The sequence below is a fragment of the Leptospira paudalimensis genome, assembly GCF_026151345.1.
Lineage (GTDB): Bacteria > Spirochaetota > Leptospiria > Leptospirales > Leptospiraceae > Leptospira_A > Leptospira_A paudalimensis.
This window is the reverse complement of sequence record NZ_JAMQPR010000001.1, coordinates 1541475-1656817: the sequence shown is the minus strand read 5'-3', so window position 1 is coordinate 1656817 and position 115343 is coordinate 1541475. Positions and strand designations below refer to the sequence as shown.

Sequence of the window (115343 nt, the reverse complement as noted above, 5' to 3'; positions counted from 1 at the left end):
AGACATTGCCGCAAGGATTGGGGGAGATGAGTTTTGTTTGTTAGTTTCTCCCATCGATAAAGAGGGACTCCATACCTTAACAGAATCCATTCGGGAAAAAATGGAAGAATTACAAATTCCCATCTACAACGACCCGAACGAATCCCTCACCCTAACTGTTTCCATTGGTGGAACTCTATTCCATCCAGAAGATGATCCCAGTTTTGATGAACTCTACCATAAAATTGATACGGCTCTTTACACCTCCAAAAATGAAGGCCGAAACCGAATCACACTCCTAGAAATGTAAAAAAATGATCGACGGAATTAGGATACGATTCTAGCTTTACAAATGAGACTGATTCTCAGTTTATGTCCATTACGGATAAGGTGTAAAACTTAGGAGATGGGGAAAGATCCCCATCTTTTTTTTTAAACTAAGTTGGTATCCTTACATTCGTCTACGGTGTTGGAACTTCAAATCCGACTGAATTCATACAAGTTCTAGTGGAGAACTGACGTCTTCATAATCGAGGTTTCTGCGGACAGGACGAAATCCCCCTTCTTGCAAAAACTTCCTCGCTTCCTTTTCTGTTTTTAATCCATACGACCTGAGGACATTTTCTTCGATCACTACAGAGGAGATATCATCCGCTCCCGAATACAAAGCAAGTTGGCCCACACCTTTACCAAGAACCATTACGGATGTTTCGATATGAGGAATATTATCGAGGAAGATTCTGCAAATTCCGAGAACTTTTAGGTATTCGTGTGTTGGAACAGGTCTTACCTTAAATCGTTTGGTCTGTGGTTGGAAGGTCCAAGGGATAAAGGACAAAAATCCACCAGTTCTGTCTTGTAAATCACGTACCACTTGCAAATGTTCGATGACTTCCTCTTCTGTTTCTTCCGAACCAAAAACAATATTGGCAGAGCCTCTCAGACCCACTTCATGACAGGTTTCCATCGCTCGAACCCATTCCGCTACTGAGGCTTTTTTCGGAGAGATGATTTGGCGCATCCTTTCCGTAAGGATTTCTGCACCGGCCCCAGGAACAGAGTCAAGACCAGCTTCCTTTAGGATTTGTAACACTTCCCGCAACGGTTTTCCTGTAATGGTTTCTAAATTGATCACTTCCACGGGTGAAAACGCACGAATGTGCATCTTAGGATACTTTGCCTTCACAGTGCGAATCACATCCAAATAATAATCAAAAGGAAGTTCAGGATAAACCCCTCCTTGTAAGAACATTTGGTCAGCACCTTCTTCTACCGCGTAGTCCATCTTTTGTAAGATGTCCTCTTTGGAGAGAACGTAACCTTTTCCATTTCCAATTTCATCCATAAAGGAACAAAAACTGCACTCTACATTGCAATAATTGGTATAATTCACCACCCGAAACATGGTATAACTGGCTTCCATATGGGGCCTAACCTTCTCCCGAAGGTACCGGGCTACCATCTGGATTTTTAGAAAGTCTCCTTCCTTGTACAATACGAGAGCCTCACTGGGAGAGATTCGTTTGCCATCCACTGCTTTGAGTAGGACAACATCGGCTGGGTCATTTGGGTTCAGGGAAAAAGAGGACAAGTTCATATCTCTACCTACTTGGACAGGAAATCTTCTGACATATCCCTGTAAAAACCGAATTTTCCTGGACATTGATTTTTCTATAGAAATCCTAGGAAATACCAAACACCTTAAGGGCATAAATATAAATGGATATCGGAAGAATTCTCTTTCACCTATTATTCACAGCTTTTTTCGTCGTGGCAAACGTAGTGTTTGTCCGCGCTATCCTTTACAGGCTCGGATTGATCTTCAACGGTCGTCCTGCATTTTTTAATGAAGATGCAAAAAAGAACCTAAACATCGGATTCCGTTTAAAAAGTTTTTTCGTAAACGTAATCTTACAAAAAAAGAACTTCCGTGAACCAGTACGTGGGATCATGCACGCGTTTGTTTTTTATGGATTTATTGTTTATACAATCCATACAACAAGCCAAATGATCGCAGGAGTATTCGGATATGCAATGGAAGATCCTTACCAATTTGCACTTCCTAATTTCCTATTTGGTGAAGCAGCTAACCATATTTACGAACAAGCAGTCAACTACGTATCCATTTTAGTGTTAACTGGTCTTGGGTTTTTTGCTTGGAGACGTTGGATCAAAAAAGCCAAAGGTCTTGATGTTCACTCACCTGCTTCTGCCATCGTCATCAGCATGATTGCCACTCTTATGGTCACCACCTTACTAGGAAATGGTGCCAAAACGGTTGCAGCAACTTATTATACACATGCTGGATTCATTGATGGTGCGATTGGAAAACTTTGGGAATCAGTGGGAGTGGCAAACTCTTCTGCAGATATCGTTTTCCAAATCATGTGGTGGGGTCACATCATCACTGTATTCTCTTTTATGTTGTATGTTCCTACCTCGAAACATGCTCACTTAATTTTTGCTCCATTTAACTACTTCCTAGCAACTGACACTCCAAAAGGACAACTATCAAAACTTCATTTGGATGATGAAAATGCAGTTTGGGGATCCAACCGAGTGGAAGACTTCCCTTGGCCAAACCTACTCGACGGTATGTCGTGTATTGAATGTGGTCGTTGCCAAGTGGAATGCCCTGCCAACAGGACTGGAAAAGTACTAAATCCAAAAGCCATCATCGTGGAACTCAAACACCAGATGTTGGAAAAAATGCCGGAAGTGGCAGCTGCACGTGCTGGTAAAACTCCAGAAGAAGCAGCAGAAGCAGTTGCAGCGCTTGATACGGGAGTGATCAATTCACACGAAGGCCTCAGTGAAGAAGCTCTTTGGGGATGTACAACTTGTTATGCGTGCGTAGAAGCATGCCCTGTTGGAAACAACCAAGTAAATGCTATCATTGAAATGCGCCGTCACTTAGTTCTTGCAGAATCCAAAATGAGTCCAGAACTCCAAAAAGCATTCACTAACATGGAAAACAATTCCAATCCATGGGGTGTTGGTGCACACACTCGAGCTGACTGGGCTGAGGGGCTTGGTGTAAAAGTTCTTTCGGAAGCAGAAGACAAAAACGTAGATGTACTCTATTGGGTAGGTTGTGCGGGTGCTTTTGATGAAAGAAACAAAAAGATCTCTCGTGACTTCGTAAAAATCATGCAAAAAGCAGATGTTAACTTTGGTATCCTTGGAACAGAAGAAGGATGTTCGGGAGACTCTGCTCGCCGTGGTGGTAACGAATATCTCTACCAAACACTAGCACAAACAAACGTGGACACGATCAACGGATACGGAATCAAAAAAATCGTAACTGCTTGTCCACATTGTTATAACACCATCAAAAACGAATACCCACAATTTGGTGGAAACTTCGAAGTCATCCACCACTCGGAATACATCAACCAACTTTCCAAAGAAGGTAAAATCGATGTAAAAGTGGCTGATGATGCAAACACTGGAAAGTATACTTACCATGACTCATGTTACATCGGACGTTATAACAATAATTACGATAACCCTCGTGATGTTGTGAAAAAAGTATCCGGTGGAAAAATTGAAGAAGCAGTCGACCATCACTCCAAGGGGCTATGTTGTGGTGCGGGTGGTGCACAGTACTGGATGGAAGAACACGTGGATGAATCCAACCCAGAAAGTATGCGTGTCAATAGCAAACGTACAGGACAACTCCTCGATACAGGTGCTACTACCATCGCTACTGCTTGTCCATTCTGTATCACAATGATTACAGATGGTGTCAAAGCTGCGGAAAAAATTGATTCCGTAAAAGTAAAAGACATTGCGGAACTAGTCGCAGAAAACATCGACTAACAATTAAAAAGGGGAATTAGATGAAAAGAATCCATTTCCCCTTTTTTCGGTTCTTCATAAGTCCAAAAAAGTGTAACATCAGTTACTCTTTTTTGGATTTTTTATTTCTCAGCAATTTATCTAAACTTTCTGTTATCATTTATTATCTCTTCATTTTTAGTCTTCTTTTTCCCATCTCACAAACCTTTGCTGATTCCAAAAAACAAACCATCCAACCGAACCCAGATGATGGAATCACCATCATTGTAGAAAAAGGACAAACATTAAGTATCATTTCCAAAACTTATTTGGATGATCCTAGGAAATGGAAAGAACTTCTAAAATCCAATCAAATTGATAACCCAAATCTTATCATTCCAGGAATGAAGTTATGGATTCCAAAAAGTTTAGGGAAAAAACCACTTGCCGACTTACAACGGTTTACTGGAACTACAGAAGTTTTAAAAATCTCACAAAAACAAAATGATTGGGCAAAGGCAAAAAATGGTGAGGGACTGTATGCAAAAGATGAAGTGAGAACACTCAAAGAATCGGAAGCTCAGTTTGTTTTTTTATCTGGATCTCGCTTCGAAATCACTGAAAACAGCCACGTCATTATGGAACGTGGGAAGTCAGAAACTGAACCGGATGAAATTTTTTTAAGACAAGGTCGAATCCGTTCTTTGATTCCTAAAACCTCAAATCCTAACCAAAAGATGTTTTTACTCAAAACTGAATCTGCTGATTCTGTTGTCAAAGGAACTGATTTTCTAACGGAAGTGGATCCGAATGGAAATACCACTCTCAGTTGTTACGAAGGAAGTGTTGCAGTCACCGCAGAAAAAGTAACAGTGCTTGTTAACTCAGGGTATGCAACGTATGTCGAAAAGGGAAAACCACCTGTAAAACCATTCCCAGTTCCCGATCCTCCAATTCCAGAAAACAAATGAATTTCGGTTTTTTATGGATCAAATCCACTCGCATCCGTATCCTACTATTCTTTTTATGTTTCACATGCCACTTTCAATTACAGGCAAAACAGGTCCAATTCTCACTGGTTCCAGATCGCGAAGACATCATTCAATATGAAATAGAACTTTGGAAAACCGAGGAACTGGGTGAAGAAATTCCTTTTCGAGTATTGGCAAATCCAGGACCCATAAGTTTATTCATTCCAGATGGATATGAATTTTTCCGCATCAGAGCAATCGCCAAACGAAAAGTAAGAGGGTTTTGGACCGAGATGTACAAGGTGGCATTGTTTGGGAAAAAACCAAAACCTATTACCAAACCGATTGCAAAAATTCCAGTGAAAACGGATGTCCTTGTTCCCATCCCTACAAAGGACGGAAAACCTGAATTATTTCTCACAACCAATCAAATTACAATTGTTCCTACTTCTGTAGAGAAAAAGATTCGCATCCAATACAGAATCAATGGTGGCCCTTGGCAAACGACAACATCTCCCCTCTTAAATTTCTCAAAAGATGGCAATTACCGATTGGAATACAAAGTGACAAATGAACTTGGAATTTCCGATGGAATGCAAGTTTGGGAATTTAAAGTTGATACAAAACCACCTTTCACAACGATTTCTTTTTTAGATCCACCATTCCAAAAAAAGGGAACCACCTTTATGTCTTCGAAAAATGGATTATTACTCCATTCTTCTGATGAAGGATCTGGTCTTTCTAACATTCGTTACAGAACCTCTTGTGGTGATGACCAAGTTTCCGATTACAATGTATGGTTAGAGTCCTCTTGGATGGAAATCCTTTCTGGTTGTGATAAAAATATCCTCTTAGAAATCAGTGCTGTCGACCGATTAGGGAATGAAGAAGTCCCAAAACAAATTATCATTCAAACTCAAAAAAAGGCAAAGTAAATGGAGACTCTCCTCAATCGGGTACAGAGTTTCGTTTCGAATTTTATTTATGTCATCCGTTCATTATCCTTTTTTAAACTCTTTTTATCCTTAGTTTTGTTCATCTTACTTCCTTATGCTCTACTCATTGGTAGGATGATTTATGTGGAATACAAAGAAGCATTGGATTGGAACCAAAGGTTCCAATTAATTCGCATTCAACTCTTGGCGATCGACATAGAAAATCAAATTCGGAATCAAATTCAAAATGAATTTTCAAACCCGACAGGAGATTTAATCCCAATCAAAGGATCTTCGGATTTAAAACTGCTTTGTTCAAATCATTTATCCTCCATCCAAAACCATACTACCTTCCAGTTGATTTCTTGTTCTCATTCAGATACATTTAATTCTTATTTTTTAATCACAGATGAAAAGGGAAAATATCTATATCCTACTGTATTCATTGAAGAAGCATTACTCGATTCACCTTTTAGTGATCCGAATGAAGGATTATTTTTATTAAATCAAAATGGAAATTTTGGAATTTCAGGATTTATTGAAGATAATTTTTTAGTGTCTGAAGAGTGGAAAGAAAAAGCAAAATCTTCATTACAATCAAATTCCAATTTACCAACGTTAAAAGAAGTCGAAAAAGATGATTTAGGTTTTTTTCTGGTTGGTGTTCCTCTTTATGGACTTCCCATCCACCTATTCGTTGTCAGCCCCATTAATCTAGTATTACAACCAATTATCTCCTCTTTAAAGACCAATATCTCAACCTTGGTGGGAATATTATTCTTTACATTTCTTTTTTCCATTTTCATTTCTTTGAGAGAAATTGAATCCAAACAAAAACTAAAGTTGATCCTAAACGAATACCCACATGCGGCAATTCTTTACGACTCCTTAGGAAATGTAATCCTCGAAAACCCATTCATTGAGGATAAACTAAAAGTATCTGATGTGTATATTTACCAAGAACCTCTAGTAATTTGGTTAAAAACAGAAGTATCAGAATTTATAAGAGAAATCAAAGAACAAAATGATCGTACACAAGAATTACGAAAAGAGGAATTAGAGGTATTTATCAGTGATGGTACCACCTTACTTCTGGAAATCACCTACCAAATTTGGTTCTTAGAACAAAACAATCAATTCGCAAGTGGTGCATTGATACTAATACAAAATATTACAAAAAAAAGATTAGAATTTGAAAGAGAGATGGAATATGCAAAGGATTTGCAAAAAAAATACCTGCCATCTCGGATTCATATTTTCCCCAAATTAGATTATGAGATTCTTTATAGACCTCTTATCCAAGTTGGTGGTGATTATTATGATTATATAAATTTAGGGGACAATCGATATATTTTTGCTTTAGGAGATGTAATTGGACATGGAGTAAAGGCAGCCATGATGATGACAGTACTCAAAGTATTGTTCCATCAAATTGCAAAAACAGAAACAGATCCCAAAAATATTTTATTAAAAATGAATGAAGGTGTAAGCACTCATTTCCCTGACCCATACGCATTTGTTCCATTTTTGTTCTTACTTTTTGATTTGAATCTAAATAAAGTATATTATGGAAACGCAGGCCATCCAGGTATGCTCCACTATTGTGATGGTCAATTCCATTGTTATGAAAAATTAAACCCCATGTTCGGGATGATACCTAAACTCGATCCCAAAATATTGGAATTTCCCATCCTGACAGGGGATCGATTTTATTTATTCACTGATGGTTTAAAAGATGTGGAGAATAAAAATCAAGAAAAATTGTGGGAAGCGGAATTACTCAAATTCTTTGGACAAATGACAACAAACCACATGTCATTCGTCAAACAAGAATTAGATTTTAAAATTAGATCTTACTCGGAAGGAAAAGAATTATTAGATGATATCACTTGGATTGGAATTGATATCATCTAATTAATTTTCTAGTGGTGGATTGTCTAACAACTCAATCCCTTCATTATTTTTATGGAAATAATTCATATCCCATTCTGTATCAAACAATAAAGCCATATTCCCAAATAAATCTTCTACCAAATTTGCATTTGATGGTATTTTAGGTCGGTCTTCTTTTTTTACCCAACGAGAAATTCCATAAGGGAGAATGTTGATTGATGTGTCGGCACCGTATTCATCCTTCAATCTTCTTTGGAACACTTCGAACTGTAATTTCCCCATGGCTCCAATAATTGGAACACCACCACCTATCGTTCGTGATGTGAATAGATGTAAAATTCCTTCTTCTGCTAATTGGTCCAAACCCTTTTTGAAAGACTTTAATTGTAAGGTATCTTTACAGGATATGGTTGCAAATAGTTCTGGAGCAAAACTAGGAAGAGGTCTAAGAGGCGGTGTATTTCCTGTCGAAAGTACATCACCAATTTTATAGGTTCCTGGATTTACGAGTCCAATGATGTCACCAGGATAGGCTAAATCAACTGTGTTTCTGTCTTGCCCAAAAAATGCGAAACTTGAAGACAATTTCACTGGTTTGTCTAAACGGTTATGATTTACGTTTAATCCACGTTCAAAAACACCAGAACAAATTCGTAAAAAAGCAATTCGGTCACGATGCGCCTTATTCATGTTTGCTTGCACTTTGAACACAAAGGCACTAAAAGGAGCATTCACAGGATCTAAGTAATTTCCATCACGAAGTGGAATGTGGTCAGGTCGTGGAGCTAATTCCAAAAATTTATTTAAGAATAACTCAATCCCAAAATTGTTCACTGCGGATCCAAAATACACTGGAGTTTCGTTTCCAAGTAAAAAAGAATTTTTGTCCACTTGGCCAATGCCATTTTCCACAAGGTCAATTTGTTCACGGAAAGCCTTTACAATTTCCTCATCGAACTGTTCGTCGAGGCTCGGATCATTGGGTCCAGCCATCCGAAAACCAGCCTTCTGTTTACCACCTGGGGTTCGATCAAAAAGATACAACTGTGTATCTCTCAAATCATAAACTCCCTTAAAATCAAAACCTGTTCCAAGAGGCCAAACATCTGGAACTGCTTTGATGCCGAGTACCTTTTCGATTTCATCTAATAGAGCGTATAAATCCTTTGTGGGTCTATCCATTTTGTTGATGAAGGTGATGATGGGAATGCCACGGTCACGGCAAACTCGGAATAACTTGATGGTTTGTGGTTCGACCCCTTTTCCGGCATCTAACACCATAACAGCGGTATCGGCTGCCATTAGGGTCCTGTAGGTATCCTCGGAAAAGTCTTCATGGCCTGGTGTGTCTAATAAATTGAGAATATGACCCTTGTATTCAAATTGTAAGGCTGCGGAAGTGATGGAGATTCCCCTTTCTTTTTCCATTGCCATCCAGTCTGAAGTGGCGGATTTCCCTTCTTTTTTCGCCTTCACAGCCCCTGCGAGTTGGATGGCACCTCCGTAGAGGAGTAATTTCTCAGTGAGGGTAGTTTTTCCCGCGTCGGGGTGAGCAATGATCGCGAAGGTTTTCCGACGATTGACTTCTTTTTCGATGGTATCAGGGGACATAATGACTATTCCATATTGCCTAAATTGGCGATTCTGTCGAGAATAAAGAATGGTTCCTTTGCCCTTTCTCTGAGGAAGGGGTTGACTTCAATATTATGTCCCATTATAATGGGGGACAGAGGGGAAGTTTTTTGCGAAAGTTTGTATCCGTCATCTTTCTTTTGGTCTGCACCCAAATCTTTCCTCTAGACTTTCCCAATTTTTCCTTAGGGGAAGAGAATGCCAAGGAAGAATTCAAACGTGGCCTTACCTATAAAAATTTAAGAGAATATTCTGCTGCAAAAGAACGTTTCCAAAAAGCAGTCAATTTAAAAAAGGATTTTCATCTTGCCCGTTTAGAACTTGCGAATAACTACTATTTGTTAGGTGAATGGGAAGAAGCATTAGATGAATTAGAAATTTTAGCCACCAAAGCAAAAAATGACCTACTCATTACAAATAAAATTGAAACACTTCGATTAGCAATCGCAGGTGGTGTGACTGAAAAAGAGAAAATCTACTTTAAAACCATCGAAGGTGATTCCATTCGTGGTTATCGTTTTCGAAATCCAGTTGATATCACATTTGATGAAGATGGAAACTTTTATGTAGCTGGTTTTGATACATCCAATGTAATCAAATTTAATGCACAAGGAACTCCAATCTCTAACTGGAGAGGTGGTATCACTAGAAAACTGGAAAGACCCGTTTCACTCGTTTACCAAAACCAAAAAATCTATATAGCCGATTTTGCTAGGGATGAAGTTTTAATTTTTGATTTAAATGGAACTTATTTGGCAACCATTGGTGGACCAGGAAAAAATCCAGGCCAATTCCGAGGGCCTTCTTCCATTTGTTTTGATCCATTAGGAAATTTATATGTTGCTGATTCTGGAAATGGTCGTATCCAAAAATTTAATGCAAACGGACAATTTGTATTAGAAATCCTTGGGATTGGCAATTCCAAACTTGTGAATCCTTCTGGGATCACGATTGAGAATCAGAAAATTTATGTGGTCGATAAAGATAAATTGAAAGTTTTTGTGTTTGATGGTGATGGCAATACCATTGAAACCATTTCCAAATCAGAATGGAAAAAACCTCGAAATATTCGAATTTTAGATAACCAAATTTTCTTAACTGATGAATTAACTGGAATCTGGACCTATTCTATGTTAAACGGAGATTGGAGACAACTTCCCAAATTTAGAGATAAAAATGGTATTTATCGAGTTTTATATCGGCCATTTGCAACAAATATGGATTCCACAGGAAGTTTGTATTTCGTAGATTTTGGTAAACATAGAATTGATATTTTTTCCCATAAAAATAATTTACTATCAAATCTTGATTTAAAAATCGAATCAATCGATACTTCTGATTTTCCAAACATCCATATTTACACTCGAGTTAAAAATAGAGGCGGGAAGGAGTTGATAGGAATTGATAGATTAAGTTTTCGAATATTCGAAAATGATAATATGACTCCCCTCTTTTCTTTAGCTAACAAAAATAAAATTAATGAAAAAATGAACATCGCGATTGTTTATGAAAATAGCGAAAGTTTAAAAAAAGGAAAAACAAATTTAGAGGATGGTTTATTTCCTCTTTTCCGATCGTTACATGATACAGATCATATAACACTTTACCGAGCTGGAAAAGATAGCCAATTGATATTACCAGATACTGTTTCTCTTAGGGATATTCTTGCCAAAATTCGAGATAGCCAAGCTGAGGAAAAATTCAATTTTGGCAAAGCAAGTATTGCTGCCATTAAAAAACTATCAATGGAAACGGGACCAAAAATCCTTGTGTATTTGGTTTCGAAAGAAGCAAAAGAGGAAAGTTTTTTACAATACCAAAAATCTAGAATTGTATCCTATGCGAAGGCACATTCAATTCCCATTTATGTATTAACAACTAATTCGAACCCATCGCAAGAGGAGTCTTGGTCTGATTTAACAGGTCCAAGTAATGGAAAGTATATCTTTTTAGATGGTGAAGGGGACGAAAGAGATTTATACAAACTTTTCAGATCTCATTTAGACTACCGTTATATTCTTTCCTATAAAACAGATACCAATCCTGAACTCATCAATCGCTATATTAAAATTGGCATTGGTGTTGATCATAGAGGTGTAAAAGGAAGGGATGAAGGAGGTTATTTTGTTCCAGAACCTCGATAAACATACCAAAAAATACTTTGTATTTGGGATTCTATTTTTTTTCACACAATTTGTTTTTGCAGAACCTAGTGCATTGGAAGACATTGCAGAAGCTAAAATTTTCCAATCAAACAATAATTGTAGAAAAGCCATTCCACTTTACCAATCTGCCTTACAAAAAAACAGAAATTCTATCGATGCAAAGTTAGGAATCGCTGATTGTAGTTTTTTATTGGGATCTTATAAAGAAAGTAAAAAGTTTTACTTAGATATTTTACAAAGAGATTCCAAATACATACCAGCAGTCACAGGTTTATCTGAAATTTATTTATTAGATTCTGAGTTTAAATCGATTTATGAATTAATCCAACCCCTACTCACCGAATTCCCGAATCACACGGGACTAAGGATCACAGAAGCAAAAACACTTTTAAAACAAGGCAAAACAGATTCTGCTCTTTATAAAATCAAAACACTATCAGATAAAATAGGAGAACCTTCTGATTTATTAAGAATGTTAGCTGAGTTGTATTTTTCAAAAAAACAATTCGAAAATGCCTTAGACACCATTGATTCATATACAAAAAAAGAGCCAAATGATCCATCCGGATTCTCCTTTAAAGCAAAAGTTCTTTTATATGAAAATTACTTTCAACCTAGGGCTCTGGTTTCTATTTTACCCAATGTAAAAGAGTCTCTTGAAAATGCGTTAAATTTGGATGATAAAAACGAAGAAGCTAGATTCTATTTTGTATATCATGATTTGATTTTAGCAAATGCAAATAATGACAAAGATTTAAAAACAAAAGCATTCAAACGAATTTACGAACTTGCACGTGAGTTCCCCGAAAATCAACTCTATCATAGCATTGAGGCAAATCTTGCTTGGGAATTGGGTGAAAACAAATTTGCCTCTTACCATTACAGAAGAGCATTAGCACTCGATGATTTAGATGAAATATTGCGTTTTGAAGCAGAAGAGTATGTCATCTCTTCAGAAAAGGAAGAATCCAAACTACGACGAGAGTTGGGAGACTACCGAAGGGATCGTTATTATGCCGAAAAACATTCCTTATACCATAAAAGTAGTTTATTCCATTTATTTAGAGCAAGGGACTTAAGTGCGCAAACACCAGTGATCCGAAAGGAACTATTGGATTTTTATAATTTATCAGGTGATTCCGTAAAATATACAAATCTGCTTTTACGTCTGAGAGAAGAAGATCCAAACTCTTTTAAACTACAAAACAAATTGGAATTTGTGATCAAAAATCTAAAGGATTCGATCGAGTTTAAAGAAGGATACATTCAAATTGATCCAAATTCTGTTTCCGATTTATCGGTTCGGTTTAGTCCAGAAGTTTATGTTTTTGATTTAGAATCAGTGAGTCCATTTCCTTACCACCTCCAAGCCGGTCGCCTTTTTGCAGAAGTTTTAAGATACCAATTAAAGAATATGTTATCAGTAAGAGTGGTTGAAGGAAGTGAATTTAAATCCATTCGAAATTTATTAAAGGAATCTAGTTACCATCCATTTTCACAAACAATTCCTTTTTCCATCGACAATTTACACCACCTGGATTCCAAAAGGCGAAATGCAACTAAGATCCGCTATGTGGTCCATGGAAAATACCAAATCGAGAATGGAGATATCAAATTTGATATTTCAGTTTATGATCGGAATCAACTCAAAGACATCGTCAATTGGAAAACAAACCAAAGAGGAAGAGATAGTTTACCTACTATAGTTCATCGAATTGCCGAACGGATTAAATCTACCTTGCCTATCGAAGGGAAAATTCTAAAGGTAAAAAAAGACGAAGTCATTGTATCTATTGGAAAAGATGACGGCTTAAAATTGGATTCAAAACCAGTATTCCAAAGGAGAGGAAAAACTCTTTTTGAAGGAGAAATCATTTCTTTAGGAAAGTCGATTTCAAACATCAAACCAAAACAACGGGGATGGGAAAAAGAATTGGCTACTGGGGACGATGTGGTGCTAAAAACGGACTAGGATAAAAAGAAGAAAAGAAAATTAATAAAACTTCCGAAATCCTTTCTTCTTTTGAATCATCTAACGATTCAATTTCCAATTGGCAAATGTTTCCGTCCATATATAGAGAATCCACTTGTTCTGAAAGAAAACAGTTTTTTAAAATTGGCACTAACTGGTCGTAGTCCTTTTGATCCAAATAAACTTTCCCATTGGAAAATTGATAGTTGGATTCGATTCTATGGATCCTTTCTTTTGGAGTGTGTTTCCATTTTAACTCTACATTAGGATGGTAGTATATCTTTCCATTTTCCATGGAAAACTCACCATGATGTAATCTTTTTTTCGAATCTTCATTTGCAAAACGTATCCAATCCGTATCCCCTGGTATACGATCTGCAAAACTCACTTGGACTTCACCGACTCCGCTTTGGTTCTGAACCAATCGAACAAATAGAACTTGTTCCTTATTTAGTCTTAGAGACTCATTTTTTATTCTTTCGATGACTTCTGAATGTAATTTGGGAAACGATTGATTCTTTTTCTGAAAAAACAAAGTCATAATTGATTTGATTTCCTTCTAATGAGTATGGATACATTTATTTTCCAATCAAAATTCCAAGTGCCGATCGAAAGGTTATTCCAATTCCATGAAGACCCAATTGGTTTTGAAACATTGATGAAAACAAATCGAGGGATCAGAGTGATCCAAAAACCAGGATCTATTAAAGTCGGTGAAACAGCCATTTTAAAAGTTCCGATCTTTCCCTTTATTTATACTGAATGGATCGCAAAACATACCAAATACGAGAAAAATTCCCTTTTCCAGGACAATCAAGAAAAAGGACCATTTCTAAAGTTTTTACACACACATCGGTTTATCAAAGTAAATGAAAACGAATCCATCTTATCAGATGAAATTGAAATTGATTTTTACCTTTGGCCCATCTCCCGATTCTTTATCTACCCAATGTTGTATTTCATGTTTAAAAAACGCCATAACCTAACAGCTAAATATTTTTCAGTCAAACCCAACTTAATTTTTAGCGGGTATTCTCGAACCATAATCAATTAGTTGGCGGTTGTATTCCTTTTCCATAAGAGGAGAAGAGATCAAAAAATCCGCACTAGAACGATTGCATGCCATTGGAATATTATATAATACAGCAATCCGTAATAGAGCTTTCACATCTGGATCATGTGGTTGCGCAGAAAGTGGATCCCAGAAAAACACCATAAAATCTATTGAATCTTCTACGATTTTCGCACCAATTTGTTGGTCTCCACCAAGTGGTCCGGAAATGAATCGAAAGACTGGTAAACCAATTTGTTCATGGATCAATTTTCCCGTTGTCCCTGTTGCCGAAAGATGATGTTTACTCAAGGTTCCTCGGTTGAATTTTACCCAATCAAGTAAATCTTCCTTACGATTGTCATGTGCGATGAGAACGATCTTTTTCGTTGTTTCCATTTTTCTCTGAATTAGTACCATAAAGTGATAGTTCTTGCCAATATCCTGGATTCAAGGAAAGTTTCCCTGAAATGGTAAACCAACGCCGATTTTTTTGGGTCCTCTTCCTTCTATCCTTCCAAATTCCGCTCGGAGCCACTGATCCAAATAAGGCTATAGAAACAAGGGTTGAATCCATTCTCCCAACCCAACCAGATTCAGGTTCACCCTGGGGAGATTCTTCCCAAGCCATCAGTACCATACCAGTTCTCGACTTTGTCGATGAAAAAAACTCTCAAAAAAGATGGTCTGACGCGAGTAAAGAATACTCACTTGCCTTGGAAGGTTTTGAAACTGGAAAAAAGGGAATCGATAAACGCAGAGAGGATTTTAAAAAAGAAGTATTTTATGAAGATCGTTACGAATGGCAGAAGGTAACACGAAAAGAAAACAAAGAAAAAGAATTTCAAAAACAACTTTATGAACTAAGGACTCAAACAACACTTCGTCTCGTAAAAGCTATGAATTTGTTAGATAAAATCGAAAATCCTAATGTAAAAGAAAGTGACTCCTATACTGATTTAAAATCTGGCATTTACAGAGAATACATCAAACACCAAGAATCTTTTAAAAACTACTTACAGGTCATCGACTTTACAAATCGTTATATTGAAATCTCATCCAAAAATGAAATGGAAGCAGAACCTCACAGACTACTTGCCTTATCCTATGAGAAAATGGAACAAACAGCATTACGTTCAAAAAACCAAGAACTCTATTATGAATTTAAAGAATTAAAGAAAAAACATCTATTACGATTTGCAGAATTGCATTATGGCCGCGAATCAAAAGAATACGCGGCGATTGAGGAAAAAGTCGGAAAGGATTTTTGAATTACAACATCCCAAGTTTTTTCTTAAGTGCTCTATTTTCTTCCACCAGTTCTTTAATTTCTTGTTCCGTATACTCAAATAAACGATCTTGCGCTCGTAATATTTTATCTAAATTCATCTCTTCGATTCGTGAATAATTTAATACTTCTTCTGTCGCCTTTTGTAGTTCAAGGGCTTGTTTGAGTTCTTTTTCCCGAAGTTCATCCAATTGTTGGATTGCTTTGACCCTTTGGTGTAACTCAATGAGCTCTTGGTTTTTCATATCATTCACTCGTTCAAGAGCAGAATTAATGCCTGCTTGTGAACGTTTCACGAGTTCCTCATACTTAAGGATGGAACGCAAAGCTTCGTTTTCCTTTTTTGATTCTTCGTATTCTTGGTGTGCTAAAGAAAATACACCCTCAAAAAAACCAACATTTTCTAAACAGGAATTTCCAATATCTAAAGCCGCTGCTTTGTAGGATTCGGATTGGATGGTTCTGTCCAAAATCATCCTGAGTTCCCGAACATGGAGAGGGTTTTCTAAAACTAGGTATTTGGGTTGAGTTTGTACCATCTCTTGGATTTGGTTTACAGCATCTTCTGAAGAAACTAAGATCAAAGAAACAAAAGGACTCATTTCAAAAGTAGATTTGATTTTTGGTTGGATCTCATTCCATTCTTTTAGCGTCACTTGGATGAAAAGGATGTGAATATCGTTTGGTGTGAGAGAGATTTGATCCAATTCAGACAAACCAATTTGGTTCACTTGGATCTTGATTTTTGAATGTTTCCAAAGCTCTACGGGAAACGGACGGCCCTGGGAAAGATTCCAAATATAAGAAGTTTTCAAACCCGATCTCCTAATTGACAACTACACTCTATGGGACCGTAGACAGGGGAATTTTCTAGCAAATTTTCTATTATTTCTTCCTTGCGAAGCGATTTTTTAACATTTCCCATGTTTCATCCCATTTGTCTTTCCATCGAAAATAAAATCCTAACATATTACGAATTGATTCTGGTAATTTTGCATCAGTCCTTGAGATCATGATATAAATCGAAAGGGTCGCAATTACGATATTCGCAGACCAAGGACCCACCCAATCCGGAACATTCTCTTTGTAGGAAATCCCAGAACCAAATATAAAAAACGTATAGTAAATGAGTAAAAAGATTACAGCAAGAGTAAAACTCATACCTTTTCCAGAACGTTTGACAACAAGACCCAAAGGAAAGGATAGAAAGAAAAAAATCTGACAAGAGAGTGGAGTCGCAAACCGTTTGTGGATTTCCACATTAAATCCCGTGAGGGTTTTTTTGGATTCATTCAGAAGTTCAGACAACTGTGTGAATAAGGCAAACTTTTGTGCCATATCTTCTTGGTTTCCCGAATTGGCACCTATGATGAGCTCATATTTGAATTGTTCCACCATTTGTTTGAGCCCACCTACACCTTTGATAGACAAACCATATTCTTTTAAAATTTCCAATCCTGGAATATTTTCCAAACCTTCGGATTCAATGGCATTTCTAATCTCAATTAACATTGGTAAGGAGAAGGTATCAGGCTTTACATTGATACTTAAGGTTTTTGTATCTTTTTTCGCTGGTGTATTGTAATCCATTTCCCCATTCATGAAATTGGTAACACCAATTGCATTGGTTTCAGGATCCCATTCAATCACATAACCTTTTCTCAATCGAACTGACTTTTCGTATTCACCAACAGAGTTCTTTTTTTCAACAAGTAACCCTTCCTTAGCGTTGATGATTTGTAACATTTTTGACCCACCCATTGGGACGGCCAAATTGTTCACCATGATAAAATCAGTTCCACTAGCAGAAATTGCCCATTCTCGTATTTGAACATTACTTAGGTTACCATCTTCATCCACACCACCAGAATACATGGTTCGACCCTTCTCGGAGAAAAAATCCTGTGTTTTATCCCCAGAAAATTGACCAGGTTGGATCGCAAGTAAGGGATTATAAGATGCAATCCAATTATCAAAATCCTTCATCTTACGAGTGTTCTCTGGCCCTAAATAAAAATTTAGATAACCAACAAGAAGGGTCATAAGAAAGCCAAATACCAAAAAATTACTGTAGATATAAGGAAACGAAACCCCTGATGCCCGCATCGCAGTGATTTCGGAATCACCAGACAATCGACCTGCTGCCATAATTCCAGACATCAAACAGGCCATAGGAATGGTCATGGGGAGTGTATTCCCAAAAACATAACCCATATAATCTAACAAACGGAAAAAATCGACACCTTTTCCAACAAAAAGTCCAATCATCTTTTGGATGGCAACTGCCATATAGATCATTGTAAAAAAAGAAAGAGCAACCAAAAACGGACTTAAGATCTCTTTCAGAATGTAAATCCTTAAAATGGAAGGTTTGAAACGTTTCCACTTACCTAACCTATCCGTATCCACCATAAAATCTGGTGGTAAATCGTCTTTGGAATGAACCCTAACGGTTCTTAAATCAACAGGTTTAGACAATCAATTTCCCTTTGAGAGTAGCACTAGTTGCTTGTTCAATGAGTACAGTTACCGTTTTTCCAATCCAATCCGATAAGTCTTGAGACATTCCTTCTGGAATTGGGAAAACTACCATTCGACCACAGTGTGACCGACCACATAACTCTTGTTTTGATTTTTTTGAAGTATTCTCCACCAAAATGGAAAATTCTTTTCCAATTTTTGTTAGATTTTTCTCCAACGAAATTTTTGTTTGGAGTTCAACAAGTTCGATTAACCTTTTACTCTTAACTTCCTCAGGAACATCGTCAATAAACTTACGTTTTGCGATGGTCCCCTCTCGTTCAGAATATTTAAACATATAAGACATGTCAAATTTCACTTGTTTTACAACTTCTAAAGTTTCTTGGAATTCTTCGTCAGTTTCTCCTGGAAATCCTACGATGATGTCAGACGTTATTCCGATATCAGGAATCACTGCTTGGATTTTTTGAACCAAATCCAAATATTCTTCCTTCGTATAACTACGTTTCATATCTCGCAGTACTTTTGAACTCCCTGCTTGGAGTGGCATATGGATTTGAGAAGAAAATCTTTCTTCTTTTGCCATAAGTGAAATGAGATGATCTGGAAAATCTTTAGGGTGAGGACTTGTAAACCGAACTCGCTCAATACTGGTTTGTTTTAGAATTTCTTCCACAAGTGCACAAAAGTCAAAATTTTCATAGGAATAACTATTCACATTTTGGCCAAGAAGTGTGACTTGTTTCACACCCATCGTTTCCAACTGTTTGATCTCATGGATGATGGACTGCGGTTCACGGCTCCTTTCTCTTCCTCTTGTATAAGGAACCACACAGAAGGTACAAAAATTATTACAACCACGCATGATGGTAACAAATGCCTGGATCCCATTCACAACCTTTGGCTCTAATTCATCATACGTTTCTGTCCTGGATAACCTTGTGAGTTGGACATCTTTTTCACCCTTACGAATGTTTTCTATGAGTTCTGGTAAGGTCCTATAATTATCTGGACCCACAATCAAATCGAGAGGCAATTCTTGGTTGAATAAGTCTTCACCTAAGTTTTGTGCCATACAACCCAAAACACCGATGACCAAATTAGGATTCTTTTTCTTGAGGTAACCGAGGGATTGGAGTCGTCCATAAATCTTAGCGTGTGCATTTTCTCGGACGGCACAAGTATTCAAAAATATGATATCACTGTCTTCCACCGAATTTGTGGTTTCGTAATTCTCCTTACGGAATAGTTCCTTTACTATGCCTGAATCGTATTCGTTCATTTGGCAGCCGTAAGTTTCCACATAGACCTTTCCCAGTTGGATGGAGGGAATACTGTCTAAGCTTTCTGTCAAGGTAGGGTTCATAATGATATGTTTTCCCAAGAAAATTCCTTGTAAAGCAAAGAAGAATGGATAGGAAGGGGTATATGCCGAACACAAAGCGGGAGACTTTTTATGAAATTTTAGGAATTTCGAGAGATTTTCCTACGAATGGCATTGAAGCGGTTTACCTACGTGAATTACTCTTTTGGGAACAACTTGAAAAAGCTGGTAGTCAGGAAGCCAAAGACAAAATTTTGGAACTAACAAGGGCCTATTTGACTTTAAGTGATCCAAACAAAAGAGATGTTTATGATTCGGAATTGGATTTTGAATTTGTACTACTTGATGGAAAAGCCAAAGACCCGGAAATGGAAGAGGCTTACGACATATACCGGCTGGGTCATAAAAAAACCTACCAAGAAATTCTCAGCGAGTTTTCAAAATTCAAAGGTGAGATGGGAGATACTTTATGGGTATTAAAAAAGACAACCATCTACCTTGTCATCAACTTACTGTTATACTCCGGAATTGTTTTGTTCCAGTCTTTGTTCCACCAAAATGAAATGGAAACGTCCAAAGAAAATGACATTCTCTTTAATTTCCTTTCCTATCTATTTTTGGGATTCAGCGGTATTGGTTACCTACTTTTCCGATTTTTGTACATTCCGAAACAATTAAAAAAAAGAAAAGAATCTCGGCTTTAACGAATTGATTTCGGAAATAAAATAGGAAGCAAATTCGGAAAACAAGCGCCACTCAAATGGAGCGAATCGACAAAATCTTTACATTTCCAATTTGGATCTTCATTGGGATCGATGACAATGAATTTAGAATTTGGTGACCGTGATACAACTTCCACTTCTTTCCTAACTTCGGTATTAAATCGATCAAGTAACCCATCTGTTTTCATCCATCGTCGGAGAGGCTCTGAAACAGCAGGGAAATAAACGATCACTGGAATTCCTTTTCCTTCTAATAGATGTAACATCTTCTTAAAAAAGAAAATTTGCGTCGGCGATAAGGAAGAACCTCGTAAGTACTGGTTGTACATTGCTTCCGCATCTCGTTCCAAGAATAAATCCATATTTGCAAATTTAATCTCATTGGGTAGTGCTCCAAATTTCACACGATTTACCATTTTGATTTTATCTATGTATCCCCTTTTATGTTCTTTTCCTGTGATTCCAGAAGACATTCCAGGGAAAAAACCAATCTCAATTTCCTTATTATTGGCCTTAATTGCTGTGGGATCTAAAGGGTATTTATACAATGCAAATAATTTTTTTAGAAAATAAACTTCTGCTTCATCAATCGAAAAACCTTTCGTGTGAGTGGTCCATGGATCTTTCGATTTTGTTCTAAAAAAATCCAAATGTTCCAATACATAAAGATTATCGTACGATCCATTTAAGGAATAATCGATAGCGGATTTAGAAAATAAAAGTGGATCCACTTCTATCAAAACATAACGAATCGGTAAGTTTGTTGCAAGCACTCGTTCCAACCAATATGCTTGGAAACTTGGTGGACCAAAGGGAGCAGCAAAGTTAAAAGAATTTGTATTTGGAAAAAATCCTTCCACCATTTCAGAATCAAATTCACCTGAACGAGAACTTCCTAAAATCAGACCTATCTGTTTCCCGGGATTCTTTTTTGATTCCTCGAGCATAACTTCGAATAGATCTTCTTTGAGTTCGTAAAACTTACGTTCAATTTTTTTCCAGCTATATGTATTCTCAACAATCACAGGTAGGAAAAATAGTTTATCAAATAAAAACAATGCTAAGGCAAGAAGAAGTGGATAGAAAACAATTGGAAATTTATTTTTCATATTAAAATTGGAAGTATATAAACTCCGTACCTCCAGGTGCTAAATAACCCAATAAAACTGTCACAACAAAAGAGAACAAAAATAAAAACGAAAGACTAAACTTCGTTGTCCATGATTCTCTTGGAAAACTAGGTTTTGTTTGTAAGTAGTTTAATAGGAATGTTAACAATATAGAATAAAGAATTTTTTCTAACTGGCCTATCCTTTCCCCCGGTGCAATCACAAAGGATCGAAACAACATTGAAACTGCATTTTTGACAGTCGGTGCGTTAAAAAATGGAATTGTTAATACAAAAAAGAGAAAGGTATAAAGAATACCTATCCATTTTTTCCATAGTACCACAGCTTCCTTTTTCGGTTTGTTTGTTATAATTTCTACCTTTCGCTCAATGCTAAGCACAAGTCCGTGTAAAAATCCCCAAATGATAAATGTAAAATTGGCACCATGCCAAAATCCAGCCAATGTAAACGTAAGGATTAGGTTAAAATATCCTCTCCATTCTGATACCCGAGATCCTCCAAGTGGAAAATAAATATAATCTTTGATCCATGTAGCAAGTGTCATATGCCAACGTGTCCATAATTCACGAACTGATGCTGACAAATAAGGAGCATGGAAGTTCTCAGGCAAATTGATTCCTAATAATTTTCCTAAACCACGCGCAAGGTCAGTATACCCACTAAAATCACAAAATACACGTGCCGCATAACCAAACATTGCTAGTGCATTTGATACACCATCATAAGCATCTGGGTTTTGAAAGATAGGTTCGATGATGGGAGACAAATTATCTGCAATCACTACCTTTTTCAATAAACCAAGAAAGACTAAATAATAACCTTCAAACAACTGTTCTTTTTTTGCATTCCAAACTTCTAATTGGTAAAAGAATTCCCCATGCCTTACGATAGGTCCAGCTACCAATTGGGGGAAAAAGAATATAAACAATCCAAATTGTAAAAAACTTGGATTCTCATTTGCGTTCCCTCGTTTCACATCAATTGTATACGCAACCATTTGAAAGGTATAAAAACTAATGGCAAGAGGCAACGTGATGGAATCAAAACCAAATTGGGAATTTAAGAAAACCTGAATGGATTCATTTGAAAACCATAAACTCCCTGTGATTTGAAACAAAAGAGACCATAAAAAATAAAAATATTTAAATAGGAATAGGTTTCCAAAATTAATCAGTAAAGAAATGGGATACCAACAACTGTTCTTGTTTTTCAAGATTTGTTTGTTTAACAAATGGTTGATCAAAACTAAAGTTAGAAAATGAAATGCAAATGGAATCGACCAAGCTGCATAAAAAACAAAAGAAGCTAAAAATAGAAATACAAGTCTAAACTTACCTCGGATATACCAGTGTAGTGCATAAACTACAATAAAAAACAAAAGGAAACTAAGCGATGTAAATTTCATTCTAAGATATCACCAATATTTTCAATTATATTTCTCCATCAACCTGAATCACAAGTCCTTTTAAGTATTCTCCTTCTGGGTGGAAAACAGAATATCCATGGTCAGGGCTTTGGGTTAAATGGTGTAAAATTCTAACTCTTTTTTTTGCATCCTTAGCTGCTCCAAAAACAATTTTTTTGAATAAATCAAAGGAAATATGTTGGGAACAAGAAAAGGTAAAAATAAGACCACCATCTTGAATTTTAGAAATGGCTCTCATATTTATGTCTTTGTATCCTCTACTTGCTTGCATCACAGTAGAAATGTTTTTAGTGAATGCAGGTGGATCAAGGATAATACAATCATAAAACCCAGGATCCATTTGTTTTAAATAATCAAAACAATCATGTTCGATACTCTTATGTTTTCCGTTTTCAATGGAAGAACCGATTCCATTGAGTTTCAAATTTTTTTCACAAATTTCTAATGCTTGTTTTGATATATCAAGACTATGAACGGACTTTGCTCCATTTAACAATGCATAGACGGAAAACGCACCCGAGTAGGCAAATGTATTGAGTATGGTTCGATTCTTTGCGTATTTTCCAAGGAGTGCCCGATTTTCTCTTTGGTCTAAGAAAAATCCTGTTTTTTGTCCTTTTTCAATATCTGAAATAAAACGAAGACCATTCTCTAAAAAGATACATTCGGAAAGAATACCCTTTTCAATGGAAACTTCGTCCCCTTTTTTTGAATCTTGTTTTTCGTGTTTTTCAATGATTGTGTGATAACCCACTGATTCTAAAAATTTTACTAATAGCGGTTTCAATCGAATCACACCAGGGATTTTCAATTGTAGAACGGCTGTCTCATTATATATATCCACAATCATTCCAGGAACACCGTCACCTTCAGAGTGAAACAAACGAAATCCATTTGTATCATTTGGTAATAAGGAACGTTTCAGATTTAAAATTTGATTCCATTTGGAAAGCCAATACGACTCCGACTTCCCATCCTTTTCCTTATCAAAAGAGAACAGTCGAATCCGGATTTGGCTACTTGGATCATAAAAACCCCAACCCAAAAAAGAACCATTCGAAGATTGCACCTCAACGATATCACCTGCACTAGAATGTTTCTCTACAAAATCAATGGCACCTGAAAATACCCAAGGATGAAAATTTAATATAGCTTTTTCTTTATTCTTCTTTAAGCGAATGACCATTCTTCATCCAATTGTTTATACGAAATGTTTTGGGAGTCAATACCCCCGTATAAATATGATAAAAAAGTTACTGATTGTTCTTGTCTTTTCTTTTTCCCAATTGGAATCTAGCCCTCTTTTAGATTTTACCATCCAGAACCATCCCCATTCGATCACAAGTTTAGATTCAAACCAAAACGATCCAAAATCCCAGTGGTACATTACGGAAAATGGACTAACGGAAAGTGAAATTCAAAATCTAAAGGAAGAAAATTTTTCCAATTACAATTGGAAACGGATCAAAATTCCAGGAAACTTATTCCCTTCCAAAGAGAATCAAAAACAGAAAAGAACTGTGATTTTAGCGAAATGGATCGAAATGGATGTTGATCCAAATATTCAGTATAGTGTTCGTCTTGGGATTATCAATGACCGTGACCGCACCTTCTTAAATGGAAAACTAATTGGCAAAACAGGCGAATGGGATTCCCCGTTTCCACAAAATTACGATAAATTGAGAATCTATCCGATTCCTTCCCATTTGATTTTGCCTAAAAAAAAGAATCTTTTGTTGGTTAAAATCCAACTGTATTTTCAAAATTCAGGCGGAATTGAACAAGACGAAACATTATTAGGTCCGAGTACTGACATCCAAAATCGATTTTATAAAGATGAATTCATAAAATTAATTTTCCTTACAGTTTATATCACGGTTGGAAGTTACTTCTTATTTTTGTTTATCAGAAGGAGAAAAGACAGGGAAAATTTATTCTTTTCACTCTTTTCTTTTTCATTCGTACTTTATAATTTTTTAAGAAACCAATTAAAATATGAACTCGGGTTTTCTTTCTTAGAGATGAAAAAATTGGAATATTTAACAATTTTGTTACTCATACCATTCATGTACCATTTTTTGCGGACGCTATTTGAAGATCGATATGTAATTTTTGCGAAAATTTTAGATGGATTTCAATTGTTGATCTTTTCCTTTTTCTTGGTTTCGAATAATATAGAACACTTCAATTTTGTTCTCTCCAATTTGGTTCAACCAACATGGATCCTTTATGTCATACTCATTTTTTCCAATTTGATTCGAAATCTGAGAAAAGGAGAAAAACGAGCAATTTACATTACGATAGGACTCACCATAGTTTTAATTGCAGCCATCATTGATACAGCAACAAATCGAAATTATTGGGTATTCCCTCGAATCATGGGATATGCATTTTTGTTCTTTAACATTTCACTTGCAATGATTCTCGCAAATTCATTTGTGAAATTGAATGAGGAATTTGAAGATCTCAATAAAAACTTAGAGAAAAAAGTTGAGGATCGAACTGACGCATTAAATGAATCACTTAATCAATTACAAATCTTAAAAGAAAAACAAGACGGGGATTATTTTTTAACTTCACTCCTCATCCAACCGTTAGCACGAATTGAAAATAAAATTCCCGAACTCAAAATTGAATCTTATACCAACCAAAAGAAAAAATTTCAATTTAGAGGGAAAGATGGGGAAATTGGTGGAGATATATGTATTGTTGGTTCGATTCATTTAGAATCGGGAGAATATACTGTTTTTGCCAATGCCGATGCAATGGGAAAATCAATACAAGGAGCTGGAGGAGCTCTTGTATTAGGTGTAGTATTCCAAGCAGTTTTATCTAGAGCAAAGTCCAGTTATACCAAAAGGAGACCACCTGAACTTTGGTTAAAGGATCTTTATGTAGAACTACAATCTGTATTCGCAAGTTTTGATGGTTCTATGTTATCGAGTGTGGTACTTGGAATGGTTGGCAAAAATGGATACATTTACTACATCAATGCGGAGCACCCGTGGAGTATTTTATATAGAGATGGTGTAGCATCCTTTATCGAAACAGAACTTTCTATGCGAAAACTTGGATTTCCCAAAAACAATACACACTTCCAAATCAAAACATTTTCACTATTGGATGGAGATGTACTTCTCGTTGGTTCCGATGGAAGAGATGATATTGGATTGATGAGTGAAACAGAGAACCGCTATATCAACGAAGATGAAACATTGATCCTTCGTTTTGTGGAGAGAACAGATGCAAAACTTTTACCACTTGTACAGGAAATAGAAAACAACGGGGAAATCACAGATGACATATCTTTTTTAAGAATTGGTTACCAATCGGAAATTCCAAAACTTTCCATTTCAGAAGAAATTCGCAGAACATTCCTAAATATCCAAACGGATGCCAAAAAAGGAAATTATGAAAATGCACTTTCGGAGTTGATCCCCCTTCTCACTCAATTTTCCCATCCGAACTTCCATTCATTGGCAGGGAAAATCTACTTCCATCAAAAAAAATGGATAGAAGCTTTACACCATCTCAAACTTGCATTCAATGAAAACCCGTCGAAAGAAAACCTATTGTATATGATTGCTAAATCTGAATTCCAATTGGGTAAAATCGAAGATGCCGTTATCTGGTGTGAACGATTATTCTTAAGGAATAAATCTCACAAACAAAACACAAAACTATTTTTTCGGTTACTAGACCTTACTGAAAACTTTGATAAAAAGAGTTTTTACTTAGAATTTCTTAGCCACGAAGGAAATACAATATAACGAATGCCCCTAAAAGAATCCGATACACTCCAAAGGAAATAAAACTCCTTCTACGGATAAAGGCCATAAATAGTCTGATGATAAAATAACAGATAACAAAAGAGATGATACTTCCAAACAGTAAAAGACCTATTGTTTCTGAATTTAGAATATGACGATGTTTGTATAGTTTGTACAATCCGGCCAAACTTAAAACAGGGATGGCAAGAAAAAAAGAAAACTCAGCACTTTCTTTTTTTGATACACCCAAAGTTCTTGCTGATATGATAGTTGCTGCTGACCTTGATACACCTGGAATCAAAGCAAAACATTGTAAAAAACCTACGATCAATGATTCCTTGAATCCAATTGACTTACCTTGACTTTCATCCAGATGTCTTTTTTCAACAATGACCATGAGAAGTCCACCGACGAGCCATGATACACCAAGGATCAATAATAGATCAGGTCTCATTTTAATTTGGTCGAGTTGGGATTTGAAAACAAATCCTAATACTAAAATTGGTAAAATACCAATGAGTAAATTGAGGTAAAATTGGAAACCGGCCTTGTCAGTGGTTTGTTTGAAACCAAACTGAACTGCCATTTTCAAATGGCCCCAAAGTGTTTTATAATACAAAACAACAACAGATAAAATGGCACCAGTTTGTATGAAAATATCATACAGATCTTCAAATGCCTCGTGAGGGACAGTAAGGTTTTGAAACGGGAAAAAATAACTAAATAAAAACAAATGGCCAGTGGATGACACTGGCAAAAATTCCGTGGCAGCTTCTATGATGCCACGTAAAAACGCATTTAAAGTATTATCCATTAAAACTTAGTTATTTGGAGTTTGTGTTGGAGTTGGTTCTTCTACTTTCTTCTTTGGAGCAAGGTATGCATCCAAATCAAATTTTTCATTTCGTTTGATACTAACTTCTTCTTTAATTCTTTCTACTACTAAAGGAAGGTATTCTCTCGTTTGCATTTGTTTCAATTGTGCTTTTGCAAAAGTTTTACATTTGTCGATCGTTAAGTTAAAATTACGATCCAACTTTCTCATTCTTTCACATTCCGCTAATGCTTGTTCTTCCGTGATTTGGATTTTTTTCTCAACTTGTTCAGAAACATACATTTGTGCAATTGTTTGCATTTCAACTTGTTTGATCACTTCTGCTACATCTGGTCTTGAAATAAAACCATTCTTTTCTGCTACCAAACGAGTCATGATCATCTGTCTGTAAGTTTGGTAGAAATTTTTCTTTTGGAGTTGGTAATTGAGATCTTGGAAATTTGGTGGAACTTCGTTGATGTCTTTTTCAATGAATTCTAAGAGTGTTTTCTTTTCAATATTTTGTAAACGGCTGATGGAATCAAGGGCAGTGTCGTAAGCTGCTTCAAAGTCTTTTACTGTAATCTTATGGTTGTCTAAGGTTTCGATGACTGGAGAAGAGTCAGAACACTGTACTAGGGCGAAAGATGCCAAAAACACAAACAAAGGAAGGATTTTTTTCATATTATTTAATTGCCAAAATAGATTTGAGATGATGGTTTCTCCAATTCCCTCAATGTCTATCTTTTTTTGCCAACGGAAACTTGATTCCTATGCTTAAAATTTAAGCGGCCAAGAATTCCAAAATGCCCAAAAGTTTTTTGATTTTTTTCAAATCATCTTTTTCAATGTTCGTATAACGAAGAACAGATGGTTCTGAAGGAGCGATTGTAAGCCCTTTAAATTGGCCCATGGCTTGGATCACTCTGTCCGGATTCCCCCTAAAGTATGTACCACATTTGAACAGAACCTCATCCGATTTTTCTGTCACAAATTCGAAACCTAAATTGGAGGAAAGAGTTCTAATTTTTTCCAATTCGACAAAGGTTTTTGCAATCTGAGGGAGTTCACCAAATCTGTCTTCCATCTCAAGAGCCAATTCCTCAATTTCATCCAGATTGGCAGACCCTTCAAAACGTTTATAAAATTCAATTTTTTGTTTTGTATCAGGGATGTATTCATCGGGAAGATAAAAATTGGTTTTTAAATTGACTGCCGTTCGAACTTCTACTCGAACTTCTTCTCCTTTGATACGGGAAATGGACTCTTCTAACATTTTTACATAGAGATCAAAACCAACTTCCATAATGTCGCCAGACTGTTCTTTACCCAATAAATTCCCAGCTCCGCGGATTTCCAAATCGCGCATCGCTACTTTGAACCCTGAACCTAACTCTTGGTATTCGAAGATAGTATTGAGTCTTTTTTCGGCAAGTTCCGTCATTAGTTTTTTGGAAGGATAAAACATATAAGCATATGCTTTTCGATCCGACCTTCCCACTCGTCCTCGGATTTGGTACAATTGTGATAAACCAAACATATCTGCCCGTTTCACAATTAAGGTGTTCACATTTGGCATATCGATACCCGATTCAATGATCGTAGTAGTCACCAAAATATCATATTTCCTTTCGTAAAAATCTACTAGAGTTTCTTCAATTTCATCTTCAGTCAATTGTCCATGCAAAATTCCAACGGAAACTTCAGGGACTAAGGACCTTACGTAAGAGGCTTCTTCTTCAATTGACTCAACTCGGTTGTATAAATAGAATACTTGCCCACCCCTTTCAATTTCCTTTCGAATTGCTTCTTGGATTAGGGTATCGTCTTCTTCTAAAACATAGGTTTCGACACTTTGTCTATTTTTAGGTGCGGTGGAAATGATAGATAACTCTCGAATTCCAGTGAGTGCCATATGTAAAGTTCGTGGGATGGGAGTTGCTGTTAATGTTAAGACATCAACAAGGTTTTTAAATTTTTTAATCGATTCCTTATGAGTGACACCAAATTTTTGTTCTTCATCGATGATGAGTAGTCCCAAATTTTTCGGTTTTACCTTTGAAGACAAAATTGCATGTGTTCCAATTAACATATCAATTTTACCTTCTGTAAAATTCTTCAAATCTTCCCGGATCTCGGCGGCAGATCTAAATCTAGAAACAAATGCTATCTTAATCGGATAATTTTCATATCTCTGTTTGAATGTATTAAAATGTTGGAGTGAAAGAATGGTTGTTGGCGTGAGTAACATCACCTGTTTACCAGCCATAATGACTTTAAATGCTGCACGAATTGCAACTTCAGTTTTTCCATACCCAACATCACCACATACCAAACGATCCATTGGTCGAGAGGACTCTAAATCTTGTTTGACGGCTTCAATGGCTGAAATTTGATCTGGAGTCTCTTCAAATTCAAAAGCGGCTTCAAACTCTTCCTGCCAAATTGTATCAGGAGGAAATGCAAAACCATTTAACTTCATTCGATTCGAATAAAGTAACACGAGTTCTTCGGCAAGTTTATCTACGGACTCTTGGACCCGTTCCTTAGCTTTTTTCCAAGAATTTTTACCTAACGTATCGAGTTTAGGAGAATCTGTCCCTCCAATGTATTTTTGTACAAGGGAAATTTGATCCAATGGAACAAATAAACTATCACCACCAGCATATTCCAACTTAAGAAAATCTCTTTCCTTTCCATCGGCTTTTGTTCGTTCCATTTTAATGAAACGGCCCACTCCATGATTCACATGAACGATGTAATCTCCTTCTTTTAAATCAATGAAGGATTCGATCATTTGAGAGGATTGTTTTTTATAACGAGTTTTTCGTTTGTATTGACGTCCAAACAAATCATTATCTGTAAAAACGTGGATACCATTTTCCACCAAATGAAATCCACGTTTTAATTCAGATAAAATCAAATGGATTCCAGGTTTAGAATCGGAAAAGGGAAAAGGAGTTGGTTCTTCCGAATTTTCTCCAATCGTGTTTACTTCTGTTTCAGAAAATAAACCCTTCAATCGCAACATTTGCGCAAGAAATGAAGAAGTGATATAGATACTCTGATTTGGATTTTCGGAAAGTAATTCTAAAAAATGTTCCTTTGCCTCTCTGATTTTCCCTCTAAAACCCTTTACCTCAGTGATTGGTGCATAACCAAAATTATGTGTTAGATTTGGCAAAAGTGTGAATTGAATTCCATTTGTGTTGTCAGAGGTTAAGGCGTTCCATTCCGAGCCAAACGATAATAATTCATTGGGAGGTAAACAAACCGACTCTTCTTTTTTTTTCTCAAATAAGGTATTGTATTCTCTCTCCATTCCATACGATCTTTCCTTTGTTTCCTGAAACTTTGGAAAAATTAGGATGGGTGATTCTTTAAAAAAATCTAAAAAACCTTCTTGTTTCCTAACCAATGGTAAATGTTCCTCAATGATTTCTAATTCGGAATCAATAGGAATTCGTTTATCAGTATATTCTTTTAATAGTGTATGGTATTTTTCTAATTCGTTTTTTGTAACAATCGTTTCGTTAGCAGCAGTAATTACGATTTCACTAATTTTAGAAATTGATTTTTGCGTATTTGGATCAAATGTTCTAATTTCGTCTACAGTATCCCCAAAAAAATCGATACGAACAGGATTTGGCAAATAAGGTGTGTAAATATCCAGAATTCCACCTTTTAAACTAAAATGACCAAATTGTTCGCAAACTTCTTCCCGGTGGTATCCAAGTTGTACAAGCTCTGACAATAAAGATTCCAATGGAAAATCAACCCCAAGTTTTAAGGTAATGGATTTTCCTTTTAGGCTTTCTTTGTTAGGAAGTTTACGAAGAAATGCAGAAACCGAAGTTATCACCAAACAACGGTCACCTGTTAATATCCGATTAATCGTTAGTATCCGATCTCGTTTCCATTCGGCTTGCCATTTGGTATATTCGTAGGGAATATTTTCAGGGCCTGGAAAAAAATAGATAATATCTTTTGGAACAAAACTTAAAAGTTCTCGCGAGAAACTTTCCGCATCTTGGTTTGTTGGTAGAATGACAACAAACGTATTTTTTGCATATTTGTTTTGGAAAAGTTCGCTCGTGACAAAAGAATGGGCAGACTCAGGTATTCCACTGAGACTCACAAGAGTGTTTTTTGCTTCGGCAAAAACTTCCTTAGGTGCGTATGGTCTAATTTGAATTTCTTTTGTCATTTTGGATCATTCAGGACAAACGAGTACTTCGTTATCGATTAAACGCACCTCACCTACAAAAACAGCAGTTGCCAGTAATACATTCCCTTTGAGTCCGGTGATTGGTTGTAGTGTAATGGGATCCACAACTTCTAAATAATCAATTTTGACGTTTGTTCCCGTTAACAGAAAATCAGAAAGGATTTCCTTCCATACTGCTAAGTTCTTTTCGCCACCTAACAAAGTTTTTTTCGCAAGTTGGAACATCCTTGGAACAAGGGTTGCCGTTTCTCTATCTTTTTTCGATAAACGTAGGTTCCTAGAACTCATGGCAAGTCCATCAGATTCTCGTTTTGTAGGGACTCCGACAATTTTAATGGGAAAATTGAGTTCCTCAACAAGAGAAGAAATCACTCTGAACTGTTGGTAATCTTTTAAACCAAAAAAACCATAGTCTGGCTCTGTTAAATGGAAGAGTTTCGATACAATTTGAAGAACACCTTCAAAATGCCCAGGCCTTGTCCTTCCGCAAAGCGTTGTTTGTAGGGACGGAATACTCATTTGGATGGGTGTTTCCGTTTTTGGGTACATGACACCAACACTTGGCAAAAATACTAAATCTACCCCATTCTCTTCGCAAAGTTTTAAATCAGTTTCTGTATTGATTGGATATGCTTCAAAATCCTTTGGATCATTGAATTGGGTTGGATTGATGAAAATGGAGACAATGGTTTTTGTACATTGTGTTTTGGAGTGGTGTACCAAATCCATATGGCCCGCATGAAGTGTTCCCATGGTAGGACAAAAACCAAGAGTTTCCTTTTGTTGTTTCCATTCGTGAATGATTTTTTTTAATTCTGAAATCTCGGAGACAACTTTCATGTTTGGCCTTTGGTTCTCACTTTTACACTTGTTCCATGTTCTTCATCTAGGCCTTCTAGCTCCGACATGAGTTTCACGTATGGGTATAATGTTTCGAGTGATTCCTTCGTTACTTCTTGGTAGGTAACCCGTTTTAAAAACGTATCCACACCTAGAGAAGAGTAAATCCTACTGCCTCTCGCAGTTGGTAAAATATGATTGGTCCCTGAAATATAATCCCCCATCGCAACAGGAGAATAAGGACCTAAAAAAACACTGCCTGCATGTTCTATTTTGGAAAATATAGAATCATTGTCCCTTGTTTGGATTTCTAAATGTTCTGGTGCCAATTCATTGGAAAACCAGATACAATCCTCCATTGTAGGGAATACAAGAATGCTGGAATTTTCATAAATTGCTTTTTGTTTCATTTCCAATCGTTTGGGACGTTCACGAAATGCGATTTCCAATTCGTCTCTTACTTTTTCTGCAAGGGAAACCTCTGTGGTGAGTAAAATCGCAGAACTATCTTCACCATGTTCCGCTTGGGATAACATATCACAGGCGATCCACTTTGGATTGGAAGATCCATCGGCAATGATACAAACTTCACTTGGACCTGCAGGGCTATCAATACCAATGAGTCCTTGCCCACTTAAGTACGATTTGGCGGCAGCAACGTAAGAATTCCCAGGTCCCACAATGAACTCTGATTTGGGAACTGACTCAGTTCCATACGCAGCCGCTGCGATGCCTTGGGCACCACCAACTGTCACAATCCGGTCGATCTCCAAAATCTGAGAAAGCCAAACTAAAATCTCAGGGATTCCTTCTTTTTGTGGTGGAGTGATCAGTTGGATGGATTTAACACCAGCAATCTTTGCAGGGATGATTCCCATAAGGACACTCGATGGATACAAAGCCTTCCCACCTGGAGCATACACTGCAAGGGAAGGAATGGGGGTGTATTTGACACCCAAACGATTGCCATCGATCACCTTGGACCAAGCCTCTCGTTTCTGGGCCATGTGGAAGGTTTCAATATTGGTCTTTGCTCTTAAAAATGCTTCTTTTGTTTTGGAATCAATATTCGTTTTGATTTCATTTGGATCAATGGTCAGTTTCGAAAGTTTGATTCCATCAAACTTTTCTGTATAAGAAAAAAGAGCAGAATCACCCTTGGTTCTTACATCTTCCAGAATGGGTAATATCCGACTTGTTGCAGAACTTAAGTCTTCCCTAGCTCCTGAGAGAAAACGAGAGTATACCTCTTTAGAATTTCGATCACAGGAAAGAATGGGAATCGGCATAATTTCAGCTTGGAAGGAAGTGCCTTCCTAAACAAGCTTTTTGTCAAAAACGAGAGGAGATTTCGATTTGGTAACGGGATCCGACATCGCTTACCAATTTGGTTTGGGAAAAACCAGACTCAGGGACCATAGAGGCATACACTCTTTGGTTTTCATTCCCAAGCGGAAATCCCGGTTCATACGCCGCTACATTCCGTTTGGCAGAAAAATACGAATCCACCAAATTATAAATCAAAAACGCCCCAAGGATTCCAGCCCCTGCCTGGATTACACCTAACTCTGATTTTGCGCGATTAAAACTTGCCTCCGCATTATTTCGATTGAGTAACCATAAAACTTGTGAGTCAGCTCTGTCAGCGAGTACAGCACCCAGTAATACGGCCGATTGGTAATCAGACCTTGCCGCTAAAAAACGATTGTACGAATTTGCATACACTGCAACTGCAGAAACAGCAATGGCTGGATACACAAACAATTTCCAATCCTTCCCATCAATGTACTTTTGTCCCCATCCTGGTAAAACAGAAGATCGCCACAAAGTAGACCAATATGGCGTTTCGTAATAATCCTCAGGTATTTCTTTGCGAATGATTTTCTCTTGCCGTTTTGCAAAATTATTTGCTCTTTCCTTTGAATCAGACAATACCACACGTTGTTTGACAGTTAGTGTTTTATTCCGAGGATTTTCTAAGACCAAATCATAAATCCCTGTGTCCGTATCAGGATCAACGACAAATGTTGCCTTTGCAATCGAATCAGATTCAATCACTACTTTTTTAGCTGGGATTCGTTTCCCTCCAGTGACCATGTACACTCTCATGGGATGGATAAAATCCTTACCCTCGAGTAAAAAAACTTTTTCCTTTTCTTCTTTTGATACGGAATACACTGAGTCTTTGGAAAGAGTGGGAACACGGGAAACAACTACTTCAAATTTCACCCAATCAGAATAACTACCAACTTTTCCAAGTTTGTTGATCACCGCTACTCGGTGTTCATAAACACCAGAAGTATAATTGACCAAATCGTAACTTGTTCCCTTTACTTTTTCAGATAAAACCAAATACCCGCTGGAATTTTTGATTTCCAAAACATAACCAGTTGCACCTTCCACTTCCATCCAACGTAACTGGTGTTGTGTGTCCTCTTCTCCGTCTGGTTCTCCCCAAATAGGAAAACCAATCAATATGAAAATGAAAAGTATAATCCCTTTTTTATTCCACATAGATAGTACCAGGAGTGAGGATTTTTGGAACTTTTAGTTCGGGAACAGAGATGAAAAAATCCTGTTTGTTAGAAGCGGATTCTCTTTCTGAACCATCATTCGCCTTATAAAAGGTGGAAACTTCCCATCGAAATCGACCCACATTTAATTTTTGGATTTCATTCATTTGAAATTTATTCGAAGTAATTCGTTCATTCAGAATTATTTTTTCACGAATCCCTGAAACATCGATGAGTTTCAATCGATATGCTGAAGCTTTTTCCACTGGTTTCCAAGAGAAACTGATGTAATTTTTTGTGAAAAGATCGATTGTTTCATTTCTCCCTGGTGACAATAAATTAGGAGGTTCAATATTGGATACCATTTGGAAATTTCTTATTGGGCTGACTGTGGATTCATCTTCTGCAAGTTTCACTCGCCAATAGAATTTTCCAAAATCCTTTGATTTAAATTCATAATAATTCCCAACTACCGATTCTTTCACTACCAAACTTTGAAAGTCGGCCTGTCGGGAAACTTGGATTTCATAATTCGACTTTCCAGTGAGTTTTTTCCATTTGAGAATCACAAGATTACGATCATCAACTTCAACTTCTGCAGATTGGTTTGGTGATATTAATTCTAACTCTTCTTTTGCGATGACCGTGAAAGAAAAAGATTTAGAATCTATCCGAGTGCCTTCGTTTGTGATCCCTTTGACTCTCCAAAAATAGTTACCAAGTTTTAAACCAGATGTAGATTTAAAAAAATTATTTTTAATTTTTTCTGTTTGGAGAATGGAAGAAAAATTTGCATCACTACTCAACTCCCATTGGTAAGAATCAAAATCCTTATCATCCTTCCATGAAAAGAATAATTGTGATTTGGTTTGTTCTTCTGCGATCACCTTACCCTTACTTGGTTCTAATAATTCAGGTGGCGAACTATTTGTTTTTTTCTGAATTTGAAACGTAATCACAGCTGAAGTTTTTTCTTCGATTCCAGGTAAACTCGACTTCGCTTTTATTTTCGCAAAATAAGTCCCTTCTTTTAAATTATCAAACGCCAAAGATTGGTTTTGTGTTTGTTTTAACGTGACAATATCCGTAAAAGCCTTATCACGAGCAATTTGAACAGAATAGGAGGAATACAAATCCAAAACATTCCAAACAAAGCGAACCACTGGAGTTTCATTTGAGTATTGAATCACTTCTTCATTTTTAGGTGATAATAATTTCAATGACGGATCATTTAAAATCCTAAATTGGTAAACTTCTGTTACGGATCTAGTTTGTGTACTTGGATCATTGTAAGAAACTCTCCAGTAATAAGAACCTGGCTCCAATTTTTTCGAAACATTAGCCGATGTTAATTTTTCTCTTACAATTGATTTGGAAAAGTCAGGGAATAAAGAAACTTCAATCATAGGAGAAGCACGTTTTACAGAATCCGAATTCCATCCTGAAAGTGAAAAGTTTATCCGTTCCACACCAGATTCAGAAAGAATGTTCTTCCGGTCTTCCGGGCTAACAAGACGAAACATTTGTTTGGCTACTTTTACCCCCGATTCGGAAACATTGGCAACTTGGTCTTTGGCAATTGTTTCCTCTTTTCCATTGGAGGTTAATTTCGCTTCCCCTTGGTCAACTTTGATGTTTAACTCAGATTTTGTTTTATCGAGTTTTACATCACCATTTGTGACTTCTACAGTTTTGTCACCTGCTGTGATATTCATTTTTACATCACCAGATGACCCTGATACTCTCGCTGCCTCAAAGGAACCATAAGCAAAATTGATATTGATGTTTTTGTCGGAAAGATCGAGTAAGATCATAGAATTTTCTGAAATGTTGATCTTTGTTCCATCATTTAAAGTTAAAATCGCATCCGACAAACCTTCTGTCCGAATCGTATCTCTATTTTTAACTTCTGTTTTTGATTCAATTAAATCCCATACAACAGCATCATTGTACTTGCGTAAAACAGTCTTATTCTTAAACGTAATGACACCAATCGTTGGTTCAGTGGAATCATTGGCTCTAAAATTCAAATTACGATACAATAAGACAGAAAATAACAATATTAACAATAATAATGCTGTTACTACAAATCTTGTATCATTTAACAAACGCATGGTATTATTTATGTGTCCTCGTAAATACGCCATCCCAGTCTTTGCCTGGAGAACTGAGGCTATATTCTTCACAACGTTCAATTAACATATGACTCGATTTATCTTTTGAGCCTTTACTTCTTTCCGAATCTTTGAACAACTGAATTGCTTTTGACCAATTTTGATTTAAGTATTCCTGAAAACCGGCTTCATACAATTGAACTGCTTCCACTACATTGGGAGTCACAAGGGATTTATACCCTACTAATTCATGGATCCTCACTGGTTCGTTTTTACCTTTCACTCGAACCAAGTCTACATACCTCGTGATCATCTCTTCCTGGATTTTTTCACGTATCGGATCTGTGATGAGAATGTTCACTCCATAATCTTTTCCAGCTGCTTCCAGTCGTGCTGCTAAATTGACAGTATCACCCATCATTGTGTAAGACGCGAGTGCATCAGTTCCCATAAACCCAACCTTTGCAGGGCCAGAATTGAGACCAATCCTTGCATCCATCACTTGAGCTTCTTTGGAATAAAGGTTGTTTGCTGTCCAATATTCTCTTAACTCTTGTAATTTCAAAACCATATCCACACTTGCTCTTGCCGCTTTCAGCTCATGGTCTGCGACAGGTACTGGTGCGTTAAAAATTCCAACGATAGCATCTCCAATGTATTTGTCCAAAACACCCTCGTGTTTTTTCAAAAGGAGAGTCATCGCAGATAGGTATTCATTCAAAAGTGCAGCAAGGTCAGCACTTTTTAACTGTTCGGAAATTGTAGAAAAACTAGCAACGTCTGAGAAAAAGGCTGTGATATGAGTTTCTGATCCCCGTTTTAAAGCAGCAAGGTCAACCATGGCTTCTTGGACCACAACTGGATCAATCATACTACCCAAAATATTTTTAACCTTTTCTCTTTCTTCTAAACCTTGACCCATATCGATAAAGTATTTTGTTAATAAACCCACTTCGTCTTGGGTTGTAGGTTTGATTCCAATTTTGAAATTACCTTTTGCAATTTCAAGAGTAGCTGTTAACAATTGCAATACGGGCTTTGTAATCGTTTTGGAGAAGAAAAACACAAAAATAAGAGCAGAACACAATCCAATCCCTGCTATATAAAGGTTTGTCTTTTGGCTTTTGTAAACATCAGCAAATGCTTTTTCCTCTGAAACAATCGTGATAACACCTGCATCAGCAAATCCAATTTTTTGGAAGGAACCTAAATAAGAACCACCCAACTCCTCATCCTTATAACTCATCTGGCCTGTACTTGGTGCACTCGTGAGCATCGTTTTGACGATCGGCATTGTTGTTAAATCGGTTGCGGCAAGCACTAAGTCTTCTTTAGGATGTGCAAGGACCGTCCCAGAACCATTCACTAAAAATGTTGTTTCAATTCCTTTTTTGGAAAATGCACCAATGATTTTGTCTAGTTTGACAATGATGACAAGCGCATTGTCCAATTCGCCATTTTCTGCAGTGGGAATGGCAATGGCAAAGGATGGTTCCACAAACCCGGGACTTGAATTGAGGAGAACGGCTTGGCCATTAAAGGCTTCCGCTAAGGCATCGCGGTTTCTGTTGACAACTGCATGAAAATCATCTTCGGTAACTGCACTTTTTTTGAGTTCTTCTTCATTAAACACCTCTCGTTTCATGACGAGGATATTGTCTCTCTTTTCAAAAATGCCTAAATAGATAAATTCCTTATCATTTTGGAAAAAGGTTTTAAGGAGTAATTTTCGATCTTCTTCAGGAAGTCCTTGTGTGGTGAGAGTGATGGCAATTTGGCGGCCTTTTTCCACAACACCTAAAATATCTGATTTTACTTTAGATCCAATGATTTCCGCAATTCGAATATTGTTATCACGTAACTGGAGTTCGATGGAACGTTTAAAATAAAAGGAAGCAAAAATAATGATACTGGCTACTGATAATACAAACAATAGGCTGATTACACCCATCATCTTCAATTGTAGAGAGAACTTTGTATTTACATTTGATTCAATAGGCAGATCAGATTCGATCGTATCCGAATTTTTGTCTAACGATTCTGGATTTGGTTTGATTCCTTTCGATGGCACTTCACTTAATAAATGCTCTCCATCTTTTGGATTCACTGTATTTGATGGGAATTCCTCTCCGTCAGAGGCAAATGAGGATTCAATCAAATCATAAGGGTGATTCGGATCGGTTTCCACTTCCGATACTACCGATTCTTTTTCTAATCCAGTTTCTGTACTTGGTAAAAGTGATTCCGTAGGATGGTGGCCATTGGAAGTACCATTTTCACCTACACTAATACTGGTTAATTCAAATTGACGAATTTTTGTTTTCCCTGAACTGCCAACTAGTTCCAAAGGTGGGAAAGAAAGAACCTTTGTTTCGATCTCCTTTGTTTTGCCATTTGAGATTTCTGGTATGGAACTTGTTTTTCCTGTCAGTCCAAATTTATGAGAGATTCGATCAGGCGAAATTCGATCATCATATAGATACTCAAGCCTTGCAAATACAGACCTTACCTCAACTTCCAAAGTCTTAGGATAGATGACAAAAAGATTTTTACCTTCACTTGCAGTTGCTAGAGATTTCGCCAAATACTTATTAGATGAAATATGATGAATGGAAACATAAGGGTATTCAAATCGATTGTTTGGAAATTGAATCCCCCATGGAGGAGGCCCAAAACGGAACTCCAATTCCCTTGTCCTTCGCGTTTGGAAGAATATAGTAATCCCGTCGTCCCCATTCCATGATTCTAAACTTCCAGGAGTCTCATCCCAGACAAGAAATGTGAGTTTGGACGTTCTGAGGAACGGAATTTCGGCAGAAATTTCTAACATACTGTTTTTAGTATCGACTTAAATAGGCTTTCAATCGATCTCATTTCTAGATGAAAATCATCACGTTAAATTGCAACGGAATTCGTTCCAGTCTCAGCAAAGGTTTACTCGAATTTATACGTCACGAAAATCCTGACATGATTTGTTTCCAAGAAACGAAGGCTCCTGAAAAAGAAATTGTTAGGGAAGAGTTTCGGGAACTGGGTTATGAAATTTATTTCTGTCTCGCAGAAAAACCTGGATACAGTGGAACTGCCGTTTTGACCAAACGAAAACCAAAAACAGCGTCCATTGGGTATGGAGATGGGATTTTTCGCTCAGAAGGTCGCTCTGTTTTTTTGGAATTTGATGAGTTTTACCTTTGGAATTTGTATTTTCCTTCGGGTACAAGTGGTGAAGAACGCCAAAAAATCAAATACCAGTTTTTAGATGCATTTATGGCTCTCGCAAAACCATTCTTAAAAAAGAAAAAACCACTCCTCGTTTGTGGTGATGTCAATATTGCCCATACGGAAATGGACATCCACAACCCAAAAGGGAATGAAAAAAATTCGGGCTTTTTACCAGAAGAACGGAAATGGTTGACCGATTTTTTAAACTTGGGTTTTTTTGACTGCTTTCGAACTCTCCACCCAGACATAAGGGATGAATACTCTTGGTGGACCTACAGGTTCCAGGCTAGGAAAAACAATAAGGGTTGGAGGATAGATTATTTTTTTGTCACAAAATCAAAGTCTGTTCAATTATTAACCTCTAAAATTGCAAAAGAACCAGTGATGTCAGACCATGCCCCTGTGGTACTCGAGGTCCAATTCTCTTGACAGAATGTTTTTTTCGGATCAATTCTTCATTCATGAAACGTATCCTTTTCTTCATTCCCCTTTTTTTACACTTTCAATGTTCTGTACTCGGTGTCCTCCAAGACAAAATCCCAACACCTGAATTTTCTTTTGAATCCCTGCATATCAAACAAATTACGTTTACAGACATCACCCTTGGGGTGGAAACATCGGTAACCAATCCATACCCAGTTTCCCTTCCCAGTTCATTTTTGGATATGGATATCAAAATTGAAGGAATGAAATTGTCTCAAGTCAAAACAGATTTGGGAGTCATTGAAGCAAAAAAAACAAAAGCCCTGCCTTTAGAAGTAAAATTAAAATATACTGACTTAGTCCAATTGTATAAAAAATTTCCCACAAAACCAATGTTAGAAGTCAGTGCGGAAGGAAATATGAAGGTTACCATTCCCAAACAATGGCAACTTTTAGGAAAGGATTCGGTAAGTTTTCCATTTGTCCAAAAAAAAGAAATCCCTGCAGTTTTACCTGATGTGGAAATTAGAAATTTCAAAATTTTAATGCCAACAGAATCAGAAATTTTGAGTGCAACGAATACGGAATCTATGGTGGGAACCACAACAAATTTTTTAAAAGGATTACTCGGTGGATCAAAAACTCCTGCCACATCTGCCGCCAAAGCAGGATTAGCTGGACTTAATTTAAATTTAAAAACGGAATTTGATTTTGTTTTTTCAAACCAAGCAGCAGCGAATCTGAATCTCACTGATCTAAAATACAATTTACAATTGGCGGGCGAAAATTTCCTAACAGGATCCCCAAAAGAAATCATCAACTCAGGAAAAGAATCGACTGTAAAAGTTTCGAATCAGTTCCCAATTGCATCCATTGGTTCTTCCTTGTACAAAACCATTCAATCGAAAGAAGCTTTGTACCAATTGAAAGGAGACTCTGGACTCCTTGTTCCCAACATCCGAGAGAACATTCCCTTTTCGTATGAGAAAAAAGGAAAGTTCCAATGGTAAAGTTTTCCTTGTTGTAATCGAATTTAGATTCTTTTAAAAAACTATTTTTTCTTCTGTAACATCTGTTTGATTTCATCCCTGGTTTTTCCAGGGTGCAAACGGATTTGGTAAGTGACTAAAAATCGAGTGATGATGGGTGTTCCATCTTTTGAGGCATGTTCATAATTAAATCGTGAGGCATCATTTTGAATGATTTTTGCTATGTCATTGATGCGAGGCACCCTTCTATCAAAGGCAATCGATTCCAGTTTGCCTGTAACGGTATTGAGCCCAATGGAAATGATTCCATCATCGACAAAGCTCAATAGATCGTATTTTTTCATCTCTTCTTTTGAGAGTTCGTCCCCACCTAAATCAGCCTTTCTGCGAATTTTGTCGGTAAAACGGATCTGTCTTACCATATACGAATCGGAAGCGATGTAAACACGAAAGGCTTCCAATGGTAATTCACTTTTTTTCTGGAAAAAGGGAATTTCACCAGTATGGTTTTGTACCTCTTCTCCTCTTTCATTCAGGATCACTTCTCCTTCGCCACCTGGTGGTGGAAGGATTTCTTTTATGATCGTTGTTTCCGTCTTTGGTTCTTCCTGTTTTGACTGGGAGGAATCATTTGTGGTTTGGCAGGAAACAAGAGTGAAAAGAAGGAAAAAGAGTGCGGAGTGAAACGAAAATTTCATTTGCACATCAGTATTTGTTGGTTTCTTCCCCTGGCAAGAAATTTAAGGGAAAAAGGAGAATCCCTAAACCAAATATTTTGCAAACACCGTGGCAAGTCCTAAGAAAAAGAAAAACCCACAAACATCCGTAGTTGCTGTTACAAATATAGAAGAGGCAATGGCGGGATCAATTTTCATTCCTTTGAGTAGAATGGGAACGAGGGAACCAACAAGGGAAGCAACCATCATATTCACAAGCATCGCCGTACCCACGACAAGCCCCAATGTCAAGTTGCCTTTGACAAGGTAAATCATACTAAACGTAACAGTACCCAGCGCCAACCCATTCAAAACACCAATAGTGAATTCTTTCCGAACAGCATCCCACCAATTGGAAAACGACAAATCACCTGTTGCAATATTACGAATCACAACTGTTACAGATTGAGTTCCTGCATTTCCACCAAGACCCGCAACAATTGGCATGAGTGTCGCAAGGACTACAATTTTTGAAATGGTATCTTCAAAAAAAGCAACCACACTCGAGCTCACAAAAGCAGTGAGTAAATTTACATTGAGCCAAATGATCCTGCGTTTGACCGATTGTAAGATGGGAGTAGACAACCTTTCATCTTCCGAAACCCCGGCCATGAGGAGGATATCTTCTGATGCTTCCTCCTCCACAATTTCTAACACATCGTCTACAGTAATACGACCAATGATCCTTCCTAAATCATCAGTTACAGCGGCACTCACTAAGTCATATTTTTTGAATGTATTGGCAACTTCCTCTTGGTCCACATCATAATGGAAAGCGATGATGGAAAAGTTTGTGATCTTTGCAATTTTTGTATTGATGGGTGTTAGGAATAAATCTTTTAACGGGATAAAACCTTCCAAAACCCCATCTTCATTGGTAACATAAATTTGGTAGATGTCTTCGATTTCCTTTGCCTTTTTTCGGACATTGATGATTCCTTTTCGAACATTGTCTGTAATGGTCACGGTCGCAAAGTCTTTTGACATGAGTCGACCCGCAGAGTATTCCCGAAACCCAAGTTGGGACCTGATTTCGAAACTATCGGTTTTACTCAAATTGGCTAATACAAGTTCTCGTTTGGCGCTGGGAAGGTATGATAATAAATACGTTGTTTCATCTGTTTCAATATGGCTAAGAGTTTTTGAGATTTCATCCACTGAGAGTTCTTCTAAAAAGGACTCGAGTGTCTCCTCTTCCATTTTGATCAGGGAATAAGCTTGGTCTTCAACAGACAATAATCGGAAAAGGTATAACTCTTCGTCTCGTTCTAAGTCCTTGAATAAGGTAACAACGTCAGCGGGGTGAGCTCCATCCAGAAGTGACTTAAGATGGGAATGGTCCTTAGCTTCAATGGAAGTTTTGATTTGTTCGACAAACTCTTCATAGGAATCACTTTCTCTGTCGATTTTGATTCGGAATTCGGACTCTTTCTTTCTTTCTTCTTCCATAAATCAGCGGATTTCCTGAATTTTCCAATTGACGGTTATGTCACGTGAAGCATAGGCTATATCCTATGTCGGCACGAGTTCCTTTTTTGAAAACGAATCTTTTTTTCATCCTAGTTTTTTCACAATGTGTCTTATTTGAACCAAAACTAAACAAAGTCCCAGATGCATATGTAAGGGAAGAAGTGATGAATGCAGAGCAAAAGAATGCTACCAAAATCCTCACTGAAAAAATCATCAAATTAAACAATGAAGTCACAAACCAAAGAAAGGCAAATGCACTCACATCCCAGGCAATTAAAATTTCCCAAGCCAAGGTAAACAAACATGCTGCGGAAAGAGATCTCAAACGTGCCAAGGAATCCTACTTTACTTTAAAAGAAGACTCTGCCTCTTCCAAACGTTACCTTGAAGAAAGCCAGATGTTTGAATTAGAAAGGGCAAAAGAAGAAACCAGATACAAAACTTGGGTACAAAAAGAAAAAGAAGATAAAGCATATTTGGAAATGAAAGAAGCAGCACTCGGTGAAATGATCGCAGAACTCGAGTTAGTACGATCAGAAATCGCTGTTAAATTCCAAGAATCACAAGGAAAAACTCCTGCAGATCCTGAATATGTAAAAAAAGAAATCTATGAAACTCAGTATGCGGAGAAAAAATCCGATGCGAGACGAAGGTTATCCGATTGGGAACGAATCAAAACAGAAGCACCAAGCCTTCCGAAGGTAAATTTAGAGGATAGTTTCGATGATTCTAAATAAACATCACCTCTTCCCCATCTTCAACGTCATTCTTCTTACCCTCTGTTTCGTTACACCAGGGAAAGTTCAGGCGGATTGGGTCTACTTTCCCTATGAATACAACCAAATCTACAAAGAAAAATATGCCTTAGAATTGGAACTTGCGGACATTCGCAAACAACACCAAAATGAACTCAATCGATTAGAAGAAGAAAAAAAAGACCTCCAATCCCAAATTCGAAACCTCACAGAAGATTTAGAATTGGAAAAACGGAATCGTGCCAAAGAACAAGATGAATATTCTGATAAACTCCGCGATTACGATATGCGCCTTCGTAGTTTAGAGAAAAAAGGAACCGACAAAGAACGTACACTGGCAGAAGAAAATAGAAAACGAGAAGAAAAAGATAGAGCTGAAATCGACTCACTCAAACGTAAGTTAGAAGAAAAAGAAAGAGAGTGCCTTCAAAAGGAACAAAAACTCCGCGAAACCTACGAATCCAAAATGGATGAACTGAAAGAAAGGATTCGCAATTTAGAAGAAGAACTTGCCAATTTACGGAAACTAACCAAAGAACAAAAACGAGAATTGGAAAGGCTTTCGGAACAAACCAAAGAATTTGAAGAAAAACTCGCAAAAGAAATCACATCTGGGCAAATCCGACTCAAACGATTTCATAATAAACTCATCATCAACATAGATGATAAAATTTCTTTTGATAGTGGATCATCCGAATTAAAACCCGCGATTCTCCCTGCCATTGAAAAAATACGAGAGATTTTGGCTGCCTATCCTGAAAACTACATTGTTGTGGAAGGCCATACTGACAATGTGCCCATCAAAACCAAATTTAGAAATAACTGGCACCTCTCCAGCGAACGAGCATTATCTGTTTTAGAATTCATTTTACAGAACAAAAACCTTAATCCAAAAAACTTTTCGAGTGCAGGTTATGGAGAACACCAACCCATTGTTCCCAATAGCACAAAGGAAAACAAAGCACTCAACCGTCGGGTAGATATTGTTGTGATACCAAGAGCAACTAGTTCCTTGGGTGGAAACAATGACTAACCAAAGGCCGAGAAGGCGTAAGCTCATTTTCTTTTTAAGTCTCTCCGGCATTTTGTCGGTGATGATTTTTTTTATAGAATGGGTTGGTTCTAAGGAAAGTGGGAGTTTAGCTCTATTTGCAGATGCAGGCCATATTTTTACCGATGTATTTGCCCATATCATCTCTCTTTTTGCCCTTATCATCGCAGCAAAAAAACCCAACAAAAAATATCCGTTTGGTTTCCATCGTTTTGAAGTCATCGCCGCTTTTTTAAACGGACTACTTCTGATCGCCATTGCGATTTTCATCTTATATGAAAGTTACTTACGTTATTATGGGAATGCTGAAGTCGAAGCAGATACGATGTTATTGTATTCTCTCATCGGATTTGGTATTAATATGATATCAGCTGGTTTACTAGTAGGTGTGAGTAAAACAAGCCTCAATTTAAAATCTGCCTACTTGCACGTGTTAAGTGATTTACTTGGCACATTAGCTGTGATTTTTGGTGCACTCCTCATTCGGTTTACGGGTGTAAAACAGATCGATAGCATTCTTAGCATCTTACTTGGACTCTTTATTTTAAAAACTTCATACGGTATCGTAAAAGAATCGATCCAAATTTTAATCGAAGCTGACACAAGTGATTTTGACAAAGATCATCTATTAGAACATATCCATGTTTTACAAGGAATTGAATCCGTGCCTAAAACTACGATTCGAAAACTCACTTCTGGTGTGTTTTCAGTCGAAATCCAGGTTGCTGTAAAAGACAATGCCAATCGTGATAAAATCACTTTCGAAATTCACAAAGTATTAAAGGAAGAATTTGGAGTTCCCTTTGTTTCCGTAGAAATTGTTTCCGCTAGTACCCTTTCAAAGTTAGAAACTCTATCGATCCGAGAGTCAGAGAGAGAATTTGGCCATCACGGGCATGAACATGGTCATTCTTTTGACCATACAGGGAATCAAAGAAAAGGTCACACCCACAAACACTGATTCTTGGGATACTCATCAACCATCACCTAACTTTGGTTTTTTTAGGAGTTAGGAAGTTTGGTTTCGTTTTTTTAATTGTGTAAGGTATTTGGTCAAAGAATCTTCCCAGACAAATAGTTGCCAATCGGGATCAATGGTTTTTAAGTCTTCCGGTTTCTCCAATTGGTAATACCTTGTCACAGTGAGCAAAAGAGGTAAAATTGGATAGGGAAATCCTTCCAGTAACTTCTCTTTTTGGGGATTTCCTTCGAAACCATGGAGAAAGGATTCTCTCCACTGGATGAGTTTGTTACGTTCCAGATTCAAATCGGAATCGTATGTAGATAATACCTTGGTTTTTCCAATCAAAAGAGACACAAGCGAACATAATTCCTTGAGCCTTAATTCCAAACCCAACTCACCATAATCATCAATCAGTATACTCCCAGGTGAAGTCGGTAAATCTTTCACTTGGATTTTCAAATGACTGACCAGTGGGGTAAAGTCAGTATGGAAACTTTCTTTAGTGACCACACAGGGATGATTTGTTTCTTCGGGAATGGGAACAATGTAAACAGGATTTACATTTTCTTTTTTTGTAACCCAAAATATATAATTTGCTTCACCCCCATTTGTGACAAATGACTTAATTCCTGTTAGTTTTTCTGAAGTAACAGACGATTGTAATTTTTTTATTTTCCCTTCAAACCCAGGTTCACTTACTCCAACAGACAGAATGAGTGTAGGAGTTACCCCCTGAAACGCATCCCATAAAAAATGGGAACCAGGATTTGCATACGGGGAATGAAGGAGAATCCCCCCTGCCACATTCACCTCAACCATACAAGAGAGAGCGAGTGAAACTCCATTGGGTTCTTCTGCAAGTGTCGAAATCTTATTTTGGAATTCATAGTACGATTCTTTTCCTAAGATAAAGTCATAAAAACCAGAAGCAAAAAGATATGGCTTCCAACTGCGGTAAAACCCATTTTTTTCAACTACTGTTTTTGGAAAAATTGAATCTTTTTCACCATAATTGGCAAATAAATGGTAAGGAGATTCATCCATAGATTTTATTTTCCCTTTTTCTTTGCCTGTTTGGCATCAAGAACCTTTTCTTCTTCCAATACTTTTTTCAGGTATTGACCGGTAAACGATCGTTTCACTGTAACAACTTCTTCTGGAGTACCTGTGGCAATGACTTCTCCACCACCATCTCCCCCTTCTGGGCCAATGTCGATGATGTAGTCGCCAGCTTTGATCACATCCAAATTGTGTTCAATGATGACCATCGAATTCCCTTTATCCACTAATACTTGTAAAACGGACAAAAGTTTTTCAATGTCTTCAAAATGCAGACCCGTTGTCGGTTCATCTAAGATATAGAGTGTTTTACCTGTAGGGCGTTTGGAAAGTTCTGTGGACAGTTTAATCCTTTGTGCTTCCCCACCAGAAAAAGTTGTAGCTGCTTGCCCAAGTTTGATGTAACCTAAACCAACATCCATCAGGGTGTCTAACTTTCGTTTAAGATTCGGAATGTTTTCAAAAAACACAACTGCCTCTTCGACAGTCATCTCCAAAACATCTGAAATATTTTTTCCTTTGTATTTTACTTCCAATGTTTCGCGGTTGTATCGTTTTCCTTTACACACTTCACATTCCACATAAATATCAGGAAGGAAATGCATTTCAATTTTTAAGATCCCATCTCCTTCACATTTTTCACACCTTCCCCCAGCCACATTAAAACTAAACCTACCAGGACCATATCCCCTCACTTTTGCTTCTTCCAAACCACTATAAAGTTCACGCACAAAAGTGAATAAACCAGTATAGGTAGCGGGATTTGAACGTGGCGTTCTTCCAATGGCTGACTGGTCAATATTAATGACCTTGTCAATTTGTTCCTTGCCTAATATCTTTTTATGTTTGCCTGGAACAAGTTTCATCCCCATCACGGAACTTGCGAGTTCCTTGTAGAGAATTTCATTGATTAAGGTGGATTTTCCAGAGCCAGAAACCCCAGTAACAACAGTTAAAGTACCTAGCGGAATGGATACATCGATATTCTTAAGGTTGTTATGCGAAGCACCTGTAATTTTTAAAAATTTACCATTCCCAGACCTTCTTGTTTCTGGCATGGAGATTCGTTTTTCACCCGATAAAAATTTTCCAGTTACCGAATGTTTGTCTTTTTTGATTTGTTCGGGAGTTCCAAACGCAACAATTTCCCCGCCGTGGACACCAGCACCAGGACCCATATCCACGATAAAATCAGCTTCTTCCATCGTTTCCTTGTCATGTTCGACTACGAGGACAGTATTTCCTAAATTGCGAAGTCCCTTTAAGGTTTGTACGAGTTTTGTATTGTCCCTTTGGTGGAGTCCAATGGAAGGTTCATCTAAGATATAAAGAACTCCCATAAGCCGAGATCCAATTTGGGTGGCGAGTCGGATTCGTTGCATCTCTCCCCCAGACAACGTTCCTGCGGAACGGCTGAGATTTAGATATCCGACTCCCACATCATTTAAAAAATGTAACCTTTGTAAGATCTCTTTTAGGATGGGTTTGGAGATGGTGTCTTCTGCACCCTTGTATTCCGATTGTTTTGTGAATTCAAGTGCCTTTTCAATGGAAAAACCTGTATAGGCATCAATCCCAATCCCTTGCACCTTGACAGCAAGTGCTTCCTTTCGGAGTCGTTTGCCATGGCACTCATCACAATCATGGTTTGTCATAAAGGATTCAAACCATTGGCGCATGGAATCTGATTTTGTTTCTTTGTATCGGCGTTTTAGATTGGGAATCACCCCTTCATAATTCCGAGAAAATTCATAATGAGAATTGGCACCCCGAAAATCATAATCAATATGGATGGAAGTATCACCATGAAGGATTGTATTTTTTACCTTTTCCGATAAATCTTTCCAAGGAGTATTTAAATTAAATTTCAATTTTTTAGATAACGCCTGTATGGTGGCCATATACCAATAAGAATTGGATTTAGATCCACCCCAAGCTTCGATACAACCTTCTGCAAGAGAAGCTTCTCTATCTGTCACAAGGAGTGCTTCATCAAACTCGAGTAAGGCACCAAGTCCATCACAATTGGAACAAGCACCAAAGGGAGAGTTAAATGAAAATAACCTTGGAGTGAGTTCTGGGATACTGACATCATCACATTTGGGACAGGAAAGTTTCTGGGAAAAAAGATGGTCTTTTTCACCGTCTTCCACAACGACAATTCCATCAGCTGTTTTCAGCGCAGTTTCCACAGAATCCGACAATCGAGATTGGATCCCTGGTTTCATCACGATCCGATCCACAACAATATCGATGTCAGCTTTAAAGTTTTTCTTTAAGGGAATCTCATCTTCGAGGGAATACACTTCTCCATTCACACGAACCCTGTTGAACCCTTCCTTTTTGAACCGTTCTAGGACTTCTTTGTGTTCTCCTTTTTTCCCTTGGATGACAGGAGCAAGGATCTGAAGTTTAGTTCCTTCTGGGAAAATATTAATCCTGTCTGTGATTTGGTCTACTGACAAACTAGAGATTGCCGTCCCACATTTTGGACAATGGGGTTTTCCAACACGAGCGTATAACAAACGTAAGTAATCGTAAATCTCAGTGATAGTTCCCACCGTTGAACGAGGGTTACGATGAGTGGTTTTTTGTTCGATGGAGATGGCAGGACTTAAACCCTCAATTTGGTCTACTTCTGGTTTTTCCATTTGACCGAGGAATTGTCTGGCATAACTGGAAAGGGATTCCACATACCGCCTTTGCCCTTCTGCATAGATGGTATCAAAGGCAAGAGATGACTTCCCAGAACCCGAAAGACCAGTGATGACCACTAGTTTGTCTCTCGGAATGTCGAGGTTTAGGTTTTTTAGGTTATGTTCACGAGCGCCACGAATACGAATAAAGGAATCCACATCGGATAGCTTGTTTTCCTCTTTCATTCTGGAAAGAATTTTAAGGAATGGAAGGAAGAGGACTGCCTGTGTTTCGAATTCTTTTTTTGATTCTTTTTTTGCCCTTCCGCCTTTTGTACCTAATTTATCTACGTCTAAGCCTCCTATTCCAAAGAGGCCGTGATGTGTATGAATTGGAAATGCCACCTCGGTTTGAGGACTCATACAAATCCTATTTTGTCAAAAAACTCCAAGGGAAAGAAGAAACCATTACAAGATTGGAACTTCTCATATTACTCGCAACCATCAGAAAAAATCCAAAAATCAAATCACTTGATATCAATTTACCTCCATTAGAATGGACACTTTCAGAGTTTTATGAAATCAGAAACGAACTTTTGGCCATTCGGGATTCTGGGAAAACCATTCGGATGTTTGCCAAAGAAGGTGGGCTTGGGACTTTACTGTTACTCACAGTCGCAAATGAAACTTACCTTGCCCCGGAATCCGAATTTACTTTGATGCTACCGAGCGCCGAACCTATGTTTTTTGGTAAATTTTTAAAAACATGGGGTATTGAAGTGCAAGCCTTTGCCTCGGGTCCCTATAAGTCCTTTGCAGAAAGTTTCACTCGCGGCGAATTTTCAAAAGAGGCAAAAAAGAATTTAGAATCACTCATTCTCAACCTACGTTCGGTAATTTTAGAGGCACTCACGGGCGGAAAAAAATCTCTAGAATCCCTTTTTTACAAACCGATGTTATCAGCTGATGATTTACTTTCTGCGGGTATCATCCAAGGAATCAAAACTGAGACTGAATTTTTTAGTGAAGATCGAAAAATTTATTCACCTAGTTTTCCCGTTCTTTACCAAGCGATAAAAGATTTTTCACTGATTCCAAAAAGAAAATTGGAAGTGGTTGTACTTCCAATCGATGGAAACATTACTGGCGGAGATTACTTACATAAAAATAGAGAAAATGGTAAAATTGAAGCCTTCTCCCTAATTCCCACTTTGCAAGCATTAGCGGAAGATAAAAAAATAAAAGCTGTCATCTTAGAAATTTCCTCACCGGGGGGATCTGCATTTTACTCAGAACAAATCCACCAAGAGATCTTAGAATTAAAAAAATCAAAACTAGTAACTGCTTACTTTAAAGATACAGTTGCAAGTGGTGGTTATTATATAGCCACTGCCACTGACCATATCACTGCTTCCCCCGTTTGTATCACAGGTTCCATTGGTGCCGTAAGCATCCGTGCCAATTTACAAAAATTATATAAGAAGTTTCAATTGAATAAGGAAGCCGTTGGGTTTTATCCGTTCCGAGACATCCATTCAGAATTCCAACCACTTTCCAAACAAAGTATTTTGTATCTAGAATCCCAAATCAAAAAAATAGAAGCCTTGTTTTACCGCCGAGTATCAGAAGGTAGAAATATTCCACTGGAGACCCTCCCTAAAATTGGAATGGGAAGGGTATATTTACCTACCACAGAAAATAATATTGTCGATTCACTCGGTGGATTACTCGATGCCATCAAATTCGTCAAAGAAAAGTTAGGTGGAAAGGCTATTTTTGTGACTGAAGAATTACCAGCTTACAATCTGAAAAATAAAATCCCACTACTCGGTGGACTTTTGTCTGAATTGAATCTTTTGGAATCACTTGGTGAGGTGTCTCTCCTTTCCCATACCAAACTCCATTGGAAAAATCGAGGGTAATTTTCATACGAATTCAAAATAGAAATCTAAACGATTGCGGGTATAGAATCCGTTTTGATATGTTTTGAGTGGAAATCTGGACAGGAAATGATTCGAATTTAGTTCCCTTCTGAGGCTTTCTGCAAACGATTGAGAAGGCCTTCTTTGCCTGTCTCCTCCTTTGGTTCTTCACAATAGATGGCTTCTATACCCAGTTGGTCACAAGCTTCAAAAAAAGCATAGAGAGCCGAGCTGTATTCCCAGTTGGAAGAAACAAGTTTCACTCGAGTGGGATGGAATTGATGAGTCGGATTGTCGTGACCCTCTGCAGGTGCGAAGGAAAACCCAATCCAAGCAGTGTCGGAATTGTTCCCACATTGGAGAAACTTCGAAACGAATGTTTCGGAAGGAAGGAGTTTCACGTTCGCTTTGGGAGAATAGTGTTTGTATTTCATCCCTGGACTCGGTGGAACAAACTCTCCTCTTTCCGTAATTGAATTTGGCAAAACTAAATTTGGGATCAATCGCTTGAGCTCATTTGACTCAATGGAACCTGGCCGTAACAAAACAGGAGGATCTTCAAACAATCCAACCACAGTAGATTCAATTCCTAAACTTGGTTCCTCAGTCACTAAAATTCCATCCACAATCCCATCAAAATAACGCAGGACATCAGCCATGCGAGTCAGAGACGGTCTCCCCGATAAATTGGCTGAAGGAGCAGAGATTGGTGAGCCACATTCCTCAATCCACTCACGGATGATTGGGTTTTTGGGAATCCGCACTCCAAGGGTTGGTAACTCTTTTGGAAAGACTTTTAAATTTTTTTTAGGAAGGACAAGTGTAATGGGTCCTGGTGCAAACTCGCATAACAATCGTTCTGCAACTTCACTCACATCACAGACAGATTTGATGGCTTCTATCGTAGAAAAATGAGCGATGAGAGGGTTGTCACTGGGTCTTCCTTTGATTTTGTAGATTCGTTTGCAAGCCTCTTCGTTAAAACTAGACGCACCGATCCCGAAAACTGTCTCTGTGGGAAAAACAACCACTCCTCCCTTTCGGATGAGGTCCGCAAGCAAACGAACATCCGAAGAGATAAGTGTTTTCATGTTAAAACTGTTTTGTTTTAGTTTTGGATTTAGATTGTGAATTGGAAACTTTCAGAGCTTCTTTTGATTCCAAATTTTGGATCGTTGTTTCTTCCTTTGGTTCCTCTTCGTCTTTTGCCTTTTCCACGGGTGGAAGTTGGCCTTGTACGAGTTTACTCAAATACACATTGATTTCTGGGTCATTATCCGTCACTAGTTGCCAGAACGAAAATCCACCCAAATCATACTTACGAAGAAGGGTCATTTTTTCTTCAAAGGCACGTCTGTTCATGTAAAATGCAACTCGGTCACAACCACCACTTGTATACCATAAGGATGGATCTTCATATGCTCGGTTTTTATGAATGTCCGAAAACTTCGATAAGTTTCTCCAACTTGCCACTTTATTTTCTTCATTTAAGATCCGGTTGATATCAGTGGGTTGGCGGTTTTTATGGGTACCGGATTTAATCCTTTGTGCATCAGAATGGTAAATTGCTTTCGCAGATGCCTTACAATTGAGAGCCCAGTCATACCCATAGGTTGGAATCGCCATATAAAGTTTGTGGGTTGGGACCCTTTTTTTCGCGTAAGTGATGATGTCTTTTAACCAAACGTTAGGTGCTTGTGGACCAGGACCTGGGTTATGGTATTTCCTTGGGTGGAGTTCATACGCCATAATTTTCACACGGTCTGCGTGTTTAGCAAGGAATTCATAATCATGGGTAGTTGGTCCTCTCCAGTTTTCACGGAAGTCTAAGTGGATTGGTTTAGAGAGTCCACGGCATTGGAGTTCTTTCTTTTTTGATTTTTCTGCTGGGGTTTTTGGATGGACTGCAACAGAGATGAGTTTTCCTTTTTTATGAACTTCTTTGGCAAGAAGGGCAAAAAATTCTTCGAACTTTTCTTTTTTATCACAAGACATCCCTTCGTAGTCGATGTCGATTCCATCATACCCATAGGTCATGATTTCATTCACAATCACTTGGATGTGGTGGTCACGGATGTCACTTCGTCCTCCCATACCAATGTTCTCTTGGATTTTTTCTTTTGGATTTTCCCAACGGAAAATGGTAGGGATGATTTTGACTTTTGGATTTAAGGCACGGAGTTCTTGGACTCGTTCCTTTCGGGATGTACTTGACCAACTGGAAATGAGTTCCCCGTTATTGGAAAGCCCACCTTTCATTGTATAGATAAACGGATGGATTTCATTATAGAGGTGGACTGTTTTTTTCATCGCCGTCCAATCAGTGGACCAAGCAGAAGAACGAAAACTTACATTTTCATCTGGAACGAAGTTTGATGTTTCCACAACTTCTTCTTCCACAGTGAGAGGATCTTTTGTTTCTTTTTTCTCTCCCGTCTCCATTTCAGAAGGAGTGCCAAGAGATGGAGTGGATGCTTCGACTACACTTGGGTTTGTATTTCCCGTTTTCGGAAGGTCTTTCAAAACCAGTGTGGAGCCTGAATTTTGCATGAGATTCATTCCCAAATAAAACGAAATGGCAGATAAAAAGAACCAAGAGGCAAATAATAACGAATACTTCGCCACATTCGAGAGTGGGCGTTTGGGGGAATTAGGGGATTGTGATTCAGACATATACGTTTCTTCTAGGTTGATTATCGAACTGTTCAGAAAAAAAGAGTAGAGATTAATCGAAACCCACTCTATCTATCTGTATCCCATGATTTTTTAGGAGCCTTTCTCTCCTAGTCGAAATTCAGATGGGGAGGAAAAGAAATCCATGAATGCCTTAAAACAAAAACCGGTGATCCTTTATACTGTCCTACTCAGTTTTTTTCTTACTTTTTTACTGCTTGCGGAATTGACGGGTAGTAAATTATTTTTTGCCTTTGGGTTTACCATGACTATGGGTGTTATCCCATTTCCTGTTACGTTTATCATTACAGACTTACTCAATGAATATTTTGGGCGTAAGGTGGTGCGAGCCACAACCTTTCTTGGGATGCTCATGATTGGATTTGCCTACCTTCTCATCGTCATTGATATTCAAATCCCGGCAAGCCCTGATTCTCCCATTGATGATGCCTCCTTTGAACGAGTGTTTGCCAATTCAGGCCTTGTGATCCTTGGTTCCATCATCGCATACGTAATTGGCCAGATGATTGACTTACATACCTTTCATTTTTTACGAAAAAAAACAAAGGGAAAACACATTTGGTTACGGGCTACAGGTTCCACTGTGATTTCACAACTCATTGACTCCTTTGTCGTGATCTTCATTGCCCTTGGAAAGTACCACCCAGTACCAAAACTCGTATCGATTGCCAGTACCAATTTTTTATACAAAATGGGAGTTGCGATCCTCATCACACCTGTTTTGTATGCCATCCACATTTACATTGATCGTTACCTGGGTACGAGTTTAAAAGAACAAATGTTCAAAGAAGCGATGGAAGAAGAAGGGTATGAATCTTCCATCCAACCAGGGTAATCTAATGTTTCAACCAAGGTCCGAACGTTTGCAATCTCTCCTCGGAAACACTCCTGTCAATATCGGACATAGAGGGGCAAGGGGCCTTGCTCCAGAGAATACGCTCGTATCCTTTCTTGTTGGATCAGAATCCACTCATTATTTTGAGTTGGATACCATGTTATGTGGATCGGGAGAACTGGTTGTCATCCATGATTTTACAGTCGACCGAACAACTGATGGAGAGGGAAAGGTTGCCGAGATCCCCTATCGTCAGTTAGCTGAACTGGATGCTGGTGGATTTTTCTCCGAGGATTTTGAAGGTGAACAAATTCCAACCTTATCTCAAATCATACAAACTTTGCCTGAAAAAACTGTGTTTGATATCGAACTGAAAAGTGAAGGCAAAAGGGAAGAACGAGAAGATTTAGCAAAAGCAGTTGTCAAACTCATCCGCAAGTTCCAATTACAAAATCGAATTTGGGTGAGTAGTTTTGATTGGGAACTTGTAGACTTAGTACGAAAAGAAGAACCTGAGGTTTTACGTGGACTACTCATTGAAAAAGGAGATTCGCTAAACGAACGTTACATGGAATTTGAACCAGATTTGATCCTTCCCCATTTTTCCGCTTGTTCCAAGGAATTTGTATCCAAGTGTAATTCTGAGTCTTTACTTGTGATTCCTTATACTCCCAATACAGAAGAAGAATGGAAATCTCTCATAGACGCAGGAGTATCGGGTCTTATCACTGACTTTCCCGATCGTTTGGCTCAGTTTTTAGCTAAATAAAGCCAGATCCAATTCCCCCAACGGTCTTCATATAAGGAATACCCTTGGTTTGGAACGGCTTGTACCAATTGGCAATGGGAAATCATTTTGTCTTCCAGTTCATTTTGGCTCACTTGGAGTGTGAGGGTACCTCCCCGCACAGGGCAATGTTCCGTTTCTTTTGAAAAAACAATTCGTAAACCAGACTCCAATTCTAGTTCCGCATGACCAAAACTTTCTTTCAGAACTTTGCCACCTAAAATGGATTGGTAGAAGTGCAATGGTTCGGAACAATTTTCTCCACCAGCCAAATTGACAGAGTAGAGGTTTAACGTTTTGTTTCGAGACAGATTTTGTTCTGGCATATGAATCCAATCCTAATCTTTAGAAATTTTTTCCAATCATATTTCTATGAATCTGGGAAACAAACCAAACGGAACGAGGGATTGGTTTTGATTCTTTTCCTATTCATTTCTGGATTCATCAACTTTTTGTTATGCGAAACCATTTATTTTATCCCTTTATACTCTGCTGACCAACTGTATACAACACTATTTGTGCATGATTGGATGAGTGGGAATGGAATATCCCATTGGTATCTCCCTCCTTCTCCCTATTTTTTTCCTGACATAGGGTGTATGGCCTTCTTGTACTTTGTATTTCCTTTTTTGTATCTGCCTACAATGTATGGAGTCATCCAGATGGGTTTCCTTCAATTCGGATTGTATTCGTTTTTGTCATCAAAACTAACAAAACGAACTACCATCCAATTGTTAATCTGGTTCCAAACCTTATTCATAATCTTTTCGCTACTTGGGGAAACCTTTGGAGATAAACCCCTGCCCTTGGTTTATTTTGTTTCGAATGCCCACCATAGTACTGGTTTTTTCTTTAGCCTATTCCTTGTTAGTCTCTACCACCAATTCCAATCCAAAGAAAATTCAATTGCCATTTTCCAGAATCAAACAGAGTTTCCGATCGGAAAGAAGTTTAGTCGAGGTGTTTTGTTCTCCAAATTGTTTGTACCCAAACATATTCCTATGTTTTTGTTCTTAGTCGGTTTTAGCCTTTTATACCTTTCCGATCGATTCTCGTTTTGTATTGGAGTGTTTTGTTTGATCGTAATCAATGTTTCGGGAATCGATTCTAAAAAATGGAAAGAGACCTTTCAGAAAAGCTTTATATTTTCCTTTCTCATCATTTCGCTTTACACCATTGCAATGGAACTCATCCTTTTTTTTCTCAAAACAAAACTGAAGATTCCCAATAGTTTTGGAATCCTTTTAGGTTTCCTTCAAACAAAAACATTAGGGGAGGTTACATTCCTAACCACTCATTATGTATATGATTTTGCCAAATTGTTGGTCTATGAAAATCAATCTTTACTCGGTTTGTTGTTTGTGTTCGTTTTCTTTTTTCATCGATTTCCACACCAACTCAAACGAATGTTTCTTCTTTTGATTCCGATTTTACTTTTCCTCCTCATAGTGGTGGGTCGGTTTACCTACCTCCATCCCTATCCCATTCGTTACCTTTTTCCCCTTTGGTTTTTGGGACTCATTGGAGTCTCCTGGGTATTGGCAAACAAGATGAATCCCTTCCCTCTCCCCATCTTTTTCCTTTCTCTTCTCCTCTGGATTTTGGTTCTCAATGAGTTTCCAAAACCCCGAAAAGAGGTTCAAAATTACCACCAGAGCATCACGAAACAAGAGGTATCCTATGACCTGGAAAAACCGATTCGCTTTTGGACGGAAGGTAAACGAAATCCTACCCCTGTAGACAAAAATGGGAAACCATACCACTGGATCACAGGTGCTTTCCATACTCCTTGACAGACATCGGGGAAACTATGATCTGGAAGGAGATGGAAGATTACGTACGGATTTTTGATACGACTTTGAGGGATGGAGAGCAGTGCCCTGGTGCTGCTATGAGTGAAGATGAAAAAGTAGAAATTGCGGGTCACCTTGCTCGGATGAAAGTAGACATCATTGAAGCAGGATTCCCCGTTTCTTCCCCAGTCCAGTTCAAAGCCGTCGAAAGAATTGCACGTGAAATAGAAGGTCCTACCATTTGTGGTCTTGCACGTGCCCTCCGCCCTGATTTAGAAGCGGCAAGAGACGCCCTAAAACCTGCTAAATCCAAACGCATTCATACATTCATCGCTTCTTCTCCCATTCATATGAAACACAAACTCGGAAAATCACCTTCCGAAGTTTTAGAGATGGCAAGGATTGCCGTTCGAATGGCAAAAGACTTTGTCCCGGATGTTGAATTTTCACCAGAGGATGCAACAAGATCCGAATGGGAATTCTTACGTGAGTTAGTTGAGGCTGTGATCGAGGAAGGAGCAACTACCATCAACATCCCAGATACTGTTGGTTATACAACCCCTCAAGAATACATGGATTTGTTTCGATTTTTAAAAACAAAAGTGAAAGGTGCAGACAAAGTCATTTTTTCTGCGCATTGTCATAATGACCTTGGCCTTGCTGTTGCGAACTCCCTTGCTACTGTACTCGCGGGTGGACGCCAAATTGAATGTACCATCAATGGGATTGGAGAACGAGCAGGTAACACAGCCATGGAAGAAGTGGTCATGGCATTAAAAACGAGAAAGGATACCTTTGGTGTGGAAACAAATATTGACTCCACTCTCATCACACGTGGTTCTCATTTGGTAAAAACCATTACAGGTATGGTTGTACAACCTAACAAAGCGATCGTGGGAGCTAATGCATTTGCCCATGAATCAGGAATCCACCAAGATGGTGTGATCAAAAACCGACAAACCTATGAAATCATGACTCCAGAGTCAGTGGGTTTAAAATCCAACCGTATGGTACTTGGTCGTCATTCAGGTAGAGCTGGATTTAAAGACCGAATCATCCGTATGGGTTTTGATCCCAAACCAGAAGAAATTGACAATGCATACAATCGGTTTTTGGAAATTGCAGATAAAAAAAAGGAAGTTTTTGATGAAGACATTGCTGCCCTTTTCCAATCTGAGATTAGCCGATCCCAAGTGGATGAAACCTACCGCCTGATTTCTTTCGAACAAAATACTGGTTCCGACAAAACACCATACGCAAAGGTAAACTTACAAATCAAAGCTGAAACAAAAGTTGGGGAAGCAAAAGGTGATGGACCTGTTGATAGTATCTTCAAAGCCATAAGTTCTGTAACAGGACTTTCCCCACTCTTATCTCGCCTTGTGATCTCTCCCGTCACAGAAGGAACCGATGCGATGGCGGAAGCCTCTGTCACATTAGAAGACGGTGAACGTCGGGTTGTGGGCAAAGGCGATTCAACAGATATCATAGAAGCTTGTGCCAAGGCATACATCAATGCTTTGAATCGGTTGTAATCAATGGCTTCACAAGAAAACCAATTTGACCCAAAGTTGTTTGTGAGAAAGGAACTCCAACAATTTTCTCCCTACACTCCGGGAGAACAACCAGGCCTTACCACTTCTACTATCAAGTTAAATACAAACGAAAATCCCTATCCTCCTTCACCAAAAATCCAAAAGGCTCTCGAAGAAGTGATCGAAAAGGGATTACTCCGTAAGTATCCCAATTACCATGCAAGGAAACTACAAGAACTCATCGCAAATGATTATGATTTGGACCCAAACCAAATCCTTGTGACCAATGGTTCGGATGAAGCCTTACGTTTGTTATTCCAAACCTTTATAGGTCCCGGTGATATGGTTGTAGCACCAGACCCAACCTATTCCTATTACCCAGTTCTTACCGAACAAATGATGGTGGGAGCGAAGTACAAAGCGGTTCCTGTCTTAGAAAATCTACATTTTGATTTTGAAACACTTAAAAAATCAGAAGGTAAGTTACTATGTTTTGCCCATCCAAATGCACCTACGGGCATCGAAGAACCGAAGGAAAAACTATTAGATCTGATTTGTTCCTTTCGTGGCCTTGTATTGTCAGATGAAGCATACATTGATTTTACGGATGCCAGCGCTAGTTTGATCTCTGAGATCAAACACCATCCAAACTTACTTGTTTCTAGAACTTTTTCTAAATCATATGCACTCGCTGGACTTCGTGTTGGTTACATTGTAGGTTCACTTGAAACCATTTCATGGATACGAAAACTCAAAGATTCTTATAATGTTGGAATCATTGACCAAATGATTGCAGAAACTTCTTATAAGGACAAAGAATATTTCTTAGAGAAACGAAAACTTGTTATTTCAGAACGTTCTCGCCTGAAGACCAATTTGGAATCCCTGGGATTTACCATCCCAGATTCTTCTACTAATTTTCTCTTCTGCAAACCAAAATCAGGGATTTCGCCTGAACAGTTATACCTTTCTTTAAAGGAAAAAAATATCCTCATCCGGTATTTTTCCTATGGAATTTGTAAGGATTTCATTCGAATTACAATTGGAACAAAGGAAGAAAATGATATCCTTTTCCAATCCCTGAATGCCTTAGTCTAAAAAAAACCCAACAAAACAATTGTTCTGTTGGGTATATATTTTTTGTTCATCTATGTTTCGTTAGAGTTAAAAACTCAATCCATCTTTTTTAAAATTCGATTTTCTTTGATTTAAGAATTTCGAATTTCAATTTTTGTTTTTTTCGGTTCAATTTTAGGAATGGAAAGTTCCAAAATTCCGTTTTTCATTTTTGCAACCGCTTTTTCAGAATCAATCGCTTTGCTAATGGTAAACTTTCGGAAATAGTTACCTTCTTTGTATTCCGCAAGTCGAACCTGACCTTTTTCTTCCGCTCCCATTTTGAATTTCCCTTCTAATTGGAGTTGGTCTTTTTCGATTGTGATCTCAACAGATGTTTCATCAACACCAGGCATTTCCACTCGGAATAAAATTGTGTTTTCAGTTTCATAAACATCTACATTCGGAGAGTAAACCCTTACTTGTGGTTGAACATCTTTCACTCCAGCCTTTTCATCTAACGTTTGTTTATTTTCTGTAGTCAGTGTATTCATATCGTTTTCTCCTTCTTTTATCCGATGTTGATGGATACTTTTTTCGGTTTGTCTTCTTCTCTTCTTGGTAAGTGGATGTTTAAGACACCGTTTACGTATTTTGCAGAAACTAGGTCTTGGTTCACTCGGAATGGAAGTTCAAGAGTTCTATGGAATTCACCATGGAAAATTTCCCTGCGATGAACTTCTGTTCCTTCCGCTAAATCTTCAGGTTTTTTCTTTCCATGGATGGAAAGCATATTGTCTTTAACATTGATTTCAATTTGGTCTGTGTCCATACCAGGCAAAAGGCAAGTGACTAGTGCCTCATCCTCTTTTGTGTACACATTCACAGGAGGAAAATGCGAAGAACTTCCGAATTGATCATTCAAAATAGAACGAGTCAACTCATCGTTCAAACGATCAAAGTCTCTCCAAAACTGGTTAGTTTTTGTTTGTGGGTCTAGAATTCGAAATAACATGCAAAATCTCCTTTTAGCACTCTTATTCGTAGTCTGCTACTTCAATTAGCACTCTATATCTTTGACTGCCAATTGTCAATTCGAATTTAGAATTTTTACATTCGGTAAAAAAAATTTTGTCTCATAGGCATAGGAACCATAGTTTGGATGGCAATGGCTATTACGGATCATTTGAATGCACTTGGGATCCAAATCCCTCCTGTTCCTGCAGCACTTGCTGCCTATATTCCTTCTAAACATTCAGGAAATTTGGTGTTTACCTCAGGCCAACTCCCCCTAGTTTCCGGGAAGTTACGAAAAATGGGAAAAGTTGGAAAGGATCTCACGTTAGAAGAAGCAAAAGAAGAAGCCAAACAGTGTTTACTCAACGCACTTTCGGCTTTGTTATTGCAGATAAGCTCTCTAGACCAAATCAAATCAATTGTTAAACTTGGAGTTTATGTTGCAAGTGACGAAAACTTCACTGAACAACACTTAGTTGCCAATGGTGCTTCCGAACTTGTAGGTCAAATTTTTGGCGAAAAAGGAAAACATGCGAGATTTGCCATCGGTGTGATTTCTTTACCTCTCAATGCAAGTGTAGAATTAGAGATGACAGTTGAAGTGGAATGACAAATTCAATTTTAAATTTAATTTCCGAATTCTTAATTTTCCTGAAAGAAACAATCAAACTAATACCAGATTTACTCAAAGTTTGGTGGTATTTAGGAAAAAGGATTACATTGTCATTATATAGTTATTGGAAAACAAAACTATTCTATGATAAAATATTTTTTATTTTTTTATTCCTCCAACTTTTGTTTGCGGTTTTGCCTTGGTTCCGTTATGAGATTACTTTTTTTGAAAGTAAAGAATCCATCTCATTAAGTCCCAAACTCAACTCCATATTTATCTTAATCAGTTTACTTAATTTTTTCTTTTTAGGTTTTTGGAAGTCTTCTTGGACAAGGATTTGGTTTTTTGCAACTGAGATGGTATCAGCGATCATCGTGATTTGGGGATATTTAGAGCCCAAAAGAACGTATTATGACTTTGTCAATGCAAGTGAAGTGACAACTCAAATCACTTTTTACCTTTTCCTAGGTTCACTGTTTTTTGCCTTTTTATTCGGGTATTTAAGTTTTAAAAAAGAGGATGAGGTATTTTTACATTCCCACTAGAATCATTCAAAGGGAAACTGAAAATACCATCCTCTAGTATACAACCATTAAGATTCTACTTCTACTATCTCCAAATTTGGTTTTCCACGTTTCTCTTGTAAGTCCACCAAAAATGCCTTCACCTTGTCTTTATGAAAAAGTAGTTTTTTCGATAATGGTTTTCCTATTTCTGAATTGATGATCCTTTGGATGGGTCTTGCTCCCATTGCCCTATCATACCCAGTTTCTGCTAAATACCTCACGGCTTTCTCTGTAATATCCAATTGGATTCCCTTCTCTTTTGCCTTGTTTTGTAAGGTTTGGAACATGCGTTTGACAACTAGTTCTACAATTGAAATGGATAAGGAATTGAATTCAATGACAGCTGTTAAACGGTTACGAAATTCAGGAGTAAATGTCCTTTCGATTGCTTTCAAAGATCGATCGTCATAACGATCCGAATCAAAACCAAGAAGAGGTTTAGAACTTTCCTGGGCACCGGTATTTGTTGTCAAAATTAGGATTACGTTTTTGAAATCTGCCTTTTTCCCTGTGCTATCTGTTAAAGTAGCATGGTCCATCACTTGTAAAAGGATGTTGTAAATATCTTCATGGGCTTTTTCAATTTCATCAAAAAGAAGCACACAGTGTGGAGTTTTCGCAATCGCATCTGTGAGTTGCCCCCCTTGGTCATAACCTACATAACCCGGAGGACTACCAATGAGTCGTGATACAGAATGTTTTTCCATATACTCACTCATATCAAAACGGAGAAATTGAATTCCCATTTTATCTGCCAGAGTTTTTGCAACTTCCGTTTTCCCAACTCCAGTAGGACCTACAAATAAAAAACTGCCAATTGGTTTTCCTTCATCCCCAAGTCCTGAACGTGAATAGTGAATGGCATCTACAATTTGATCGATGGCATGGTCTTGCCCAAAAACAATGGTTTTGATTTCGGCATCCAAAGATTCTAATTTCTTTTTATCATCAGCCTTTACTGTTTTTTCCGGGATCTTCGCGATTTTAGCAACCAAGGATTCGATTTCAAAGACACCAACAGTCTTTTTTGTTTTCTCTTTGTTTTCGTCACGTAACTTTACAAAGGCTCCTGCTTCATCCAAAAGGTCAATGGCTTTGTCTGGCAAAAAACGATCACGTAAGTGTAAGGTAGACAAATCCACACATGCTTCGATGGCTTTTTGGCTGTAATGGACACCATGAAAGGATTCATATTTTGCTTTAAGACCATTTAATATCTGTATGGCGTCTTCTCTGGAAGGTTCCACTACTTCAATTTTTTGAAACCTTCGCGATAATGCATGGTCCTTTTCAAATATAGATTTGTATTCTTTAAAAGTGGTGGTTCCTATACACTTAAGTTCACCATTGGCAAGGGCTGGTTTCATCAGATTGGAAGCATCAAGACTCCCACCAGACACTGCTCCTGCACCGACAATGGTATGGATTTCATCGATAAAAATGACCTTCTCAGGCTTTCCCACTAACTCTTGTAAAATTGCCTTTAAACGTTCTTCAAACTCTCCTCGGAATTTGGTTCCTGCCATAACCAGTCCCATATCCAAAGAATAAATTTCCAATCCTAACAAACTTTTTGGAACTTTTCCTTGTACGACTCTTTCTGCAAGGCCTTCGACAATCGATGTTTTCCCAACACCAGCTTCTCCTACAAAAATTGGGTTATTTTTCCTTCGTCTAGAAAGGATATGGATTGTCCTTTGGATTTCAGTTTCCCTTCCAATGCAAGGGTCTAAAGTTCCTGATTTTGCTTTTTCGGTCAAATTCACACAGAATTTTTCCAAAGCAGACTGTTTTGATTTACCTTCCGTTTCTTCTTCGAAGGATTCTTCATCGGACGTAAAATCGGGTTCATTTGAATCGATATCTTTTTTGAAACCATGGGAGATGTATTTGATCACATCCAATCGTTTGATATCTTGTTTTGCTAACAGATAACAAGCTTGGCTATCTTCTTCCCGAAATAGAGCAACCAAAACATTATTTCCATCCACTTCTTCCTTACCAGAATTTTGGACATGAAAGGCAGCGAATTGGATGACAAACTGAACTCCAACAGTGTATTTTGGTTGGATTTTTAAATTTGGAACAGAGATAGAAGATAAATCCTCTTCAAAGTATGCAAGTAACTCCTTCCGAAGTAAATCCAAATCACATCCCACATTTACAAGGACATCTTTTGTTTTTTCGTTAAAGGTTAGTCCATATAACAAATGTTCCAACGTTACAAATTCATGATGGTACTTTGTCGCTTCTTTCTGCGCAAGTTCTAAAGTTTTTTCTAAATCTGTTGAAAAATTCATATTTATTCCTCTTTTGCCAATTGGCATTGTAAGGGGTGACCAGCCTCATCAGCTAATTTATGTACTTCTTCTACTTTTGTGCGTGCAATGTCTAATGAATACACCCCACAAACAGCAGAACCTTCTGTATGTGCCTTCCACATAATTTGACGTGACTCTTCCATTGATTTCCGAAAAACTACTGCTAAAACATAAACAACAAACTCTTGAGGTGTATAATCATCGTTAATTAAAATCACTTTAAAACGATTTGGTTTTTTTAATTGTTTTTTCTGTTTTTCTTTTTCTAATAATTCAACATTAAAATCGGTATATGACTTTCTTTTCGTTTCAGACATTACCCCTCCCTCAGAGCTTTGATAGGTGAATGTGCATTGTATGCTTCAATATTTTCCCTTTCCATTTTGATCTCTTTTTCTAAATAGGATTCTATAGCACTTCTACCTTGTTCATTGTATATAAAATGAGAACTGAACATGGGAACTGTCTCATACCCTCTCAGGAATTTATGTTCCCCTTGTGCCCCTGCTTCTACTCTTTCCATTTTATGTTCAATTGCATAATCTATCAATTGGTAATAACAACATTCAAAATGTAAATTGGGTATGTGTTCCAATGCACCCCAATACCTTCCATATAAAAATCCATCTCGGTATAAATTCCAAGTCCCACCTACAGGATCTCCATTGGGTTTAGAAGCAAGAACAAGGAGTAATCTATGGCGGAAGGTTTCCACCATCTTTAAAAAGAACATTCGGTTTAAGTAAGCTTGTCCCCATTTTTTACTGTGAGTGTCCTTATAAAATTCATAAAAGAGATTTGCATGTTCTTCCTGAATGAGATCCCCAGTAAGTGTTTTGATTTGTAGCCCTGTTTCTGAAATTTTTTTACGTTCACTGCGAATGGACTTACGCCTCTCCTTAACCAAGGTAGATAAAAATTCTTCAAAATTAGAAAACCCTCGATTGAACCAGTGGTATTGGTGGGACAAACGAGGGTGAAACCCAGATTTCTGAGAAAGGATTTGTTCTTCGTCCTTACAAAATAAAATGTGAATCGAAGAAACTCCTTCTCGTTCTCCAAACTCTTTTAAAGCCATTAAAAGCTTTTGACCTAACGAAGCTTTTTCTCCATCCGTCAGTTCTGGGTGGAACAAAATCCGATATCCAGTCACAGGTGTAAAGGGAACAGCAACTGTGAGTTTTGGATAATAGGGAATGCCTGCCCTGTGGAATGCATTGGCCCATTGGAAATCAAAGATATATTCCCCATAGGAGTCTTTCCGCAAATAACTGGGAATGAGCCCTAAAAGTTTTGCTTCTGACCTGGCGGAAACAATGACGGGTCTCCAATCCGATTTCCCAATGTTGCCTGTTTCTTCCAAACCTGACAAAAATTCAAATTCCTGGAAGACAGAATCAGAAGGAACGAGTTTGTTCCACTCTTCCTTGTTGAATTCAAAAAAACTATGGGAAATCTCTATCTTAATTGGTTCATCCACTCAAATGTTTAGACTCTAATGGGTTTCTTCTTGTTTTAATTGTTTTTTCCGAATGTGTTCGATGAGCCGAACCAAACTTGGATTTTCTGGGTCCAGTTCGAGAGCGGAACTGAGAATATTTTCAGCTCTCAAATAATTTTTATCTGCTAAGTAGGTTTGTCCCAAATTGATCAAGTTTTTGACATGATTGGGATCACGAAGTCTTACCCTTTCCCCAAAATCAATGGCGGTTTTGATATCAGCCACTTTCCTTGCACAAAACGCTGTGATGTACATGATCTCAGTATCCATAGGTCGAAGTAAACTATAGTCTTTGGCCATTTTTTTCGCATTCCCATAGTCCTTGAGTTTTAAGTACAATTGGATGAATTTCTTTTTGATCTCAGGGATGTTTTCCTCTAAGGAATGTGCTTTTTCTAAATAGGTAACCGCTTCCTGCAGATCAGAGGAGTCACTTGCTTCTTTGGCTTTTGCTAACAATGATTGGATTTCTCTTAACTTATCTTTTTCAATTTTGTAACGTTCTTTTTCTTCGATAAAAGAAACACGTAACATCGATAAGTCGTCAGTTAAAGCACCAAATTTAGCCATTTCATCATAAATTAAATCAAGTTCCCCTTTTCCCGCTTCCACCATTTTAAGAAATAGTTTTTCATCTTCATTGATGACTCGTTTTCCATCTTCCGTATGTGATATTAATAAATCATCACGACCATCAGAACCAGCAATGAGGATATCACCTGCTTCCAATTGGAATGTTTTGATATATAAATTCCCTTGGACACCCGATGTTCCCAATTTTCGGAACATCAATTCGTTTTCGATAAAACTGGCGATTCCATCTCTGTACAATACAATCCATGGGTGTTCAGCATTGATAAAATAAAGTAATCCTGTTTCATTGTCAATCACACCTAATACGAGTGATACGAGCATGGAACCATCAAAACCTTCAAAAATTTTATGAAGTTCTAAAAATGTATTTTTGATCCATCTTTCTGGATATGTATTTCGTGCTTCACTTAAGAGTTGGGTTCTTGTGATAATCGATTCAAATACAGATCCAAGCACAAGGGCACCTCCCGCACCTTGCATTGATTTCCCCATTGCATCTGCATTTAAAAATACAGTGTAAGAACGATTGTTAAGTACGATTTGATTGGCAATATTGAGGTCACCACCAATCTCTTTTTCATATTGTTTAAATGTGAATTTTTTCTTTTGTTCTAATAAAAAATCCACACGTACATTTTGGTGTTTGGCATGATTGGTATGAAACGGTTGTAAAAGGAGGGAGGTTAAAAAATAATCCCCATCTTGTTGGTGTTTTAAAGACTGAACTTCCTTTAATGTATTTTCTAATTCCTTAGTACGTTCTTGTACTTTTTCCTCTAGTTGTTCGGCATACTGTTGCAATTTTTTACGAGCAGCTTGGATCGAACGCACCATCCGGTTAAAGGACCTCGCCATAAATCCAATGTCATCCTCCACATGCACCGTTAGGCGGTATTCTAAATTACCAGAGTTTACCTCGGTTAATCCTTCAATGATTTGTTCCACGGGACGAATGAGTGCAATGAGAAAGAACAATCGATATCCAAAAATCACAAGAACTGCAAGAGCAAGTAAACCAATGATCCAAGGCAAAGTCACTTCATGTTGGAAACTTCTGTAATCAGTGTATGGATAACCTACTTCATGAACAATTTCATTTTTTTTATCTACAATCAGATAACTTACATAAAAAGAAAATTTGGGATTCTTTGTTTCAAACTTCACTTGGCCACGATAGTTTCTTTCACCATGGTTTGGCATGGGAGAAAACATTTGGTCTAAAGTTTCGAATTTTAATTCCTCTGATCGATTAGAAGAAAGAATTTTCCTTGCCTCGGCATAAAATCCTGAGAGTGCCCCCTCTTCGTTTTTCACAAGTCCAGAAGCTTTTTCAGTAAAATTAGAAACAGGAATCTCTCGTAGTTTATTACGTGTGTATAAAATTTTACGTTTTTCAGATTCAATCTCTGAAATTAACTCTTTTGGAGAAGTGATTCGATCTTCTTTTAACAATCGTTTGATTTCGTTCGAATAACCGTTACTTGTTTCTGGCAATTGGAGTAAAAGTTCATTGACCTTAGCTTTCCAATTTTCATTTTTCTCAAACGATAAGGTCATCTCCAAGGCCCAAACATTGTAAAATTCAGCCTCATATCCTTTTGGTTCTACGTTTGTTTCTTCTAATCCTTTGTGTGTGATAAAGGATCTGTTTTGGATATCATAGGAATAATGGAAACTAGGAACTTGGTCTGTTTCCAATCCAGCAATGTAATTTTTGGCTCTTGCCGTATGCACCAAATCATAATTAGATTCTGTTTGTTGGATCACAGAATAGGCAACCAATTGTAAAATTAACAAAAACGAAGCCAAAGAGATACCAATGATTCTTGATAAAATTGTTGTTTTGTCTTTTGTATTATTGATATAAACAACATTGGCAACAAACAAACCAACAACCAAAACAAGGTCAGTAATCGTTTGGTATAAACCCCTTCCAATTGCACCATCTCTTGACAATACATTCAAAAAACCAGGTATCATTGTGATGAGGACAAAGGAGATCAGAATGCTAATCAAAGTGAACTTTGATTCTTTTGGCATCTTGAATAATTGCAGGATGGCAACAATCGTAAAGGAAACAAAAAAGACTAAAACGATGACAGCATACGCTTTATAAAAAATAGGAACAGGAAAATCCCAATAGTGGCCACTGAAAAAAAACAATCTCCCAGCAGACAAACTGATGTAGACAAAAAATGCAGTCACAAGAACGACCACACTGCTTAAGATCCAAAAAATAGATTTTTTAAGTCTCGGGAAATAAATTTCAGGGTAACTTAAGAAAAATCCAGTGAGATAAACGGAACCCGCCATCGCACCAATGATGACAAACCATCGCATATACGCTGAGGCCGGTCCCATAAAGGAAAAGTTAATCAAATACCCAAAGTGAAATAAACCCAACCAAAGTGTGCCCATTCCTAAGTTGTAAGTGGCTTCCGATTTCTCTTTCACCGTTAGAAATAATTGTGCATTGTAAAAAGTAAAAATCACTCCGACGAGAGAGCCGAAAGTATAAAAATCAAACGCTATGTTTCCCCAAGAATCCATGGATGAAAACCCTAACATAAATCCAAATCATGTCAACTTCGTATTTGATTTCCCAAACATTTGGTAAAGGAAGTATAAAAAAATTACCAAAAGGATACCAAGAATGGTTCGATTGTAGAATGACAGTATAACAATGATTTGGTTCCAATTCGAACCAAGGAAACTTCCGCCAAATAAAAGTAATCCACACCATAATGAAACGGCAATGGAATAAAGGATTACAAATTTAATGATGTTCATTTTGGACATTCCAGCGACGATCGAAACAAAAAATCGAATCCCTGCCGAGAACCTTGAAAGTAAAACCACTACATTTTCGTACTTTCGAAACCATACTAAAGTCTTATGCAAACTTTCCTCATGGTATAGATTGGATAAAACAGGGATCCTTGTTCGTTTCAGAAATTTCAAAAACGATTCCCCAAAATAATACATGACGAGGCCCCCAAACAGATTCCCTAAAAAGGTAGCGATGACAACAGATCCAAAGGAAACGGGAGAGTTGGGTGTAGAGGATATAAAACCCGAAAAGACTGTGATTGTATCACCTGGCCAAGGTGGGAAAATATTCTCCAGAAAGTTCGAAAAACAGAAAAAACCCCATAGGAAAAGCGGTGGTAATTCGAGAATTTCTTTCATTATGGCTTCGAATGGGATGGATTCTAACACAAGAAGAAGGATAAACCTTTCTTGGGATAGGCAACAAAGATTTTAAAAAATGAATGGAAGGAATCAATACTAGGACATTTGCTTTCCCTAATGCTTCGAATTTTTCTCTTCTCACTCCTTGTGTTTTGGCAATGTACCCCAAACAAACAAATGGAAACCTACCGGTTTGACCAAATCATCGTGACAAAATTCCCTACGAACCCACCACCCGCTTTCCCACAGTCTTTTTTTCCTGAAAAATCTACCTACCTTCAATCGAGTGAATTCAAAACAAGTCACATCCATACGAAAGAAGCATTTTTACTTTTGGAAACTCCCGAGTCATGGGAGGAAATCCAAAAACGCATCGATTACAGAGTGAACCAAGGGGATTGGAAACTCATTGAAAAAAATGTAAACGAAACAGAAGTATCCTATCTTTTGGAAGGGTTTATTAAAAAATCATTATCGATTTATCTGACTAAAAATGAAACTAACAACCAAATTCGTTTTTACTTTAAAAAACACTCTACTTATTAATCATGAATTGGATCAAAAATAAAAACGAAACCATCGTCTACATTCTGTTAGCAGGAATTTTTCTCGCTACATGTTTTACTTTGTTTTTTGTATTCAAACCATTTTTATGGTCCAGTTTTTTAGCCCTATTGTTTTATTTAACCACACGAAAACTTCACAAACGATTAAAAAATGTGTTGGGTGTTAAATTTCATGGCCTTTCTCCCTATATCATGGTCATCCTTATGCTCGCTTGTGTGTTTATTCCTTCTTATTTAATTGTATCTACTCTGATTCGAGAATCTTTAAATTTAGTTAGTTATGTAAGAAACCAACTCACAGAAGAATCAATTGTATCTCTTTTACTGAATAGTCCGATGTTGACTGACTTTTTCACAGAGAATGAATTTTTTTGGATCAAACTACCAATTCTTTACCGGGAATATGTGGGTCAACACATGGATATTCTCAACTTAGATTCTATTTATAGTTTATTAAAAAATTCTTCTGGTTTTTTACTTGGGTCTTTTGAAGTTCCAGGTGCAATCATCTTCAATGGATTTTTTACATTCATCTTACTCTTCTTTCTCTACAAAGAAGGGAGCAGAATGGAACATGGATTGTTTTTACTTTTACCATTCCCCACAGAAATTGAAGAAAGGCTAGGACGTAGGATCGAAGAAGCGATCCGAACTGTAATGATGGGAAATTTATTCATCTCACTCTTACAAGGTGCTTTGATTTACGTTCTTTTACTTTTTACATCTGTATCGAACAAGTTTTTACTCTCAAGTATCGCAACTATATTTTCTCTCATACCTGTTGTTGGTACATCTGTCGTATGGTTTCCGATTGGACTTTATATTGGACTTGTCCAAGAAAATTGGACAGGTAGTGTACTTTTCATGATAGCAGGTGGGGCAAGTTATCTCATTCTAGAAAATTTTGTAAAACCAAAACTCCTTGATAAAAAACTCAAAACGCACCCATTTTTAATTTTCTTATCCCTCATTGGCGGATTACAAGAGTTTGGTGTTGCCGGAATTATCATTGGGCCTATGGCGTTAACACTCGTGATCATCTTATGGGATTTTTGGAAAATTTTTCGAGAAACTCGATTCCAAACAACGTAAATGGAAACAGCTGATTCTTCCCTTTCTGTCAGTGAAGTCAATCGCCGTATCAAGGCGAAATTACAAGACTCTCCCGAATTTAAAAACTTTTGGATTCGCGGAGAAATTTCCAATTTCAGCCAGACCAATAGTTCTGGTCACATGTATTTTTCCTTAAAAGATACAACAAGTGTAATCAAATGTGCTTTTTTTTCCTTCCAAGCCAAAAACTATAAAGGAACTCCACTACGAAATGGAATGGAAATCCTTGTGTATGGTTCTGTTTCTGTTTATGAACCAGGTGGTTATTATAGCATCACTGTCCAAAAACTTGAGGAACTTGGGGAAGGAGATATCCTTCTTAAAATTGAAAAATTAAAAAAGTCATTAGCAGAAAAAGGGATCTTTGATGTTTCCCACAAACGGCCGTTACCTAAATTTCCAAAACGATTGGGTATTGTTACTTCACCTAAGGGTGCTGCTGTCGAAGATATCATTCGCATTGCCACTGACCTCAATCCTTCGATTCAAATTTTAGTATCACCATGCCTTGTCCAAGGAGACGGTGCCGAAAACTCAATCATTGAAGCCATTAAGGAAATTAATGATCCAAAATGGGAAGTAGATGTGATCATCGCAGGACGTGGTGGCGGATCTTTTGAGGACTTAATGGCATTCAACCAAGAAGCGGTAGTGATGGCGTATTATCAATCGAGGATTCCCATTATATCTGCCGTAGGACATGAAATTGATCGTGTCCTTACAGATTTAGCAGCGGATGCCACAACTCCCACACCCACTGCCGCAGCAAAATTAGCGATCCCTAATGTATCGGATACTCTCATCCGTTTGGATGAAATGGAAGACCGATTGCGCTCTGCTCTAACAGGTGTGATACGAATTGGAAAGGAAAAGTGGTTAGGTGTAACAAGTAGAGTGGTTTTTCAAAATCCAAAAGCAGTATTAGAGCCTAGGCAAAACCATTTGGATGAATTATTAACTAAAATTTCCCTTCTAGGAAAAAACTACCTTGTCAAAAAGCAGAGTGAATTTCAAAAATTTGATTCTTTCCAACAAACTTGGAATTCGTATTTGGAAAGAGTCCAAACAAAATACAAACTCGCAGAACAAAGATTAGACCACTTTTCTCCTTTAGGAACACTCAAAAGAGGATATTCAGTCCTCCGCAATACAAACAAACAAGTGATCTCTTCCATTACACAAATTAAAGAAAAAGAATCATTGGAAGTTTTTTTATTCGATGGAAAACTCCATGTAGAAGTAAAAGAAATCAAATAGGACCAAACGATGGTAGATAAAAAAACAATCAGTTTTGAAGAAGCAATCCGTGAATTGGAAGACATTGCGGAAAAATTAGAACGGGGAACTTTGTCTTTAGAAGATTCGATCAAGGCTTACGAACGAGGAATGGAACTAAAAAAAATCTGTTCCGAACGTTTGGTAGATGCAGAAGCTAAAATTGAATTTTTAACCAAAGCTCCTAGTGGTGAAGTTGTGAAATCAACTGTGAAAAAAAAGAAGGATGAAACAACTTCTAATAAAGCGGAAGAAGATTTATTTTAAAGAATGAATTTCCAGACCATTTTTATTTTAGCTTACCTCCTTGTCACGATCGGGATTGGAGTGTATGCGGCAAAAAAAGTAAAAAATTCTAAAGACTTTATCCTTGCAGGTAGAAGTTTACCCTTACCCATTTCAACAGCAGCTTTATTTGCCACTTGGTTTGGTAGTGAAACCATCCTCGGTTCCTCTGTCGAATTTGCGAAAGGTGGATTTTTATCTGTCATCCAAGATCCGTTTGGTGGTGCCCTTTGTTTATTTTTACTTGGTTTGGTATTTGCAAAATACTTATACCGAATGCAAATCCTTACCTTTGGTGATTTTTATAAAAACCGTTATGGTAAAAAAATGGAGTTCATTGCAGGCATTTGTCTGATCTTTTCCTATTTTGGGTGGGTTGCTGCACAATTTGTTGCACTCGGAATCATGGTGCAAATTTTATTTGGGATCAACCAGTTTACAGCAATTGTCATTGGAGCATGTCTCGTTGTTTTTTATACTTACTTAGGTGGGATGTGGTCTGTTTCCTTAACCGATTTTTTCCAATCCATTTCGATCATCATTGGACTCGTAGTCGTGATCATCGAATTGAATGGAATAAAACCTATTTGGTCATCCATCTCAGAAAAACCAGATGGTTTTTTTCGATTTTTCCCTGAATCCAATTACCACGCTTGGACTTTGTACCTATCGGCTTGGATGGTTGTTGGATTTGGTTCGTTACCCCAACAAGATATTTTCCAAAGAGTAATGTCTGCGAAATCCGAAAAGGTTGCCATTCGGGCGTCTTATTTATCTTCCGTATTGTACTTGTTATTTGCTCTTATCCCTCTTTTTTTAGGGCTCCATGCAAAAAGTCTAATCCCAGATTTTGATTTAAATTCAGAAACAGGGCAACTTCTAATCCCAACGATGATTTCTAAATTTTCCAGTCCCTGGATTCAAGTTTTATTTTTTTCAGCACTCATTTCTGCCATTTTATCAACTGCATCGGGAGCCATCCTTGCTCCTTCTTCTATATTATCTGAGAATATTCTAAAATATGCATTCAGCAACATGAATGATAAAAAGCTACTTTTACTCTCACGGGTATCGGTACTAATTATTGCAGGGATTTCTTTTTTACTCGCAGTGGGAAAACCTTCAATTTATGCACTCGTCGAAGATTCGGGGGGTATATCCCTTGTTACCCTATTCATTCCCATGGTGTTTGGCTTATTAAGTAAAAGAGCAGATGAACGTTCTGCTCTTTTTTCTTTGTTTGTTGGTATCGTTACTTGGCTTATTTTAGAAGTATATGGGGACGATATGACAAGCCATTTTTATGGTACAATCGCAAGTCTCATCGCCATACTTATTGGGATTTATTGTTTCCCTAAAAAAGTGAAATCTCAAGTAACCACGTAAACACTTGTTTCATATCGATTCCCAATGCTTTTGCTTGTTGTGGGATAAGGCTTGTGCCAGTCATTCCAGGTAAGGTATTTGTTTCCAAAACATAGGGAATACCGTCCGAGATGATAAAATCAGTTCTGGAATAACCCTTACATCCTAAGATAACATGGCATTTTAAACTGTATTCTTGTAGTGTTTTCGTAATTTCATCACCCACGGGTGCAGGAGTGATTTCTTCACTTGCTCCTTTCGTGTATTTTGCTTCAAAATCAAAAAATTCCGACTTGGGTCTGATTTCTGTTGGAACAAGCGAAAACGCATTTCGTTTTTTCCCTTCAGGTTTTTCTAAAACACCAATTGATACTTCTGTTCCTGAAACCAATTTTTGAACGAGGACTCGATCTTCGGATACAAATATTTTATCCACGAGTGTAATCGCTTCTTCAGGCGTTTTTGCCATTCCAGTATTCACACTTGATCCACCTAACGTAGGCTTAATGAATACTGGATAAGGAAAGGGTAAGTTTAAGAGAACTTTTCTCGCATCAGATTGAACTCGGTCCAATTCCAAAAATGGTGCCACAGGGATTCCGATGGATTGGAAGAGTAAATTTGCTCTAAATTTATCCATTGCAAGGGCTGAAGCCAGAACACCAGACCCTGTGTGTGCAATGCCCATCGTATCCAAAAAACCTTGGATCCTACCATCTTCCCCTGCCCCTCCGTGTAACCCAAGGAAGGCGGAAGTAAATCCATATTTCCCTAATTGACTCGGATCACTTGAAGATTCAATTTGATTGGTTTGGTTAAATTCTCGTGAAAATTCTGTTTCGGATTTTCCAGTCGGATCAGGGTAAATTGTTTCTGTTATGGTAGGGATCCAAAATTTTCCGCTTGTATCAATGTAAATGGGGCATACGTCGTATTTTTCCCTATCAATTGTAGCAAATATAAAAGCTGAGGAACGGATGGATATGATATGTTCTCCAGAGACCCCTCCGAAAAGTAATGCGATTTTTAATTTTGGCATGAAATCACTTGATTCCTTTACATGAAAGTGAACGATATTGAAATTACGTGGATTCCCGCTTTAAAATTCAATTCGGATTTGTTTTTTCTCTTTGCTTTCTAACTTCTTCCTTATTTGCAAAAATTCCAAATTCCTTTACAGAAGATATCAAATCAGACTATTCTCAATTTTGGTTTTTATATGAGAGCGAAACTAGAGGCAGACAGAACTTCTTTGCCATTCGTCCTTTTTATATGTCTTTTTCTGACAAAACTTACGCCTTTCGATTTCATAGTTACCTCTCCCCAATCTATTACAAAGAAGAAACCAATTATTGGTACACGTGGTCTTCCTTATTTTTCTTCAGTGGCACTGGTTTCAAACATGAAGAAGGTGATGAAGATGAAGATATCTTATTCACTCCACTTTTTTTATGGGGGAAAGGAGAATCACAAAGAGAAAATTATTATAGTGTATTCCCCCTTTATGGAAAAATTAGAAACAAACTCTCTTACCAAGAACTAAATTATGTTTTATTTCCATTATATTCAGAATGGAGATACAAAACATATAAGGCTAGATCCATTGGATGGCCACTTGTCATGTGGGGAGGTTCGGAAACAAGGGATGACTTTCGAATTTTTCCTTTGTATTCGAAAAAATCACATGAAGGAAAATACAAACGTTATTCGATCCTATGGCCTTTTTTCCAATGGGGGGAAGAGAGGTTAGATAAAAAGGAACCAACTTCCTATCAGATTTTTTTCCCATTCTATAACCATAAAAGTTCCGTAGACGGGAATATGAAAAGCCATGCTTTTCTTTGGTTTCCTTTGCTTAACTCACTTTTTTCGTACGGATATGACAAAAAAACGGGACAAACCAATTACACTGCACTCTTTATTTTTTTCCAATACACAACTTCAGTGAAAAAAGATACAGAGAAACTTGTGTTTTTTCCTTTTTATGGTTATTCTTATTTCGCAAACAAAGAAGCAGAGTTTATCACCCCATTTTATATTCGATTGTCCCAAAATACCTCTCATCTCAAATCAACATCTCATTTTATCTTACCATTTTATTCCCATATGAAAAATGAATACGTCCAAATAGGAAGGGAAGATTATTATTGGAAACTTTGGCCATTCTTTCGGTACCACAAAGATCCCGAAGGGAATTTTGGATGGAATACACTCGCAATCATTCCCGTTCGTTTTGAAGTGATGGAAGATGTTTGGGAACCAATTTTTTCTATCGTTGAATACAAGAGGTCATCTAATGGAGAAAAACGATTGCACCTGATTACTAGATTGTACACTCATCGTTGGACTCATGATGAAACTCATATCCATATCCCTATCCTAATGGAATTTTCAAAAACAAAATCAGGATTTTCATATGAATTTGCCTACGGTCTCTTTGGAATTGATACAAGGGAAGAAACAAATCATTACAAACTCCTTTGGTGGAAAATATGATCCAAATGTATCGTAAAACCATTGAACCTCTCTTGTATGCAATTGGTTATACAGTATTATTGTTATTCCGTGCCATTGGGCAATCACATCATTTGTATTTCAAACGCCGCGAAATCTTAGAACAAATGTTTATCGCTGGAGTTGGATCCTTATTTGTTGTGTCCATTGTATCAGTTTTTACAGGTATGATCCTTGGCATTAACACAGGACTTGGACTCCGCGATTTCGGAGCCGAAGGACAAATTGGACTTCTCCTTACAATCACATTGACAAGAGAGATGTCTCCTTTTATGACTTCCCTCATCCTTGCAGCATCCGTTGGTTCAGCTATGGCTGCCGAAATCGGAACGATGAAAGTATCCGAAGAAATTGATGCTTTAGAGGTTATGTCCATCAATCCAGTCAGATACCTTGTGATGCCTAGGATTGTTGGTTTTTCCATTATGGTTCCGGTTCTCTGTGTTTACTCATCCGCCTTAGGAATATTAGGTGGTGGTATTGTAGGACATTTCCAGTTAGGAATTGATATCATAAGTTATTTCCAAGATGTTTATTACCGAATCTCATCGGTACCTGGACTCAAAGATTTATATGTAGGTCTTTTAAAAGGGTACGTATTTGGTATTTCCATTGCTACCATTTCGTGTAGCCAAGGCCTTCGTACGGAAGGTGGAGCCATTGGAGTCGGCCAAACAACGAGGAAAGCCGTGGTCACTTCCTTTCTCATGGTCATTTTTTCGGGCTATGTGCTCACAGCACTCTTCTATAAGTAAAGGACAGTATGGAACCATTTGCCATTGAAATGAAAAATGTTCACAAAGCCTTCGGTAAACGTAAAATCCTCCGAGGGATGAATTTACAAGTAAAACGAGGAGAAACAATGGTCATCCTTGGACCTTCCGGAACAGGAAAATCTGTGAGTCTCAAACACATCACAGGTTTACTTGACCCAGATGAAGGAGATTGTTTTATTTATGGAGAATCCATTGTCCATGCCAATGAAAAAAAACGAGAAGAGTTACGTTCTAAGTTAGGTGTTCTTTTCCAATCGGGGGCTCTTATCAATTGGCTTACCGTGTATGAAAATGTAGCACTTCCCTTACGAGAACATAAAATTGCAGATGGAGTTGAACTCGATCGGATTGTGATGGAAAAATTACAATGGTTGGATTTGGTTCCGGCAAAGGATACCTTACCTAGTAATATTTCAGGTGGGATGAAAAAACGTGTGGGACTTGCACGTGCTCTCACATCCCAACCAAAAATCGTCATGTATGACGAACCAACCTCTGGCCTTGACCCAGTGATGTCCAATGTCATCAACGACCTTGTCATTCGTTTACAAAAAGAATTAGGGCTCACATCCATTGTGGTGACCCATGATATGAATTCAGCGTATCGAATTGCAGATCGGATTAGTTTTTTATATGAAGGAAAAGTCCAATTTTGTGGAACTCCTGAAGAGATCCAAGCGTCCAAAGATCCAGTGATCCAACAATTCATTCATGGAAATACAGTAGGTCCGATGATACTCGACCACTCAGAATTAAAAAAAGGAAAATCCAATTGACTTTGTTCACACAACTAGGAGAAATTTAGGGAATGCCTACCATAGGTCGTGCTCTCATTGTTGGTCTTTTATTCATCTTTTCACTCGTAGCCGTTGGTTATTTTACGATTGTCACAGAAGGTGGGCCGTTCCAAAAGTCGGGTTACCAACTCCCTGTGTATTTCCCAGACGCCGAAGGGATTAAAATTGGAAACAAGGTCACCATCCATGGAGTTCCTTTTGGGTATGTATCCAAAATCCGTTTGGTACAAATTGATGAAATGGGAACTTTATTACCAGAAGGGGAAACTGGGATAGGAACGAAGGTAGAACTCACCTTACTCCTCAAAGGTAAGGTCCAACTTTTTTCCAATTACGAAATCACGATCAAAAACGAAAGTTTGCTCTCAGGTCGTGTGGTTGCCCTTGACCCAGGATCCAAATTCCCTGTGGATCCCAAAACAAAAGAATACATGATGGCAGAAGAACCAATTAGTAAAATTGAAATTTCTCCTAAATCGGGGAAACTCCTTCCCATCCAAGGGAAGGTCACCCAAGACCCACTTGTGTCCCTCTCAGAACTCATCGCAGAAAACAGATCTGATATCCGTAAAACAGTGCAAAATATCGCAAATATCACAGGGAAAATCAATGAAGGCCAAGGAACTTTGGGAAAACTCATCAATGAAAGTGATGTTCACAAATCTGTAAACACAACCTTGGGAGATGCCCAAGTGGTTCTCAAGGAACTGAGAGAAGGTTTGGAAGATACTAGGGAACAAGCTCCCGTCACAAGTTTCATTCGCTCTGCCCTGAGTGCTTTTTAAGGACTAACACGGAGAATACGGCCTCATTTGTAGCGAAAATTAGGCAAATCTCCCCGTTTTCCCGTCCGTCACAATTCCACCACACTGTTGTAAAAAAGAGACATTTTTTTGGATTCGGGTTTCGGTTTTGGTATTGTCCGAGGTCGGATTCCTACAATTTTGTATGTAGGAACTGATTATGCAAACGGCAATCCACAGAAAAACGATCCAAAATTCGATAACACTCAAAGGAATTGGCGTCCATTCTGGAAAAGTGGTGACCCTTCGCCTCCATCCTGCTGAGGCAAATACCGGACTTATCTTTTATCTCTATAGAGGCACCCAAAAAATCAGAATCCCAGTTTCTCTCGACCATGTGGTAGACACAAGTAACGCAACTACCATTGGTGATGGTAGTTCCAATCGGGTCCAAACGATCGAACACTTACTTGCAGCAGTTCACACGTTAGGCATTACCGATTGTATCTTTGAAATTGATTCCGTTGAGGTTCCAATTATGGATGGATCCTCCCTTCCATTTTGGGAAGGCATTCGTTCTGCAGGGATTCGTGTCCTAGACGAAACCGTGGAACCCATTACCATCACAAACCCCATTTGGGTCGTTGACGGGGACAAATACCTCGTGATGCTCCCTTCTGATGAATTAAAAGTCACTTATAGTATCGATTTTAACCACCCTCTCCTCAGAGGACAATCCTACACCACCACACTTGACGAATCCATTTTAGGAACAGACATCCTTCCTGCGAGAACATTTGGGTTTTTAAAAGATGTGGAAGCCCTCCAAGCGAGAGGACTTGCTATGGGAGGATCCCTGGACAATGCAGTGGTTCTCACCGATGATGGTTACCTCAACGACCATTTACGTTATGATAATGAATGTGTTCGCCATAAAATCCTAGACCTAGTGGGAGATTTAGCAGTGATGGGTCGTCCTTTCCGAGGTCACCTCATTGCATCCAAAGCAGGGCACGCTCTCGACATTTCCCTTGCTAAATGCATCATGAGCCAAGTCACTGGAAACGAACTCACACAATACAAAAGCAAACGGATTCCTCTTTTCTCTAAAAAAGAAGCCGCGCGGTAGATCGGATCTTTTTTTACTTTCCAAACTAGCCCAAACCAAAAGTATTTTTGGCATAGGTTCGGATGGAAGAAAAAACCACATTTAAAGGCATCTCTGCCTACCCTGGCACGGTCTACGGAAAGGCATTTCGTTGGAAACAATCCAAACGGAAACGGGAAGATCGTACCGACTTAAGCCCTGATGAAATCAAAGAAGAAGTTGAACTTTTAAAAAAAGGACTCCAAAAGACGGAAGATGACCTTGCCGACCTAGTTCAAAAATCAAAACAGAATGTCGAACTTTCAGAAATTTTAGAATCCCAAATTGTCTTTTTAAACGACCCACTCTTTCGGGCTCGTGTATTTGAACGAATTGCACAAAACAATGAGTCGGCGGGACTTGCACTGGAAACGGCAGTGAGTTCTTTGTACGATGAATTCCAATCCATACCTGACGAATTTTTCAGGGAAAGAGCTGACCACATACTCGACATCGGCAAACGAATAGAATCCAATTTGTACCCTGAAAAAGGTGCAGAACCAACTAAAATTCCCGATGATGTCATCCTCATCGCAAAAGAAATCACGCCATCCGAAATGATCCAATTAGGTAAATGCAGGTTACGTGGGATTGCCACTGACTTCGGAGGGAAAACAGGACATACAGCCATCATTGCCAGAAATTATGGAATTCCTACCATTGTTGGTCTTAAGAATATCACCTCACACGTAGAAGATGATGATTATATTTTACTCGATGCAACGAGAGGAATCCTCAATCGTTCCCCAGCCATCGACGAAATCAAACTTGCAGGGATCAAAAGCGAAATTAAAAAAACAATTCCCATACGAGAGATCAGTGACGGTCCAAAAGAACTCAAAACAAAAGATGGGAAAAAATTCACCTTACGTGCAAATATTGATTCGGAAGAAGAAGTAGATACTGCTTTTCTCCAAGGTGCCGACGGGATCGGTCTTGTTCGGACAGAAATTTTATTCATCCGTTACATCGAATTCAAACCCACAGAAGAAGAACAATTTGCCGTTTACAAACGAATATTACTGAAGATGGTGGGCCGCCCAGTGACCTTTCGTGTTTGGGATATCGGAGCTGATAAAATGGAAAATGGATATGAAGAAGAAAATCCATTTCTAGGAAATAGAGGGATTCGTTACCTCTTAAGGCACCCACATTTTTTTAAAGAACAACTTCGTGCCCTCCTTCGTGCAAGTGAATTTGGAACGATGAGGATCATGTTACCAATGATCACAACTCGTTCTGAGATTTTACAAACAAAAGTATTAATCAATGAATGTCTGGAAGAATTAAAAAATTTAGGACTTGTGATCACCAAAAAAATCCCACTGGGTATAATGGTCGAAACTCCTGCATGTGCATTAAATTTACCTTTTTTAGGAAACCATGTAGATTTTTATAGCATTGGCACTAATGATTTATTACAATACTTACTAGCAGTGGAACGTAACAACCATTTGGTGGGAGACTTATATAATCCGTGGCAGGTTGTGTTTTTACTTTTACTCAAAAACATTGTTGATGTTGCCAACTCTCAAAAAAAACCAATTAGCATTTGCGGGGAAATCGGAAGTGATCCCATGTTTACTGCTGTTCTCATTGGTTTAGGGATACGTGATTTAAGTTCGGCTCTCCCTCTCATGAAGGAAGTTGCTGAGAAAGTCACAGAAATTTCCACATGGAAAGCAAAATTACTCGCAGAACAGGTCATCTCACTAGCAGGTGAAGAAAAGTTTGAAGAAATTGAAACTTTAGTGTTAGAAACCAAAGGATAACCTCAAAAGCTAACAAACCTTAGGTTTCGATGGAAACACGTATAGGTGAAGATGAGTCCAATTTTCTCGTTTTTTCTGATTCCAATAATGGGAGGATTGATTTTTTTTTCCAAAGGTAAATTCCAAATAGAATCAGAGAAGCAAACCAAGAGACAATCACAAAGAGCCCATAAAAATGAGCCATACTGCCCCATTCTCTTTGGTAACCAGAAAGAATGCCCGCTGCATAATGACCAAAGGCTGTGCTTAAAAACCAAGTGCCCATTAGAAATGAAGCAAACTTTGTTGGAGCCATTTTACTAACAAACGATAGTCCAACAGGTGAAAGACAAAGTTCACTCAATGTATTCCAAAAATAGACAAATACTAAAAAGAAGAGGGAAACAGAGACTCCCGTTTCGGCTTTGTTTGCGGCAAATACCATCACCAAAAATCCAACCCCGAGGAAAAACAAACTGATGACAAACTTTAAGATTGGGTTTGGATTTCGATTGGTTTTGGAAAGAGAACTCCAAAGGAGAGAAACTAAAGGTCCAAAAACCAGAATCATCAAGGGATTTAATGATTGTAAGATGGAAGCAGGGATTTCAAATCCAAAAACACTTCTATCTGTATGGCGTAAGGCAAACAAATTAAGAGAAGAACCCATCTGTTCAAATGCCATCCAGAAAAAAATACTAAAAAAAGAAAGAAGTCCAATCAGTGCAATTTTTGACATCACCTCATTCTCGGAAACATTTAGTGATGTAGAACTTTCGTCCGTAAGAGTTTGACTTGTTTTTTTTGTTTTTTCCCAAATGGAATTGGGAAGGGATTTACTTCCAAAATAAAATACTAAAATACCAATTGCCATTCCAATTCCAGCTGATAAAAATCCCAAATGCCAATCTACCTTTTCACCTAAACTACCAGAAATAATTGGTCCAAGTAAACCACCTACATTGATTCCCATATAAAAGATGGTAAACCCACTGTCTCTTAAATTGGGTTTTTCTATATATAACCTTCCAAATATTGTCGAAATATTCGGTTTAAAAAATCCATTCCCTAATGCGAGTAAACATAACCCTAAATAAAAATAAGTTAATCCAGACATAGCCAAGGAAAGATGGCCGAGTAACATCAAAATACTTCCTAAATAAATGGCAAATCGGTAACTCAAATAACGATCTGTGATATACCCTCCGATAACAGGAGTTAGATAAACAAAACTAGTATAATACGCATAAATCACACCGGCATCTTTATCAGAAAAACCTAAAGCATTCACTAAATACAAAACAAGTAATGCTCGCATCCCATAATAACTAAGTCTTTCCCACATTTCTGTGAGAAATAAGCTGGTGATCCCTTTAGGATGTTCTTCTAGTTTGTTTTGGTACGACTTTTCCAAATGGTTTCCTCTTGCCCCAATGAAAAATTGACAAACCTTGCAGCAACAAATAAATAATCAGATAAACGATTGATGTAAATTCTAAGATCGTTATGAATCTCACCACCAGCCTCTATATAAACAAGTAAATCCCTTTCTAACCTACGGCATATCGTTCGAGCCATATGTAAAGCGCTGGAAAAAGGACTTCCTCCTGGCAAAATGAAAAATTTAATTTCGGGAAGGGTTTCCATCAAACGGTCAATCTCCTGTTCCAAAATACTCACATCATTTGCATTCACAACAGTTCCATCCATTGCTTCCTTTGGCACATAACCTGCGAGCTCTGAACCAATTTCAAAAAGAAAACTTTGGATGTTTTGTAAATGTTCCAAAAAAGAAGTAGGGAGAGTTTCTTTTTTACCAAGTGAAAGTGCAAGACCAATGGTGCTATTCAATTCATCACAGGTTCCATACAAATCAACTCGTCTGTCAGTTTTCGAAACTTTTTTCCCAGACGCTAAATACGTTTGCCCGCCGTCGCCAAATTTGGTGTAGATTTTCAAAATCTTAAGACCTCGCACCTTAAATTTTCTTTACAGACATAAGTTTTTTGGTATAGAATCATCTGGAAAGGAAAAATTCACGGGAGAACCAAGGGCAGGCAACCCCTTCTCTCCTCGAAGGAAAGGATTTCTGGAAACTGATTTTTTCTTTTCTCCGCCTGTAGGGAAACAAGCGGGTCATGGACACACAGGAGGGTGTGACAATGATTATCAATCACAACATCAGTGCACTCGTTGCAAAACGGGCACTCACAAACACAAGTCGTGACATGGACAAGTCCATGGAACACCTAGCAACGGGTATGCGAATTAACAGACCAGGGGATGATTCCTTGGGATTCTCCGTATCCGAAAAACTTAGATCCCAAATCCGAGCTTTAGGCCAAGCAGAACGAAATACCCAGGATGGTATGTCGTTTTTACAAGTTACGGAAGGATCTTTGGACCAAGTAAACTCTATCTTACAGAGGTTACGTGAACTTTCAGTTCAATCAGCTAACGGGATCTATTCGAATGAAGACAGGAAACTTGTCCAATTGGAAGTATCACAATTAGTCGAAGAAGTGGAAAGGATCGGAACATCTGCAGAGTTTAACAAAGTTAGGCCACTAGATGGTCGATTTTCTCGTGCTGGCAAAAACCCAATGACACTACAAGTGGGTGCAAACGGATCAGAAAAGATAGAAGTGTTTATCAATACGATGACAAGTTCTTCTTTAAAACTGAAACAAGCTGGAAACAAGTTGACACTTTCAACTCCAAATAAAGCTACCGATTCACTCCAAGTCTTGGATGATGCCATTTCTAGAGTGAATCGATTACGGTCGGACTTGGGTGCCTATTACAACCGATTGGATTTAACCTTAAAATCACTGAGTAATAACTATGTGAACATGGTTTCTTCCGAATCACAAATCAGAGATGCAGATATGGCAACGGAAATGGTAGAATACTCCAAAAACCAAATCCTAACCAAATCGGGTGTGGCCATGCTTGCCCAAGCAAATCTCAGACCAGAATCAGTAGTAAAACTCCTCACAGACAGATACTAAGGATTTTAAAGAGATGGAAATCCTCCTTGCAAACAGGGAGGATTTCTTTAAACTTTGTCCGAAACCTTCATTGAGAAGGTGAGCGAGGACAATCACTTTGAAACAAATCATTTCCGGAATCTTATCCCTATCATTACTTACCACAATTTCTTGTGGCCTTTCAGACAACACAAAACGTCTCATCCTCAGTACATCCATTGGATGTGGAGTTGGTCTTGCGTTAGGTGCAGTGTATGATGAGTCACAAAGAAAAAAAGACACTAAAAACAAAAAGAACGATTTCCAAAGACAAGTAAAAGAATCTTTGGCAATGGAAAAAAAGAAACCACAAAACAAAGGTAAAATTGTTGGTTTGGGTGCTGGATGTTTAGCAGGACTTGGAACAGGTTTTTATCTCAACACCATGTACGACAACATGGCGGAAGAAATGAAAAAACAAGGCATCACTCTTACGAAAAGTGAACGTGGTGGTGAAACTGTGGCTCTTACTGCCTCTATGGACGGAGGAATCGCATTCGAAGATGGAAAAGCTGACCTCAAAGGAAAAGGAAAGGAAAACATTGATAAGTTAGCGGAAGCACTTGCTGCTTACCCTGAAACTAAAATCAATATCACTGGTCATGCAAACCGCACTGGTGCGGAAGACCTCAACCAAAAACTTTCGACTGACCGAGCGGTGACTGCAAAAGATGCTATCATTGAAAACGGTGTTGAAGGAAAACGAATTGGAACCGTACAAGGATTAGGTTCGACTACTCCACTGAAAAATGTAGATCCAAAAGATGGTTCTAACCGACGTGTTGAAGTGGAAATTGTACCAGCAAGTTAATTACATTTAGTAACCACGAAAAAGGGAAAAATCCCATAAAAAAAGCCTACAAAGAATTCCTTTGTAGGCTTTTCCATTTTTAGAATGAACTAAAACAAATCTGTAGCTTACATTCCAAGTCCTGGAAATCCACCCATTGCTTGCATTTGTTTTGCCGCCCCAGCCTGCGCATCTTGTAATGCTTTTGTGTAGGCTTCTTGGATAGAACGTTCGAGAAGATTTTTATCCTTTTTTTCCAATAATTCATCTTCAATTTGGATCGATTTCATTTGGAATTTACCGTCCAAAGTAACGGATAGAAGTTTATTTTTAGAAATTCCCACAAAATTTAAGCCAGCAAGTTCCTTTTCCATGGTTTTCACTTGCGAACGCATTTTTTTCATCTGTTTGAGCATATCAAACTTGTTTCCACCGGCTCCACCGAACATAATCACCTCTTATCAATTCAGGATTTTTTTTATCTGAAAGAACGCAAATATAAAACATAGCTTGTCGATACTATAGAATATGATCCATCCAAATTCTCCCTACAAACGAATCTGGGATCTTTTTGTCTTTATTTGTATTACCTACTTTGCCATAGAAGTCCCACTTCGCCTTGTATTCCCTCATAAACTATCAGTAGGTGTTACCAACTTCGAGAGAGGCATCCAAGTCGTATTTGGAATCGACTTAATTCTCAATTTTTTTACTGCGATCCTGAAGGACAGGCTCCTCATCCAAAACAAAAAAATCGTAGCCAAAACGTATTTAAAATCCTGGTTCCTCATCGATTTTTTATCTGCCTTTCCCTTCGATTTATTCGGTGGATTTTTTTTCCAATACTTCGGAGTGACAGACAGTTTAAAAATTTTACGATTGTTACGATCTGTTAGAGTCTTTGAACTTTTTAAATCCTTACGGATGTTAGCGCTTGGTGCTGAGTCGGAAGATCGATTTAAATTATTGGATGTGATCAATCCAATGACCTTTCGATTGATTTTTTTTGTGTATTGGACTTCCCTTTTTGCTCACTGGGTCGCATGTGGTTGGATCCATTTGAGTCCTGAGTTTTTACCAGACAAAGATATGACAACACGTTATATCCGTTCTTTGTACTGGTCAGTCACAACTCTTACAACCATTGGTTATGGGGATATCACTCCCACTACAAACCGACAAACGATTTATACGATGGGTGTGATGATTTTAGGTGTTGGTATTTATGGTTATGTGATTGGTAACATTGCTACTTTATTATCGAATCTGGATATTTCTCGCGTTACGTTCCAAGAAAAATTAAATACAATTAATTCCTTCATTAAATACAAAAAATTACCTCCACACTTAGCAAATAGGATCAGATCCTACTACATCAATCTTTGGGAAAACAAACACGGAATTGATGAAAAAGAAATTTGGGACCAACTTCCATCGGGAATCAAAATTGATGTATCGATGTTTTTACACAACCATCTGATTTCCGTAGTTCCATTTTTTAAACATGCGCCAGAAGAATTAAAACGAGAAGTTGTTCTCGAATTAAAACCTGCTTATTATATGAAGGGAGATGTGATTTTCCGCGAAGGTGATGTCCCTCATAATATGTATTTTTTGTCAAAGGGCCATGTAGAAGTGATCAAAGAAAAATCGGGAGAACTACTCGCGACTTTAAATTCTGGATCTTTTTTTGGTGAGATGAGTTTGATTGATGATTCTTTGCGGACAGCTACTATCAAAGCGGGATCTTATTGTGATGTTTATACACTCAGTCGAGATGCCTTTACTGAGATCTTAAAACACCATCCTAGTTTTGCAGGACATATCCAAGAAATCGCAGCTGAACGAAAAAAACACCAAACAAGTTTCGAACCTAAAGATTAAACTTTGTTTGTTACAATCGAATTTGGGAAATCGAATTTTCTGGATCAACAAGGGCAATGGTTTCGTCTGCCAATCGATCAAATGCATACCAAGCATTTGTGTCTTTCTTTAAGGATTCTTGTTTTTCCGTTTTTGCCTTTATGGATTCAGATTTTGGAATCTCTCCTAAAGTAGGAATTTCTTCGATCGCTTTTAATTTTTCCAATAGTTCTCGATGTTTTTTGGAAGGACCAAACCAAGAAGGCACAAAGGCAATTTTTTTCTTTTGACTAAAAACAGTTTCGGTTTGTGTAATTTCATCTAACAAAAGATTGACGGCCCTAATGGTCCATTTACTGGGTGTCACAGGAATCAAAATAAGTTCCGAATTATAGATCGCAGTTGTGAGCTCATGTTTTGCCGAACCTGGAGTATCAATCACAACAAATTGGTAATTTTTACGTACTTCTTCTAATGAACGTTTGAACTGAAGGCACAAACTTGTGGAATCAGGATTGTATTTTGTGAGTTTTGCCAAACTCAGTGTAGATGGTAACACATCAAAGTGTTTTGTTTTGCGGATACAGTCAGAAATTTTTTTCATTCCGAGAAGCACACTCATGACATTGGATTCATCTAATGCAGATAAATCCAAATCAGGCAAAGAAAAATCAGTTAAATCCCCCTGCATATCCATATCAACAATGAGAGTTTTCCCTCTTCTTGCTAAAGCACAAGCCAAGTGGGCTGCTGTTGTGGATTTACCACTTCCCCCTTTGATATTGGAAACTGAAATCACCTTCATGGGGCTAAGATCCTCTAGAATTCATCCATTGACCACTGATTTTTTTTTGAATTTTCCTTGGAAAGGACTTCGACCTACTTAAATTGGTTCCTGTTATGGCATTCACAATTCGATTCCGAGTATGGGACAAACAAGAGAAAGAATTCACCCAAAAAGGATTTTCTTTAACCTTAGATGGAAAACTACTTAAGTTTGGCCAACCCATTCCAAACGAAGATAATTATGTGATTAATTGTTTCACTGGCTTAAAAGATAAGTATGACAAAGAATTGTACGAAGAGGATATCATTGAACATACAGTTGCCAAAGGTGGAAACCTTACCCAACATACAGGAATTATACGATACAATCACGAACACGGTGCATTTTATTTAGAAAACGGACCTCCGCTCCTACAATTATTTTCCATCCGTAAAGTGGGAAATCCTTATGAAAATCCGATTTTGTACGATTTGTATTTGAAAAGTAAATCTTGATCTATTTCCGAAACTTTGTCACGTTTCTTTTCCTATTGATAATCCCTCTCAATGCAAATCCGCTTTTAGAGGGTTACTGGGATGCCATTCAAAAATCAAAAGAAACGTTTGAACTAGAAGATGATAGTCCCAAACGATTTCGGTTTGGTTTTGCCAACCAAAGTCCATCCTTCATTCACAAAGAAACCTTTAATCATGAAGTATTTTGGTTTTGCCAAAAGTACATCGAAAAATACCACTCAAGCTACCCTTATCCAAGGCTCAAAGAAGACATACGTTCCCACCTAAACGATTTGTATGGAGATCTTTCCCAAAATTTTTTAAGTGGTAAAACAAGTTTCACATGTTTCTCAGGGTGGAAAAATGCTAGTTCTCTTTTAAAAATTCATTTTTTCCTAAACGAAAACGAATTTTTCCCCTACCGGTATGATCATTTTAACCAAAGTGGACAACTGTATCTGACCGAAGAAGATGAAACCAAAAATGGTAAAAAGGATAGTTTTACCTATTATGCAAGTAATGGTTGTCCCAAAGAAATCACAAAAGACAAAAATGATTTTGGAGGTATAGATGAATGGTGGTACTACCAAAATTGTAAACTTGTTAGAATTGAGTATGATGCCAATGAAAATGGATATAAGGAAAGAATCTGTTATTTTGAAAACAATAAAGAAACCTATTGTGAAGGTGTAGGTGAAAAAGAAGAAAGAGAAGCCACACAACTAGAATCACAAGAAAAATGGAAGGAGGCTCTTAAGTTTTATCGAAAGTCTCTAGCCGAATACAAAAAGGAAGTTCCCAATGGAACCCTTCGTACTTGTTCCTTACTGAGAAAAATCGCAAACATTGAATACAATGAAAGGGAATTTCATTCTTTTACAAAAACATTGGATGAATTTTTTTCCTACCGCGTTTGTGAATCCGATTCTTTGGATGTCCTTCTTTACAAATCTTATTATTATCTTTATGTATTAAATGATTATTCTTCTGCGAAGGAAAGTTATAAAAAAACGGCCGATATTTACCGTAAGGTTCATGGCGAAATTAGTCCTGAAATTTCACTCAACTTGGCATATGCTTATTTGATGTCAAAGGAACCTAAAGCTTGTTTGACGAGTCTGGAAAAACTTAATCCAAGAAGGCTTATGGCTTATCCAAGATTTTTCCTTTTTTATTATAGAGGATCCTGTGAATTGAGTTTAGGCAATTTTGATGAGGCTTATACCAATTTAAAACGAGCACAGATTTTAGGTGGAGAAAAGGTATTTTTACCCATCGTGTATTACAAATTAGCGAGAGCTTCTTACGCAACCAAACGTGAAAGTGAAGGAAAACTTTGGTTAGACCAAGCTCTTTACCTCGATTTAGACCTCTTCCAAAAATTAGAAGGAGACCCACTTTTTCTCAATTTTTTGGATTCTCCAAGTGGTAAGACCTACCGATCAAAATATTACTTGAATAAAGTACGAAAGCCGTGAGAGTTTAGTCCCTACGGAGATAGATTTGATTCATGAAAAATTTCACAACGCTGAATGATGTATTTTATTATGCCAAAAGAACCTATGGTTCCAAGGAGATGTTCTTTGCAAAAGACAATGCAAAAAATTTCAAAGGACGTACTTTTTCCGACATCTTTCACGAAGCAGAAAATTTAGCCTTATCCATTTTACAAATGGGCTTACAACCTGGAGATCGTATCGGTCTTATGGCAGATAACAGAACTGAGTGGGCCATTGCAGACATTGCCACTCTTTTGAATGGAGCAGTCAATGTTCCAAGAGGATCCGACTCCACTGCACAGGAAATCGAATACATTTTAAGCCATTCCGAAAGTAAGTATTGTTTTGTAGAACATGAAAAGCTTTACGACATGCTCAAACCAATCTTTTCCAATACAAAAGTGGAAAAGGTGATCATCTTAGATCCAAACTTCGTATCCAAAGATTCTTTTGCGATGAGTTTAACCTCTCTAGTCAAAGAAGGAGAATCACTTCGAAAAAACCTTCCTTCGTTAGAATTACGATCCAAACAAGTAAAACCTGACGATTTATTTACCATCATTTATACTTCCGGTACAACAGGAATGCCAAAGGGTGTGATGTTAACACACCAAAATATGGTGTACAATGTGGTAAAGGTTCCGCCTCGAGTCGGCCTTAGGTCCTCTGACCGAACACTTTCCATACTACCAGTATGGCATATCTTTGAAAGAGCCATTGATTATGCGATCATTGCGGAAGGTGCTTCCATCGCGTATACAAACATTAGAGACCTACGAGATGATTTCCAAAAAATCAAACCAAGTTTTATGGCGTCCGCACCTAGACTTTGGGAAAACTTATACTTAGGTATCAAACAAAAATTGGAAAAGGCTCCAGAAAACAAAAAGAAACTTTTTGATTTTGCATATGATATCTGTAAAAAATTCAAAGATGGTCAAGATTATTTAGCAGGAAACAAATTACTTACCAAAGAAGAGTCTCCATTTGAAAGGATGAAAAACACTACCGTCTCCATTGGTTATGTGCTCAATTTATTTTTACTAGCAAAAGTTCTAGATGGACTCGTGTTCTCAAAAATCAGAGATGTTTTAGGTGGCCAATTGATTGGAACCATTTCTGGTGGCGGTGCCTTACCTTCCCATGTAGACGAATTTTTTAATGTCATCGGAATCCCTGTTTATGAAGGTTACGGAATGACAGAATGTGCCCCCATTATCTCTGTTAGGTCTGTTGGGCATGTTGTCCAAGGATCTGTTGGAAAATGGCCAGATGGAACCGTTGTCCGAATTGTAAATGAACAAGGGGAATCTGTTCCCAAAGGAAAAATGGGTGTCATTCATATCAAAGGGCCTCAAGTGATGAAGGGGTATTACAAAAATGAAGAAGCCACAAAAAAAGCCATTGTAGATGGTTGGATGAATACGGGTGACTTAGGATTTATTTCCTTCAATGATACACTTTCTGTTCGAGGAAGAGTGAAAGACACGATTGTATTACTTGGTGGTGAAAACGTAGAACCTGTTCCCATTGAAAATTTACTTTTAGAAAATGCCATGATCAACCAAGTGATTGTGGTAGGCCAAGACCAAAAATCCTTAACAGCACTGATTTGGCCTGATAAAGACCGAATGAAGGAAGCCGGTTTACAATGGAAAGATGGTGAAGACCTCAACCAAAATAAGGATGTAAGGTTGTATTACCAAAACATTGTTAAAAAACAAATCTCTTCTGAAAATGGATTCAAATCATTTGAAAAACTCTCTGATTTTCGTTTTTTACCAAAAGCGATGGAAGTTGGCGATGAACTCACCAACCTTTTCAAAATGAAACGAAATATCATCCATGACAAGTACAAAGATCTCATCAAATCAATGTATAACTAAAGTGATTTGATGATTTTCCCTACGACCTCTCCTAAATCTTTTGATATTTGGGGGAGGTTTTGGATTCCCTCTAACTCTCTTTTGGCGATCTTTGGTAAATCCCCAATTTGTTTGGAACTCTGTGAAAACAACTTTGTAAGTCCTGCTGCAATTTGAGGGTTAATTCCGTTCAATTGTTTGATTCGCTCTGCAATCACTTCATACCCCTTTCCTTCTCTTTCGTGAAAGGACAATGGATTTCTCGCAAAACTAAAAAATAAGGATCTCACCTTATTTGGATTTTTAAGATTGAATTTGGAGTGTTTTTCCAATCGTTCCAAGTCAGAAATATGGTTTTCACCAGTGGCCACCTGGGCAGCAAACCAAACATCCAATACCAACGCATCGTGTTTCCACTTATCATAAAAAAGGGAAATCACCTGCTCTTTTTCTTTGGACCCAATTTCAATAAGACTTCGAAGAGCAAAAATTTCTTCACTCATATGTTTTGCTTCTCTTTGTTGTGAAATGGCAAGGCTTTCAAACGAAACTTTCGGATGGTGTAACAAATAATAAAGAGCAGTATTTTTTAACCTTCGTTTTCCAATTTCTTCTTTGGATTGTTTTGGAATTGTTTTACGATTTTCTTCATACAAAGATTGGAACTCTTTCGTAAATGTATCTGCGATGGTTTTGATTGCAAATTTCCGAAGAGATTCCACTTGTTTGTAATCAAAAAATTGAAGGTGTTCACAAAACTGCATCAATGAAGGAAAGGTTAAATAAAAGCTAAAATATGTTTTGTCCCAACCTTTTTTGAAACTCGATTGAATGATTTCTAGAACATCGGTTAGGTTCTCTTTTTTGTTTCCATCCTTTAATGCCTCGGACATCCATAAAAAAATAAGGTTTTGAAAGGAAAAAAACCGAGAGACACCGTCTGGCTCATGTTCTGCTAAAATCCGGATCTCTTCCTTTGTCATTTCTGATTTTAAAAGAACTGGACTCGACATCCCTCGAAAAAAAGAAACAATTGGTTTTGATTCGGAACCATTTGGAGTTTTGATTCTGATTTGATCTTCTGTTCCTTCATGGATTCGTTTGTTTTCAGTGATCAGTGTCCCATTAGAATCAAACGCTGCGTATGAATTGACAAACACAAGAGGTAGGTTCGTATCCGATTTATCTTTAATCGTATATACCCAATCTTGATTCCTTTGGTCAAATTCCTCCTCAACATGTAAGATAGGAGTTCCACTCCGATGGTACCAGTTCCTTAGATAAGGAATTGGTTTTCCATGTGCGCTTTCCATACTGGAAATAAACTCTTCAAAAGTGACACCTTGGCCATCAAAACGAGTCAGATAATCCTGAAGGCCTTTTTTGAATCCTTCTCTTCCAAGGATTTGGGAAACGAGTCGTATGACTTCTGCCCCTTTTTCATAGACTGTCACCGTATAAAAATTATTCATTTCTGTGTATGATTTTGGAATGATGGGATGAGCCATAGGACCTTGGTCTTCAGGGAATTGGTGTTCCTTCAAAAACAAAATGTCTTTGATGCGTTTGACGGCAGGGTCTGTCATGTCTTCCGTAAACCATTGGTCACGAAATACAGTAAGCCCTTCCTTTAACGTTAAATTGAACCAGTTCCGTAAGGTGACACGATTCCCTGTCCAATTGTGGAAGTATTCATGGCCAATCACTGCCATTATTGATTCAAAGGTTTCATCTGTTGCCGATTTTTTATCAGCGAGTACGAGTTTTGCGTTAAAAAGATTTAAACCTTTATTTTCCATCGCTCCCATATTGAAGTCTTCCACGGCGACAATCATAAATAAATCTAAATCATATTCTAGTCCAAAGGTATCCTCGTCCCACTTCATTGCCTGTTTTAAGGATTCGAATGCAAAACTTACCTTTTCTTCATTTCCTTTTTCGACAAAAATTTTGAGTGTGACATTCCTTCCTGATTTTGTGATAAACTCGTCTTTTGTTTCGATTAATTCTCCTGCAACTAGCGCAAATAAGTATGTTGGTTTTGGGAATGGATCCTCCCATACCACTTCTCTTTTGCCACTCACTGGTGGGTGTTCCTCTTTTAAATTTCCATTGGATAACATAACAGGAAAATAACTCGGGTCACCAACAATGGTAACCGTAAACTGCATCATATTGTCTGGGCGATCAACGGAATAAACAATCTTACGAAAGCCTTCTGGTTCATTTTGTGTACACAACATAGATCCGGATTGGTACAACCCTTCTAAACTTGTATTCTGATTGGGGCAAATGCGGTTCTCAACCGTGAGTTGGAAAACCTCACTTGGTGGTTCCATGAGTTCCAGACCTAAATCTGTGATTTTATATTCAGAGGGGTCAACAACCCTTCCGTTCACACGTAGCGATAAAAACTCCAAATTTTCCCCATTTAAAAATAAGGGAGAAATTTGATTCCCATTGGACTTTACCTCGTAATCGGCTCTGACAACTGTATGGTGAGGGTCCAAATCGAACCGCAAATGGACCTTTGGCGTGAACCAAAGGCAGGGAGAATAATCTTCTATTTTATGAACAGGAGATGCAGAGGATGAGGTCATCCTCCTTCTTTATTTGGTAGTACTAGTAAGAAAAGTGAATTTTAGTTCTGTTTTTCTTTTCTTTTGTCCTCGGCAAACGTAACTTTTAGGTTGCGACCATCTACAGGTTGGCCATTCATTTGTGCCACTGCTTCCTCCGCCTCACTTGGATTTGCATAAGTGATAAAGGCAAACCCTCTAAAATTGCCAGTCTCTCGATCATGTATCATTTTCAAATCTTGGATCACTCCATACACTGAAAAAATTTGCCGGATATTCTCTTCCTTGAGGGAAAATTTTAAATTCCCTACATAAATTTTATTTGAAACCATTCCTGTCCTCTTAAAAAGAAATGCATGCCCCAAGTACCTTGGAACGGCTAAATTAGAACCAAAGACGTGAACTTGTCAACTGCAAATAATTCTTGCATAATCTGGAAGATTGGGATTCATTTAAAACGCTTCTCCTGGGTGCCCTTTGAACGAAAAACCTTACATCTTATGCATTGATGATGAATTCTTTATCCTTTGGAACCTGAAAGAACAACTAAAGAAAGTCTTTGGTTCAGGGTTTACCATAGAAACTGCCGAAAGTGCAGAAACTGCCAAAGAAATCATGAAAGAAATAGATAGCAGTGGGGCTGATTTAGCAGTTGTCATCTGCGACCATGTGATGCCAGGCCAAAAAGGTGATGAATTTCTCATCGAAATGCAAAAAACCCATCCCCGTACCAAAAAAATCATGTTAACGGGTCAGGCTCCCGCGCAAGCCATAGGGAATGCACTCAATCATGGTTGTTTGTACCGATATTTGTCCAAACCATGGGATGCACATGATTTGGAACTTACCATCAAACAGGCAATCGATGCTTTTTTCCAAGAAAAGTCTTTGGAAGAAAAAAACAAAGAACTTGCTGATTCTCTCTATTTCCACCGTGACACAAAATTTCCTAATTTTGAATCTCTAGCAAAAGAACTCAAAAGCAATAATATTTCCAACACAAACCAATCGATTTTGCTTATCAAAATTGTAACCTTCCCAACAATCATCAAAACCTTTGGGATCGAAGTGTATCGTAAGATTTTTCGCAAATTATTACAACTTCTCACGGTACATTTGCAAAATGAACATAAGGTATTCCATTTGTATTCGGATGAAATTGCCATTCTTTCGAATCTCTCCGAACAAGCATTAGTTGATACAATTCGAAGTTTCCGAATGATGCTCAAATCTGATGAATTTTATTTGGATGGTGTCGGATTCCATTTGGACTGTCGGTATGCATCAGCTACGGGACAGGAAGATTGTTATTACAAAGCAAAACTTGCCCTCTTCCAAGCAGAAATCCAAAACTCAATGGATTTTGTTTCCTATACGGAAGATTTATCAACAGACCACCACTTACAAAACTTCCAACTGAGTCAAAAAATCCATTCTGCCATTTCCAATAAACAGATTGTGCCTTTTTTCCAAGGAATTTTGGACAACCAAACAAAGGAAATACGAAAATTTGAATGTTTAGCAAGGATTAAAGACAGAGATACAATTTTAACACCAGATGTATTTTTGAAATTAGCAAAAGTCACGGGAAGCATTCGTATGATTGGCTTACAAATGATTGATGAGTCCATGCAATACTTTTCCAATTTCCCTTATGATTTTTCGATTAATTTAACCGAATCAGAATTAGAATATAAAAGTTTTAGCAAATGGGTAGAATCAAGACTCTCCCATTATAAAATTAATCCAACACGTGTGACCTTCGAGATCCTAGAAGACATCAGTTTTTCAGAACACAAACATAGTTTATCTACAATCAAAGATTTAAAATCCATAGGTTGCCAAATAGCGATCGATGATTTTGGGGTACAATATTCCAACCTTGCTCGACTATTGGAATTTAACCCAGATTATTTAAAAATTGATGGTAAGTTTATCAAAAACTTACCTGAAAACAAAACAGCATATTTATTGGTTCAAGGTATTGTTGACTTAGCACGAGGAATAGGCGCAAAAGTTGTTGCTGAATTTGTAGATCGCCCCGCCATACAAGATTTAGTTGAGTCCTTAGGAATAGAGTATTCCCAAGGTTATTTGTTTATGAAACCATCTGCTTCCATTCCAGAGCCTGCTAGTCTCAAATTATAAAGGATTAGGTAGTTTTTACCGATGGAAAAAGAATTACGTTGGTACGATCATAAATCGACAAATTTAAAGTTGGTTCGAGTCATACTCGTGGTCTCTGAATTATTCACTTTCATTGTCATTGGGGTTGTATTTTCCATGACCGAATTTGAGGAAACTGACTTTCTTAGTTTTGGAATTGTCGGGATCTTTATGATTCTTTTTTTTGCACTCCCCCATTTTCTTTTGGCAATTACTACCAAACCGAAAGAAACTGTTTTTGATTTAACCACAAAAACCATCCATTGGTTTGAACGAAAAAAGGAAGTCAAAACCTTACCTTTTCAAAGTATTAACTCCATTTCTTATTCTGAATATTCGTATACAGTAAAAACAAAAAATGGAAGCCGAACCGTCACGGTTTACACGGTTTTAGGAAATGTAGGTTTGGAAAAAATCCAACTCATTGAAGGAACTAACTATTCAAAATTACGATTTGATGGGGAAAAGATCTGTAAACATTTACATATACCCATCCTCACTTCCGATGGACTCACAATTCAACCTTCTGAATTCGATTTGCCGATTCACAAACGAAAAATCCCTCAAATCATTTTGGACCAAGAGATTCAATTTTCTAAAGATTCCATGTTATCAGTTGTAAAACAAAACCAAAAGGTCACATTGAAATCGAATTATAAACAAGGAATTTTAGTTTTTGTTGCGTTATGTGTCAGCATTGCCCTAACACTCATCATACAATTTGCAATCGGTGATCTTTTTTCCCTATCTGTTTCTCATTGGGAAATGTTTCCTCCGTCAATAGGACAACTGGTATTTTTATTTCTAAATTTAGTTTTAGGATTTTTTCCTTATTTATATGTGTTTTACCAACAAAAACGCGCGAAGGAAATTTCCATCACAAAAACATCCATCGAGTGGTATGGTAAGGAATATCCGTTTTCAAATTGGGAAGATTTGATCCAAATTGATTCTAAACTTTGTTTGGTGAACGATACAAAGTTAGTGAGTTTTTCCTTGTTTTATTTTTGTGAGACAGGTGATATAACGAACGTTAGACACTGGATTTTAAAACAGATATTTGAAATCTCAGGGAATGATCCTGATCTAGTACGATTTGGTTGAAAAGAAAGGCTCCCTGGAATTCGTTCCCGCAGGAGCCTAAACCAAACTGTAATCGTTATTGGCCAGGAATGGCAGTTGGGTCTTTTTTCTTTTTGTCCTTAGACATCATCCCTTTGATCTTTTCTTGTGTTTCAGGGTCTTGGAGTTTTTCTTTTCCCATTTGAATGGCTTTTTGGCCTTCTTCGGAATTTGCCTTTTCGATCAATTTATCCATAAGACCAGGTTCATTGGAACCAGCATCTTTTGATTCTGAACTTGCACAAGAAAGCGCAAACACACATGTTAATAGGAAGAGTATACTTTTTTTCATTCGATGTACCGTAAGTAAAAGATGATTCTTCCGATTCTCGTTTCGTCAATGGAAAAACAAAATCGTTTGTAGAAAAGAGACCCTCTAGTAAAACCAAACCAATTACGACCAAACAAAAGGTAATGGAATGAACCAAACATCCTTAGACCGAGACGCCGAACAATTAAAGAGCCTCGGATTAAAATCAGAATTTGAACGGAGTATGAGTTTTTGGGAAAACTTTTCTCTCGGTTTTACGTATCTGTCTCCCGTTGTAGGTGTATATTCCGTATTTGCCCTAGCCATCCAGGCGGGTGGACCACCCATGATTTGGAACTATCTCCTTGTTGGACTCGGTCAATTTTTAGTTTGTTTGGTTTTTGGCGAAGTGGTATCCCAGTACCCAATCTCTGGGGGGATTTACCCATGGTCACTGCGACTTGTTGGTGATAAATTTGCTTGGATGGCCGCGTGGGTTTATGCTTGGGCATTGTTTACATCTGTTGCAGCGGTCGCCGTTGGTGGTGCTCCTTTTCTAAGTAACCTTCTCGGAGTGGAACTGGGAAATACTGGATTTATTTGGATTGCAATTGTTATGATTCTAATCTCCACCTTACTCAATTTAAGTGGAACAAAATTATTAGCACAGGTTGCCTTTTTTGGTTTTTTCTGTGAACTTGTAGGTGCTATCCTTGTTGGGGGATATTTACTTTTTTTTGCAAAAGTAAATTCTATTTCAATTTTATGGAATACGTTTTCTTTCGGAAGTGGAGTCGATTATTTTCCAGCATTTCTTGCCTCTTCGGTTGCCGCGATGTTTTGTTATTATGGATTTGAGGCATGTGGAGATGTAGCCGAAGAAACACCAAATGCAGGTTCGGCGATTCCTAAATCCATGCGTATGACAATTTACATTGGTGGTGGAGCTGCCATTTTCATTTGTTTGGCCCTACTTTTAGCACTGCCCAATGTGGAAAAAGCGATATCAGGAGAAGATTCTGATCCAGTTACCACCACACTCACAACTGCTATGGGAATGACTGGTTATCGATTGGTTATTGTTGTAGTGATGATTTCCTTTTTATCCTGTTTATTGAGTTTACAAGCCGCGGCGAGTCGATTGTTATTTTCATTTGCAAGAGATGGAATGATATTTGGTAGCCAATATTTAAACCATCTTTCTAAAAAAGGAAAAGTTCCAACAAAAGCTCTGATCGTCACTGGGATTATACCCATCATCATCACAAGCATAGGATACTGGTTACAAGATACAGTCACGACCATCATCAGTTTTGCATCTTGCGGAATCTATGTGGCGTTTCAAATGGTTGTGTTTGGGGCTTTATATGCCAGGTTCAAAGGATGGAAACCACAAGGTAGTTTTACGTTAGGAAAGTATGGTTATGGAATTAACGTGCTTGCCTTGGTTTATGGAATCACTGCTGTTTCGAATATGGTATGGCCAAGATCTCCAGACGAACCTTGGTTCATCAATTACGGAATGATTTTTACATCTCTTGTGGTGGTAACAACAGGTTTATTCTACCTTTTTGTCGCAAAACCACATATCCGAAAAAAATACGCAAAATCAATTTAGCAATATTGAAACGATGAATTTTGGGAAATGGATTATTCTTTTTCCCAAACCATCCAATCTCCGAATTCCAACTTCTTTTGTTTGACAATTTTGTAACCAGGGAGAACACTTCCACCAAATCCGTGATAGGTGATCAGTTTTGTACCTTTTTTGCAATGGCTTAAATGATTCTTTAAAATTTGTAAGTTTTTGATAAAAAACATGGCAGACTTTTCTTTATTGAAATCAATCGAATGTTGTCCCTTCATCATTTCATACAAAGGATTAAAAACATAATAATGAGAATGTCCATAAGGAAAATTAACTAAAAAATCAGAATGAGTAAAGGTAACACCTGTTATTTTCATTTTTTGCCTTAACGTTTCTGAAACATCTACTAATCCCTTACGATCTTCGACACCATACACAGGGAAACTTCGATTGGAAAACTGGACCAAGTTCAAACAGAATTTACCCACACCAGAACCTAAATCCATTACGGAAGTCACCGAATCTGTTTTTAGATACTCCCAGGTGAACCGAATGATCTCGATAGGAGTCCACTGGTACGGAGAAAGGACCTTGTATTCATTTGGTAAAAAAGAATCCCAAATCTCGTCTGTCATCACATCCCCTACATCCTAAGAAAGTACCAATTCAAAAATTGGTTTCTCATTTTTCCGATCCGTGTTACAAGTTTTCCTTATGGATCAAAAAATACAGTATTTAAACCAGATGATTGAAATCATAGACACGAAAGTTTCGATCTTTAAAAAGAATAAAACCAAACTGCCCCAAGCAGCCTACCAAGCAGAAAAACAAGTCCTCACAAGGACAATCCAAGACACAATCCAACTCGCTGAAGAAATTAAACCTGTTCCTTTTTCCCTCATCAATGATTTGAAAACCTTGATCAAACAATTATAAACATATCTATTTTCCGTCTAATCCAACGTGAGCGAATTTGATTTGAAATCATCAGAACCCCCCATCGTTGTTGGCTCTGGAATCACTGGAGCATCCATCATGATGATGAAACCAGAAGTTCGGTTATTTGACAAAGCAAGATATCCCGGCGGGAGGGTTACCACAAAAGAATTACAAGATATGGGAATTCGATTCGATATCGGAGCTACAATGTTCCGAGACCAAATGAAAGTCAATTGGTTAGGAAAAACTTCATCCTATAATCTATTTGAAATCTGGAATTCGAACCATGTTTCGGTGGAAACAAATCCGATTTATGACATCCACCACCACTATCCAGTGTATGGAATGGAATCCATTGTGAAAGGAATGTTGAGAGACCACCCTACCTCCCAAAGTATGACCTTAAAATCCATCATCCAAAATAAAGAAGATGGATGGAATTGTGATTTTTATTCCAATACAAACCAACGAATGGAACAAGTTTCTTCAAAAGAAGTGATCTTAACGCTCCCTATCCCTCAAATCCTTGAAATATTCAAACATTCTGAATCGAATGTCCATCTAGAAAAATGGATTCAGTTTTTAGAAACTTATAATGATTACCGAAAAACTCTTGTTAGTTTATTTCATTGGAAAAACTGGAGACCAGACTTGGAAACATTCGGATTGAACCAAAATGCCAAATACCCAGTAAATACAGTTTTGGAAAGGGGTGAAGATTGGGAATACCAAAGTTGGGAATTTATCAAATACCCGATTCAAAATGATCATGGTTCCACATTACTTGTACAATTTTCAGCAATGTTTTCTGAATCACATTTTGAGTATTGGATGGATGCAGATAAAAAACCAACTCCCTTTTATGAAGAAATGTTAACATCTACCTTAAAGGAAAAATGGCAGGCACCAAATCCCGATGGAATTTGGAACCACCGCTGGAAGTTTGCACAGGCCCAGATGCCCCTCCTGGGTCGTGAGGGTGCTTTACAACTTGATTCAGAGGAATTCTTAGAATGGAAATCCCTTTGTAAGGAAACAGGCATCATGGTGTTAGGTGATTGGTTATTTGGATCCAAAATTGAAAGGATCATCGGAGGAGTTTATTTTCTCATCCATAATGGTATCTTATGATTCGACTTTTCCTAAGATTTCCCGAAAAGAATTCACCCTCCTTCGGTTGGCAAAAATATCCCAAAGGCCAAGGATTGACTGTGACCTAACCTGGACTTCCTTTTTGTCACTTGGAAAGTAAACCTCCACTCGATCGGGAAACCGAAACACTTTTGTAAAAAAGATGATTCGAATGTATTCCCCTTCTTTTTCTTCACTGATGTAGATATTTTCTGACTCGTGAAAAAATTTGGAAATTCGTTTGTATGCCTCTTCTCTAGAGGTTGAATAGACAATCGGATCCACTTTATGAACAAAATTGTATTTCATACTTTGCGACGAAACACAGTTAGGTGAAGGTGGACAACCTCGGAGTTCACCTTCGTCTACTCCAGAAAAAGGACTGAGAACACTCATACAACAAATGAAAAATACACCTAAAGCTGCTTCCATACTTCCATCTGTTTAAGTTCCCCTTTTTTTTACTTGCAGATTTTCATTTTCCTCGTAATTTCCTTATCTCATGAAACGAACCTTCAAACTTATCTCGATTATTTTGTTTTTTAGTCTCATCCTACTCTTTGGCGTTGCCTATTACTTCGCAGGATTGGTTTTGTACCCAAAGGTTCGTTGTAACCCAGACCATCATGTTTATTGTGACGGACCAAAAGAATTGGGATTGGAATTTGAAGAAGTAAACATCACCACCGAAGACAAATTGAACCTTGTTAGTTACTGGATCCCCGCCAAACAACCTAAAGGCACTATCCTTATGGTGCATGGGCATGGTGGACAAAGGAATGAAGGCCTCCGTTTTTCCAAAAGCCTACACCAAGCAGGTTACAATTTATTACTTCTTAGCCTTCGCAGAAACCATGGTGGATATGCAACAATGGGTGGCCTCGAACAAAAAGATGTAGATGCAGCACTTCAGTTCTTAAAGGCAAAAGGCGAAACGAGAATTGGGATCTTTGGATTTTCCATGGGATCTGCGACAAGTATCATCGCAATGGCAAACCACCCAGAAATCAAAGCAGGTCTTTTTAGCAGCGGGTATGCGAGTGCGATGGATGTTCTTATCGAATCTGCAAAACGTGATTTTGGAATTCCTTACTATCCCCTCATCCCCGTTGTGAAATTGGTATTGGACTACCGAAGTGGAATTGATATGAATTCCATAAGACCGATTGATTCGATCGCTAAAATCTATCCAAGACCAATTGCCATTTTTCATTGTAAGATGGATGATTATGTAGACTACCACCATGCAGAGGACTTATATGCCAAAGCAAAAGAACCAAAACGTTTATGGGCACCTGAATGCAATCGCCACGAACGAATATGGAATTTTGATCCTAAAGAAGCTGAAAAGAGGACTGTTAGTTTTTTTACGGAGTATTTGAAGTAAGGAAGAAAAAGGATAAGTTATTTATCCTTTTTTAAAGATTCAAATCTTCTAACATCGACTCGTTCGAAACTTAAATTCGAAAGCATTCCTTCACTCACCAGATTGTTGGATTTTTATGTGAGGTGAATGCTACCGACTTTCCATTTTTAGGAATATTTATCTCGCAAGTCGGGTCAAAAATGTACGGAATTGATTTCCATCTGATTATTTTGTCTTACTAGGATGGTATTGTTACTTTTAAAGCAGGTAACCCATGATACTCAATCCTCCCAATCGATACGACTTTGACCTACTCAATGATGAAGATTCAGACCTCTATACGTATACCTTTGATTTAGCGAAATTGGAAAAAATTTCTTCAAATTATGGGCAATCAGTTTGGGAATCCTTAACAAAAGCACTGAAAGATTTTGTACCTGACAAATCGACAAACTTTGTCATTTTTAGCGGAGATGATTTCTACGATGGTCTTCCTTATTCTTACCAAATCGGGATCCTAGGTGATATCGAAAACAATTTGCACAAAATTCTAATGCGAGAATTTGAAAAACACGAAGCATTCAGCGAATTCTATTTTTCGGAGAATGAATACCTGATTGCCCAATACCGATTTTATAAAAAGAAGGTCTACATTTATAATCAGTTTGAATTTGATACCTTTTTTGACGAAACTGTGGGTCGAAAGGTATATCCAAGATACTTACTCCATGAAAATATGATGGGATATCTGTCAGAAGGTTTAAAAATTCTTAACTAGGTTATCAATAAAATAGTGAGTAACAGTAATTTTAAGCAAGGAACTCATCTCTTAGAATTGAATTAAAAAGCTTCAGTTGCGTATCCTTCAACTGTCATACACCTGATAAAGAAAAAATATTCGTCCTTGATTATAGGATTCTTAATACCACGTTTTCCTGGAGACTGTTCAAGAGCATTTTTGATTGCAACGTCCAGCCTTGGCACAGGAGGAACTAATAAAATTGAACAACTTCTTCCCTTTACCAAAACGTCTTCACTTGTTACTATTTGAGGATCGAGTCTCAAATCTCGGTAATCACCCCAATTAACACAGGAAACATTAAAAATTACTAACAAAATAATAACAATTTTACTTTTCATATTCGATCCTCACACAATTGAAAATTAAATTGTCAGAGTAGAAATACAAACTTAAGTTCTGAAATTTCGATTTTTTTGATTTTTCTTTCAATTCGGAAACAGCACGTTCCAATATCTCAGGATAAGTTAAACTACAGTATTTAAATTCTTCCATATTCGTTTGAGGTTTGATATTCCCTGGTTCAATATAACCAATAGATTTTGCCATTGTAGTGCAAGAAATTAATAGAAATACACTTAACAACATTAAAATATACGATTTCTTTTTCATCCCAACCTTTACCCTGAAAATTTCATTCACTGATACATTTTTTTTATTTACAATTTAACCAGCGTTCAATCATTTTCCACTTACAAGATCATTATGAATAATAATATTCATCAATCGAAAAATACCAAAATCGTCATTTTCGCTTTAATTTTGCCATCTCTGATTTTGAAGTTAGTTCAATCCTACTTTTTATTAAAAAAATGGCATCTAACGAAAATTTACGATCCGCCAATTGTTACTTCTACTGTCGGCGAATGCATGAACAATACAAGCTTCACGAAAGCAATCAAAAAGAATGAACAAAAGTTTGGAGTCTACGTAAAACCACATCCATCAATTATTTTGAATTGCATTGAAGTAACAGTTACTTACTTAAAATCAAAAAAATCAGAACCAATAAAAGATTTAGTTTCGTTTCGGGAAAAAACAGACTCTTTCTGTGATAAAGATTTGTCTACAACTGGATTTTGTCGAGAAAATGAACGGAATCCCATTTGAATTCCTAAAAATGATTCAAACTAAGACTGTTGCTCACAAAAAAAGTATCAGAAGAAATAATTAACCGAGGTATTAAAACGCTATGAAGAAGTGTATATTGATGTTCCTAGTCTTTGTATTGAATTATTCATGCACTAGTTTGACCAGGCTTTTAGATAACGGAGATAATAATACGGATCAATATGTTTTATTTGGCTTTTATCAATATATTCTTTCGTCATCTAGAATTTGTCCAACCGTTAATCTAACTTTAGAAAAGGGTACAAATTACCCATTGACACTTACAACTACAAGTTCCGTAATATTCAACATTTCTTCTACAAATAATTTACCACCTGAAAATGAAAATAGGGAATATGTTTTAGTTATAACAAAAGATGCCACGACTAATCTTGAATTATCTGCTCTACGACTATGTAATATTAGCAATTCCTCTTTAACGATTGAGTCGCCTATTTCTTCTACTCCGACAGAGCTTCAATATAGGTTATATACGAATGATGTAAGGACACTTCGAAATGCTTTTTACCTTAAATTGCTGTCGGGGAATGTATCTATATCGATAAGGCAGGATTAATAATGCAAAAATTTATAACTAACTTTTTTTTATTTTGGGTATTTTTATATTTCATTCGTATTCAATATAAGGACAATCACCTGAATGCATTACAAATTCAATTAAAAAGGAAAAAACTTTTTTTAACTATTTACGGAGACTCATTGGGGGACTTGCTGATAGTCCATTGTAAGGGTTTTTTGGCTGGGACTTTTATGGATCAACTCAATATCCGAACATCAATTGGAAAGTTCAAAATTTAGCGGTTGGAGTATTTACTACAAGATCCTTCTATGAACATTGATACAACTAGAGCAATGAGAGATTGGTCACTAAAGAGGGTGTAAGTTCCGATGGAGCTGAGGTTCGGAATAATCTATTAATGCAAAGTTTTCGAAGTTATGGGTTCTTAAGCTGTAAATGGGGTCAATTGGCATTGGATGAGATCAGTTTCTTCGGAACTGTAAGATTTGTTCCTGAACTACGAAATCTACTGAGTTTAGGGGATTCTAAAAATGTGGGCTTCGGTAATAACCACTGCTCGAAGGCCGAACCTCACCTTTCCCCACAAAACCCCCTTCAACCACCTCCTCAAATAACCTCTTAGACCACCCTACCTTTTCCAAACTCTTCCAACTCAGAACCCTCACTATCTTACAAACTCTTTACCCCAAGTCTTGCAAATGTGATTACCCTAACTTACTTTTCCTCCACGTAAAAAACAGACCTACAGTTGGAAGATGTTCAAACTGTCATTATCAAGTATCCATAACAGCTAAGACTCCATTCCAGAACTACAAATCCAATCTTGCATATATAAGCTTCATCATCTGGGATATGATCAATCAATATCCGAAGGTAATGACTTCTAAGGAGATAAGTAGAAAACTTAATCTATCTGTAAAATCTAGTTTCTATTTGAAGAAAAGAATCCAAGTGATCTTCTCACAGCTCAATGAATCACTGAGAGAGAAACTATTCAAAGAGTTAGAGAATCCTGAATTTGCTAAGGATAAAATTGCAGTAGCAGACTCAGTTATACTTTACTCAAGCTCTGTTCGCAGTAATAAATATAGGTCTAGAAGATACAAGGGAGGATCGGGTTCTATCTACTTAAGTAACTCAATTGGAGGGGAACAGAAAGGAATCTTATGTCATACAACGGGTGTTAACGGAGGTATGACCTTCTACAAATCAATACCTCTGAACAACCAACACTTCCTAGAGAAAGACTTAGATGAGAAGTTTCCAAAGAATGTGACCCTGTATACAGATGAAGGCTATACATGGGTATGGGACAGACCCAACCACAAAATGGTCAACCATTCTCGCAAGAGTAATGACCCAAGATACAACATGTCTAAAGAACGATGGGTCACTAAGGACGGTGTCTCTTCCAATGGAGCTGAGGCTCGGAACAACGTCTTGAAGCAATCCTTCAGGAGTTATGGATATATTACCCCTAAGTATTCACAGCTTTATCTAGAGGAGATTAGTTTTCTTGGGAACGTGAGATTTTCTTCTGAATTGAGAAATCTTCTAAGTTTTGGGGAAATTGATGTGTGGGGTAAGGTGATTACCACTATTCACAAAGAAAACACTCATCACAGCTTAAAAAACTACCTATATCGACCCCTTACCCTCGAAGAAAGGAACTCTTTCAAAACAAGAAAGCTCATTAACCAGTATAAAGAGGAAGATGTAGCTAAGTATAACAAAACCTATAGATCAGCAATTCTTCATAATGACTACTATTGGAATCAGTTTTATCAGAAAGACAGGATGAGGAACGAGATCGAATACAACTCTAGAGCTTTTAAGATTTATTCTATAATAGAAAAACAAAAATGGTTAAGCTCGGATTCAATAGCCAATCAATTGAATCTAGATAAGAGAGAAGTAAATTTTATAATAAGGAAGTGGAGTGAGTATGGAATAGCTGAAATCATAGAAAGGAAGGAAAGGTATAGAACAGTTTTTAAATTCAAAATCAAAAAGGTAAAACTTTATTACTTAATATATTCAAATTTTACAGAGGTTAAATAAAATGGAAAAGTTTAAACTAAGAGCAAACCACATAAGAACACTACTTTACGAACAAAACTTCAAATGTTTCGTTTCAGGATTAGAGCTAAACTATGATAACATAGAAATAGAGCATATAATACCTCTAATCAATGGAGGAAAACATGAGTTAGAAAATCTATGTTTAATAGATAAGTCTCTAAGAGAACTCAAGAGATACAAAACAAAAGAAGAGATTATAGAATTATGTAAGGTGATTCTCCAAAATGAATTACAATTATCAAATCATTAAATCCATAATTGTTAATCTGGAGAATAGAGTCTTAACCTATGAGTTAGGAGAGCTATATCGTTCTCCTAATTCTTGGCGTAAATCTGTCTATAGGTTATGTAGAAAGAATCTTGAAAAGTTCGAAAGGGAAAGAATGTCCTTTGATAAATTCAAGATTAAGAATAATACATACTTCAAAGAAGCAGAAAAAGGAAAATGGAACAGAAAGATTAGCACGTTAACAGCTTCTAGTTTCGAGTCTATGAAAAATGATTTAGAGGATAGAATCCAAAGAATGATTTTAAAGCTGGAGAGGAAAAGATTAGATGATTCTCCTCAATTACCTTCACCAATACCTATAACAAGGTTAGTGGAAAACTTTAACCGTCGGAAAACAGAGGTTACAAGTGATGAATGGGATATACCCATTATTCATCTTGTTAAAAGGTATAATTGGAGAAAAAATTAGATTCACTTCCTATAATGGAGGATATGTCTCTGTTATGTCACCCCCTAAAAACTTGACTATTTTAAACAGGGCTATACCATAAGGACTTTTGAGAGGAATTTTAAATGTCAGTTACTAAAGATATAATAGATGGATTTTCGAATATAGTAAAAGATAAAATAGGACATCCTTTTTTAGGTTCCTTTATATTTACTTTTCTAACCGTAAATTATGACCTCCTAATTGATTTAGCAAATAATATAGAAGACCCATTAGCAGTTATGATCTTCAAGAATGATCTATGTGGAGAATGGCATAGACTTACTTTACCTATATTAGCCCTAATTTTCTTTCCCACTCTAATAAAAAATGGGCTAGATATTACTTACACTTATTTCAGAGAAAAAACTAATACTATAATTGAAAATAGAAAAGAAAGCGAAAGGAAAGAAATACATCTCAATAAGATTGATAAATTGGAAGAATCGTTAGGGTATTCAAATCAGTTAAAGGAAGACATTATAAATAATTCCGCACAAATTATCACCACCTCATTAAATCTATTAAAAAATAAATCAAACATTCAGTATTTACACTTATTTGAGTCTACCGAAAACCTATCTAATAACGACTTTGTATCTCTAGTCAAAAATATAAATAAAATTCAATCTTACAATAGAAGATCGACATTTGTAGGTAGAGTGCACTACAAAGTTAACAATAGATTTTATATTGTAGAATGTTTTACAAATGATATGCTGAATAATTTCATTTTTAATCTAAAGGAAATAAGCGAGCAGAAGAAAAGTAGAGTTTATATTTCAGTAAATGGGAGTGAATTTGAGTTTACCGATAGCGATACTGGATCATCTCATATTATGGCTTATAAAGACTTGAATACAAGTAAAATAAAAACACTTTTTTCTGATGATGGCATTGGGGACATTTTAAATAATCAAGAGCCTTATATTAAAAATCTATTTTCTATTACCTACCCTATTAAAGTAGTTTTCAATACCACATCTCAGGGATAATTTTAGACTCCGGTTTCTTTCTACTGCGAGGTGGGCATATCGTAAATTAATGTCTACCTATTCCATCATCTAATCTATAGAGTTTACACACTACTAAATTGAATAGATAGTAAATGGAATCTTGTTTAACTTCTAACCTCTCTAATTAACAGCTCATCATTAGAATGAGGATATTTGGGATATACCAATCAACCATCTTGTTAAAAGGTTTAATTGGAGGGAAATATACAAAACACGATAAGTTAATTTCTGTATATATTCATTAATAGAGATTTAAGTGTTTCTCAGACCCTCGCTCATTTTCGGAATAAAATAAACTTATCTTCGACTTGTATCAGATAGAATAATCAAAGGATTTATACAACAACCAGAAACCTAGGTCCAAGAGCAGGTATAATACGAGAGAATTTAAAAAATAATTAATTTAACTACATCAGGATATTTTGTCCTTGCTTCATGCTAAAATTCCAATATAGCCTATTGGTCGAGACGTATGCCCTAGATACTTGATTCATTAAGATTTGATAAGATAACTAATTTTAAGTAGGAAAAAATGGAAATTCAATTGTGCCAAATTTGTCATTCAAAAGTAGATTATAGTGAAAGATATCCAAATTCAGTCTGTAATCAATGTGCTAGTAAAGCCAAATCTAAGAATAAGCAGCAACTTAGCTTTTATAACACTCAATTCAATGGAGGTTTTAAGGCTGAGTATACTGAGTCAAAGAATCCTTACGAAGAAGCACATATCTGTTATATTGATGATATAAAATGTTGGGCAGATGAGCATCGATTTGGTGGCATTGTAATTGAAACATATTTGCCGAATATCTGCTATAACAAACAAAACATAAAAGATAATCTCCATAGAATGAAAATCAACTTAGAACAAACCAAAGGTCTAATGGATTCATTGATTTCAAATTCTACTTTTGATTACTTTTACGCTCTTAAGTTTGAAAAAATTGGTAGCAATTCTTTCAATCCAGACCCTTCGAATTTAATTGAACAAATTAATCAAACCTTCTCCAATATTGCGACTTTTTTGGGATTAGAGTATCTAATGGACAAGCACGGAGAACAAATATTTTACTTAAATCTAGAGTTTACTAAAGGACATGATATTCTATCAAAAGATGGAAAGATAGCTTGTGAAACCTTTAGTGCAGTGAATCTCAAAAATAACGATAAACTAAAAAGTGATATTGAAAAATTAAGTAAAAGTCCCCAGCCATTAAAATACGTATTCTATTATTCACATGATCACTCTACACGAGAAGAGAAAGTTGTCGATTTGGTTAATGTAATCCAGTTTTCGAAAGACGATTTGATTCGTGTATTAAGCGATTGAATAGAATTCACTAAGGTTTCAATCCAGAATGAAATCCAATAACAAAGTAATGTTTCTTCAAACAACAAAAACTCTAGCGGAATTGATCGATGGTTTGTCCTGGATTTCCACTGCTGAGAGACTCAAAGATTTTGAAATAATAGACTTACGTCCCATCTTTGAAAAATTTGAAACTCTATTTCAATTGGCACATGGAATGCTTGTGATTGATCCAACTCTCTCTTTGATGGGAAGCCATCAAAACAAGGTGATCAACCTGAATGGTGTCGATATGGGAGAAAGGGTAAAGGAAACCTTATTACAACTCCAAAACTCTATACAAGATTGTATATCCATCCTATCAGAGCTGGAGTCTCAAAATTTGATCCCTTTTATGGAGGAGAATCTTTTCAGCAGATTTCAGACACAATATAAGGAAATCCATAGTTTATCTAAAGAATTGTGGATTCTCTTTGATTCGTATGAAATGGTTGTGATCTAAGCAAAGTTAAATTTGAAAGTTCAAAAAAAAATTCATCAATCGTTCTAATTCGATCAAGATTCGTTGGGGAGCTTTTTTCGTTCTGTAAATCTTTACCAACTATCTTTAAAGCCAAATAATTTCTTACTTTAGGGTATTGAGTCGTTTCCGAAGTTATTGTTTCTTTTCAGTATCAGTCTCTTCTGCAAATAAATTGATGATACTTATTCCAATATTGACCAAAATCGAAAATACCAGAGCAATCATTCCGTATGTCAATGCAATCAATGGTCTGACAAGATGCCTGTCCCATTTTACTGAATTTTTATAAGTATCAAAACCCAATTTGGCTCCCTTGATCATATAATATAAACTGTTTAAGTGTTCGATTTTTTTCATAAAACTATATGATCGTTTCGATCATATTTACAAGAATTCAAAGATTCGGAGCGTATTTCTTTTCCCATCACTCTTCTTCGCCATCATTGCTATCATCTATTTGTTGCTCTTTCTTTCTTTCGGCTTCGAGTTTTGCTTCTTCTTTTTCATACTCTTTTTGCCTTTTTCTCTCCAGTTCTTGTTCTTTCTTTCGCTCTTCCTCTTCTTTTTTTCTAGCTAGTTCTTTTTCTTTTATGTTTTTATCGATGGATTCTTTGGCTAAACTTGTATCTATCTTTTCCGTTTTTGATAAAGTTAATATAGAACCTGCAATTACATAACGCATTGGGAAATCAACGAGAACACCATTTCCTGCGGGAATTACATCGAGAGATATGCTTTGATTAGAATCAAATAAACGTATCACGGCAGATTTTGGTTTCCAATCAGAAGGGAAATACATCTTATAAGAAAACATTCCAAGAATGCCCTCTGCCATTCGATCATCTTCTCCCTTTTTTGCATTTTCCAAATTCTTCTTATCAGTAGAAAATACGAAGATCAGTTGTCCGTTTTTATCAATAATAGGCGGTTGGTAGATTTCCTGAGTTAAACTCGATATTGTAGATTTCAACTTTGAAACTGGTATTGAATACGTAATGTCCAAACCTTGGTAATTGTCATTTGATATTACCTTCGATTGAATCTTGACACCTGGGTAATCTTTCAAAGACAGTGTTTTATCTCTCGGAACAAAGTTTTGTTTTTCTTCTTTGATATAGATTTTTAATCGCATGAAACTCGTAAGCACATTGTCCTTTCCAATTTCAATGGTTTGGAAAATATCCAAACAACCTGTTGAGGTAAACCAGAGCAGACCTAATATAAATAAATTGATTCGTTTCATTTCATTGTTTTCCTATTTGTTTTTTGTTTGTGTTTCGAGATTCTCTTTGCTCTGGAACGAAATAACCGTATCATACCCATTCTCCAGTATGGATTCTACAAAAATAGTAGAGAGTTTCACTGTGACTTCGGAATCTTTTGCAAGGTTGGTTGTGCCTCGGAATGGTTTAGGTGTGCCATTGAGATAACAACTGCGACAGTTCATCGACATATCTTGGTTTGTATTGTTGGAAAGGTAAATCTGGATAGATAAGTCTTTCGGCTCTAATTTTGCCCAAAATTCTCTTTGGGTGAATGCGGAAATGGATTGGAAACTGTTATTATTGAGGTGGAGGGATAGTTTTAGTTCTTTGTCTTTTTCGAAGGCAGAAAAACTAACAAGATGGATGTCATCCGCTAGAAGACTTTCATCGTTGACCAGTTTTACTTTCCCTTCAATTTCCAGATAGGTTTTCATTTTGTCACTGTCGTTGGTGCAGACTCCTTCTTTCGGTTCAATGAGGTAGTCATTTACATAGTCTGTGATTTTCACTTTGTCACGTTCACAACTTTCGGTACCACTTACTTCCAGTTTGATGGTAGCAGGAAACAAAATTCCCTTTTTCTCTTTAGAACGGATGAGTTTTTGGATTTCTTCCAAGGATAGTGAGATATAACTCTCAAAATTACAACTGAGGAAGAAGAAGGTAGTCATAAAAAGAATTGAAACTGGTTTTTTGGTAAATGCTAACATTGGTTTTCCTATTTGAATTGAATTCTCTTATCTTAAAGGGCTTTTATATGCAAGGATTCGAATTTTAGGATGTTTCCTACTATTTGTCAATTCCCATTGATAACGTATACAGAACTTGCAATCTGTGTATCTTCTTTAAGTATCACAAAAGCTGGATTTTATTGCATAAAATTGTGATATTTAAATTAAAATATTAGTCCCAGCCTTGTTTGTCCTACCCCTCGTTTACCATGAAACAATTGCAGAATTTTTGGAAATATAAGACTCTGACGATAAACTATGGCAATCAAAAAATCGGAATTATACTCATCTCTTTGGAAATCTTGCGACGAACTTCGTGGTGGGATGGATGCATCACAATACAAGGATTATGTTCTTGTGATGCTGTTTATCAAATACATCTCGGATAAATATGCAGGACAGGCTTTCTCTCCCATTACGGTTCCTAAGGGTAGCTCTTTTCAAGATATGATCAACCTTAAAGGAAAGCCAAGTATTGGTGACGATATCAATAAGAAGATACTGGGACCCCTCGGTGAGGCGAACAAAATCTCTGATTTTCCTGATTTTAACGATGTAAATAAATTGGGCAGTGGAAAAGAGATGGTGGTAAAGTTGACAAAGCTTATTGCTATTTTTGAAAATCCTGCTCTCGACTTTTCGGGTAATATAGCTGAAGGTGATGATATTTTAGGTGATGCATATGAGTTTCTCATGAGGCATTTTGCTACCG

General features: G+C 37.4%; 103 protein-coding genes (2 of these 103 cut by a window edge). 56 read left to right on the top strand and 47 right to left on the bottom strand.

The genetic code is table 11. The features are described 5' to 3' along the window. A protein-coding gene (locus tag ND855_RS07685) for a GGDEF domain-containing protein (protein WP_265357858.1) crosses the window boundary here: on the top strand, positions 1–289 show its 3' end. It extends 905 nt beyond the left edge of the window; the window shows 289 of its 1194 coding nt (coding positions 906–1194); its start codon lies off the left edge, out of view; it ends in the stop codon at positions 287–289. A 183-nt stretch (positions 290–472) separates the two neighbouring features. Here the strand turns inward: ND855_RS07685 and mqnC are convergent, their stop codons facing one another. Next, on the bottom strand, positions 473–1576 hold the full coding sequence (gene mqnC / locus ND855_RS07680) for a cyclic dehypoxanthinyl futalosine synthase (protein ID WP_265359360.1): 1104 nt from the start codon (positions 1574–1576) through the stop codon (positions 473–475). 122 nt (positions 1577–1698) lie between these two features. Here mqnC and ND855_RS07675 point away from each other — a divergent pair, with 122 nt between their 5' ends. From ND855_RS07675 to ND855_RS07660, 4 genes are read left to right on the top strand one after another with little or no spacing between them, the layout of a single operon-like run. Further along, entirely contained in the window at positions 1699–3801 is a 2103-nt protein-coding gene (locus ND855_RS07675) for a (Fe-S)-binding protein (RefSeq protein ID WP_265357857.1), read from the top strand. A gap of 20 nt (positions 3802–3821) precedes the next feature. Then, positions 3822–4730 carry a FecR domain-containing protein gene (locus tag ND855_RS07670; RefSeq protein WP_265357856.1) on the top strand — a complete coding sequence of 303 codons (909 nt, stop codon included), beginning with the start codon at positions 3822–3824 and terminating at the stop codon, positions 4728–4730. Then, complete coding sequence (locus tag ND855_RS07665; protein ID WP_265357855.1) at positions 4727–5665, top strand: LBF_2017 N-terminal domain-containing protein; 939 nt, start codon at positions 4727–4729, stop codon at positions 5663–5665. Before ND855_RS07670 ends, ND855_RS07665 begins: the two co-directional genes overlap by 4 nt. Next, positions 5666–7579, top strand: a complete 1914-nt coding sequence (locus ND855_RS07660; RefSeq protein WP_265357854.1) for a PP2C family protein-serine/threonine phosphatase — start codon at positions 5666–5668, stop codon at positions 7577–7579. It abuts the gene before it with no gap. Here ND855_RS07660 and ND855_RS07655 read toward each other — a convergent pair whose 3' ends face one another. After that, the gene (locus tag ND855_RS07655) at positions 7580–9169 is read right to left on the bottom strand and encodes a peptide chain release factor 3 (protein WP_265357853.1); all 1590 of its coding nucleotides are present in this window, start codon (positions 9167–9169) and stop codon (positions 7580–7582) included. Positions 9170–9264: 95 nt separating this feature from the next. Between ND855_RS07655 and ND855_RS07650 the strand changes: the two genes are divergently transcribed. Then, on the top strand, positions 9265–11334 hold the full coding sequence (locus ND855_RS07650; protein WP_265357852.1) for a 6-bladed beta-propeller: 2070 nt from the start codon (positions 9265–9267) through the stop codon (positions 11332–11334). Beyond that, entirely contained in the window at positions 11315–13327 is a 2013-nt protein-coding gene (locus ND855_RS07645; RefSeq protein WP_265357851.1) for a tetratricopeptide repeat protein, read from the top strand. The genes ND855_RS07650 and ND855_RS07645 overlap by 20 nt, the downstream gene beginning before the upstream one ends. Here ND855_RS07645 and ND855_RS07640 read toward each other — a convergent pair. Further along, positions 13293–13868 carry a hypothetical protein gene (locus tag ND855_RS07640; protein ID WP_265357850.1) on the bottom strand — a complete coding sequence of 192 codons (576 nt, stop codon included), beginning with the start codon at positions 13866–13868 and terminating at the stop codon, positions 13293–13295. The two genes, ND855_RS07645 and ND855_RS07640, sit on opposite strands and share 35 nt — an antisense overlap. Before the next feature lie 27 nt (positions 13869–13895). On the opposite strand from ND855_RS07640, the gene ND855_RS07635 reads away from it, so the two are divergent. Continuing rightward, positions 13896–14381 (top strand): SRPBCC family protein, encoded by a 486-nt coding sequence (locus ND855_RS07635; RefSeq protein WP_265357849.1) that lies wholly within the window; start codon positions 13896–13898, stop codon positions 14379–14381. Here the strand turns inward: ND855_RS07635 and ND855_RS07630 are convergent. Continuing rightward, on the bottom strand, positions 14343–14777 hold the full coding sequence (locus ND855_RS07630) for a methylglyoxal synthase (RefSeq protein ID WP_100726883.1): 435 nt from the start codon (positions 14775–14777) through the stop codon (positions 14343–14345). The two genes, ND855_RS07635 and ND855_RS07630, sit on opposite strands and share 39 nt — an antisense overlap. Positions 14778–14848: 71 nt before the next feature. Here ND855_RS07630 and ND855_RS07625 point away from each other — a divergent pair, with 71 nt between their 5' ends. Continuing rightward, positions 14849–15649 (top strand): FcpA-related putative periplasmic flagellar protein, encoded by an 801-nt coding sequence (locus tag ND855_RS07625; RefSeq protein ID WP_265357848.1) that lies wholly within the window; start codon positions 14849–14851, stop codon positions 15647–15649. A 1-nt stretch (position 15650) separates the two neighbouring features. On the opposite strand, the gene ND855_RS07620 is transcribed toward ND855_RS07625, so the two are convergent. From ND855_RS07620 to miaB, 3 genes are read right to left on the bottom strand one after another with little or no spacing between them, the layout of a single operon-like run. Then, on the bottom strand, positions 15651–16496 hold the full coding sequence (locus ND855_RS07620) for a hypothetical protein (RefSeq protein ID WP_407658741.1): 846 nt from the start codon (positions 16494–16496) through the stop codon (positions 15651–15653). A gap of 55 nt (positions 16497–16551) precedes the next feature. After that, the gene (locus ND855_RS07615) at positions 16552–18144 is read right to left on the bottom strand and encodes an LptF/LptG family permease (protein ID WP_265357846.1); all 1593 of its coding nucleotides are present in this window, start codon (positions 18142–18144) and stop codon (positions 16552–16554) included. Beyond that, positions 18137–19513, bottom strand: coding sequence for a tRNA (N6-isopentenyl adenosine(37)-C2)-methylthiotransferase MiaB (gene miaB, locus ND855_RS07610; RefSeq protein ID WP_265357845.1), 1377 nt, complete (start codon positions 19511–19513; stop codon positions 18137–18139). Before miaB ends, ND855_RS07615 begins: the two co-directional genes overlap by 8 nt. A gap of 62 nt (positions 19514–19575) precedes the next feature. Here miaB and ND855_RS07605 point away from each other — a divergent pair, with 62 nt between their 5' ends. Then, a complete protein-coding gene (locus ND855_RS07605) occupies positions 19576–20175 on the top strand; it encodes a J domain-containing protein (RefSeq protein WP_265357844.1) in 600 nt (199 codons plus the stop codon). On the opposite strand, the gene ND855_RS07600 is transcribed toward ND855_RS07605, so the two are convergent. Genes ND855_RS07600 through ND855_RS07590 form a run of 3 tightly spaced genes read right to left on the bottom strand, consistent with a single transcriptional unit; the run spans position 20172 to position 23935 of the window. Next, on the bottom strand, positions 20172–21302 hold the full coding sequence (locus ND855_RS07600; protein ID WP_265357843.1) for a DUF1574 domain-containing protein: 1131 nt from the start codon (positions 21300–21302) through the stop codon (positions 20172–20174). The genes ND855_RS07605 and ND855_RS07600 overlap by 4 nt on opposite strands. 1 nt (position 21303) lies before the next feature. Beyond that, the gene (locus ND855_RS07595) at positions 21304–22728 is read right to left on the bottom strand and encodes an MBOAT family O-acyltransferase (protein ID WP_265357842.1); all 1425 of its coding nucleotides are present in this window, start codon (positions 22726–22728) and stop codon (positions 21304–21306) included. A 25-nt stretch (positions 22729–22753) separates the two neighbouring features. Continuing rightward, on the bottom strand, positions 22754–23935 hold the full coding sequence (locus ND855_RS07590; protein ID WP_135638703.1) for a class I SAM-dependent rRNA methyltransferase: 1182 nt from the start codon (positions 23933–23935) through the stop codon (positions 22754–22756). Between the two features lie 55 nt (positions 23936–23990). On the opposite strand from ND855_RS07590, the gene ND855_RS07585 reads away from it, so the two are divergent. Then, positions 23991–26519, top strand: coding sequence for a SpoIIE family protein phosphatase (locus ND855_RS07585; RefSeq protein WP_265357841.1), 2529 nt, complete (start codon positions 23991–23993; stop codon positions 26517–26519). On the opposite strand, the gene ND855_RS07580 is transcribed toward ND855_RS07585, so the two are convergent. From ND855_RS07580 to ND855_RS07545, 8 genes are all read right to left on the bottom strand, one after another. After that, positions 26494–27333, bottom strand: coding sequence for an undecaprenyl-diphosphate phosphatase (locus ND855_RS07580; RefSeq protein ID WP_238761108.1), 840 nt, complete (start codon positions 27331–27333; stop codon positions 26494–26496). The two genes, ND855_RS07585 and ND855_RS07580, sit on opposite strands and share 26 nt — an antisense overlap. A 6-nt stretch (positions 27334–27339) precedes the next feature. Further along, complete coding sequence (locus ND855_RS07575) at positions 27340–28017, bottom strand: lipoprotein LipL31 (RefSeq protein WP_100728073.1); 678 nt, start codon at positions 28015–28017, stop codon at positions 27340–27342. Between the two features lie 100 nt (positions 28018–28117). Then, entirely contained in the window at positions 28118–31540 is a 3423-nt protein-coding gene (gene mfd, locus ND855_RS07570; protein WP_265357840.1) for a transcription-repair coupling factor, read from the bottom strand. A 6-nt stretch (positions 31541–31546) separates the two neighbouring features. Then, complete coding sequence (panC, locus tag ND855_RS07565; protein WP_265357839.1) at positions 31547–32401, bottom strand: pantoate--beta-alanine ligase; 855 nt, start codon at positions 32399–32401, stop codon at positions 31547–31549. Continuing rightward, on the bottom strand, positions 32398–33690 hold the full coding sequence (gene hisD, locus ND855_RS07560; protein WP_265357838.1) for a histidinol dehydrogenase: 1293 nt from the start codon (positions 33688–33690) through the stop codon (positions 32398–32400). The genes panC and hisD overlap by 4 nt, the downstream gene beginning before the upstream one ends. A gap of 43 nt (positions 33691–33733) precedes the next feature. Continuing rightward, on the bottom strand, positions 33734–34915 hold the full coding sequence (locus ND855_RS07555) for an LIC11435 family protein (protein WP_135638689.1): 1182 nt from the start codon (positions 34913–34915) through the stop codon (positions 33734–33736). Beyond that, positions 34905–37028: a FecR domain-containing protein gene (locus tag ND855_RS07550; protein WP_322113560.1), complete on the bottom strand. Its 2124-nt coding sequence runs from the start codon at positions 37026–37028 to the stop codon at positions 34905–34907. Before ND855_RS07550 ends, ND855_RS07555 begins: the two co-directional genes overlap by 11 nt. A gap of 4 nt (positions 37029–37032) precedes the next feature. Further along, complete coding sequence (locus ND855_RS07545) at positions 37033–39858, bottom strand: adenylate/guanylate cyclase domain-containing protein (RefSeq protein ID WP_265357836.1); 2826 nt, start codon at positions 39856–39858, stop codon at positions 37033–37035. Positions 39859–39908: 50 nt separating this feature from the next. Here ND855_RS07545 and ND855_RS07540 point away from each other — a divergent pair, with 50 nt between their 5' ends. Continuing rightward, positions 39909–40679, top strand: coding sequence for an exodeoxyribonuclease III (locus ND855_RS07540; protein WP_265357835.1), 771 nt, complete (start codon positions 39909–39911; stop codon positions 40677–40679). Positions 40680–40711: 32 nt separating this feature from the next. After that, positions 40712–41683 carry an NDR1/HIN1-like protein gene (locus tag ND855_RS07535; RefSeq protein ID WP_265357834.1) on the top strand — a complete coding sequence of 324 codons (972 nt, stop codon included), beginning with the start codon at positions 40712–40714 and terminating at the stop codon, positions 41681–41683. Between the two features lie 41 nt (positions 41684–41724). On the opposite strand, the gene ND855_RS07530 is transcribed toward ND855_RS07535, so the two are convergent. Together ND855_RS07530 and mgtE are read right to left on the bottom strand one after the other, a co-directional pair. After that, positions 41725–42360 carry a hypothetical protein gene (locus tag ND855_RS07530; RefSeq protein ID WP_265357833.1) on the bottom strand — a complete coding sequence of 212 codons (636 nt, stop codon included), beginning with the start codon at positions 42358–42360 and terminating at the stop codon, positions 41725–41727. Between the two features lie 63 nt (positions 42361–42423). Further along, positions 42424–43827 (bottom strand): magnesium transporter, encoded by a 1404-nt coding sequence (gene mgtE / locus ND855_RS07525; protein ID WP_265357832.1) that lies wholly within the window; start codon positions 43825–43827, stop codon positions 42424–42426. 86 nt (positions 43828–43913) lie between these two features. Between mgtE and ND855_RS07520 the strand changes: the two genes are divergently transcribed. Genes ND855_RS07520 through ND855_RS07510 form a run of 3 tightly spaced genes read left to right on the top strand, consistent with a single transcriptional unit; the run spans position 43914 to position 46615 of the window. Beyond that, a complete protein-coding gene (locus ND855_RS07520; RefSeq protein ID WP_265356082.1) occupies positions 43914–44585 on the top strand; it encodes a hypothetical protein in 672 nt (223 codons plus the stop codon). Next, a complete protein-coding gene (locus ND855_RS07515) occupies positions 44572–45636 on the top strand; it encodes an OmpA family protein (RefSeq protein WP_265357831.1) in 1065 nt (354 codons plus the stop codon). Before ND855_RS07520 ends, ND855_RS07515 begins: the two co-directional genes overlap by 14 nt. After that, positions 45629–46615, top strand: a complete 987-nt coding sequence (locus tag ND855_RS07510; RefSeq protein WP_265357830.1) for a cation diffusion facilitator family transporter — start codon at positions 45629–45631, stop codon at positions 46613–46615. The genes ND855_RS07515 and ND855_RS07510 overlap by 8 nt, the downstream gene beginning before the upstream one ends. A gap of 48 nt (positions 46616–46663) precedes the next feature. On the opposite strand, the gene ND855_RS07505 is transcribed toward ND855_RS07510, so the two are convergent. Next, the gene (locus ND855_RS07505; RefSeq protein ID WP_265357829.1) at positions 46664–47662 is read right to left on the bottom strand and encodes an acyl-CoA dehydrogenase; all 999 of its coding nucleotides are present in this window, start codon (positions 47660–47662) and stop codon (positions 46664–46666) included. Positions 47663–47667: 5 nt separating this feature from the next. Next, positions 47668–50559 carry an excinuclease ABC subunit UvrA gene (gene uvrA / locus ND855_RS07500; RefSeq protein ID WP_265359359.1) on the bottom strand — a complete coding sequence of 964 codons (2892 nt, stop codon included), beginning with the start codon at positions 50557–50559 and terminating at the stop codon, positions 47668–47670. Positions 50560–50711: 152 nt separating this feature from the next. On the opposite strand from uvrA, the gene ND855_RS07495 reads away from it, so the two are divergent. Beyond that, positions 50712–52235 (top strand): S49 family peptidase, encoded by a 1524-nt coding sequence (locus ND855_RS07495; protein WP_265357828.1) that lies wholly within the window; start codon positions 50712–50714, stop codon positions 52233–52235. Positions 52236–52333: 98 nt separating this feature from the next. Here ND855_RS07495 and ND855_RS07490 read toward each other — a convergent pair whose 3' ends face one another. Together ND855_RS07490 and ND855_RS07485 are read right to left on the bottom strand one after the other, a co-directional pair. After that, a complete protein-coding gene (locus tag ND855_RS07490; RefSeq protein WP_265357827.1) occupies positions 52334–53326 on the bottom strand; it encodes an L-threonylcarbamoyladenylate synthase in 993 nt (330 codons plus the stop codon). 1 nt (position 53327) lies between these two features. Then, positions 53328–54908 (bottom strand): glycosyl hydrolase family 18 protein, encoded by a 1581-nt coding sequence (locus tag ND855_RS07485; RefSeq protein WP_265357826.1) that lies wholly within the window; start codon positions 54906–54908, stop codon positions 53328–53330. 145 nt (positions 54909–55053) lie between these two features. Between ND855_RS07485 and ND855_RS07480 the strand changes: the two genes are divergently transcribed. Both ND855_RS07480 and ND855_RS07475 read left to right on the top strand, forming a co-directional pair. Further along, a complete protein-coding gene (locus ND855_RS07480) occupies positions 55054–55764 on the top strand; it encodes a queuosine precursor transporter (RefSeq protein ID WP_265357825.1) in 711 nt (236 codons plus the stop codon). Between the two features lie 4 nt (positions 55765–55768). Further along, on the top strand, positions 55769–56533 hold the full coding sequence (locus ND855_RS07475) for a glycerophosphodiester phosphodiesterase (RefSeq protein WP_265357824.1): 765 nt from the start codon (positions 55769–55771) through the stop codon (positions 56531–56533). Here the strand turns inward: ND855_RS07475 and ND855_RS07470 are convergent. Continuing rightward, entirely contained in the window at positions 56515–56877 is a 363-nt protein-coding gene (locus ND855_RS07470; RefSeq protein ID WP_265357823.1) for a VOC family protein, read from the bottom strand. The two genes, ND855_RS07475 and ND855_RS07470, sit on opposite strands and share 19 nt — an antisense overlap. Here ND855_RS07470 and ND855_RS07465 point away from each other — a divergent pair, their 5' ends adjacent. Genes ND855_RS07465 through hisC form a run of 3 tightly spaced genes read left to right on the top strand, consistent with a single transcriptional unit; the run spans position 56878 to position 60977 of the window. Next, positions 56878–58344, top strand: coding sequence for a hypothetical protein (locus tag ND855_RS07465; protein WP_265357822.1), 1467 nt, complete (start codon positions 56878–56880; stop codon positions 58342–58344). A 17-nt stretch (positions 58345–58361) separates the two neighbouring features. Further along, the gene (locus ND855_RS07460) at positions 58362–59879 is read left to right on the top strand and encodes a 2-isopropylmalate synthase (protein WP_265357821.1); all 1518 of its coding nucleotides are present in this window, start codon (positions 58362–58364) and stop codon (positions 59877–59879) included. Between the two features lie 3 nt (positions 59880–59882). Next, positions 59883–60977, top strand: coding sequence for a histidinol-phosphate transaminase (gene hisC, locus ND855_RS07455; protein ID WP_265357820.1), 1095 nt, complete (start codon positions 59883–59885; stop codon positions 60975–60977). Between the two features lie 110 nt (positions 60978–61087). On the opposite strand, the gene ND855_RS07450 is transcribed toward hisC, so the two are convergent. Further along, positions 61088–61489: an Hsp20/alpha crystallin family protein gene (locus ND855_RS07450; RefSeq protein WP_265357819.1), complete on the bottom strand. Its 402-nt coding sequence runs from the start codon at positions 61487–61489 to the stop codon at positions 61088–61090. 17 nt (positions 61490–61506) lie between these two features. Then, a complete protein-coding gene (locus ND855_RS07445; RefSeq protein ID WP_265357818.1) occupies positions 61507–61950 on the bottom strand; it encodes an Hsp20/alpha crystallin family protein in 444 nt (147 codons plus the stop codon). Positions 61951–62103: 153 nt separating this feature from the next. Here ND855_RS07445 and ND855_RS07440 point away from each other — a divergent pair, with 153 nt between their 5' ends. Continuing rightward, a complete protein-coding gene (locus ND855_RS07440; protein WP_265359358.1) occupies positions 62104–62562 on the top strand; it encodes a RidA family protein in 459 nt (152 codons plus the stop codon). Further along, positions 62559–63110 carry a hypothetical protein gene (locus tag ND855_RS07435; protein ID WP_265357817.1) on the top strand — a complete coding sequence of 184 codons (552 nt, stop codon included), beginning with the start codon at positions 62559–62561 and terminating at the stop codon, positions 63108–63110. Before ND855_RS07440 ends, ND855_RS07435 begins: the two co-directional genes overlap by 4 nt. A gap of 47 nt (positions 63111–63157) precedes the next feature. On the opposite strand, the gene clpA is transcribed toward ND855_RS07435, so the two are convergent. From clpA to ND855_RS07410, 5 genes are read right to left on the bottom strand one after another with little or no spacing between them, the layout of a single operon-like run. Further along, positions 63158–65431 carry an ATP-dependent Clp protease ATP-binding subunit ClpA gene (gene clpA / locus ND855_RS07430; RefSeq protein WP_265357816.1) on the bottom strand — a complete coding sequence of 758 codons (2274 nt, stop codon included), beginning with the start codon at positions 65429–65431 and terminating at the stop codon, positions 63158–63160. 2 nt (positions 65432–65433) lie between these two features. Beyond that, positions 65434–65769: an ATP-dependent Clp protease adapter ClpS gene (clpS, locus tag ND855_RS07425; protein WP_100728033.1), complete on the bottom strand. Its 336-nt coding sequence runs from the start codon at positions 65767–65769 to the stop codon at positions 65434–65436. Continuing rightward, positions 65769–66932 (bottom strand): GNAT family N-acetyltransferase, encoded by a 1164-nt coding sequence (locus tag ND855_RS07420; RefSeq protein ID WP_265357815.1) that lies wholly within the window; start codon positions 66930–66932, stop codon positions 65769–65771. The genes clpS and ND855_RS07420 overlap by 1 nt, the downstream gene beginning before the upstream one ends. Before the next feature lie 15 nt (positions 66933–66947). Beyond that, positions 66948–70097: a SpoIIE family protein phosphatase gene (locus ND855_RS07415; RefSeq protein ID WP_265357814.1), complete on the bottom strand. Its 3150-nt coding sequence runs from the start codon at positions 70095–70097 to the stop codon at positions 66948–66950. Positions 70098–70124: 27 nt separating this feature from the next. Beyond that, positions 70125–70736, bottom strand: coding sequence for a DedA family protein (locus ND855_RS07410; RefSeq protein ID WP_265357813.1), 612 nt, complete (start codon positions 70734–70736; stop codon positions 70125–70127). Positions 70737–70856: 120 nt separating this feature from the next. Here ND855_RS07410 and ND855_RS07405 point away from each other — a divergent pair, with 120 nt between their 5' ends. The 5 genes from ND855_RS07405 to ND855_RS07385 are packed head-to-tail and all read left to right on the top strand — an operon-like array spanning position 70857 to position 75364. Continuing rightward, complete coding sequence (locus tag ND855_RS07405; protein ID WP_265357812.1) at positions 70857–71285, top strand: hypothetical protein; 429 nt, start codon at positions 70857–70859, stop codon at positions 71283–71285. Positions 71286–71287: 2 nt separating this feature from the next. Then, the gene (locus ND855_RS07400; protein ID WP_265357811.1) at positions 71288–72397 is read left to right on the top strand and encodes an AI-2E family transporter; all 1110 of its coding nucleotides are present in this window, start codon (positions 71288–71290) and stop codon (positions 72395–72397) included. After that, the gene (xseA, locus tag ND855_RS07395; protein ID WP_265357810.1) at positions 72398–73675 is read left to right on the top strand and encodes an exodeoxyribonuclease VII large subunit; all 1278 of its coding nucleotides are present in this window, start codon (positions 72398–72400) and stop codon (positions 73673–73675) included. It abuts the gene before it with no gap. 9 nt (positions 73676–73684) lie between these two features. After that, on the top strand, positions 73685–73960 hold the full coding sequence (locus ND855_RS07390; RefSeq protein ID WP_265357809.1) for an exodeoxyribonuclease VII small subunit: 276 nt from the start codon (positions 73685–73687) through the stop codon (positions 73958–73960). Positions 73961–73963: 3 nt separating this feature from the next. Then, positions 73964–75364, top strand: coding sequence for a sodium:solute symporter family protein (locus ND855_RS07385; RefSeq protein ID WP_265357808.1), 1401 nt, complete (start codon positions 73964–73966; stop codon positions 75362–75364). Here ND855_RS07385 and ND855_RS07380 read toward each other — a convergent pair. Next, the gene (locus ND855_RS07380) at positions 75333–76382 is read right to left on the bottom strand and encodes a D-alanine--D-alanine ligase (RefSeq protein WP_265357807.1); all 1050 of its coding nucleotides are present in this window, start codon (positions 76380–76382) and stop codon (positions 75333–75335) included. The two genes, ND855_RS07385 and ND855_RS07380, sit on opposite strands and share 32 nt — an antisense overlap. A 47-nt stretch (positions 76383–76429) precedes the next feature. Between ND855_RS07380 and ND855_RS07375 the strand changes: the two genes are divergently transcribed. From ND855_RS07375 to ptsP, 6 genes are all read left to right on the top strand, one after another. After that, entirely contained in the window at positions 76430–77839 is a 1410-nt protein-coding gene (locus ND855_RS07375; RefSeq protein WP_265357806.1) for a hypothetical protein, read from the top strand. Continuing rightward, positions 77836–78612, top strand: a complete 777-nt coding sequence (locus ND855_RS07370; protein WP_100728023.1) for an MlaE family ABC transporter permease — start codon at positions 77836–77838, stop codon at positions 78610–78612. Before ND855_RS07375 ends, ND855_RS07370 begins: the two co-directional genes overlap by 4 nt. A gap of 8 nt (positions 78613–78620) precedes the next feature. Next, positions 78621–79409, top strand: coding sequence for an ABC transporter ATP-binding protein (locus tag ND855_RS07365; RefSeq protein WP_265357805.1), 789 nt, complete (start codon positions 78621–78623; stop codon positions 79407–79409). A gap of 32 nt (positions 79410–79441) precedes the next feature. After that, positions 79442–80215: a mammalian cell entry protein Mce gene (gene mce / locus ND855_RS07360; RefSeq protein WP_265357804.1), complete on the top strand. Its 774-nt coding sequence runs from the start codon at positions 79442–79444 to the stop codon at positions 80213–80215. A gap of 178 nt (positions 80216–80393) precedes the next feature. Further along, positions 80394–81302, top strand: coding sequence for a UDP-3-O-acyl-N-acetylglucosamine deacetylase (gene lpxC, locus ND855_RS07355; protein ID WP_265357803.1), 909 nt, complete (start codon positions 80394–80396; stop codon positions 81300–81302). 62 nt (positions 81303–81364) lie between these two features. Further along, positions 81365–83092, top strand: coding sequence for a phosphoenolpyruvate--protein phosphotransferase (ptsP, locus tag ND855_RS07350; RefSeq protein WP_265357802.1), 1728 nt, complete (start codon positions 81365–81367; stop codon positions 83090–83092). A 19-nt stretch (positions 83093–83111) separates the two neighbouring features. Here ptsP and ND855_RS07345 read toward each other — a convergent pair whose 3' ends face one another. Both ND855_RS07345 and ND855_RS07340 read right to left on the bottom strand, forming a co-directional pair. After that, positions 83112–84485: a peptide MFS transporter gene (locus tag ND855_RS07345; RefSeq protein WP_265357801.1), complete on the bottom strand. Its 1374-nt coding sequence runs from the start codon at positions 84483–84485 to the stop codon at positions 83112–83114. Continuing rightward, a complete protein-coding gene (locus tag ND855_RS07340; RefSeq protein WP_265357800.1) occupies positions 84458–85030 on the bottom strand; it encodes a cob(I)yrinic acid a,c-diamide adenosyltransferase in 573 nt (190 codons plus the stop codon). The genes ND855_RS07345 and ND855_RS07340 overlap by 28 nt, the downstream gene beginning before the upstream one ends. Positions 85031–85233: 203 nt before the next feature. On the opposite strand from ND855_RS07340, the gene ND855_RS07335 reads away from it, so the two are divergent. Next, positions 85234–86082, top strand: a complete 849-nt coding sequence (locus tag ND855_RS07335) for a flagellin N-terminal helical domain-containing protein (protein WP_100728038.1) — start codon at positions 85234–85236, stop codon at positions 86080–86082. Between the two features lie 97 nt (positions 86083–86179). Next, positions 86180–86911, top strand: coding sequence for an OmpA family protein (locus ND855_RS07330; protein ID WP_265356070.1), 732 nt, complete (start codon positions 86180–86182; stop codon positions 86909–86911). A gap of 107 nt (positions 86912–87018) precedes the next feature. Here ND855_RS07330 and ND855_RS07325 read toward each other — a convergent pair whose 3' ends face one another. Next, positions 87019–87339 carry a YbaB/EbfC family nucleoid-associated protein gene (locus ND855_RS07325; RefSeq protein ID WP_100728017.1) on the bottom strand — a complete coding sequence of 107 codons (321 nt, stop codon included), beginning with the start codon at positions 87337–87339 and terminating at the stop codon, positions 87019–87021. Positions 87340–87418: 79 nt separating this feature from the next. Between ND855_RS07325 and ND855_RS07320 the strand changes: the two genes are divergently transcribed. Further along, on the top strand, positions 87419–88774 hold the full coding sequence (locus ND855_RS07320; protein WP_265356069.1) for a cyclic nucleotide-binding domain-containing protein: 1356 nt from the start codon (positions 87419–87421) through the stop codon (positions 88772–88774). 10 nt (positions 88775–88784) lie between these two features. Here ND855_RS07320 and ND855_RS07315 read toward each other — a convergent pair whose 3' ends face one another. Next, positions 88785–89558, bottom strand: coding sequence for a ParA family protein (locus ND855_RS07315; RefSeq protein WP_265356068.1), 774 nt, complete (start codon positions 89556–89558; stop codon positions 88785–88787). A gap of 95 nt (positions 89559–89653) precedes the next feature. Between ND855_RS07315 and ND855_RS07310 the strand changes: the two genes are divergently transcribed. The 3 genes from ND855_RS07310 to ND855_RS07300 are packed head-to-tail and all read left to right on the top strand — an operon-like array spanning position 89654 to position 93419. Beyond that, positions 89654–90034, top strand: a complete 381-nt coding sequence (locus ND855_RS07310; RefSeq protein WP_100728014.1) for a YopX family protein — start codon at positions 89654–89656, stop codon at positions 90032–90034. After that, entirely contained in the window at positions 90031–91512 is a 1482-nt protein-coding gene (locus ND855_RS07305; protein WP_265357799.1) for a tetratricopeptide repeat protein, read from the top strand. The genes ND855_RS07310 and ND855_RS07305 overlap by 4 nt, the downstream gene beginning before the upstream one ends. Before the next feature lie 32 nt (positions 91513–91544). Next, positions 91545–93419: an AMP-dependent synthetase/ligase gene (locus ND855_RS07300; RefSeq protein ID WP_265357798.1), complete on the top strand. Its 1875-nt coding sequence runs from the start codon at positions 91545–91547 to the stop codon at positions 93417–93419. Here the strand turns inward: ND855_RS07300 and pepN are convergent. Next, on the bottom strand, positions 93416–95998 hold the full coding sequence (pepN, locus tag ND855_RS07295; protein ID WP_265357797.1) for an aminopeptidase N: 2583 nt from the start codon (positions 95996–95998) through the stop codon (positions 93416–93418). The two genes, ND855_RS07300 and pepN, sit on opposite strands and share 4 nt — an antisense overlap. A gap of 41 nt (positions 95999–96039) precedes the next feature. Continuing rightward, a complete protein-coding gene (locus ND855_RS07290) occupies positions 96040–96309 on the bottom strand; it encodes an RNA recognition motif domain-containing protein (RefSeq protein WP_100728010.1) in 270 nt (89 codons plus the stop codon). Positions 96310–96454: 145 nt separating this feature from the next. Between ND855_RS07290 and ND855_RS07285 the strand changes: the two genes are divergently transcribed. Both ND855_RS07285 and ND855_RS07280 read left to right on the top strand, forming a co-directional pair. After that, positions 96455–98125: an EAL domain-containing response regulator gene (locus ND855_RS07285; protein WP_265357796.1), complete on the top strand. Its 1671-nt coding sequence runs from the start codon at positions 96455–96457 to the stop codon at positions 98123–98125. A gap of 21 nt (positions 98126–98146) precedes the next feature. Beyond that, positions 98147–99247: a hypothetical protein gene (locus ND855_RS07280; RefSeq protein ID WP_265357795.1), complete on the top strand. Its 1101-nt coding sequence runs from the start codon at positions 98147–98149 to the stop codon at positions 99245–99247. A gap of 55 nt (positions 99248–99302) precedes the next feature. Here the strand turns inward: ND855_RS07280 and ND855_RS07275 are convergent, their stop codons facing one another. Further along, a complete protein-coding gene (locus tag ND855_RS07275; protein ID WP_265357794.1) occupies positions 99303–99557 on the bottom strand; it encodes a hypothetical protein in 255 nt (84 codons plus the stop codon). Positions 99558–99684: 127 nt separating this feature from the next. Here ND855_RS07275 and ND855_RS07270 point away from each other — a divergent pair, with 127 nt between their 5' ends. Then, positions 99685–101133, top strand: a complete 1449-nt coding sequence (locus ND855_RS07270; RefSeq protein WP_265357793.1) for an APC family permease — start codon at positions 99685–99687, stop codon at positions 101131–101133. A gap of 32 nt (positions 101134–101165) precedes the next feature. Here the strand turns inward: ND855_RS07270 and ND855_RS07265 are convergent, their stop codons facing one another. After that, a complete protein-coding gene (locus ND855_RS07265; RefSeq protein WP_265357792.1) occupies positions 101166–101738 on the bottom strand; it encodes a methyltransferase domain-containing protein in 573 nt (190 codons plus the stop codon). 79 nt (positions 101739–101817) lie between these two features. Here ND855_RS07265 and ND855_RS07260 point away from each other — a divergent pair, with 79 nt between their 5' ends. Together ND855_RS07260 and ND855_RS07255 are read left to right on the top strand one after the other, a co-directional pair. Further along, a complete protein-coding gene (locus tag ND855_RS07260) occupies positions 101818–102039 on the top strand; it encodes a hypothetical protein (protein ID WP_100728036.1) in 222 nt (73 codons plus the stop codon). Positions 102040–102081: 42 nt separating this feature from the next. Next, on the top strand, positions 102082–103173 hold the full coding sequence (locus ND855_RS07255) for an NAD(P)-binding protein (RefSeq protein WP_265357791.1): 1092 nt from the start codon (positions 102082–102084) through the stop codon (positions 103171–103173). Here ND855_RS07255 and ND855_RS07250 read toward each other — a convergent pair. After that, positions 103168–103605: a DUF1499 domain-containing protein gene (locus ND855_RS07250; protein WP_265357790.1), complete on the bottom strand. Its 438-nt coding sequence runs from the start codon at positions 103603–103605 to the stop codon at positions 103168–103170. The genes ND855_RS07255 and ND855_RS07250 overlap by 6 nt on opposite strands. 70 nt (positions 103606–103675) lie before the next feature. On the opposite strand from ND855_RS07250, the gene ND855_RS07245 reads away from it, so the two are divergent. Next, positions 103676–104560, top strand: coding sequence for an alpha/beta hydrolase (locus ND855_RS07245; protein WP_265357789.1), 885 nt, complete (start codon positions 103676–103678; stop codon positions 104558–104560). Between the two features lie 253 nt (positions 104561–104813). Beyond that, entirely contained in the window at positions 104814–105317 is a 504-nt protein-coding gene (locus tag ND855_RS07240) for a hypothetical protein (protein WP_265357788.1), read from the top strand. Positions 105318–105379: 62 nt separating this feature from the next. Here the strand turns inward: ND855_RS07240 and ND855_RS07235 are convergent, their stop codons facing one another. After that, a complete protein-coding gene (locus ND855_RS07235) occupies positions 105380–105679 on the bottom strand; it encodes a type 1 glutamine amidotransferase family protein (protein WP_265357787.1) in 300 nt (99 codons plus the stop codon). Beyond that, positions 105669–105950: a hypothetical protein gene (locus tag ND855_RS07230; RefSeq protein WP_265357786.1), complete on the bottom strand. Its 282-nt coding sequence runs from the start codon at positions 105948–105950 to the stop codon at positions 105669–105671. The genes ND855_RS07235 and ND855_RS07230 overlap by 11 nt, the downstream gene beginning before the upstream one ends. 258 nt (positions 105951–106208) lie before the next feature. On the opposite strand from ND855_RS07230, the gene ND855_RS07225 reads away from it, so the two are divergent. From ND855_RS07225 to ND855_RS07200, 7 genes are all read left to right on the top strand, one after another. Beyond that, positions 106209–106448 (top strand): hypothetical protein, encoded by a 240-nt coding sequence (locus tag ND855_RS07225; RefSeq protein ID WP_265357785.1) that lies wholly within the window; start codon positions 106209–106211, stop codon positions 106446–106448. 1393 nt (positions 106449–107841) lie between these two features. Continuing rightward, on the top strand, positions 107842–109050 hold the full coding sequence (locus tag ND855_RS07220) for a hypothetical protein (RefSeq protein WP_265357784.1): 1209 nt from the start codon (positions 107842–107844) through the stop codon (positions 109048–109050). Position 109051: 1 nt separating this feature from the next. Next, positions 109052–109321 (top strand): HNH endonuclease, encoded by a 270-nt coding sequence (locus tag ND855_RS18835; RefSeq protein WP_407658703.1) that lies wholly within the window; start codon positions 109052–109054, stop codon positions 109319–109321. 133 nt (positions 109322–109454) lie between these two features. Further along, positions 109455–109769, top strand: coding sequence for a hypothetical protein (locus ND855_RS07215; protein WP_265357783.1), 315 nt, complete (start codon positions 109455–109457; stop codon positions 109767–109769). A gap of 104 nt (positions 109770–109873) precedes the next feature. Further along, on the top strand, positions 109874–110782 hold the full coding sequence (locus tag ND855_RS07210) for a hypothetical protein (protein WP_265357782.1): 909 nt from the start codon (positions 109874–109876) through the stop codon (positions 110780–110782). A gap of 553 nt (positions 110783–111335) precedes the next feature. Then, positions 111336–112133 (top strand): hypothetical protein, encoded by a 798-nt coding sequence (locus ND855_RS07205; protein WP_265357781.1) that lies wholly within the window; start codon positions 111336–111338, stop codon positions 112131–112133. A gap of 49 nt (positions 112134–112182) precedes the next feature. Next, positions 112183–112614 (top strand): hypothetical protein, encoded by a 432-nt coding sequence (locus tag ND855_RS07200; protein ID WP_265357780.1) that lies wholly within the window; start codon positions 112183–112185, stop codon positions 112612–112614. Positions 112615–112767: 153 nt separating this feature from the next. Here ND855_RS07200 and ND855_RS07195 read toward each other — a convergent pair whose 3' ends face one another. From ND855_RS07195 to ND855_RS07185, 3 genes are all read right to left on the bottom strand, one after another. Continuing rightward, positions 112768–112992, bottom strand: coding sequence for a hypothetical protein (locus tag ND855_RS07195; protein ID WP_265357779.1), 225 nt, complete (start codon positions 112990–112992; stop codon positions 112768–112770). A 67-nt stretch (positions 112993–113059) separates the two neighbouring features. Further along, a complete protein-coding gene (locus tag ND855_RS07190) occupies positions 113060–113701 on the bottom strand; it encodes a hypothetical protein (RefSeq protein ID WP_265357778.1) in 642 nt (213 codons plus the stop codon). Between the two features lie 189 nt (positions 113702–113890). Beyond that, positions 113891–114610, bottom strand: coding sequence for a DUF7424 family protein (locus tag ND855_RS07185; RefSeq protein WP_265357777.1), 720 nt, complete (start codon positions 114608–114610; stop codon positions 113891–113893). 279 nt (positions 114611–114889) lie between these two features. On the opposite strand from ND855_RS07185, the gene ND855_RS07180 reads away from it, so the two are divergent. After that, positions 114890–115343 carry the 5' end (the start) of a type I restriction-modification system subunit M gene (locus ND855_RS07180; protein WP_265357776.1) on the top strand. Its footprint extends 1937 nt past the window's final position, so 454 of the gene's 2391 nt are visible here — the first part of the coding sequence; the start codon lies at positions 114890–114892; the stop codon falls past the right edge of the window.

Bases quoted from the DNA above. Each gene is read 5' to 3' on its own strand.
- ND855_RS07415 (WP_265357814.1), bottom strand. From the start codon at position 70,097: ATGGATTCTTGGGGAAACATAGCGTTTGATTTTTATACTTTCGGCTCT.
- ND855_RS07530 (WP_265357833.1), bottom strand. From the start codon at position 42,360: ATGAAATTTTCGTTTCACTCCGCACTCTTTTTCCTTCTTTTCACTCTT.
- ND855_RS07575 (WP_100728073.1), bottom strand. From the start codon at position 28,017: ATGAAAAAAATCCTTCCTTTGTTTGTGTTTTTGGCATCTTTCGCCCTA.
- ND855_RS07250 (WP_265357790.1), bottom strand. From the start codon at position 103,605: ATGGAAGCAGCTTTAGGTGTATTTTTCATTTGTTGTATGAGTGTTCTC.
- ND855_RS07215 (WP_265357783.1), top strand. From the start codon at position 109,455: ATGTCCTTTGATAAATTCAAGATTAAGAATAATACATACTTCAAAGAA.
- ND855_RS07515 (WP_265357831.1), top strand. From the start codon at position 44,572: ATGATTCTAAATAAACATCACCTCTTCCCCATCTTCAACGTCATTCTT.
- ND855_RS07310 (WP_100728014.1), top strand. From the start codon at position 89,654: ATGGCATTCACAATTCGATTCCGAGTATGGGACAAACAAGAGAAAGAA.
- ND855_RS07385 (WP_265357808.1), top strand. From the start codon at position 73,964: ATGAATTTCCAGACCATTTTTATTTTAGCTTACCTCCTTGTCACGATC.
- ND855_RS07320 (WP_265356069.1), top strand. From the start codon at position 87,419: ATGATCCATCCAAATTCTCCCTACAAACGAATCTGGGATCTTTTTGTC.
- ND855_RS07435 (WP_265357817.1), top strand. From the start codon at position 62,559: ATGACAAATTCAATTTTAAATTTAATTTCCGAATTCTTAATTTTCCTG.
- ND855_RS07550 (WP_322113560.1), bottom strand. From the start codon at position 37,028: ATGCGTTTGTTAAATGATACAAGATTTGTAGTAACAGCATTATTATTG.
- mfd (WP_265357840.1), bottom strand. From the start codon at position 31,540: ATGACAAAAGAAATTCAAATTAGACCATACGCACCTAAGGAAGTTTTT.
- ND855_RS07440 (WP_265359358.1), top strand. From the start codon at position 62,104: ATGGCTATTACGGATCATTTGAATGCACTTGGGATCCAAATCCCTCCT.
- ND855_RS07465 (WP_265357822.1), top strand. From the start codon at position 56,878: ATGAATCCAATCCTAATCTTTAGAAATTTTTTCCAATCATATTTCTAT.
- ND855_RS07485 (WP_265357826.1), bottom strand. From the start codon at position 54,908: ATGTCTGAATCACAATCCCCTAATTCCCCCAAACGCCCACTCTCGAAT.
- ND855_RS07280 (WP_265357795.1), top strand. From the start codon at position 98,147: ATGGAAAAAGAATTACGTTGGTACGATCATAAATCGACAAATTTAAAG.
- mqnC (WP_265359360.1), bottom strand. From the start codon at position 1,576: ATGAACTTGTCCTCTTTTTCCCTGAACCCAAATGACCCAGCCGATGTT.
- ND855_RS07275 (WP_265357794.1), bottom strand. From the start codon at position 99,557: ATGAAAAAAAGTATACTCTTCCTATTAACATGTGTGTTTGCGCTTTCT.
- ND855_RS07475 (WP_265357824.1), top strand. From the start codon at position 55,769: ATGTTTCAACCAAGGTCCGAACGTTTGCAATCTCTCCTCGGAAACACT.
- ND855_RS07390 (WP_265357809.1), top strand. From the start codon at position 73,685: ATGGTAGATAAAAAAACAATCAGTTTTGAAGAAGCAATCCGTGAATTG.
- ND855_RS07445 (WP_265357818.1), bottom strand. From the start codon at position 61,950: ATGTTATTTCGAATTCTAGACCCACAAACAAAAACTAACCAGTTTTGG.
- clpS (WP_100728033.1), bottom strand. From the start codon at position 65,769: ATGTCTGAAACGAAAAGAAAGTCATATACCGATTTTAATGTTGAATTA.
- clpA (WP_265357816.1), bottom strand. From the start codon at position 65,431: ATGAATTTTTCAACAGATTTAGAAAAAACTTTAGAACTTGCGCAGAAA.
- ND855_RS07675 (WP_265357857.1), top strand. From the start codon at position 1,699: ATGGATATCGGAAGAATTCTCTTTCACCTATTATTCACAGCTTTTTTC.
- ND855_RS07240 (WP_265357788.1), top strand. From the start codon at position 104,814: ATGATACTCAATCCTCCCAATCGATACGACTTTGACCTACTCAATGAT.
- ND855_RS07490 (WP_265357827.1), bottom strand. From the start codon at position 53,326: ATGAAAACACTTATCTCTTCGGATGTTCGTTTGCTTGCGGACCTCATC.
- ND855_RS07655 (WP_265357853.1), bottom strand. From the start codon at position 9,169: ATGTCCCCTGATACCATCGAAAAAGAAGTCAATCGTCGGAAAACCTTC.
- ND855_RS07625 (WP_265357848.1), top strand. From the start codon at position 14,849: ATGGTAAACCAACGCCGATTTTTTTGGGTCCTCTTCCTTCTATCCTTC.
- ND855_RS07290 (WP_100728010.1), bottom strand. From the start codon at position 96,309: ATGGTTTCAAATAAAATTTATGTAGGGAATTTAAAATTTTCCCTCAAG.
- ND855_RS07185 (WP_265357777.1), bottom strand. From the start codon at position 114,610: ATGTTAGCATTTACCAAAAAACCAGTTTCAATTCTTTTTATGACTACC.
- ND855_RS07555 (WP_135638689.1), bottom strand. From the start codon at position 34,915: ATGTGGAATAAAAAAGGGATTATACTTTTCATTTTCATATTGATTGGT.
- ND855_RS07260 (WP_100728036.1), top strand. From the start codon at position 101,818: ATGGATCAAAAAATACAGTATTTAAACCAGATGATTGAAATCATAGAC.
- ND855_RS07265 (WP_265357792.1), bottom strand. From the start codon at position 101,738: ATGACAGACGAGATTTGGGATTCTTTTTTACCAAATGAATACAAGGTC.
- ND855_RS07510 (WP_265357830.1), top strand. From the start codon at position 45,629: ATGACTAACCAAAGGCCGAGAAGGCGTAAGCTCATTTTCTTTTTAAGT.
- ptsP (WP_265357802.1), top strand. From the start codon at position 81,365: ATGGAAGAAAAAACCACATTTAAAGGCATCTCTGCCTACCCTGGCACG.
- ND855_RS07470 (WP_265357823.1), bottom strand. From the start codon at position 56,877: ATGCCAGAACAAAATCTGTCTCGAAACAAAACGTTAAACCTCTACTCT.
- ND855_RS07200 (WP_265357780.1), top strand. From the start codon at position 112,183: ATGTTTCTTCAAACAACAAAAACTCTAGCGGAATTGATCGATGGTTTG.
- ND855_RS07380 (WP_265357807.1), bottom strand. From the start codon at position 76,382: ATGCCAAAATTAAAAATCGCATTACTTTTCGGAGGGGTCTCTGGAGAA.
- ND855_RS07325 (WP_100728017.1), bottom strand. From the start codon at position 87,339: ATGTTCGGTGGAGCCGGTGGAAACAAGTTTGATATGCTCAAACAGATG.
- ND855_RS07405 (WP_265357812.1), top strand. From the start codon at position 70,857: ATGCTTCGAATTTTTCTCTTCTCACTCCTTGTGTTTTGGCAATGTACC.
- ND855_RS07630 (WP_100726883.1), bottom strand. From the start codon at position 14,777: ATGGAAACAACGAAAAAGATCGTTCTCATCGCACATGACAATCGTAAG.
- ND855_RS07315 (WP_265356068.1), bottom strand. From the start codon at position 89,558: ATGAAGGTGATTTCAGTTTCCAATATCAAAGGGGGAAGTGGTAAATCC.
- ND855_RS07580 (WP_238761108.1), bottom strand. From the start codon at position 27,333: ATGGATAATACTTTAAATGCGTTTTTACGTGGCATCATAGAAGCTGCC.
- ND855_RS07640 (WP_265357850.1), bottom strand. From the start codon at position 13,868: ATGACTTTGTTTTTTCAGAAAAAGAATCAATCGTTTCCCAAATTACAT.
- ND855_RS07300 (WP_265357798.1), top strand. From the start codon at position 91,545: ATGAAAAATTTCACAACGCTGAATGATGTATTTTATTATGCCAAAAGA.
- ND855_RS07460 (WP_265357821.1), top strand. From the start codon at position 58,362: ATGATCTGGAAGGAGATGGAAGATTACGTACGGATTTTTGATACGACT.
- ND855_RS07220 (WP_265357784.1), top strand. From the start codon at position 107,842: ATGATCAATCAATATCCGAAGGTAATGACTTCTAAGGAGATAAGTAGA.
- ND855_RS07605 (WP_265357844.1), top strand. From the start codon at position 19,576: ATGCCGAACACAAAGCGGGAGACTTTTTATGAAATTTTAGGAATTTCG.
- hisC (WP_265357820.1), top strand. From the start codon at position 59,883: ATGGCTTCACAAGAAAACCAATTTGACCCAAAGTTGTTTGTGAGAAAG.
- ND855_RS07245 (WP_265357789.1), top strand. From the start codon at position 103,676: ATGAAACGAACCTTCAAACTTATCTCGATTATTTTGTTTTTTAGTCTC.
- ND855_RS07495 (WP_265357828.1), top strand. From the start codon at position 50,712: ATGCCACCTCGGTTTGAGGACTCATACAAATCCTATTTTGTCAAAAAA.
- ND855_RS07665 (WP_265357855.1), top strand. From the start codon at position 4,727: ATGAATTTCGGTTTTTTATGGATCAAATCCACTCGCATCCGTATCCTA.
- xseA (WP_265357810.1), top strand. From the start codon at position 72,398: ATGGAAACAGCTGATTCTTCCCTTTCTGTCAGTGAAGTCAATCGCCGT.
- ND855_RS07650 (WP_265357852.1), top strand. From the start codon at position 9,265: ATGTCCCATTATAATGGGGGACAGAGGGGAAGTTTTTTGCGAAAGTTT.
- ND855_RS07480 (WP_265357825.1), top strand. From the start codon at position 55,054: ATGAATGCCTTAAAACAAAAACCGGTGATCCTTTATACTGTCCTACTC.
- ND855_RS07270 (WP_265357793.1), top strand. From the start codon at position 99,685: ATGAACCAAACATCCTTAGACCGAGACGCCGAACAATTAAAGAGCCTC.
- lpxC (WP_265357803.1), top strand. From the start codon at position 80,394: ATGCAAACGGCAATCCACAGAAAAACGATCCAAAATTCGATAACACTC.
- ND855_RS07225 (WP_265357785.1), top strand. From the start codon at position 106,209: ATGAACAATACAAGCTTCACGAAAGCAATCAAAAAGAATGAACAAAAG.
- ND855_RS07450 (WP_265357819.1), bottom strand. From the start codon at position 61,489: ATGAATACACTGACTACAGAAAATAAACAAACGTTAGATGAAAAGGCT.
- ND855_RS18835 (WP_407658703.1), top strand. From the start codon at position 109,052: ATGGAAAAGTTTAAACTAAGAGCAAACCACATAAGAACACTACTTTAC.
- ND855_RS07505 (WP_265357829.1), bottom strand. From the start codon at position 47,662: ATGGATGAATCTCCTTACCATTTATTTGCCAATTATGGTGAAAAAGAT.
- ND855_RS07540 (WP_265357835.1), top strand. From the start codon at position 39,909: ATGAAAATCATCACGTTAAATTGCAACGGAATTCGTTCCAGTCTCAGC.
- ND855_RS07660 (WP_265357854.1), top strand. From the start codon at position 5,666: ATGGAGACTCTCCTCAATCGGGTACAGAGTTTCGTTTCGAATTTTATT.
- ND855_RS07235 (WP_265357787.1), bottom strand. From the start codon at position 105,679: ATGAAAAGTAAAATTGTTATTATTTTGTTAGTAATTTTTAATGTTTCC.
- ND855_RS07410 (WP_265357813.1), bottom strand. From the start codon at position 70,736: ATGAAAGAAATTCTCGAATTACCACCGCTTTTCCTATGGGGTTTTTTC.
- ND855_RS07370 (WP_100728023.1), top strand. From the start codon at position 77,836: ATGATCCAAATGTATCGTAAAACCATTGAACCTCTCTTGTATGCAATT.
- ND855_RS07195 (WP_265357779.1), bottom strand. From the start codon at position 112,992: ATGAAAAAAATCGAACACTTAAACAGTTTATATTATATGATCAAGGGA.
- ND855_RS07670 (WP_265357856.1), top strand. From the start codon at position 3,822: ATGAAAAGAATCCATTTCCCCTTTTTTCGGTTCTTCATAAGTCCAAAA.
- ND855_RS07400 (WP_265357811.1), top strand. From the start codon at position 71,288: ATGAATTGGATCAAAAATAAAAACGAAACCATCGTCTACATTCTGTTA.
- ND855_RS07205 (WP_265357781.1), top strand. From the start codon at position 111,336: ATGGAAATTCAATTGTGCCAAATTTGTCATTCAAAAGTAGATTATAGT.
- hisD (WP_265357838.1), bottom strand. From the start codon at position 33,690: ATGCCGATTCCCATTCTTTCCTGTGATCGAAATTCTAAAGAGGTATAC.
- ND855_RS07365 (WP_265357805.1), top strand. From the start codon at position 78,621: ATGGAACCATTTGCCATTGAAATGAAAAATGTTCACAAAGCCTTCGGT.
- ND855_RS07595 (WP_265357842.1), bottom strand. From the start codon at position 22,728: ATGAAATTTACATCGCTTAGTTTCCTTTTGTTTTTTATTGTAGTTTAT.
- ND855_RS07585 (WP_265357841.1), top strand. From the start codon at position 23,991: ATGATAAAAAAGTTACTGATTGTTCTTGTCTTTTCTTTTTCCCAATTG.
- ND855_RS07545 (WP_265357836.1), bottom strand. From the start codon at position 39,858: ATGTTAGAAATTTCTGCCGAAATTCCGTTCCTCAGAACGTCCAAACTC.
- miaB (WP_265357845.1), bottom strand. From the start codon at position 19,513: ATGAACCCTACCTTGACAGAAAGCTTAGACAGTATTCCCTCCATCCAA.
- ND855_RS07600 (WP_265357843.1), bottom strand. From the start codon at position 21,302: ATGAAAAATAAATTTCCAATTGTTTTCTATCCACTTCTTCTTGCCTTA.
- pepN (WP_265357797.1), bottom strand. From the start codon at position 95,998: ATGACCTCATCCTCTGCATCTCCTGTTCATAAAATAGAAGATTATTCT.
- ND855_RS07535 (WP_265357834.1), top strand. From the start codon at position 40,712: ATGAAACGTATCCTTTTCTTCATTCCCCTTTTTTTACACTTTCAATGT.
- panC (WP_265357839.1), bottom strand. From the start codon at position 32,401: ATGAAAGTTGTCTCCGAGATTTCAGAATTAAAAAAAATCATTCACGAA.
- ND855_RS07210 (WP_265357782.1), top strand. From the start codon at position 109,874: ATGTCAGTTACTAAAGATATAATAGATGGATTTTCGAATATAGTAAAA.
- ND855_RS07230 (WP_265357786.1), bottom strand. From the start codon at position 105,950: ATGAAAAAGAAATCGTATATTTTAATGTTGTTAAGTGTATTTCTATTA.
- mce (WP_265357804.1), top strand. From the start codon at position 79,442: ATGCCTACCATAGGTCGTGCTCTCATTGTTGGTCTTTTATTCATCTTT.
- ND855_RS07590 (WP_135638703.1), bottom strand. From the start codon at position 23,935: ATGGTCATTCGCTTAAAGAAGAATAAAGAAAAAGCTATATTAAATTTT.
- mgtE (WP_265357832.1), bottom strand. From the start codon at position 43,827: ATGGAAGAAGAAAGAAAGAAAGAGTCCGAATTCCGAATCAAAATCGAC.
- ND855_RS07635 (WP_265357849.1), top strand. From the start codon at position 13,896: ATGGATACATTTATTTTCCAATCAAAATTCCAAGTGCCGATCGAAAGG.
- ND855_RS07335 (WP_100728038.1), top strand. From the start codon at position 85,234: ATGATTATCAATCACAACATCAGTGCACTCGTTGCAAAACGGGCACTC.
- uvrA (WP_265359359.1), bottom strand. From the start codon at position 50,559: ATGAAAGAGGAAAACAAGCTATCCGATGTGGATTCCTTTATTCGTATT.